Raw genomic sequence first — 113,998 nt, 5'->3', positions numbered from 1 at the left:
GGAAATCCGCAGGTCTCCGCTCCCCGTACGCCCGACACCGACGAACACGGAAACCCGGACACCTGGTCTCCGGAGAACGACGCAAACGAGAACCAGATCCGCTGGAGCGGCGCCACCCACACCTATGCCGGCGCGGGCAACGACCCCAACACCCCAGCCCGCATCGCTCACGACCTTCAGCAGGCCGGTCACGGCGCGGCAGCGATCGTCCAGGTCGACTGGCCCGACAACGGCGGCGGCCATGCCTTCAACGCCGTCAACTACCACGGCAAGGTCATCTGGATCGACACGCAGACCGGACAGGTCAGCCACGACCCGATCCACATCTCCCAGGCAGAGCACGTCTGGCACATCCCCCTAGACGCCAACCGCCAGCCGCTCCACGCCGATCATGTGGTGGCGAAGCCGGACAGCACTCCCTCCGAGCAGACCGACAACAAGCCGGACCACACCGCAGACCCGCAGCCCGAGAACAAGCCCGACCACACCCCAGACCCACAGCCCGACGAGACGGCTGACGAGACGGCTGACGGCTCTGCCGACGACCCCTCGGACACCCCGTCGGACACCCCGCCGGATGCCACCGACCACACGTCCGGTGTTCCGGCCAACCCGCCTGCCGACCAGGTGGCGACGCCTCCCGAGCACCCGCCCACCGATCAGCAGCAGGCTCCCCCCACTACGGGCGGACGCGAGAGCACACCCGACAACCGTGGTGCGGACGTCTCCCACCACCTCGCCGATGCGCTCCGCCACGACCAGAACCCATGGCTGTACGGCAAACCCCCGGTCGCATCACCCGACGGTCAGGCGCCCGAACAGGACTCCCACACTGAGGAGACGGACGGCCGGGAGCCGCACGACCGGGACTCGAACGACCGGGAGCCGAACCAACAGCACCCGACCACACCTCCCACGACCACACCTCACCAGACCACCCACAACCAATCCGCGCCCACCGACACCCCGCCCAGCGACACCCCGGCCTCGGACAGTACGAGTCACCCCCGCCCGGAGGACCCGTCCTCCCCCGCCGGCGACCACCGCGATGCCGCGCACGAGGCGACGGAACAGACGGAACCCAAGGCCCCCGCCGACCCGGCAGGGGAGCCGGAACCGTCGGTCGAGCACAACGACAGCGACAACGACGGCCACAGCAACGAGCACGAAGCGAGCGACGACCCCGCCGAGCGCTACAAGGCGCCGTCGGCAAGCGACGTCCCCGTCGACGACCCACCCCACATGCCGGATGCAATCGACCCCGGCGACACGCCTGACACCCATGACCTGGACTCCGGGGTGGACGACAAGAGTCGTGGTGGATTGGTCGAGCAGATCGATCTGGACGACACGGAGCGCGTGCAGGTCGACAGCGATGGCCTGATCACCAGCATCGACGGGAAATCCGTCAAGGATTACCTGCAGGAACTTTCCGAGGCGCGGGCAATTCGGCATGCCGAAATGCGGACGCCGCTTGAGGGGCCCTGTTCGGCCCTGGCGATCGACCGACGCACCGGAATGATCACTGAGGGTCTCAACGGTGCGCTGACGGACGTCATCGACCTCGAGAACCTGCATCCGCTACTGCGGGACAATTACCTGGGCATGGCCAACTGGATGCATCCGATCATGGCGTCGGAGAATGAAATCCGGATGGGCAACAGGCTCGCAGCGGACGGCACCGCAGAGCGGGACGAAAACGGTAAGGTGATCCCGAACTCGGAGATGATCTTTACCGGGCGGGCCTACTTCGACGATCCGCTGCGGCACGCCGAGGTAAAGGCCGTGAACGAGCTGTTGTGGGCCCGTCAGCGTCAGTTGGAGAAGGAATGGCGCGACGCCCACGGGGATGACTCGACCCCGCCCCCGCTGAGCCGTGAGACACTGAATGACATGCGATTCGACCCGCGATGGATCGAAGACAAGCGAGGGAAGGGGAAGAACAAGGGGAACATCATTCACCTGCCCGGCCAATCAGCGCCAGCCTGCCCGAACTGCAACGGAATGCTCAGGGACGTACCGAGCTACGGCGGTCGCCAGGTGTACTCGATCGGGGATTACCGGCGCCAGGACGAGTCAAACCAGATACCTCCCGTAACGGATTAAAAATGCGCATCGATTACGAAGACTCTTACCTGGACGACGATATGCGCGTCCACTACGAAGATGAACTCTTCACGGGCGAAGTCGTCCACCGGGACGGCGCGGGCCGAGTGATCGCAGAAATTTCCTACGTCGAGGGCGTCCCCTCTGGGCCACAGGCGGAGTGGTATTCCGACGGCACGAAGAAGAACGAAGGTCAGGCCACCTTCGGGCTGGCCGTCGGAGACTGGCGCAAGTGGCACCCCAATGGCCAGCTGGCCGAGCACTCGGTATTCAGCCCGCAGGGCAGGCGAACTCATCGCCGGCGATGGGACAAGGACGGCAACCTGACGGAGGACAAGGCGTTCGCGTCGTGAAGACCGTTCGCGTCGTGATCACCGTTCGCGTCGTGATGACCGTTCCCGGCATCCGGTGAGCGAGTTCCCGCGCGAGAATCTGCATGGATCAGGAGAGAACCGTTATGCCCCTGGACGACGTCCCCACGCCACCTCCGAGCACCCCTGAGCAAGCGCTCGCCATCGTCCGCAGCCGCTACGCCCAGCCCAAGCTGCCGGACGGCTCGCCCGCTCCCCTGCACGTCCACGAGTTCGACATCGGCTACCTGGTGTACGCCACCTTCCCTCGGACCACGGACACCGACGCGGCGGGAAATCCGCTGCCGGCACCGCCGGGTGGGGCGAAGATCGTGGTGTCCAAGGACACCGGGGAAACCGTCACCGTCCCCAACTTCCCCACCGAAGCGGCCATCGCGCTCTACCGGCAGCAGCGCCCGAGTTCCTGAACGCGGGACCCGGGACCCGCACTGCGCATGCCGAGCGCCCCGGACGAGGACGGGCTGAAGGCCCACCGACTGCCGGGGCCCGACGCGTCCTCCACGCCTGGAACGTACAGAAAATGTCGGCGAACTCTGTTTTCCACAGCGCGAGTTGCCCGTACGTGCGTTGCTAGTGTCGTGCGCCGACAGTGAGCACTGTGGGGGCATGATGGGGAAACCTAGACGGCGGCCGGGGCATCGGCGTCTGGCCTGGGGCGCCGGGGGATTGCTCGTCGCCTTCGTTCTTTACCTCTGCTCGGAGACGGCGGCGGGGCTGTTTCCGGATGTACTGAAGTCTGTGGTGGGGGAAAGTCCGCGGCGGGTGGCGGCAGCATGTGTGGGAGCCCTGATCGTGGCGGGGGCCGCCCTCTACATCCGCCACCTCCGAGCGCGGCTGGCGGAATCCTGGGACGGCGCGGAGGCGGATGCCGGGCAATTGCAGCGGGGCCGTAAGGCGCTCGTGCACCGGGTGCACCACACCTGGACGAATGACCTGGAATTCCGCTGGAACGACGCCGTCCGCCTCGAAGTCGGCCTGCAGGACTTTCCGTCCGCCGTCCATGACCCCTGGGGGTCGGGCGAACTCACCACCGCGGCCGGCACACCGCTGCCCGCCGGCACCGCCCTGCGGGCCATGTTCGAGCAGCACGGCCAGCAACTGCTGGTACTCGGAGCGCCGGGCGCCGGCAAGACGGTGCATCTGCTGGAACTGACGGCCGCTCTTATCGAAGAGGCCCGGGCCGATGCCGAGGCGCCCGTCCCGGTGTTCCTGCTCCTGACCAACTGGCGCGGCGGGCCCCTGGACGACTGGCTGATCTCCGAACTCCAGCACCGCTACCGGACATCCGCCGACGTCACCCGCGCTCTGCTGGCGCAGGGGAAAATCTGCTTCATTCTTGACGGCCTGGACGAAGTGGACCTGGAACGGCAAGAGGAATGCATCTCCCGGATCAACGCCTTCATTTCCGCCGACGGATATCCGCATTGCGCCCTCGCCATCTCGTGTCGCCTTATCGACTACCAGCTTCTGTCACAGCGGCTCACCGTGAACGGCGCCGTCACGGTGCAGCCGCTGCCGGCCGCCGCCGTGCAGGCCTTTCTGCATGCGGCGGGCAATCGGGTGCAGGGATTACGCGCGGCCGCTGCGGCCGACCCCGACCTCGCCGAGCTGCTCACCACTCCCCTCATGCTCGGGGTCGCCGTGCTCGCCTACTCCGGGGTGGACGAGAGCGCGGTCCGCAGCGCCGGCACCCTGGAGGAACGGCGCGGTCTGGTCTACGACGCCTTCCTGACCCGTATGGTCACCCGGGACCGCACGCTGCGCGGCGACCCCAAACCACCGCGTTTCAGCGTCGACCAGGTGGCGAGCCGCCTGCTTCTCATGGCCAGGGAAATGCGCAGGTACCAGGTCACGGTCATCTACCCGAGCGACCCGTTGCGGATCATGCTCCAGGCCTCGCCCGAGGTGCTGGAGCAATTGCACAGCGGCCGCCGGCTCCGACTGATGTCCGTGAAGTTCCAGATCGCGCAATTAAGGCTCATCTCCTCCACGTCACCGTCCCGCCTGCTCTACAGAGCCGCCATCCGTCTGGTCCGGTTCGCCGCCCTCTTCCCTTACCTGCGCAAGGACTTCGTGCACTTCGCCTGTGAACGCGCCCTGCTGCGACGCTCGGGAGACGGTGTGGCCTTCATCCACAAGACCTTCCAGGACCACCTCTCGCAGCGGGCCGACGGCATGACGCCGCGCGAGCGCGACGTGCTGTACCGGCAGGCCGTCAAACCCTGAGACGGACTGCGCCCCGCACCCCCGTTACAGCCGGCCGGACCGGCGGGAATTCATCCCGTCGCAGAACCAGCTACTGTCAGCAGGGGGGATACTTCTCGCAGGTCGTGACGCGTACGGATGCCGTTCGACCGCGGACGCCGTTCGGCACGGTCCGGACCTCGTCGCGGCAACCGCCAAGTGCTTCGCGTCGCAGCCGACTTCGTCGCTTCCGTGCCCGGCGGCCGTCCCGCGCCGGACCGGCGCAGGAACCGGCCGGGGCGAACGGCAGCGCGGACGACGCTCCCCCACCACCACCCTGCTGTGTGCAGCCACGAGACCGGAGACCGCATGAATCCGCCCCTGCCCCGCCCGGCCAAGCCCGACTACACGTCGGTGTTCATGGAACCCGCGTACCCCGGCGGCGAGCCGTACAAGAGGCCCGAAGACGAGGACGACGAGGACGTGCCTGCCGGCTCTCCCGGCCGGTCCGGATCCGACCCGGCCGACGAGCGAAAGACGGGCCCGGCCCGGCGCACGGGGCACCGACCGGCGTGAGCCGCGCTACGGCACCGTCGCCTCCGCCGGGTTCGTAGCGCCGGGACGGACGACGGCCCGCCGCCGGAAAGCCGGGGCCACTCGGGCCACTCGGCCACTCAGGCGCCTCCGACGCCGGATTCGTCCGGATGCAATGCGCCCGTCACGCCCGTGCGGCAGAGTGGACGGTCGCACCGTCGGTGATCGGTGATCGGTGATCGGTGATCGGTGATCGCCGGAAGGTTACGAGCGCAGGGGGCGACGTGCCATGACGGAGTTAGACAGACGGCGACTGCTGGCGGCCGGCGGTGGGGTCGCCCTGGCCGCGGCGGTGGCGACGGCCTGCGGGTCCAACACCGGGCGGGGCGGTGGTGGTTCGGGGCCGGGAATCAGCCAGTGGTACCACCAGTACGGGGAGCCGGGCACCCAGCAGGCCGTGCAGCGGTATGCCGCCGCGTACAAGAAGGCCGAGGTGCGGGTGCAGTGGCGGCCGGGCGACTACGACCGGCAGACCGCGGCCGCGCTGCTCACCAGCTCGGGGCCGGATGTGTTCGAGGTCAACGGGCCGCTGCTGGACCAGATCCAGAGCGGACAGGTGGTCGATCTGACCGCCGAGGTCGAGCCGGTGAAGGACGACCTCCACCAGGCCGTGCTCGCTCCGAAGATCTGGCAGGACAAGGTCTGGGGCATCCCGCAGGCCGTCGACATGCAGCTGCTCTACTACCGCAAGAGCCTGCTGAAGGAGGCCGGGGTCCGGCCGCCGCAGACGCTCGACGAGCTGGTGGACGGGGCGAAGAAGCTCAGCGGCAAGAAGACCAAGGGGCTGTTCCTGGGCAATGACGGCGGCGTCGGGGTGCTCAGCGGGACGCCGTTGTTCGCCGCGGGGCTGAGTCTGATCGATGCGGACGGCAGGGCCGGGTTCGACGATCCGGCGGCGGCCCGGGTGCTGGGGAAGATCCGGCAGCTGTATGCGGACAAGTCGTTGCTGCTGGGCGCGCCCACGGACTGGTCCGATCCGGCGGCGTTCCTCCAGGGGCTGACCGCGATGCAGTGGTCCGGGCTGTGGGCGCTGCCGCAGATCAAGAAGGCGCTGGGGGACGACTTCGGGGTGCTGCCGTTCCCGAAGGACGGCAGCGGCGGGGAACCGTCCGTTCCGGTGGGCGCCTACGCCTCCGCAGTGAGTGCGCACAGCACCCACATCAAGGAAGCCAAGGCCTTCGCGAAGTGGCTCTGGGTGGACCGTACCGACTTCCAGCAGGACTTTGCCCTGTCGTACGGCTTCCACATCCCGGCCCGGATCTCGCTGGCGAGGAAGGCCGCGCAGCTGCGGGAGGGACCGGCGGCGGACGCGGTGCGGTTTGCGACCGATCACGGCCATGCCGAGCCGCTGTTGTGGACGACGGCGGACCGTACGGCCTACCAGGACGCACTGAGCCGGATCATCAAGGGCGGTGCCAACCCGGAGAGCGAGCTGAAGAGCGTGGTGCGCAAGGTCAATGCCGAGCTTCAGCGGGTCAGGAAGAAGTGACGGAAGGGACCGAAGGGGTGGCGGCGGCGGTCGCCACCACGCAGCGCCCCGCGGCCGCCGTGACACCGGCCGTCCCGCGCCCCTCATTCGGCGCCCGGCTGCTCGGCCCCCAGCGGCGGAATCTGTGGTTCTGGGTCTTCGTCGGACCGTTCGCCCTCGGGCTGGGGCTGTTCACCTACGTGCCGTTGGTGTGGAGCGTCTACCTCAGCTTCTTCGACGCGCACAACACGGTCAGCCCGTCCGGCGCGGACTTCGTCGGGCTGGGCAACTACGCGGCGATGCTGCGCGACGACGCCTTTCTCGGCAGCCTGGGGACGTTCGCGCTGTTCACGGCGTTCATCGTGCCGGCCACCTACGCGCTGGCGCTCGCGCTGGCGCTGATGGTCAACCGGCTGCGCTTCGCCCAGGCGTTCTTCCGGTCGGTGTTCTTCCTGCCGACGGCCTGCTCGTATGTCGTCGCGGCGGTGATCTGGAAGCTGTCGCTCTTCAACGGGGTGCGGTTCGGGCTGGCCAACACCGTGCTGGGGTGGTTCGGCGCGGACCAGACCGCCTGGCTGTCGACCACCGATCCGCCCTGGTACTGGCTGGTCATCGTGACCGTACGGCTCTGGCTGCAGGCGGGGTTCTACATGATCCTGTTCCTGGCCGGGCTGCAGCGGATCGCACCGCAGCTATACGAGGCGGCGGCGGTGGACGGGGCGCGGCCCGGCTGGCAGACCTTCCGGCACATCACCTTCCCGCAGTTGCGCGCCACCTCCGTGGCGGTGGTGCTGCTGTTGGTGATCAATGCGTTCCAGGCGTTCGACGAGTTCTACAACCTGCTGAGCGATGCGCGCGGCTATCCGCCGTATGCGCGGCCGCCGTTGGTCTACCTCTACTACACGGCGCTCGGCCGCGATCAGAATCTCGGGCTGGGCAGCGCGGGTGCGGTGATTCTGGCTCTGATCATCGCGGTGGCGACGGTGGTGCAGGCCCGCTGGTTCGGCCTCGGCCGCAAGGAGGAGTGAGCATCCGTGGAGCACTCGTGGAGTACCCATGCATGACGCGCTGACCAGGGCCGGGCGTGCGCTGCGGGTGGTCGTCCTGATCGCCCTCGCGCTGCTGTTCCTCATCCCCTTCTACCTCCTGGTGCGCAACGGCCTGGCCACCGAGCGGGACATCACGGCGCCCGGCTGGACGTTCCTGCCGCACGCCCTGCAGTGGTCGAACCTCACCGAGGTCTTCCGGGATCCGAACCTCCCCTTCGGGCGGGCACTGCTCAACTCCACGCTGATCGCGGTGTCGACGACCGTCGGCACGGTGCTGCCGGCCTCGCTCGCGGGATACGGCCTGGCCCGGATCCCCTACCGGCACGCCAATGCCGTCTTCTACGCGATCCTGGGGACGCTGATGGTCCCGGCGGCCGTGACGTTCGTACCGAGCTTTGTGCTGGTGTCGACGCTCGGCTGGCTCTCGACGCTGCGCGGGCTGGTCATCCCGACGCTGTTCAGCGCCTTCGCCTGCTTCATCTTCCGGCAGTACTTCCTCGGCTTCCCCAAGGAGCTGGAGGATGCGGCGCGGGTCGACGGGCTCGGTCACTGGCGGACGTACTGGCGCATCGTGGTCCCCAACGCCCGCCCGGTGTTCGCCGCCGTCGGCACCATCGTCTTCATCGGCGCGTGGAACGCCTTCCTGTGGCCGCTGGTCATCGGGCAGGACCAGGAGGCCTGGACGGTGCAGGTCGCGCTGTCCACGTTCACCACCGCGCAGAACCTCAATCTGCATGAGCTGTTCGTGGCCGCGGCGGTCTCCATCGCCCCGTTGGTGGTGGTGTTCCTGCTGCTCCAGCGGTACATCGTCGCGGGGGTGGAGCGCAGCGGGATCGACGACTGAGGCGTCGGCGGCCGGCGTATGGGGTACGGTGCGTGGCATGAGCACGCAGTCGGACGTCCGTGAGGTGGAGCCGCAGTTCCGCGGCCCCCACGGCGAGTGCGCGCCCCGCGGTATGAGCTTCCTGCGCCGCCGCGGCCGGGTGGGGTCTCCCCCGGCCTGTTGTTTCCGTACGGCCTGAGCGTCTGACGGTCTGAGCCGCCGGCCGGCCTGAACGACCGGCGCCCGCCTCGCGGCCACACCCCGCCCCCAGGCCCACGGGCTCCCCCTCGCCTCCCCTCCCCTTCTCGCCTCCCAGGAGGACTCGTTGACGACCACACCCCTGCCCGTCCTGCGCCCCCACCGCATCCCCGCCGACGGCCTGTACGAAGGGCGGCGCATCCTGCGTCGTACGCCTGACGGCTGGGCGGAGCGGCCGTACGAACGGTTCGAGGTCGTACCGCAGGCAGCCACCATCGGGGCCGAAATCCGTGGACTGGACCTCTCGCGGCCGCTGTCCGGGGCGCTGCGCACGGAGCTGAACCGGGCGCTGCTGGAGTGGAAGGTGCTGTTCTTCCGGGGTCAGCATCTGAGCTCTGTGGAACAGCGTGAATTCGCACGTAATTGGGGGGAGTTGGAGAGCAATCCGTTGCTGGCGCAGGGCGATTCGAAGGATGTCGTCCGGTTCGACAAGGCGGCCGGCGGCGCCCCGACCTTCGAGAACGTATGGCACACGGATGTGACGTTCCGGGAACGTCCGGCCATGGGTGCGGTGTTGCAGCTGCGCGAGGTCCCGCCCTCGGGCGGCGACACCCTGTGGGCCGATATGGCGGCGGCATACGACAATTTGCCTGGGCAAATCAGGGAGCGCATCGACGGCGCACGGGCGGTGCACGACTATCTCCCGGGCTTCGCACGCTTCTACTCCGCGGCGCAACTCGCGCCATTCCAAGCCACGTTCCCGCCCGTGGAGCATCCGGTGGTGCGCCGGCACCCGGAGACCGGCCGGCGCATGCTGTTCGTCAATGCGTCGTTCACCACCCGGATCACCGGCCTGGAGCAGGCGGTGAGCGACCGGCTGTTGCGCCTGTTGTTCCAGCAGGCGCAGGTGCCGGAGTTCCAGGTGCGGTGGCGCTGGCAGGCCGGCGACGTCGCGTTCTGGGACAACCGCGCCACCCAGCACTATGCGGTCAACGACTACGGGACGCACCGCCGGGTCGCCGAACGGGTCGCCATCGCGGGCGACCGCCCCCAGTGAGCGGGCCCGGCACACCTGCCGCGCGCGACGCCCGCGTCACGGCCGCCCCGCCCGCCTCACCTCAACCGCTCGTACGCCGCCTCCTCCACCGAACGCGCGCCGCGCAACAGGGCCGCGCCCAGCGGGGTGAGGGTGTGCAGCACGGCGTTGCCCTGCCGCAGCGTGAGCAGCAGACCGGCGTCGCGCAGCACGGTCGCGTGCTGGCTGGCGGAGGCCAGCGAGACATCGGCCCGGCGGGCGAGTTCGCTGGTGGTGCAGCCGACGCCGATGCGCTGGAGGATCGCGGAACGGGTCTGGCCGACCAGCCGGCCCAGGGAGCGCTCGGGCGCCACCTGCGGGGTGAGCCGCGGCGCCGGGTGCTCCACGGGATAGACCAGGACCGGCGTCAGCTCGGGGTTGTGGAAGGTGACGGGGGTGCGCCGGCAGAAGTACGACGGCAGCAACAACAGCCCCCGGCCGTTGAGATGCAGGTCGCGGTCCACCGGATAGTCGCACTCCAGGACGGGCGAGCGCCAGCGCATCATCGCCGGCAGCGAGGCGAGCAGCCGGTCCGCGCCGCCGTCCAGCAGCGCCCGGCCGCGGGCGGCCCGGTCGGCCTCTATTCGGCCCTGGACGCGCGCCCAGTACGGGGCGACGGCCGCCTCGTAATAGCGCTGGAGAATCCCGGCGAGCCGGCCGAGGACCCGGGTGTCGCCCTCGGCCATCTCCCGTATCCACGAAGGGAACGGGCGGGAGGCCGCGGCGAGCCGGGTGAGCTCCTCGTGCAGCCGGGCGGCCGGCGTCTCGCGCAGTGCGGCGAGCGCGTCGGTCATGCCGAGCAGCCCTTCGGCGGGCGTCAGGAAATCCGGAAAATAGCCGCGCGTGGGCACCAGCGGTGCCAGCAGCCGCGCTTCGCCATTCAACTTTCCCCGTGTTTCCGATCGCCATTTGCCGAACGCCGAATCGTCCCGTCTGTCACGTAGCCGATGAAAGCTTAAGACGGTCTCCCACAGTGCGTCCGGGCGTGCCGCAATGCGCACACGGGCCAGATCGAGTCCACTGAAATGGACGCGTAACACCGAACCCCCACCTCTGGTTTCTCAGTCGGCCCCCGGCACGCCTGAGTATGCACGCCAACACGCGCGGTTACCATGCCCTTTTGGCCAGACTTGAAAGTGCTCGCGCCACCGGGCAGCGGCAGGAATGCTTGTACTCAATTCGACGGCGGCACGGACGGACCGGATTGCTCGATCCCGTGGGGGGTGATGGGCAAGGAACCGGCCGCTCGGCAGCCCCGTTGAAGGCCGCACCCCGCGCCGACCGGGGTGACGGCAGCTCCCGAGGGGGGAGTCCGGAGAAAAGCGAGGGCGGCACCTCCGCACAGGTGCCGCCCTCGTTGGGGTTCCGGAGCCGCCGGCCAGGCGGCTGAGGGTTGGGTGCCCCGCCCACGGCTCCGGTGGTCATTTCCGGCCACCGCGGGCGCACCGGCGCCCACGGTGACCGCTCGGATCAGCGGCTGTCGCTGCCCTTCGACTCGGCGGCCGCGCGGCCCGCCTCCAGTCGTGCGACCGGGATACGGAACGGCGAGCAGGAGACGTAGTCCAGGCCGGCCTCGTGGAAGAAGTGCACCGACTCCGGGTCACCGCCGTGCTCACCGCAGACACCGAGCTTGAGGTCCGGGCGGGTGGCCCGGCCGGCCGCGGCGGCGTTGCGGACCAGCGAGCCCACACCGTCCTTGTCGATGGTCTCGAACGGGCTGACGCCGAAGATGCCCTTCTCCAGGTACGCGGTGAAGAAGCTGGCCTCGACGTCGTCGCGGGAGAAGCCCCAGACCGTCTGCGTCAGGTCGTTCGTACCGAAGGAGAAGAAGTCGGCCGACTCGGCGATCTGACCGGCCGTGAGGGCGGCGCGGGGCAGCTCGATCATCGTGCCGAGGGTGAGCCTGAGGTCGACGCCGTGGGCCTTCTCGACCTCGGCGATGACCTGCTCGGCCTCCTCGCGGACGATCTCCAGCTCCTGGACGGTCCCGACCAGCGGAATCATGATCTCCGCACGCGGGTCGCCCTTGGCGTTCTTGCGCTCGGCGGCCGCCTCGGCGATCGCCCGCACCTGCATCGCGAACAGACCGGGGATGACCAGGCCCAGGCGTACGCCGCGCAGACCCAGCATCGGGTTCTGCTCGTGCAGCTTGTGCACGGCCTGGAGGAGGCGCAGGTCGTTCTCGTTGGCGTCCTTGCGGGCCTCGGCGAGCGCGACCCGGACCGACAGCTCGGTGATGTCGGGCAGGAACTCGTGCAGCGGCGGGTCCAGCAGCCGGACCGTCACCGGCAGTCCGTCCATCGACTCGAACAGCTCGATGAAGTCGGCCTTCTGGAGCGGCAGCAGCTCGCTGAGCGCGGCGTCCCGGTCGGTCTCGGTGTCGGCCAGGATGAGGCGCTCGACCATCTCGCGGCGCTCACCGAGGAACATGTGCTCGGTGCGGCACAGGCCGATGCCCTGGGCGCCGAACCGGCGGGCGCGGGCGGCGTCCTCGGCGTTGTCGGCGTTGGCCCGTACGCGCAGCCGGCGCACCCGGTCCGCGTACGCCATGATCCGGTGGACGGCCTTGACCAGCTCGTCGGCGTCGTCGGCGCCGGCGTGCATCCGACCCTCGAAGTACTCCACGACCGGGGACGGCACGACCGGCACCTCGCCGGCGTAGACCTTGCCGGTGGAGCCGTCGATGGAGACGACGTCGCCCTCCTCGATGACGGTCCCGTTGGTCGTCATCCGGCGGGCCTTGGTGTCGACCTCCAGCTCCTCGGCGCCGCAGACACAGGTCTTGCCCATGCCGCGGGCGACGACGGCAGCGTGCGAGGTCTTGCCGCCGCGGGAGGTGAGGATGCCCTCGGCGGCGATCATGCCGTTGAGGTCGTCGGGGTTGGTCTCCCGGCGGATCAGGATGACCTTCTCGCCGGAGCGCGACCACTTGACGGCGGTGTACGAGTCGAAGACGGCCTTGCCGACCGCCGCGCCCGGGGAGGCGGCGATGCCGCGGCCGATCATCTCGGACTTCGCGCCGAGGTCGAAGCGGGGGAACATCAGCTGCGCCAGCTGCGCGCCGTTGACCCGCTGGAGGGCCTCGGCCTCGTCGATCAGGCCCTGGTCGACGAGCTGGGTGGCGATCCGGAAGGCGGCACCGGCGGTGCGCTTGCCGACCCGGGTCTGCAGCATCCACAGCTTGCCGCGCTCGATGGTGAACTCGATGTCGCACAGGTCCTTGTAGTGCGTTTCGAGCGTCTCCATGATCTGCATCAGCTCGTCGTACGACGCCTTGTCGATCTGCTCCAGGTCCGCGAGCGGGACCGTGTTGCGGATACCGGCGACGACGTCCTCGCCCTGCGCGTTCTGCAGGTAGTCGCCGTAGACGCCCTGCTGGCCGCTGGCGGGGTCGCGGGTGAAGGCGACACCGGTGCCGGAGTCGGGGCCGAGGTTGCCGAAGACCATGGAGCAGACGTTGACGGCCGTGCCGAGGTCGCCGGGGATGCGCTCCTGGCGGCGGTAGAGCTTGGCACGGTCGGTGTTCCACGAGTCGAAGACCGCGCGCACCGCGAGGTCCATCTGTTCGCGGGGCTCCTGCGGGAAGTCGCGGCCGGTCTGCTTGGAGACGATGTCCTTGAAGTGCGCGACCAGGCTCTTGAGGTCGGCCGCGTCCAGCTCGATGTCGACGCGGACGCCCTTGGCCTGCTTGGCCTCCTCCAGCGCCTCCTCGAAGAGCTCACCGTCGACGCCCAGCACGGTCTTGCCGAACATCTGGATGAGGCGGCGGTAGGAGTCCCACGCGAAGCGCTCGTCACCGGCCTGCGCGGCGAGGCCGGAAACCGATGCATCGGAGAGGCCGATGTTGAGAACGGTGTCCATCATGCCGGGCATGGAGAACTTCGCCCCGGAACGGACCGATACCAGCAGCGGGTCATCGGACTGGCCGAGCTTCTTGCCCATCTTCTGCTCAAGGGCCGCAAGGTGCTCGGAGACCTCGGCACGGAGTGCCGCGGGCTCGCTGCCGCTGTCGAGGTAGACCTTGCAGGCTTCGGTGGTGATGGTGAAGCCGGGAGGGACGGGAAGTCCCAGGTTGGTCATCTCGGCAAGGTTCGCTCCCTTGCCACCCAAGAGGTCCTTGAGGTCCTTGTTGCCCTCGGTGAAGTCGTAGACGAACTTCGCGGAGGAAGGCTGGGATACGTGGGGATCTTGTGTTTCCGGCACGGCACTGACTCCTCGCCGACGGGCTGCCCTGACGGCGAGGAACATACCCAGATCGAAGGCGTCTGGGTACGTCCACTTGGTCGACATACCCGTGTAACCAGTCGTCCGCCAGCAGATCGAAAGTGATCATGCGTTTGGCGGCATCTTCATTACCTGAATGCATCACTCCAATCCGTAGCCATACCTCGGGCCCGTGCTACTCATTGCGACGATTGAGTTCATCACTCGAACGGACTAGCCGTGGCACCGGGTGCCACCATTGGAGAGATGGAACCCCTCGCGTGGCGCTCATCTGAGCGCACCCCCTATCAGGGGTGGCGAGAATCACGCGCTCATGTGTGACCAGGTTCCATCATTTGGACCTTCGCGGCTACGTGATCAAGGAATCCCGCATCCAGGCGTTCCTCCGCGCCACCGACCACGCAGCACCGAGCGTCAGCATCAGGCCATAGTTCTCGGCCGCCGGGAACCCCAGCTCGACAGCCGGGTTCGTATACCGCTCGGCCGGCACGACAAGCGATTCGTCGAGCTCAAAGCCCGTTCGGTCGGCCGCTCGCCGTCAAGACCCGCCCTACCTCTTGGCGCGCCGTCCGCTGCGCCGTGGCCGGGGCTGTGCGCCGTCCAGGAGTTCCAGGCGCCGCTCCGCGCCGCGGGTCTCGACCTGTACGACGACCCGGCGCAGCAGATCCGCCAGGTCCAGGGCCTCGTCATCGCTCAACGCCTCGGTGACGAAGACCTCTTCGGCGTTGAACTCCGGGAGGATCCGGGTCATCAGCCGCTCCCCCTCGGGCGTCGGCGCGAGCAGGGCGAGCCGCCCGTCGGCCGGGTGGACCTTGCGTTCCAGCAGGCCACGGCTCTGCAGGGTGCGGGCCACGCCGGTGAGCGTGCCCTTGGAGATGCCGGCCTCCTCGGCGACCCGGCGGGTCTCCTGCTCGCCCCCGGTCCAGACCACCCACAACACGACGAAGGCGGTCCAGGTCAGCTCGGCGTCGCGCAGGACGGAGTTCTCGAAGTGCTGCCGTACGGCGGCCGCGGCGCGGTAGAGGTTCGCGACCGCGGCCATCTGCTCGTGGTGGAGCGGGGTCTCGCCGAGTTTGGCCCGGACCGCCTTCTCCGTGTCCGCAGGGGAACGGTGCCCGCTCACCACAGCTTCTCCCTCGGTTCGTCCGCGCTCCGCACGCTGCCGTGCCGGGCGTCGGCCGCGGCCGTGGGTGGGGCCGGCCGCGGCGGTGTCCCGTACGGAGCCAAACGGTAGCGCGGCTCCACCGGTCCGCCCGCGTTCCGCACTGCGACACGCGCTGTACGACCCGAGGGCGCCGTGGAGATGAACCGAAGTCAGCCGGTCAGGCGGTCAGCCGCCGGTCATGCCGTCAACCGGTCAGCCGCCCGACGTGTCCAGCTCGGCGTCCGCGTCCACGCCCGCGCAGTCGTACGGGTCGTCCAGCCAGCCGTCCGGCAGGACGACGCGGTTGCGGCCCGACGTGCGGCCGCGCGGGCCGTCCGCGCCCAGCGGCCACGGCTGGTCGAGGTCCAGCTCCGACAGCAGCGCGTCCAGCTCGTCGAGGGAGGAGGTCACCGCGAGGCTGCGGCGCATCTCGGAGCCGATCGAGAAGCCCTTGGTGTACCAGGCGACGTGCTTCCGGAAGTCGATCACGCCGCGCGTCTCGTCGCCGATCCACTCGCCGAGCAGCGTGGCATGCCGCAGCATCACCGCCGCGACCTCCTTGAGGGTGGGCTGGGCATAGGTGCCCGTGCCCTCGAAGGCCGCCACCAGATCGCCGAACAGCCAGGGCCGTCCCAGGCAGCCGCGGCCCACGACCACCCCGTCGCAGCCGGTCTCGCGCATCATCCGCTGCGCGTCGTCGGCCGACCAGATGTCGCCGTTGCCGAGCACGGGGATCTCCGGGACGTGCTCCTTGAGCCGTGCGATGGCGTCCCAGTCGGCGGTGCCGCCGTAGTGCTGGGAGGCCGTCCGGCCGTGCAGGGCGATCGCCGTGATGCCCTCCTCGACCGCGATCCGCCCGGCGTCCAGATAGGTGAGGTGATCGTCGTCGATGCCCTTGCGCATCTTCATCGTCACCGGCAGCGCGCCCGCGTTCGCCACCGCCTCGCGCAGGATCGAGCGCAGCAGATTCCGCTTGTACGGCAGCGCGGAGCCGCCGCCCTTGCGGGTCACCTTCGGGACCGGGCAGCCGAAGTTCAGATCGATGTGGTCGGCGAGGTCCTCCTCCGCGATCATGCGGGCGGCCTTGCCGACGGTGTCCGGGTCGACGCCGTACAGCTGGATCGAGCGCGGCTTCTCCGTCTCGTCGAAGTGGATCAGCTGCATGGTCTTCTCGTTGCGCTCGACCAGCGCCCGCGTCGTGATCATCTCGCTGACGAACAGCCCCTTGCCGGCGCTGAACTCCCGGCACAGCGTCCGGAACGGGGCATTCGTGATCCCGGCCATCGGCGCGAGGACCACGGGCGGCTGCACCGCGTGCGGACCGATCTGCAGGAGAGTCATGGCGGCAATACCTTCGGCTTTCTTCGGCTTCCGTTGGCGGGGCGGGCGGGCCGCGGCCTTACGGGGACGACGGCCGCTGCGATCTCCCATTGTCCCGCACCTCGCGAGTGGCCCCGCCGGGCCCGGCCGACCGGGATGGTTGTAGCGTTCAAGAATGTCTGAGCTCGACCGTCGACGGCGACTTCTGGTGCTGGCGATCTGCTGTATGAGCCTGCTGATCGTCAGCCTCGACGCCACCATCCTGAATGTCGCCCTGCCGTCCATCCAGCATGATCTGCATGCCTCGGTCTCCGGTATGCAGTGGACGATCGACGCGTACACCCTGGTCATGGCGTCGCTGCTGATGCTGGCCGGCTCCACGGCCGACCGGCTGGGCCGGCGCCGGGTCTTCGTGGTCGGGCTGGTCGTCTTCGCGCTCGGCTCGCTGCTGTGCAGTCTGGCGCCCGGCCTGGGGTGGCTGGTGGTTTTCCGGATGGTGCAGGCGGTCGGCGGCTCGATGCTCAACCCCGTCGCGATGTCGATCATCACCAACACCTTCACCGAGCCGCGGGAGCGGGCCCGCGCCATCGGGGTGTGGGGCGGGGTCGTCGGCATCAGCATGGCGGCCGGGCCGGTGCTCGGGGGGCTGCTGGTGCAGAGCATCGGCTGGCGCTCGATCTTCTGGATCAACGTCCCGATCGGCGCGCTCGCGCTCTTCCTGACCCTGCGCTACGTCCCCGAGTCGCGCGCCCCCAGGCCGCGCCGGGTCGACCCGGTCGGCCAGTTCCTGGTGATCACGCTGCTCGGCTCGCTGACGTACGCGATCATCGAGGCCCCGGACGCCGGCTGGACGTCCCCGCAGATCCTGGTGTTCGTACTGGTGGCACTGGGATCCCTGGCCGGTCTGATCGCCTATGAGCGGCGCCGCGACGAACCCCTCATCGATCTGCGGTTCTTCCACAGCGCGCCGTTCAGCGGGGCCACCGTCGTGGCGGTCAGCGCCTTCGCCGCGCTCGCCGGCTTCCTCTTCATCAACACGCTGTATCTGCAGAACATCCGCGGACTGTCCGCCTTGGACGCCGGGCTCTACATGCTCCCCATGGCCGGGATGACGCTGATCTTCGCACCCGTGTCGGGCCGGCTGGTGGGCAGCCGCGGACCACGGCCACCGCTGCTGTGCGCAGGTACGGCGATGGGGGCCAGCGGGGTGCTCTTCGCGGCCTTCGACGCCCAGTCGGCCAACTCACTGATGTTCACCGGCTATGTCCTGTTCGGCATCGGATTCGGCCTGGTCAACGCGCCGATCACGAACACCGCGGTGTCCGGTATGCCGCGCGCCCAGGCCGGCGTGGCCGCCGCCGTCGCCTCCACCAGCAGGCAGGTCGGGCAGTCGCTCGGGGTCGCGGTGATCGGCGCCGTACTGGCGGGCGGGGCGCATGCCAACGCCACCACGGGCGCCTTCCTCGCGGCCGCCCGCCCGGCCTGGTGGATCATCGCCGGCTGTGGCGCGGCCGTTCTGCTGCTGGGTGTGGTGACGACGGGGCGGTGGGCGCAGGAGACGGCCCGCCGCACGGCGGCGCTGTTCGACGACGACGGGACGCGGGGGCCGGGGGCGACGGGCGCGCGGCAGTAGACGGGCCCGGCTCTCTCTTCTCCCCTACGGCGCCGCCGCCCTGCGCTCACCCACGGCGGGCGCCTCCCCGCGCTCACGCCACGGCGAGCGCCGCCAGCTCCGCCAACTGCTCCAGCCGCTCCCGGGACGTCTCGTCCACGGGGGTGTAGGAGAGCAGCTTGGGGCCGGGGTTGGGCCCCGTCCACAGGCTCGTGGCGGACAGCTGGAGCACGCCCACCCGGGGATGCCGGAAGACCTTGACCGCGCTGACCGGGCGGAGGACCTCGTGCTGCGCCCAGATCTCACGGAACTCCGCCGACGCCTCCGTCAGCCGCGCGACCAGCGCCTTCCATGCCGGCTCCGCGACATGCTCGGCCATCGACGCCCGGAACTTGGCGGCCATCACCCGCATCGTGGCGTCCAGATCGACCACGCTCGCCCGCCACTCGGGGTGGGTGAACGCCAGCCACATGCAGTTGCGGTCCTCTTCGGGCAGCGCATCGAGATCGCACATCAGGCGGCTGTACGTGCTGTTGTAGGCGAGGATGTCGTACCGGCTGTTCTGGAGGACCGCGGGGAACGGTTCGAGCTGGCGCAGGACCTGCCGCAGTGCGGGCGTCACGGTCGTGCACTCCCTGTCGGGCGTCGGGTCCACCGCCCCGGCCAGCACGAACAGATGGCTGCGCTCAGCGCGGTCGAGCAGCAGCGCACGGGCCACCGCATCCAGGACCTGCGGCGACACATGGATGTCCCGGGCCTGTTCGAGCCAGGTGTACCAGGTGACCCCGACCGCGCCCAGGTGGGCGACCTCTTCACGGCGCAGCCCGGGGGTACGGCGGCGGGCGCCCCGCGGCAGCCCGACCTGTTCGGGGGTGATCCGCTCCCGGCGGCTGCGCAGAAAGGCGGCCAGCTCGGCCCGGCGGGCGGTGCTGTCCCGCGGGGCGGTCACGGGACCGGGACCTGTGGCAGGCTGCGTCGCGGTCACGGGACCGGGACTGGTAGCACGCTGCGTCGCGGTCACATCCAGGGTCATGGGTCCAGGGTGCCGCAGGCCCGAGCCGGTTGCCAGGTAGAGCTGGTACCAGGATAAGGACACTCTGGTACCCGGCTGGGCGGTCGACGATCGTCGAGTCCGTGAGCACTACGCCAGCACAGACGACCACCACGGAAGCCCCGTCCGCCACCCCCGGTGCGCCGGCCGCAGCCCTCGCCGCCACCGCCCCCGAGGCCGCATCGCCACCGGCCGCGGCCGCTCCGGCGGCGCCGGCCACGCCCCGGCCCGCCCCGCAGCAGCACCGCACCCCGCCCGTCCTGACCCCGCTCGGCCTGCTGACCGTGCTGCTCGGGGCGGCCCTCCCGATGATCGACTTCTTCATCGTCAACGTCGCCCTGCCGACCATCGACCACGATCTGCAGGCCGGCCCGGCGATGCTGGAAATGGTGGTGGCCGGTTACGGCGTCGCCTACGCCATGCTGCTGGTCCTCGGCGGCCGACTCGGCGACATGGTCGGGCGCCGCCGGCTGTTCCTGTGGGGGCTGGCCGCCTTCGGCGTGACCTCACTGGCCTGCGGTCTCGCTCCGGACGCCTGGACGCTGGTGGCCGCCCGGGTCGCCCAGGGCGCCGCGTCCGCGCTGTTGCTGCCGCAGGTCCTGGCCACCATCCAGGCGACGACGACGGGCAAGCGGCGGGCCAGGGCCGTCAGCCTGTACGGCGGTACGGCGGGGGTCTCCAGCGCCGTCGGCCAGGTACTCGGCGGTCTGCTGGTCTCCGTGGATCTGGCGGGCACCGGCTGGCGCGCGGTGTTCCTGGTGAACGTCCCGATAGCCGCCGCGGCCTGGCTGCTGGCCGCCCGTACGGTTCCCGAGACCCGCTCCCCGCACCCGTCCCGGGTGGACGGCCCCGGCACCGCGCTGCTCGCCGTCACGCTGCTCACCCTGCTGCTGCCGCTGACCGAGGGCCGGGCGGCCGGCTGGCCGCCGTGGTCCTGGGTCCTGCTGGCCGTCTTCCCCGTCGCCGCCATCGCGTTCGTGCTCGTCGAGCGCCGGGCCGAGCGCCTCGGCCGGACGCCGCTGGTCCCGCCGTCGCTGCTGCGCATCCCCTCCGTGAGCAGCGGCCTGACCATGATCGTTCCGTTCACGCTGGGCTTCGGCGGCTTCATGTTCGTCATCGCCGTCGCGCTCCAGAACGGCCTGCACTACGGCCCGTTCGCGGCCGGGCTGTCCCTGGCGCCGCTGTGCCTCGCGTTCTTCCTCGCCTCGCTCGCCGGTCCGCGGCTGGTGCTGCGGTTCGGGCGGCGGGTGGTGCTCGCCGGTTCGCTGATCCAGGGCGCCGGGCTGATCACCCTGGCACTGACGCTGCGGGCGGGCTGGCCGGAGATCTCGGTGGCCGGACTCGCGCCGAGCATGACGATCCTGGGCTTCGGCCAGGGCCTGCTGCTGCCGGTGCTGCTGCGCATCGTGCTGAGCGAACTGCCGATGGCGCAGGCGGGCGTGGGCGGCGGGGTCATGGTCACGACCCAGCAGTCCGGCATGGCCCTGGGCGTGGCCACCCTCGGCACCCTCTTCCTTTCGCTGCTGCCGTCCGTCGGCATCCGCGACGCCCTGCTCATCGCCCTCCTCACGCAACTGGCGATCGTGGCGGGCACGACTCTGCTTGCGCTGCGGCTGCCGCGGACGGTGCGCTGACCTGCGCCGGAGCGCGCGGAGGAAGGACGCCGAGGAGCCCGACTCACACATGACGGCTGACAGATATTGAAATCTGTCAGCCGTCATGTCATGGTGAACACCCGACGGCACTCGGCGGGATGGCAGCAGAGCCGCCCATTCCGCCCCCACTCGCCTACTCGCCTCCTTGTCCCCACATCCCCTCGCCGTTCTCGTCCCCACATCCCCTCGCCGTTCTCGTCCCCACATCCCCTCGCCGTTCTCGTCCCCACATCCCCTCGTTCCCTTCAGGAGCACGCAGTGCAGACCCGCACCCTGGGCACCACCGGCCCGCAGACCTCCGCCCTCGGCCTCGGCTGCATGGGCATGTCCGCCCTCTACGGCGACAGTGACCGCGCCGAGTCCATCGCCACCATCCATGCCGCCCTCGAAGCGGGCATCACCCTGCTCGACACCGGTGACTTCTACGGCATGGGCCACAACGAACTGCTGATCAACGAGGCGCTGCGCACCGCCCCCGCCGCGGCCCGCGAACGGGCGCTGACCAGCGTCAAGTTCGGCGCCCTGCGCACCGTCGAAGGCGGCTTCAACGGCTACGACGGCCGGCCGAACGCGGTGAAGAACTTCGCCGCGTACTCCCTCCAGCGCCTGGGCACCGACCACATCGACATCTATCGGATCGCCCGGATCGACCCGGACGTCCCGGTCGAGGAGACCGTCGGCGCCATCGCCGAGCTGGTCGAGGCCGGGCACGTCCGGCACATCGGCCTGTCGGAGGTGGGCGCCGAGACCCTGCGCCGGGCCGCCGCCGTCGCCCCGATCTCCGACCTCCAGATCGAGTACTCCCTCGTCTCCCGCGGCATCGAGGAGGCGATCCTGCCCACCGCCCGTGAACTGGGCATCGGCATCACCGCGTACGGCGTCCTGTCCCGCGGCCTGATCAGCGGCCACTTCGGCCGCGACCGCAAGCTCGCCCCGAATGATTTCCGCGGCATGAGTCCGCGCTTCCAGGGCGAGAACCTCGACCGCAATCTCGATCTGGTGGACGCCCTGCGCAAGATCGCCGAGCAGAAGGGCGTCTCGGTCGCACAGACCGCCATCGCCTGGGTGCTCTCCCGCGGCGAGGACATCGTCCCGCTGGTCGGCGCCCGCCGCCGCGACCGCCTGACCGAGGCACTCGGCGCGCTGGACGTCACGCTGGATGCCGACGATCTGGCCGCGATCGAGCGCGCCATCCCGGCCGGCGCCGCCGCAGGCGACCGGTACCCCGCCGAGCAGATGGCCCACCTGGACAGCGAGCGCTGAGCACCGGGCCGGGGGCCGCCGGGACAGGGGCCCGGACCTCCAGGCCCAGCAACCGACAGTCAGCTCGGCAACGGCCGGACCCCGTGTGACACCGGAGCGGGTACGGGCAACGGCCAGGTACCGTCCGTACAGACCCGGCGTACGCACTGACGTCGAGGGCGAAAGGATGCTGCCGCCGCCTCCCGTCCGCCCGTCCCCTCTCCCCGAAAGGCCGCCCGCCCCATGCCCCCCGAAACGCTGACCCCCGAGCGCATCCTCGAAGCCACCGAGGAGGTGCTGCGCCGCTACGGACCGGCCAAGGCCACGGTCGTGGATGTGGCGCGCGCGCTGGGCGTCAGTCATGGCAGCGTGTACCGCCACTTCCGGACGAAGGCGGCGCTGCGGGAAGCCGTCACGGCGCGCTGGCTGGACCGTACGAGCCAGGAGCTGTCGGGCATCGTCACCGAGGAGGGCCCGGCTCCGGAACGTCTGGACCGCTGGCTGACCGCCCTCTTCGAAGCCAAGCGGCACAAGGCCGGTGACGATCCCGAACTCTTCGCCACCTATATGACGTTGATCGGCGAGGCCGGCGGCGTGGTCGACCGTCACATCACCGATCTCGAAGCCCAGCTCACCACCCTGATCGAAGCCGGCGTCAGCCAGGGCGCCTTCCACACCCCGTCCCCCGCCACCACGGCCCGCGCCGTGTTCGACGCCACCGGCCGCTTCCACGACCCGTGTTACGCCGCCGAGTGGTCCCGCCCCGAGATCGCCGACGACTTCGACGCCGTCCGCCACCTGGTCCTGCGGGGCCTGCGCAGCTGACGGAGTGGGCGAGGTGTTGCAGCGCCACCTCCAGGGCCGCGCGAGTGCCCGCCCTACCCGCCCACTCCCAGGAAGTGCAGCACCGCCAGCACCCGGCGGTGGTCGGCGTCCGCCTTCGGCAGGTCCAGCTTGGCCAGGATGTTGTTGATGTGCTTGGCCACCGCGCTCTCGCTCACCACCAGCTGGGCAGCGATGCCCGCGTTGGAGCGGCCCTCGGCCATCAGGGCGAGGACGTCCCGTTCGCGGGCGGTCAGCCGTTCCAGCGGATCGCTGGCCCGGCGGACCAGCAGCTGGGCGACGACCTGGGGGTCCAGCGCGGTGCCGCCGTCCGCCACCCTCCGCAGGGCCTCGATGAACTCCTCGACGTCCGCGACCCGTTGCTTGAGCAGATAGCCGACGCCGCTGGTGTTCGTCGCGAGCAGATCGGCCGCATACCGCTCCTCGACGTACTGGGAAAGGATCAGCACCGCGGTGTCGGGCCGCTGCCGGCGGATCGACAGGGCCGCGCGCACCCCCTCGTCGGTGAAGCCGGGCGGCATCCGGACGTCCACCACCGCGAGCTCGGGCCGGTGCTCCTCGACCGCCGCCAGCAGCTCCGGTGCGTCCCCCGCCTCGGCCACCACCTCGAATCCGGCCATCTCCACCACCTTGACCAGCCCGATCCGCAGCAGCACGGAGTCCTCGGCGATCACGGCACGCCGCGCATCGGGCACTGCCCGCCGCACCTCGGGCACAGCAGGCTTCACGTCAGGCACGGCAGCTCCACGCTCATCATGGTCGGGCCCCCCATGGGGCTGCTCATCCGGAAGGTTCCGTCCACGGACCGCACGCGCTGGCGAGCCCCTTCAGACCGCTCCCCTTGGACGGATCGGCGCCGCCCACCCCGTCGTCGGCGATCACCACCCGGAGTATCTCGCCGAACCGGGTGACCGTCACCTCGGCCCGGGTCGCTTCCCGCGCATGCTTGGCGATGTTCGTCAGCGCCTCGGAGACGACGAAGTAGGCCACCGCCTCCACCGCAGGCGCCGTCCGCTGCGGCAGGTCCGGCGGCAGATCCACCCGTAGCCGTACGGGCAGCGGCGCGCGGGCCGCGAGCCCCGACAGCGCGGCATCCAGTCCCAGTTCGTCCAGTACGGCCGGATGCAGCCCGCGCACCAGGCTGTTGAGCTCCTCGATGGCGTCCTTCGCCTCCCGGTGTGCGGCATCGATGACCTCTTGTGCCTCCGGCGGCAGATCCGTCAGCGTCGCCTTGGCCAGCCCCAGGTTCAACGCCAGGGAAACCAGCCGCTGTTGTGCGCCGTCATGCAGATCGCGCTCGATGCGCCGGCGCTCCGCGTCGGCGGCGTCCACCGCTCCGGCCCGGCTCGCGGTGAGGTCCTCGACCCGCCGCGCCAGCTCGTCGGACCGGCTCACGCCCAGCACCGCCCGCCCGACCAGGATCTCCAGCCGGACGAGCCCCGCGGCCAGACCCGGTACCGCGGCGAGCGCCACCAGGCCCGCCACGGTGAGATAGGCGGCCGTGGTGGTGTAGCCGCGATGCGCGACCCGCCACTCCCACGGCACGAGCCAGACCCACACCAGGACCAGCGCTGCCGCCAGCGCCGCCAACAGCAGGGCCAGCAGCAGGAATTCCAGCAGCCCGAGCAGCGGACCGATCAGCAAGTTGTAGCCGAACTGCCGCTTGGTCCCCTTGAACCGCAGCCGCGGCAGTTCCACGCCGCACAGCGTCCGGAACCGCCAGCGCTGCGGCTCGGTCAGCCCCACGCCCGCGACGATCAGCAGCGGAACCGAGAGCGCCAGCACCACCGGCGTATCGGGGTCCGGGTCGAAGATGGTGCCGAGCAGCAGGATCACCACCCAGACGTGCAGCAGCAGCGGGATGAGATGCAGCGTCGCCCCGGCGGCTATGAAGGCGATGTCACGTCGCAGGCGTACGAGAGCCCGGCGCAGCCGGGGTGGGACGGTCATGATCCAACCGTATGGGGCGCTTCCCGCGGCGGCCATGACAACAGTGTCCGTAGTGGGGGTGTAGCTGGTGCCACCCCAAGTCGGACAGCGGCGTTACTGACCGTGGCCTGCGAAAACCGGAGTGTTGAGGACGAGCCCGACGGCCGGGTTCACGACTCCGGAAGAGACCCGATCCATGACCCTCATTGCCTTCAACTCCCCCACCAACAAGGGCAGTTACCTGTCAGCCCGAACGGCCCGCGGCGCCGTACGGTGCGCCGCGCCGCGCCGCTGGCAGGGCAGGATCCTGACCGGCGCCGGACTCGCCCTCCTCCCCTGGCTCGGCTACCTCGCCGGCACCCTCCCGCCCGCCGAGGCCGCCGCCTGGGTCGCCCTCGACGCCCTGGAAGCCGCCGCCCTCCTCGCCGCCGGCACCCGGCTGCTGCGCGGCGGCCACCGCCACCGCGCGCCCGCGGCCGCCGCGGCCGTCCTCCTCCTCGCCGACGCCTGCATCGACCTCGCCACCGCCGCCCCAGGCCCGGAACTGGCCACCGCCATAGCCATGGCCGTCGCGGCCGAACTCCCCCTGGCGGCCCTGTGCGCATGGCTCGCGGCGGGGCGGTCGCGGGGGTAGTGGGGGCGGGGCTAGCGGGGGGGCGGGGCACTTAGGGGGTGGGCGAACACATCCCGTAGGGGGCGCGAGGCCCCCCTGCGGGGCCACAACGCGAAGGCGGGGAACGGTATTCCGGCACGGCAGCATTCCCGCCCGGCAGCCCACACAAAAGCGCCGGTCAGGCCCGGAAAATCCGGGCCCGACCGGCGCTCAGCGGTCAGGCGTCAAGGCTGCGTCGCCTCACCGCCAGGCAGTCAAGGCCACGTCCCCGCACCGCCAAGCAGTCAAGGCTGCGTCCCCGCACCGCCAGGGAGTCGAGGCCACGTCGCCGCCCCGCGAGGACTAGTCGCCGCCCCGCGAGGACTAGCAGCCGAGCAGCCGCGCGCCCAGGTAGGCCTGGATCTGGTCCAGGCTGACCCGCTCCTGCTTCATGGTGTCGCGCTCGCGCACGGTCACCGCGTTGTCGTCGAGGGTGTCGAAGTCGACCGTGACGCAGAACGGCGTACCGATCTCGTCCTGGCGGCGGTAGCGGCGGCCGATGGCGCCCGCGTCGTCGAACTCGATGTTCCAGTTCTTGCGCAGGTCCGTGGCCAGCCCCTTCGCCTTCGGCGACAGCTGCGGGTTACGCGACAGCGGCAGCACCGCGACCTTGACCGGCGCCAGGCGCGGGTCGAGCTGCATGACGGTGCGCTTCTCCATCTTGCCCTTGGCGTTGGGCGCCTCGTCCTCGATGTACGCGTCGAGCATGAAGGCGAGCATCGCGCGGTTCACACCGGCGGCCGGCTCGATGACGTACGGAGTCCAGCGCTCGCCGGCCTCCTGGTCGAAGTACGAAAGGTCCTGGCCGGAGGCCTTGGCGTGCGCCGAGAGGTCGAAGTCGGTGCGGTTGGCCACGCCCTCCAGCTCGGAGAACTCGGTGCCGCCGAAGTTGAAGCGGTACTCGATGTCGGCGGTGCGCTTGGAGTAGTGCGAGAGCTTCTCGGCCGGGTGCTCGTACCAGCGGATGTTCTCCTCGCGGATGCCGAGGTCGCGGTACCAGTTCCACCGCTCGGCCATCCAGTACTCCTGCCACTTCTCGTCCTCGCCCGGCTTGACGAAGAACTCCATCTCCATCTGCTCGAACTCGCGGGTCCGGAAGATGAAGTTGCCGGGCGTGATCTCGTTGCGGAAGGACTTGCCCATCTGCGCGATGCCGAACGGCGGCTTCTTGCGGGAAGTCTGCTGCACCTGCGCGAAGTTGGTGAAGATGCCCTGCGCGGTCTCGGGGCGCAGGTACGCGACCGAGGCGGTGTCCTGGGACGGGCCAAGGTGGGTGGAGAGCAGGCCGGAGAACTGCTTGGGCTCGGTGAAGCCGCCCTTGTTGCCGCAGTGCGGGCAGTTGACGTCGGCGAGGCCGTTCTCGGGGAGCCGGCCGTGCTTGGCCTCGTACGCCTCCTCCAGGTGGTCCGCGCGGAAGCGCTTGTGGCAGGAGGTGCACTCGGTCAGCGGGTCGGTGAACGTGGCGACGTGGCCGGACGCCTGCCAGACCTCGGGGGCCAGGATCACCGACGAGTCGAGACCGACGACGTCTTCGCGGGAGGTGACCATCGCGCGCCACCACTGACGCTTGATGTTCTCCTTGAGCTCGACGCCCAGCGGGCCGTAATCCCAGGCAGCGCGGGAGCCGCCGTAGATCTCACTGCAGGGGTAGACGAAGCCACGGCGCTTGCTCAGGCTGACGATGGTATCGATCTTGTCGGCGGCCACGGTGCTCTCTTCATTACGACGACGAACGATGGACGGGCGGCGCCCTGGCGTCTCGACGGAGGGTGGTGGTCGGGAGACGGGTGGGCGAATAGTTCAGGGTACCGGCGGCCGTACCCCCTGGATCAAATCGGTTCCGGGCCCATTGTCGGCCCGCTCACACCGCCCCGCTCCTTGTTGACAACCGTTTCCACTTTTGTTGAAAATGAGTGTCATGAACATACGCCGTCATATCATCACCTCGGCCCTCGCCGGAGCCTCGGTGCTCGGGCTGCTGGCCCTCTCCGCCTGCTCCCCCGAGAGCGGCGCGCGCACCGAGGACGGCAAGCTGCGCGTGACGGCGTCCTTCTATCCCATGGAATTCCTCGCCGAGCAGATCGGCGGGAAGCACGTCGAGGTGACCGACCTCACCAAGCCGGGCGTCGAGCCGCACGACCTGGAGCTCACCCCGAAGCAGACCGGCCAGCTCGGCGAGTCCGGCGCGATCGTCTACCTCAAGGGCCTGCAGCCCGCCGTGGACGCCGCGGTCGCCCAGTCCGGCGCCAAGCACGTCGCCGACGCCGCCGCCCTCACCTCGCTGGAGAAGCACGGCACCGAGGTCGACGGCCACCACCACACCACGGGCGACAACCACTCCCACTCCGAGTCCGAGGGCGGCAAGGACCCGCACATCTGGCTCGACCCCGTGAAGTACGCCGAGGTCGCCAAGGGCGTCAACAAGACCCTCGCCCAGGCCGACCCGGCCCACAAGGCCGACTTCCAGAAGAACACCGACGCCCTGGTCAAGAAGCTGGACGGCCTGAACAGGGAATTCCGGGACGGGCTGAAGAAGCGGTCCTCGGACACCTTCCTGACCACCCACGCAGCCTTCGGCTACCTCGCCGAGCGCTACGGCCTGACCGAGGAGGCCATCAGCGGCCTCGACCCGGAGGCCGAGCCCAGCGCCCACCGCATCAAGGACCTGCACACCCTCGCCACGGAGCACCACGTCTCCACCGTCTTCTTCGAGACGATCGCCAACCCGGCCACCGCCAAGGCCCTGGCCGGCGATCTCCATCTGAAGACCGATGTCCTCGACCCTCTTGAGGGGATCACCGGCAAGAGCCGCGGCAAGGACTACTTCGGTGTGCAGCGGGCCAACCTCGCCGCGCTCCAGAAGGCGCTCGGCAGCAAGTGACACACCCCGCACCGCCCGCGACGGAGGTCACCATGAACCATCCGCTCCCCGAACCGGTCATCGACCTGCGCAACGCCACCGCCTCGCTGGGCGCCCGGCCCGTACTGCGCGGCGTCGATCTCACCGTCCGCACCGGCGAGGTCGTCGCGCTGCTCGGCGCCAACGGCTCCGGCAAGTCCACCGCCGTCCGGTCCGTGATCGGCCAGGTCCCGCTCACCGGCGGCGAGCTGGCCCTCTTCGGCACCCAGTTCCGGCGCTTCAGGGACTGGGCCCGGGTCGGCTATGTCCCGCAGCGCACCACCGCGGCCGGCGGGGTGCCCGCCACCGTCCGCGAGGTCGTCACGGCCGGCCGGCTGGCCCGTACGAAGCTGGGCATCCTGCGCAAGGCCGACCGGGCCGCGGTGCACCGCGCCCTGGAGCTGGTGGGCATGGCGGACCGCGCCAAGGACTCCGTGAACGCGCTCTCCGGCGGCCAGCACCAGCGGGTGCTGATCGCCCGCGCGCTGGCCGGCGAACCGGAGTTGCTGATCATGGACGAGCCGATGGCCGGCGTCGACCTGGCCAGCCAGGAGGTGCTCGCCGCCGCCCTGCGCGAGCAGGTCGGCCGCGGCAGCACGGTCCTGCTGGTGCTGCACGAGCTGGGTCCGCTGGAGCCGCTGATCGACCGCGCGGTGGTGCTGCGCGACGGCTGCGTGGTCCACGACGGACCGCCGCCCGAGGCCGTGGGCCAGCATGCGCTGCCCGGCCATGACCATGTCCACCCGCACGCCGACGCGGCCGCGGAACCGATCCGGACGGGGCTGCTGAGCTGATGGAGATCCTCGACTACGCCTTCATGCAGCGGGCGTTGATCGCCGCCCTGATCGTCGGCATCACCGCTCCCGCCATCGGCATCTACCTCGTCCAGCGCCGCCAGGCCCTGATGGGCGACGGTATCGGCCATGTCGCGCTCACCGGCGTCGGCCTGGGCTTTCTGCTCAACACCAGCCCGGTGTGGGTCGCCACCGCCGTCGCCGTCGCCGGTTCCGTCGTCATGGAGCTGATCCGCTGGTACGGCAGGACCCGCGGCGACCTCGCGCTGGCCATGCTGTTCTACGGCGGTATGGCGGGCGGTGTGATGCTGATGAACCTCTCCGACGCGGGCTCCAACGCCAACCTCGGGACGTACCTCTTCGGCTCGATCACCACCGTCTCGCCGCAGGACATGACGACGATCTACGTCCTGGCCGCCCTGGTACTGGCGATCACGGTCGGGCTGCGCCGCCAGCTGTTCGCCGTCTGCCAGGACGAGGAGTTCGCCCGGGTGACCGGCCTGCCGGTACGGCTGCTCAATCTGCTGGTCGCGGTCACCGCCGCGGTCACCGTCACCGTCGCCATGCGCGTCGTCGGCCTGCTGCTGGTCAGCGCCCTGATGGTGATCCCGGTCGCGGCCGCCCAGCAGATCAGCCGCAGCTTCGCGGTCACCTTCGCCACGGCCGTCGCCATCGGGGTCGCCGTCACCGTCACGGGCACCACCACCTCGTACTACGTCGATGTACCGTCCGGCGCGACGATCGTGCTGTTCGCCATCGGGCTGTTCGTGGTCTTCACCGCGCTCGCCGCGCCACTCGCGAAAAAGCGCGCAAGGGCTGCCGCACAGGCCTCCCGCGGGTGCACCCTGGAGGTACCCGGCAGCCGCGGCGCCACGGACGATGTGAGCGTGGCCGGATGAGTTCGGCAGCGTGGCGTCGGCGGGCGCAGACAGATGTGCGTGTAAGCGTCCCCCCAGGGGGCCGGCCATCACCTGGCACAATGGCGGGACGCACGTGCAGGGGGAAGTCCTGACGTCCTAGGGAGGCAACGGTGGCGACGAGCGCGGGATCTCCGGTACGCGGCCGGTCGACGCGGCAGCGGACCGCGGTGTCGGCCGCACTCGACGAGGTCGATGAGTTCCGCAGCGCGCAGGAGCTGCACGACATGCTCAAGCACCGTGGCGACTCGGTGGGGCTCACCACCGTCTACCGCACGCTGCAGTCGCTCGCCGATGCCGGTGAGGTCGATGTGCTGCGCACCAGCGACGGTGAGGCGGTCTACCGCCGGTGCAGCACCGACGATCACCACCACCATCTGGTGTGCCGGAGCTGCGGCAAGGCCGTCGAGGTCGAGGGCCCCGCGGTGGAGAAGTGGGCCGACCAGATCGCCGCGGAGCACGGCTTCCGGGACGTCGCGCACACCATCGAGATCTTCGGGACCTGCGGGGAGTGCGCGGAGGGATCCGCGGAGGCGTCCGGCGGTAAGCAGTAGCGCCGGAACCGCAGAGACCCAGGGGCCGGGCCACTGGCCCCTGGAGCCGATGACCAGCCGATCGGGCCGTTTCCTTAGGGAGGCGGCCCGTTCGGTGTCTTGGTACGGGGGCGGCCCCTCCGGCTTCTCCGTACGCATGCGGCCCTTCGGGCGTCCGGCGGGCGTCCGGCGGGCGGCCGTTCCCGGTTCCGTGAGCTGCCCCGCCGGCGCCCCCGCCTCCTCATGACACCCTTCCCGACCTGCCCGTTAACGCCTCCCCGGCCTGCCCGGTGAGGCCGCCCCGACCGCCCCGTCCGGCTTCCGTTTCCCCTCGCGCGGGAAAGCTGTCAGGTACACGCTGGTGGTATCCTCGACGGGCCATCAGCGCGGCTGTACGCGCACACCACGGGGGGTAGGAATGGGCGTTCTCGGCGAGCTCTGGGACGACGGCACGAAGCTGGTCGGCGATGTGGTCGAGGTCGGCAAGGACGTCCTGATGGCGCCGGCCGAAATCGCGCATTGGGCGCTGACCCAGATGTTCGGCGGCGGCGAGGCGGATCTGCAAAAGATTTCGGCCGAGCTGAAGGCGCTGAGCAAGGAGCTGGACGGCCTGACCAAGGACATCAACTCCACCCTCGGAAAGCTCTCCTGGCACGGCCCGGCCTCCGACGCCTTCGTCGCCGTCGCACACAGCCGCGTCAAGGAGATGAACCAGATCTCCGACGATCTGGGCACGCTGGGCGATTCGGTCGACCGGCTCTCCAAGGTCTACTGACAGACCCTCACTCTCTTCTCGGGCCCGGCCCTTCCGGAGCCCGCATCCACGGAACCGGCGCCCCCGGAACACCCGGGCCCGGCATGCCGGATTCTTCGCGGTTCACCACGACATCACGGGGGTTGTTCGGATGGCAGGCGACACATTCGGTGTCGAGATGGCGGAGCTCGCCAAGATCGAGAAGGACTGGCACGCGGTCAGCCGGCGCATGGCGGAGCTCAACCAGCACCTGGGGGAGATCAAGGAGACGCTGATCACCGCGGCCTCGATCGACCTCGCTGCGGCACCGCTCGCGTCCCTCCCCGGCTTCGGCATCGCCTACCAGGTGCTCGCGGACGTGAAGGAGATCGCCGAGGTCAGCAAGCGCCTTGAGGAGAGCAAGAAGAAGCTGCTCGGGGAGCTGGCGGGGGACGCCGAGAAGATCAAGAAGGTCAAGGCCGAGTACGAGGCCAACGAGAAGAAGATCGAAGACGCGCTGAAGAAGATCAAGCACCGCACGCGGCACGACTCCCCCGCCTCACCCGGCCACACCGGCGGCGGAGGCGGAGGCGGCAACGGCGGTGGCGGCGCAGGCGGTGGCGCAGGCGGTGGCGGTGGCGGTGGCGGCGGCAGCACCGGCGGTGGCGCCGGCGGCCCGGCCCCCACCCAGGGCCACGGCGACGGCAAGTGGGACACCAAGGGCGACTGGGACGCCTGGTCGCCGGGCAAGCACCACACCACCACCGGAGCGGGCGTCGAGACCGCCCCCGACACCTCCGGGCTGCCCGGTGAGCGCAAGGACATCATCGACCGCGCCCTGGAGCGGGTGAACCACCGCATCGGCTACAGCCAGTCGGCCACCACCAACGGCTACCGCGACGACTGCTCGGGCTTCGTCTCCGCCGCCTGGGGCCTGGAGCCGCCGGGTCTGAACACGTACGGCCTGATGGGCAACAACACCGCCCACGCGATCACCAAGGACGATCTGCAGCCGGGCGACGCGCTGATCGCCGGCGACCACACCGTCCTCTTCGGCGGCTGGGCCGACAAGGAGCACACCAAGTACATCGCCCTGGAGGACAACGGCTCCCAGGGCACCGTCTCCCACGTCATCCCGTACCCGTACTACTCGGGCGACGCCGCCCACGAGAGGTCGATCGGCCAGCCGTACGTCCCCTACCGCCGCAACGGCCTCTGACCCGCACGGATTCCACTCCACGGGACGGCGGCTGACCCGCACGGCCGCCGTCCCGCACGGCCCCGCCCCACACGGCCTCCGCTCCGCACACGAGAGAGAACGCCTGTATGTTCACCCGCCGACTGCTCACCGCAGCCGTCCTTGCCGCGTCGCTGGCCACGCTCACGTCCTGCAAGGGCGAGGACCCGGCCGCCTCCCCGGAGGCCAGCGCCTCACCGGCGTCGAAGCCGACCGGCGCCCCGTCCCCCTCGGCCTCCGCCTCCTCCGGCCAGAAGGACCTGCCGATCGACCCGGAGCCGTCGTCCGACTGCACCCCGGCCAAGCTGGCCAAGGGGCACCGGATGGTGCAGGTCACCCGGGCGCCGGCCGGGGGCCAACTGTCCGTCAAGGAGGCGCAGTTCGCCTGTGACCCCAACGGCGGCGGATACGCGGGGACGGGCAAGGCCGGTCAGTACCGGCTGGCCGCGGGAGCCACGGCCGAGCTGACCACCAGCGCGACCGGCCACCGTGCGGTGCCCCTCGCCACACTCTCCGAGCACCTCACCGCCTGCCTGAAGCACGACCAGGTCAAGGCGCCGCTCGCCTGCTCGGGAGACATCTACGAGCTCACCCTGAACGGCTCCGGCGCCGTCTCGCACCTCCGCGAGATCTGGCACTCCTGACGGGTAGCGGATACGCGAAAGGGGCCGGTGGCGTTCGCCACCAGCCCCTTTTTGTCCACCGGCCTTACGTCGCGGACTCGCCCTCCGCCACCGGCGCCGCACCGAACCGGCGGTCCCGCTTCGCGTACTCCAGGCACGCCTCCCACAGGTTCCGCCGGTCGAAGTCCGGCCACAGGATGTCCTGGAAGACCATCTCGGCGTACGCGCTCTGCCAGATCAGGTAGTTCGACGTCCGCTGCTCGCCCGACGGCCGCACGAAGAGGTCCACATCCGGCATGTCCGGGTAGTACATGTACTTCGCGATGGTCTTCTCATTGACCTTCGACGGGTCCAGCTTTCCGGCCCGGACATCCGCCGCGATGGCGGCCGCCGCATCCGCGATCTCCGCCCGACCGCCGTAATTCACGCAGAAATACAGCGTCATCGCGTCATTGTTCTTGGTCTGCTCCTGGGCGACCTGGAGCTCCTGCACCACGGACTTCCACAGCTTCGGCATCCGCCCGACCCAGCGGATACGAATACCCAGCGCGTCCATCTCGTCACGGCGCCGGCGGATCACATCGCGGTTGAAGTTCATCAGGAAGCGGACCTCGTCGGGCGACCGCTTCCAGTTCTCCGTCGAGAAGGCGTACAGCGAAAGATTCTTCACGCCCATTTCGATGCAGCCCTTGAGGACGTCCAGGACGACGCCCTCGCCGACCTTGTGACCCTCGGTGCGCGGCAGCCCGCGCTCCTTGGCCCACCGGCCGTTGCCGTCCATGACGACCGCGACATGGTTCGGGACGAGCTCACTGGGGATCTTCGGCGGCCGCGCACCGGAAGGATGCGGCTCCGGCGTCAGGTACTCACGTCGATTGCGGCCCAGAATCCCGCGTCGTGCCATGCGGCCCACGTCTCCTATGTGTCGCTTGCGTCATTTCTCTACGTACCGGAGGGAACGCAGGCCCCGCTCCAGATGCCAGTGCAAATACGCCGTGACGAGTCCGCTGCCCTCACGGGCGTGGCGGGCCTCGCAGGCGTCCGCGGCCTCCCAGTCGCCGGTCAGCAGCGCGCTCAGGAGTGCAATGGCCTCAGAGGAGGGTACGACGCTCCCCGCCACCCGGCAGTCACCGCAGGTCACACCGCCCGACGCAACCGAGAAGAACCGGTTCGGACCGGGCATTCCGCACCGCGCACAGCTGTCGAAACTCGGCGCATAACCGTTCACCGCGAGGGAGCGCAGCAGGAAGGCGTCCAGCACCAGATGCGGCTCGTGCTCCCCGCGGGCCAGCGTCCGCAGCCCGCCGACCAGCAGCAAATACTGCTGTACGGCGGGCTCGCCCTCATGGTCGGTGAACCGCTCCGCGGTCTCCAGCATCGCGGTACCGGCCGTGTAGCGGGCGTAGTCGGTGACGATCCCGCCGCCGTACGCCGCGATCGTCTCGCTCTGCGTGCACAGCGGCAGCCCGCGCCCGATCAGCTCGCTGCCGCGCGCATAAAACTGCACGTCGACGTGCGAAAACGGCTCCAGCCGCGCCCCGAACTTCGACTTCGTCCGCCGCACCCCCCGGGCCACGGCACGGACGCGTCCGTGACCCCGGGTGAGCAGCGTGATGATCCGGTCCGCCTCGCCCAGCTTCTGGGTGCGCAGCACGATGCCGTCGTCGCGGAACAGACTCATGGCGTCATTCTCGCGCATCGGCGGGGCCGGGTGTCCCTCAGGCCCGGTCGCCCCGGGCGGGCTCGGTCAGCGCGGCGGTGAGTTTCCGGGCGACGTCCATCGAGCATCGCCCCAGCTCAACGAGTGGCGGCAGGTACCGGTGGGCGATCGAGACGGGGTCGGGACGCAGCGACGGAAGGACGACCCCCGCACGGGCCAGCGCCTCCCGCAGTTCCGTCGTCACGTCTTCCACTTCCTTGAACTGCTGCTGCATGAGCATCCGCACTTTCCGTGAGGGGTTTCACTGTTCGCAATCAGAGAGTGACGCTACGGAACTACGCTGGGCAAGGGGGCCGACGCTGCAACGGGCGCGCAGAGAGAGGACGTACGTCATGGCCAACGCTTCACGCCAGGCCGCATGGGAATTCTGGGGCGCGGAACTCAAGCGGCGGAGGAAGGATGCGGGCTTAACCCAGGAGGCGCTCGGGGGGATGGTGTTCGTATCCGGCTGCTACATCGGCCAGTTCGAGCAGGCGATCCGGAAGCCGCAGTTGGATGTGGCGATCCGGATCGACGAGGTCCTGCAAACCGATGGTTTTTTCGAGCGGATGTGGCGACGACTGATCGGCGCTTCGCCGTTCGAATCCTACTTCGCGGCGGTAGCGGAGCTGGAAGCCCTCGCAACCAGGATCTGTGAGTTCGAGGCGGTACTTGTACCGGGCTTGCTGCAAACACCGGCGTACACCCATGAGGTGATGCTGTCGGCCACACCGTTCGCCTCCGGCGAAGAGCTGGACGAAAAGGTATCGGCCCGAATGGACCGGGCACAGATCTTCAAGGGCCCTGCAAAGCCAGAGTATTGGGCGATCGTGCACGAGACAGCACTGCGGATCCCGGTCGGTGGCGCGGCTTGCATGGCCGAGCAGTTGGATCACATTGCGGCTCTCGTGCGCAGCCGTCAGGTGGTGGTCCAGGTGATCCCCTACTCGCAAGGCGCACACGCGGTCATGTGTCACTCCATGAAGCTCATGGAGTTCGCGGACACGCCACCCACCCTCTATACAGAGGGCCTGTTTTGGGGCCAACTGCTCGATGATCCAACGCTCGTGAAGCGAGCGACAGCGGCTTACGATCTCCTCAGGGCCGCCGCGCTGTCGCCGGAGGCGTCCCTGTCTCTGATCGAATCGGCGGCGGAGAGCTACAGGAACACATGAGCCGATACGACCTGAGCACTGCTCAGTGGCGCAAGAGCAGCTACAGCAGCGGCGCCTCCGACAACTGCCTGGAAGTCTCCGACAACCACCCCGGCCTCGTCCCCGTCCGCGACAGCAAGACCCCCCACGGCCCCGCCCTGGTCTTCCCGGCCGACGGCTGGACGGCCTTCGTCGACGCCGTCAAAGGCGGACAACTCCCGACCGCCTGACCGGCCTTCACCAGGCATGCACATCAGACACACAAAGGCCCCGCCATCACACTGGATGGCGGGGCCACATCACGTTATGGTCCGGGGCATCACGGGTGGAAGGTGACCTTCCGCGCTTCTCAGTCCCCCCGGGGAAGTGCCCCTCACGGCACGTCAACTCCCCGGTAGCATCCCGTGATGATCGGCAACACGACGCCCGTGCAGGCCGGCCGACCCAGTCAGTACCCCACTTGAGGATCTCGATGACATCCATACCGGAGGCGCTGTTGTGGTGCCTCAGCGCAGGTACGGCCGCCGCCGTGGTCCTGGCGGCGCTCTCGATCCGGGCGCGCGGCCAGCGCGCGGACCTGAGATCACGTCTCACCACCGCTGAGGAACAGAACAGCGCCACGCTCCACAGCAATACGGAGCTGTCGGCCCGGCTGCGCGCCACCGAGGCCGAGATCCGGCACCTGGCCGAAACCCGGCTCCCCGATCTGACCATGGCGCTGGCGCACCCGCATGTGCCCGTACCGGGGCTGCTGGACGCCCGGTTCGCCGGGACGGACGCCGACCGGGCGCTGAGCGCCGTACTGGAGCAGGTCAGCGACGCCATCACCAAGGAGCGGGCGCGGGTCGACGCCGCGGCGCAGTCCACGCTGCGCGGGGCGACCACCACCATCCAGGCGCTGCTCTACCGGCTCCAGACGGCGCTCCAGGAGATGCAGCACCGCTACGACGACCCGGACGTCGCCCAGGACCTGCTGAACGCCGACTTCCTCAACGAGCAGGCGCTGCGCCGCGTCCAGGCCACCGGCGTCGTGTGCGGCGCCTGGCCGGGGCTGACCCGCGAGGACTCCTACCTCGCCGAGCTGGTCGTCGGCGCCACCTCCCGGCTGCGCGGCTACGACCGCGTACAGATCAGCAACCAGCTGCGCGACCCGATCGCCGTCGTCGCGCGGGCCGTCGAGCCGGTCGCGATCGTCGTCACCGAGCTGCTGGCGAACGCGCTGCACCACTCACACCGTGAACTTCCGGTCACCATCACCCTGCAGCAGGGCAACCGCGGTGCGTCGGTCCTCGTCGACGACTACGGCGTCGGCATGCACGACGACGAGATCAAGGCCGCGATGGAGCTGCTGGCGGGCGAGAACGACGTGCTGCTGACCCAGCTCGGTGACCCGCCGCGGTCCGGCTTCGCCGCCGCCGGCCAGCTGGTGCGCCAGTACGGCTTCGGCGTGCACGTGGAGCCGTCGCCGTACGGGGGCGTGCGCGCGGTCGTGTACATCCCGGGCGACCCGCTCCTCACCGTCCTCGACGAGAGTGCCCAGCCCATGTCGGTGATGGCTCCGCAGCCGCACCGTTCGGGGGTGCCGGACCGGTCCGCGTCCGTGCTGCCGACCGGCACCGCGTCCCCTGCCGCCGCCGCGCCCGCCCCGTCCGCGCCGGCCGCCCATGCCGCACCGGCCCCGCAACGGGACGACCGGTTCGAGGCCGCGCCGCCCGTCCAGCAGGAGGGCGAACTCCCGCGCCGGCGCCGCCGTAAGCCCGTATCCGAGAGCGAGGAGAGTGCCGAGCGCACCGCCCCGCCGCCCCCGCGCTCCCCGGAGGAGACCGGGTCCCGCTGGGCCGCGCTCCAGCGCGGCACCGAATCCGGACGGGCAGCCGTCCAGTCAGAACCCCCTCGCAGTCCCGAAGGGAACGCACAGTCATGAACAGCCCCACCCGCCGCCGTGTCGCGGAGGACAAGTCCTGGGTGCTCACGCCCCTCCTGGAGTTGCCGCATGTGATCCATGCCGCCGTGATTTCCGGCGATGGTTTCATCGAGGGCTCCTCGCCGGGGCTGAAGCGGGACTCCGCCGAGGGGGTCGCCGCCATGATGTCCGCGCTCCAGGGCGCGGGCCGTGCCGTCACCGCGGCGTTCGCCGAGAAGGACGACACCCGGCTGCGGCAGACGGTCATCGAGTCCGATGAAGGTTTCGTCTTCGCGATACCGGCCGGCGAGAACACCTGCCTGGCCGTCTTCGCCGGCCCGGAGGTGAACATGGGAGTCGTCGCACACCACATGCAGATCCAGGTCACGACGCTGGGCAACAAGGTCATGAACAGCCCGGCCCGGGACCTCGGTACCTCGGCATGACACCGCGCCAGAGCAGCGGCAGGCGCCTCGTACCGGCCTATCTGGCGACCGGCGGACGCGCCCGGCCCAGCCGCAACACCCTCGACCGGCTGACCCTGCTGCACGGCGTGGGGATGCCGATCACCAGTGAGGTACGCCCGGAGGAGCAGCGCATCCTTGAGCTGCTCCAGCCCGGGGCGCTGTCTCTGGCCGAGGTCGCCGCCCACCTTCACCTCCCCGTGAGCGTGGTGAAGGTGCTGGTGGCCGATCTCGTCGACGCCGGGCGGCTGCACGCCCGGCCCCCCATTCCCGAAGCCGAGCAATTCGACCGACAGATCCTGGAGAGGGTTCTCGATGGACTCCGCTCTCTCAAGTGCTAGCGCCGACACGGCCGCGGGCACCGGCAACATGTACCTCTCCGGCGAGCACCAGACCCTGGTCAAACTGCTGATCGCGGGACCGTTCGGGGTCGGCAAGACCACGCTCATCCGGGCGTTGTCCGAAACCCCGCCGCTGCACACCGAGGAGGCCATGACCCAGACCGGCGCCGGTGTCGACGATCTCGCCGGTGTCCGGGAGAAGACCACCACCACCGTCGCCATCGACTTCGGACGGCTGACGCTGCCCGGGGACCTGGTGCTGTATCTGTTCGGCACGCCCGGGCAGAAACGTTTCCGGCCCCTGTGGCAGGACATCGCCCGCGGTGCGCTGGGCGCGCTGGTCCTCGCCGACACCCGCCGGCTGGCGGACTCCTTCGAGGTGATGGACATCGTCGAGGAGGCCGGGCTGCGCTACGCGGTCGCCGTCAACACCTTCCCCGACGCGCCCCACTACGACGCAGACAAGCTCCGCGAGGCGCTCGATCTGCACCCCGAAACCCCCCTGGTGATGTGCGATGCCCGCGACCGGGAGCAGTCCGTCGATGCGCTGATCGCGCTCGTCGGGCACGTCCTGGCCCACACCCCCGAGGAGAACCCGAACCCGTGACTTCCCCGCACCAGCCGGGAGCCGCGCCGCCACCGGGCTGCCCGGCGCACGCCGCCCCTCCGCAGCAGTACCCGACGGCGCAGCCCGACGCCCAGACGCCGGTGAAGCTGTACGGACCGGACTTCGCCGCCGATCCGCGCCGTATCTATGCGCAGTTGCGCCAGTACGGCGCGCTGGCACCGGTCGAGATCGCACCGGAGGTGACCGCGATGCTGGTCACCGACTACCGGGCGGCGCTCGATCTGCTGCACGACGACGCCACCTGGTCCAAGGACTCCCGGGAGTGGATGACGACCGTCCCGCCGGACTCCCCCGTCATGCCGATGCTGATGTGGCGCCCCAACGTCTTCTACGCCGACGGTCCTGCGCACGTCCGCTACCGGGACGTCATCGTCGACAGCTTCAAGCTCGTCGAGCCGCATGAGCTGCGGGCCCGCGTCCACCACGCCGCAGACATGCTGATCCAGCGGTTCGGTGCGCACGGCGAGGTCGATCTGATCGCCGACTACGCGCGGCTGATCCCGCTGTTGATGTTCAACAACCTCTTCGGGCTGCCGGATTCGTACAGCGAGCGGCTGATCGCGGCCATCGCCGGCATGCTGGACGGCAACTCCCCCGAGGAGGCCGCCGCCGCCAATGACGCGTTCACCACCTACATCATGGAGCTGGTGGGCGCGAAGAAGGCGCAGCGCGGTGCGGACCTGACCTCCTGGTTCATGGACCACGCCAACGGTCTGAACGACGAGGAACTGATCCACAACATCATCCTCACGATGGGCGCGGGCAACGAGCCGCTCGCCAACCTCATCGGCAACGCGCTGGCGCGGATGCTGTCCGACGACCGTTACTACAACACCCTGACCGGCGGCGCGCTCACCGCGCACGACGCGATCAACGAGGTGCTGTGGAACGACCCGCCGCTGACCAACTACTCCGCCCACTTCCCGGTCCGTGACGTCTTCTTCCACGGCACCTGGGTGCGCAAGGGGCAGCTGGTGATGGTGTCGTACGCGGCCGCCAACAGCCAGTTCGACACCACCGGGCAGACGGGCCCCGGCTCGGGCGGCGGCTCGCACCTGTCCTGGGCGGCCGGTCCGCACGCGTGCCCCGTGAAGCGGCATGCGCTGCTGATCGCCACCACGGCGATCGAGCGGCTCACCGCCTGGCTCTCCGACATCGAACTGGCCGTCGACACCTCCACGCTGCAGTGGCGCAACGGCGCGTTCCACCGGGCCCTGGTGGCGCTGCCGGCCCGCTTCACGCCCATCACCCCCGACCAGGCAGGAGCAACTCCATGGCACAACAGGGACAGCGGCCCTACGTCATCGACCCGGTCGGAAGCGACATCCACGGAGAGGCAGCCCGCCTCCGCGCGCTAGGCCCGGTTGCCCGGATCGAACTGCCGGGCGGCATCGAGGCCTGGACGGTGACCAGCCACACCCTCCTCAAGCAGCTGCTGACCGACGACCGGGTCTCCAAGAACCCCCGGGACCACTGGCCGGAATGGCAGCGCGAGGAGGTCCGCACCAGCTGGCTGCAGTCCTGGATCGGCGTCACCAACATGTTCACCGCGTACGGCGCCGACCACCGGCGGCTGCGCAAGCTGATCGCCCCGGCGTTCACCGCCCGCCGCACCGAGGCCATCCTCCCGCGGGTGGAGAGCATCACGCAGGCCTTACTGGCCGACCTCGCCGCCCACCCGGCGGGCGAGCCCCTGGACCTGCGGGAGCGCTTCAACCACCCGCTGCCCATGCAGGTCATCTGCGAGCTGTTCGGCTTCCCGGACGGCGCGCCGCGCGCCGAACTCGCCCGTCTCGTCTCGGCCATCATGGACACCACGGCCACCCCGGAACAGACCGCTGCCACGGCCGCGGGCGTGTTCGCCCTGCTCAGCGAACTGGTCGCGGACAAGCGGGCGAACCCGGGCGAGGACCTGACGAGCCTGCTGGTCTCCGCCCGGGACGACGAGGGCCAGCGGATGACCGAGCAGGAGCTGCTCGACACCCTGCTGCTGGTCATCGGCGCCGGCCACGAGACCACCGTCGACCTGCTGGGCAATGCCGTCCATGCCCTGCTCACCCACCCCGACCAGCTGGAGCTGGTGCGCTCGGGCCAGGTCTCCTGGAAGGACGTCATCGAGGAGACCCTCCGCTGGGCCCCCAGCATCGCCAGCCTGCCGCTGCGCTTCGCCGTCGAGGACATCGACATCCCGGGCGGCCCCACCATCCGTAAGGGCGAGGCGATCCTGCCGGGTTACGCCGCGGCCGGCCGCGACCCCGCCTTCCACGGGGACACGGCCGCCGACTTCGACATCCGGCGCACCGACCCGGAACACCTCGCCTTCGGCCACGGCGTCCACCACTGCCTGGGCGCCCCCCTGGCCCGGATGGAGGCCCGGATCGCCCTCCCGGCCCTGTTCGCCCGCTTCCCGGAAATCCAACTGGCCGTTCCGGCTGAGGAGTTGGCGGCAACGGACGGCTTCATCTCGGGCGGCCTGCGCAGTTTGCCGGTACGGCTGACCTCGGGCTGAACCGGCCGGTACCCGACCCCGTCACCCGCTTCCGGGTGGCGGGGTCGCTGCCTTTTTCGTCCGCTACCGGTTTCAGCGCAGTCTCAGGACGGCGTACGCGCCGCCGCCAGCAAGCGGTGGGTATCGGCGGGGCGGAGCATCAGCGCGCTGCCGACGGTGCTGAGGACCTCGCGCTCCGCGGGCGTGTAGGCGCCGTCGGCGAGGGCGATACGGGCGCCCTGGAGGAGCAGCGCCTCCCGGCCCGCCGGGGCGAGGTGCGGGGCCAGCGGCTCCAGCGTCTCGTGGAGCTCTATGGCCAGCGCGGTGCCGCACGGGTCCATGCCCTGGTGGGCACAGTGGCCGGCGGTCGCCCCGTCGTAACTCCCGGTCACCCGGCCGGTTTCAGCGGCGAGCGCGGCGAGCAGGGTCAGCAGCTGGTCCTCGGAGCAGTCGGCGAAGCCGGCCGCGCGGACGGTGGCGACGGCGGTGTCGCGGACCGCGCGCGAGGAGGTGCCGCCGGCCGCCAGCAGCGCCAGGGTGAGGGTGTGGACGGCGTCCCTGAGCATCGCGGAGAAGCGGACGGTGGTGGGGTGGTCGAGGGCGTCCGGGCCGAAGTGGCCGCGGCAGGCGGAGCACTCCAGGACGGGCCCGGCGGCGCCGCGGGAGAGCAGCGGGACGCCGAGGAGGGTGAGACGGCGGCGGCCGGTCCGGCGGAGGTAGTTGCGGTCCCCGCCGCAGTCCGGACAGAAGAACTCGCCGTCGGCGACGGTACGCCAGGACGTGCGCACGCCCATCACACACATCTTGTGCATCACGTCAGCCCTCCGTAACTGCCCCGTAGCCCTCACAGCACGGGAGGCACCCCATGGCCCCGTCGCCGTATGGGACGTGATGTTAGCCACATGTGTGATGTGGCGTCAGCACCTCGTATCGGACAACTGGCCGGATGGCGAAGGGCCCCGCCCGCTCCACAGGGGGTGGGGCGTGGCCCGTCGGCGCCCCGGCGAGACCCGGCCGCCGCCCGTCGGCCGAGGTCGGCGGGCGTACGGGGTCAGCAGCGGTCCGGCGGCGTCAGCCTTGCGGGGCCGTCAACAGCCCGGGGTGCGTGCCCCCTCCGCGCTGGAGGACCTTGGCCACTTCCCGGGCCTGGTTGTCCAGTCCGCGGGCGTTGGGGTGGACCAGGGTGCAGGCCTCGCCGGTGCCGGGGATGTCGTTGCACAGCTCCGTCGGCGGGTCGGTCTGGTCGCCGTCACCGGTGAGATTGTCCCTGATCCCGTACATCCACTTCGCGTCCCCGCTCTCGCAGACGCCGTGGCCCACGCTGGACTCGTAGGTGTCGGCATAGGTCGCGTTCTGGTGGCCGGCGTGCCGGTGCAGCAGGTCGTTCAGGCGCCGTTCGAGCCCGTCCAGCCAGGGCATGTCGCCCTTCTTGACGCTGCCGAGCTGGTTCCAGTGCAGGAAGCTGCAGCCGGAGTTGTCCGGAACGATGGCCGGATAGCCGACGACGACCCTGGCATGCGGCGATGCCGCATGGATCGCCGTCATCATGCGGCCGAAGTCGGCGTCGACCTGCGCGAAGCGGTCCTGCAGCCAGTCCGCCCCCGCCCCGCTGCCGGTGTAGTAGTCGGTACAGGGCTTGGTCTTCAGGGGCTGGGTGAGCCCGAGTTCGAGGCACTTGGCCAGGACGGCCCCGAAACCGAGGGAGTTGCCGCCGACGCCGACGGTGACGACGTCGGTGTCCTCGGACAGCGCCTCCAGCTGCGGAGGCAGCTCGGGCCAGCCCCCCTCGGGCGGGATCGTCGGCGGGCCGAGGATCTTGTCGGACGGCTGCGGCTCCAGAATCCCGTCGACGATCTCGGCCGCTCCGCAGGTCACGTCCTTGAGCCGGTAGCCGAACCGCTCCGCCACCTGGTGGGGGTAGTTGCGGTACGAGCGGCCGCAGCCGTCGCCGGCGTCCCAGGGGCGGACGAACACACCGGCGCTGTAGGAGTCGCCGAGCGCGACGTACTCCGGACGGTCGGCCGCCGAGGCAGGTGCTCCGGTCGCCGCCGGCGCGAGGGCCGATGCCACCACGGCGAGAGCGGCGGCTCCCGCCAGAGCCAGCCGGGAGAGTGCGGGCATGCGAAATCTGGTCATCTGCACGTCCTTGGTGTGCGCGCCGCGGCCTGTCCGACCGGCGCTCATCACCAAAAGTACCAACTCAATTACGCAGAGTTACTCCCGCGGATTCCAAACCCCACCTTCAGGTGGCGGTGCCGCACAACGGCGCCCCCGCGGCTCGGTGAGAGCCGCGGGGGCACCGGAGGAGGCGGCTGCTGCCGGGGGTCAGCGGCCCGCGCGGTTGACGGCGGAGACCACGGCCTTCAGCGAGGCACGCGTGGTGTTCGCGTCGATGCCGATGCCCCACAGCACCTTGTCGCCGATGGCGCACTCGATGTACGACGCGGCCAGCGCGGAGGCGCCCTCGCTCATGGTGTGCTCCTGGTAGTCCAGCAGCCGCGCGTCGACGCCGATGCCCTGGAGCGCGTGGAAGAACGCGGAGATCGGACCGTTGCCGGTGCCGACCAGGACCGTCTCCGCACCGTCCACCTCGGCCTCGACGGTGAGGGTGTCGATGCCGTCCTTGTCGGTGGTGGTCTGGCCGTTCTTGACCTGGATGCGGCCCCACGGGTTCTCGGGGTTGGGCAGGTACTCGTCCTGGAAGGTGGACCAGATGGCCGCGGGCGTGACCTCGCCGCCCTCGCTGTCGGTCTTCTCCTGGATGATCCGGGAGAACTCGATCTGCATCCGGCGCGGCAGGTCCAGCTTGTGGTCGTTCTTCAGGACGTAGGCGATACCGCCCTTGCCGGACTGCGAGTTGACGCGGATGACGGCCTCGTAGGAGCGGCCGACGTCCTTCGGGTCGATGGGCAGGTACGGAACCGCCCACTCGATGTCGTCCACGGTCTTGCCGGCGGCGGTGGCCGCGGCCTCCATGGCGTCGAAGCCCTTCTTGATGGCGTCCTGGTGGGAGCCGGAGAAGGCGGTGTAGACCAGGTCGCCCGCGTAGGGGTGGCGCGGGTGGATCTCCATCTGGTTGCAGTACTCGCTGGTGCGACGGATCTCGTCGATCTGCGAGAAGTCGATCTGCGGGTCGACGCCCTGGGAGAACAGGTTCATGCCCAGCGTCACCAGGTCGACGTTGCCGGTGCGCTCGCCCTGCCCGAACAGGCAGCCCTCGATCCGGTCCGCGCCCGCCATGATCGCCAGCTCGGCGGCGGCGACCGCGGTGCCCCGGTCGTTGTGCGGGTGTACCGACAGGCATACGTGCTCGCGCCGGGACAGGTTGCGCGACATCCACTCGAAGCGGTCGGCGTGCGTGGACGGCGTCGAACGCTCCACGGTGGCGGGCAGGTTCAGGATGATCTCGCGGCCCTCCTCGGGCTGCCAGACGTCCATCACCGCCTCGCAGACCTCCAGCGCGAAGTCCAGCTCGGTGTCGGTGAAGATCTCCGGGCTGTACTGGTAGCCGAAGATCGTCTCGTCACCGAGGATCTTGTCGGCGTACTCCATGACCAGCCGGGTGCCGTCCACGGCGATCTGCTTGACCTGGTCCTTCGAGCCTCGGAAGACGACCCGGCGGAAGACCGGGGCAGTGGCGTTGTACAGGTGCACCGTGGCGCGGTGGGCGCCGCGCAGCGACTCGACGGTCCGCTCGATCAGCTCCTCGCGGGCCTGCGTCAGGACGGAGATCGTCACGTCCTCGGGGATCGCGCCCTCTTCGATGATGGAGCGGACGAAGGCGAAGTCGGTCTCACCGGAGGACGGGAAGCCGACCTCGATCTCCTTGTAGCCCATGCGCACCAGCAGATCGAACATCTCGCGCTTGCGGGCCGGCGACATCGGGTCGATCAGCGCCTGGTTGCCGTCCCGCAGGTCGGTCGACAGCCAGCGGGGCGCGACGGTGATGCGGTTGTCCGGCCAGGTGCGGTCCGGGATGTCCACCGCTTCGTAGCGGCTGTACTTGTGGACCGGCATGCCGGAGTCCCGCTGCAGCTGCGTCGCGTTCGTCACCGGGGTGCGGCGGCCGACGGCATGATCTGCGGGGTTCGACGGATTCGACATGGTGCGTGGGGCTCCTCGTATTCCGCTGGGGTCCCTCTGCTCGCGGGAGTCAGAAGGGGGCCGACGGGGCGACAAGATCGCAACACCGAACTCCGCGGGGAGGGGGTCGGCCTACGACTACAGGCCCTCGCCGCGGCAGCTAAGGAGAAGCAGCCCGAAACGCATGATGCACAGCACCCTAGCTGAGGTCCGCCCTGCATGGCGGTGGCGTATCAGTATGCGGGACGGGACGACTCTTAGGGCATAAATGCGACTAACCACACTTTTCCGGGAATTTCAGCCGCAGGCAGTGACAGTCGCATTACACAGTGCCACCGTTTGTTCATGGACCTCAACAACGCGACGCCAGAACCGGCCGGCTGCGGCTCGCCCGTCTTCTGCACGATCATCCCGCCGCACATCCTCGACAACCTGGCCCAGTCCGACGACCCGGCCCGGCACGAGCCCGCCCGCCGCACCCTGGAGCACGACCACGTACAGCGCATCCAGCGCCGCGAGATCGCCGCCCGCGACCTCACCCCCGGGGACCCCGAAGCCGCCGCCGACAAGCCGAAGCGCACCATCTACGACGCCCGCCACCAGACGAACCTGCCCGGCCACAAGGTGCACTCGGAGGCGGACGGCCCCGTCAAGGACGCCTCCGTCAACCGCGCACACGCCGGCCTCGGCGCCACCTTCGCGTTCTACCTCAAGGCCTACGGCCGCAAGTCCATCGACGGCGCCGGCCTGCCGCTCAACGCCACCGTCCACTACGGCCAGCGCTACGACAACGCCTTCTGGGACGGCGAGCGGATGGTCTTCGGTGACGGTGACAACGACCTGTTCAAGGACTTCACCATCCCCGTCGACGTGATCGGCCACGAGCTGACCCACGGCGTCACGCAGTACACCGCCAACCTCGACTACGCCGGCCAGCCCGGTGCCCTCAACGAGTCCGTCTCCGATGTCTTCGGCGTACTGATCAAGCAGTACGCCCTCGGCCAGACCGCCGACCAGGCCGACTGGCTGGTCGGCGCCGAACTGCTCGGCCCGAACGTCACCGGCAAGGCCCTCCGCTCGATGAAGGCCCCCGGCACCGCGTACGACGACGACGTCCTCGGCAAGGACCCGCAGCCCGCCACGATGAAGGGCTATGTCCACACGCCCGGCGACAACGGCGGTGTGCACATCAACTCCGGCATCCCCAACCACGCCTTCTATCTGGTGGCCACCGCACTCGGCGGCAAGGCCTGGGAGCGGGCCGGCCAGGTCTGGTACGACGTCCTGACCGGCGGCAAACTCGCCAAGAACGCCCAGTTCGCCGACTTCGCCGGCCTCACCATCAAGGCCGCCCAGGCCCGCTTCGGCGCCGCCACCGAGCACGACGCCGTGGTCAAGGCCTGGACCCAGGTCGGCGTGACCCCCAAGTAGCACGGCGCGGGTACGAGGTCCGCGGGGCGGGGACCAGCAGCGGGGTCCCCGCCCCGCGCACGTACGGAGGCACGCACGCAGCGCCGCCCTGCGGCCCGCCCCGCGCACGCATACCGTGTCCCCGCGGGGTAGAAGTCCGTGTAAGACGTCTGACGTCCAAGGAGCCCGTTATGCGCATCCACGTCCATCGCACCGGCGGTTTCAGCGGCGTCGACCGCCGCGCCGAGATCGACACCTCGGACCGCGACGACGCCGCGGACTGGCGGACCCTGGCCGACAAGGCCGTCGCCACCGCCCGCACCGAACCCCCCGTCGGGGTCCCGGACGGCTTCAGCTACCAGATCACGGTCGACGGCCGGACGGTGTACTGCTCCGATCCACGGCTCACCCAGGAACAGCGGACGCTGATCACCAAGGTGCTGAAGGAAGGCTCGTAGGGGGCACGGAGGCGCCCCGGCCGCGACGCCGGCCGGAGCAGGGCCGCCGCAGACCGAGCACACGAGTAGTCCGGGGGGACCGTGTATCGCCCCAGTGCCCGCTTCAAGCGCACCGCCGAGGAGCGGCGAGACCAACTGCTCTCCTGGGAGCGGGAGGACGTGGCGTTCTTCGCTGCCGGGGCGTGTCACATCCTCGCGTACGCGTTCATGGAGACGTACCCCGAAGCGGGGTTCCACGCCGTCGGCCTCTGGTCACGTGGGGCACGGGACCCCGGCCATGTCTACGTCACGGACGGGACCTGGGCATTCGATCACGACGGATGGACCCCCGAGCCGGAGCTGCTGTCCGTCACCCGCGCCACGACGCCCGACGCCGACTTCCGGACGGGTCCCGTCCACGGAGATCTCGACGCGTTCTGCACCCGCCACCACCACCGGCCCCGAGGGCTCTTCGCCTTCGATCCATGGGAACGGGCCCTGCGCTACCTCAGGCGATTCCCGCCCCCGGGCGCGTGACCGGCGAGTCAGTGAGCACCCCTCGCCGACCGGAGTCCACCGGCAATCCGCCGCCAACTCGCCTTCCTTGCCGCCCCCTTGACACCGTTACCGGCGGTTACAAGGATCTCGCCCATGACGATGGTGCCGGACCCCTCGCTGCCCCTGCCCCGCTTCCCCCGTGACTTCGTGTGGGGGGTGTCGACGTCCGCCGCGCAGATCGAAGGGGCGGTGGGCGAGGACGGGCGGGGGCGGTCCGCGTGGGATGTGTTCGCGGCCGAGGCCGGGAGGATCAAGGACGGGTCCGATCCGCGGGTGGCGACCGATCACTACCACCGATACCGCGAGGACGTGGCGCTGCTCAAGGAGCTCGGCGTCGGGGCCTACCGGTTCTCGGTGGCCTGGCCGCGGGTGGTGCCGGACGGGAGCGGGGCGGTCAACCGGGCCGGGCTGGACTTCTACGACCGGCTGGTGGACGAGCTGCTGGCGGCGGGGGTCGCCCCCGTACCGACGCTGTTCCACTGGGACACCCCGCAGGCGCTGGAGGAGGGCGGCGGCTGGCTCGTCCGGGAGACGGCCGAGCGCTTCGCCGCGTATGCGGAGGTGGTGGCGGGGCGGCTCGGGGACCGGGTGGAGCGGTGGATCACGCTCAACGAGCCGGCCGAACTGACCCTGCTGGGTTACGGGTTGGGGCAGCATGCGCCGGGGCGGCAGCTGCTGTTCGAGGCGCTGCCGGCGGCGCATCACCAGCTGCTGGGGCACGGGCTGGCGGTCCAGGCGCTGCGAGCCCAGGGGGCGCGGGACATCGGGATCGCCAACTCCCACGGGCCGACCTGGCCGGCGAGTGCGGCGGAGGCGGACACCGCGGCGGCCGGCCTCTACGACCTGCTGCTCAACCGGCTGTTCGCGGAGCCCGTACTGCTCGGGACGTATCCGGACGAGGAGCTGGCGGGGCTGCTGCCGGGGCCGGTCGCCGAGGATCTGCAGATCATCTCGCAGCCGCTGGACTGGTACGGGATCAACTACTACCAACCGACGCTGGTGGGTGCCCCGGCCGCCGAGGGGTCCGGGCCGACCGCCTTCGGCGGGATCCGGCTGCCGCCCGAGCTGCCCTTCGCGCCCCGCGAGATCCCGGGGTATCCGCGGACCGACTTCGGGTGGCCGGTGGTGCCGGAGGCGCTGACCGAGCTGCTGGTGTCGTTCCGGGAGCGGTACGGGGACCGGCTGCCGCCCGTCGTGATCACCGAGAACGGGTGCGCGTACGAGGGCATCGAGGACGGGGAGCGGATCGCGTTCCTGGACGGGCATCTGCGGGCGCTGCACGCGGCCATGGACGCCGGGGTGGATGTCCGCGGGTACTTCGTCTGGTCGCTGCTGGACAACTTCGAGTGGGCGGAGGGCTACGCGCGGCGGTTCGGGCTGGTGCACGTGGACTACGCGACGCTGCAGCGGACGCCCAAGGCCTCGTACCGCTGGCTGCGGGACGCCCTGCGGGACCAGGCCCGGGGGTGAGCGCACCGGCGGCCCCCACAGCGCCGTCGGAGCCGTCGGAGCCGGTCGGGCGGGGCTGGACCGCCGCGCTGTCGCTGGCCAACGGGGCGATCTGGGCCGGGTGGTACGGGCCGCTGCAGATCCTGCTCGCCCTGCAGGCCGCCGAGCTGGCGCCGTCCGGGATGCCGAAGGAGTCGGTGCTGGCGTGGGTGACGGGGCTGGGGGCCGCCGTCTCGATGGTGTGCAACCCGCTGGCCGGGGCGCTGTCGGACCGTACGGCCTCGCGGTTCGGGCGGCGCAGGCCGTGGATCCTGGCGGGCGTGCTGGGCGGGGCCGGTGCGCTGGTGCTGCTGGCCGGGGCGGGCACGGTGGCGGGGATGGCGCTGGGGTGGTGTCTGGTGCAGCTCACCCTCAATGCGGCGTTCGCGGCGATCACGGCGGCGGTGCCCGACCGGGTGCCGCACCGGCAGCGGGGCGCGGTGGGCGGCTGGCTGGGGGCCGCGCAGATCCTCGGGGTGGTGGCGGGTACGGGGCTGGCGACGGCCGCGGGCGGGGTGCGCGCGGGCTATGCCGCCTGTGCCGGCTTCACGCTGCTGGGCGCCCTCCCGTATGTGCTGCTGCACCGGGACCCGGCGCTGCCGGCCGCGTGGAGGCCCGCGCTGACCCCGCAGACGCTGCTCTCCTCGTTCTGGATCAGCCCGCGCCGCCATCCCGATCTGGGGTGGGCCTGGCTGACGAGGTTCCTGATCAACCTCGGCAACTCGCTGGCGCTGCTGTATCTCCTGTACTACCTGCGGGATGTGCTGCGGCGGCCGGACCCGGGCAGTGGGGTGCTGGTGCTGACCGCGATCAATGGGGTGACTCTGCTGGGCACGGTCGTGGCCGGGGGGTTCTGGTCGGACCGGGCCGGGCGCCGGCAGCCGTTCGTGCTGTGGGCCGGCGTGCTCATGACGGTGGCGACCGCGATGCTGGCCGTGTGGCAGACGTGGGCGGGGGCGCTGTGCGCGGCGGCGCTGCTCGGCGTCGGGTTCGGCGTCTTCACATCCGTCGACTTCGCGCTGATGACGGATGTGCTGCCGGCGGCCGCCCACCGCGGCAAGGACATGGGCGTCCTCAACATCGCCAACTCGCTGCCGCAGGTGGCCGCCCCGGCGCTGGCCGGGCCGCTCGTGCACGACCTCGGCGGCTACCGGACGCTGTACCTCACCGCCGCGGCGGTCGGGCTGCTGGGGGCGCTGCTGGTGCGCAGGATCCGGGGCGTGCCGTAGGGCCTTGGAGTCCCCCGGCGGGGCTCAGAAGCCCAGCTTGCGCAGTTGCTTGGGGTCGCGTTGCCAGTCCTTGGCGACCTTGACGTGCAGATCGAGGAAGACCGGCGTGCCCAGCAGTGCCTCGATGTGCTTGCGGGACTTGGTGCCGACCTCCTTCAGGCGCTTGCCCTTGGGGCCGATGATGATGCCCTTCTGGCTGGGGCGCTCGATGTAGACGTTGGCATGGATGTCGAGGAGCGGCTTGTCGGCGGGGCGGTCCTCGCGCGGCAGCATCTCCTCGACGACCACCGCGATCGAGTGCGGCAGCTCGTCGCGTACGCCCTCCAGCGCGGCCTCGCGGATCAGCTCGGCGACCATGACCTGCTCGGGCTCGTCGGTGAGGTCGCCCTCGGGGTAGAGCGGCGGGCTCTCGGGGAGCATCGGGACGAGCAGGTCCGCGAGGAGCGACACCTGGGTGGCACCCACCGCCGAGACCGGGATGATCTCGGCCCAGTCGATGCCCAGCTCCTTGCCGAGCTGGTCGATGGCGATCAGCTGGGCGGCCAGCGCCTTGGAGTCGACCAGGTCGGTCTTGGTGACGATGGCGACCTTGGGGGTCTTCTTGATGTCGGCCAGCTCGGCCGCGATGTAGCGGTCGCCGGGGCCGATCTTCTGGTCGGCGGGCAGGCAGAAGCCGATGACGTCGACCTCGGACCAGGTGGTGCGGACCACGTCGTTCAGCCGCTCGCCGAGCAGGGTGCGCGGCTTGTGCAGCCCCGGGGTGTCGACGAGGACCAGCTGGGCCTCGGGGCGGTGGACGATGCCGCGCACCGTGTGCCGGGTGGTCTGCGGGCGGTTGGAGGTGATCGCCACCTTCGTGCCGACGAGAGCGTTCGTGAGGGTGGACTTGCCCGCGTTGGGGCGACCGACGAAGCAGGCGAAGCCGGCGCGGTGCGCGGCGGAGGACTCTGTACGAACGCTCATGGCGCCCATTCTCCCCGATCCCGGGCGCGGCTCCGACCACCGGGCGCGGAGTGCCCGGCGGCCGGCCGGCACCGGAGTGCCCGGCGGGGGCGGCCCTCCGGTGCCGGCGGGCCGCCCGTACTGCCGTCCCTTACTGCCCGGCGGCTCAGGCCTGCGGCTCGCCCGCCGGGACGGTGCTGCGCAGGGCGCCGTCCGGACCGGCGACGAGGACGGGCGTCGCGGGGCCGCCGAGGTCCCGTACGGCCGCGCGGTCCGCGTCGCTGGCAGCCTCGGCGTCGGTGACCACCGCCGCGGCCTCCAGCGAGGTGGCCCCGCTGGCGACGGCCATCGCGACGGCCGTCTGCAGCGCGCTGAGCCGGAGCGAATCCAGGGCGACGGTGCCGGCGACGTAGGTGCGGCCGGTCTCGTCGCGGACGGCCGCGCCCTCGGGCACGCCGTTGCGGGCCCGCGCCGAGCGCGCGAGCGTGATGATCTTGCGGTCTTCGGGGTCCAGGGGTGCGGCATCGCTCATACCGGCGAGCATATGCGGGCGGTGGCCGGCGGGCGGCGCGGGCCCTTCGCCCCGGGCCGCCCCGGGGTGCGTCAGCCCGCGACCGAGGACATCCCCCCGCGCCGGCCCTCCGGTGAGGTGAGCCACTCCAGCTTCGCCGCGGTGTCCGACTCCGGGCGCGGGTTGTGCAGCACGATGCTCAGGTCGGGGCGGACCGGGATCTGCAGCAGGGTGGTCTCGAAGAGCAGGGCGCCGACGAGCGGATGGGCCATCTCCTTGTGGAGCGTGCCGCCGTCCTGGACGTCGGCGCGCGCCCACAGCTCGGCGAACTCCGTGCTGAGAGCCGAGGTCTCCTGGACGACCGCGTCGAAGCCCTCATCGCCCGGCCGGACCGAGCACGCGGCCCGGAACTGCGCCACGACCAGGGGGGCGTTGGTCTCCCAACTGGCGGCCCGCGCGCGGTAGACGGGGTCGGTGAAGAACGCGATCAGGCAGTTGCGCGAGACGCCGGGGCGGCCGTGGCCCAGCACCAGCTGCGCCGCTTCGTTGTAGGCGATGGTGTTCCAGTACGGGTCCATGATGTGCGCCGGGAACGGCATCCAGGCGTCGATCAGCCGCTGCAGGCCCGCGCACACGTCGGTGAGGCCCAGCTCCTCGGCGTCCTGGCGCGGGGGCGGGTTCAGCCCGGCAAGGACGTACAGATGCCGCCGTTCGGCGCCGTTGAGCCGCAGCACCCGGGCGACCGCGTCCAGCACCTGCGGCGAGACGGTGATGTCGCGGCCCTGCTCCAGCCACTGGTACCAGGACGCGCCGACCCCGGCGAGGACGGCGACCTCCTCACGGCGCAGTCCCGGAGTGCGGCGGCGACCGCCGTCGGGCAGGCCCGCCTCGGCCGGGGTGACCCGGGCGCGGCGGGTCATCAGGAAGTCGCGGAGTTCCTGGCGGCGGCGCGCGGCGTCCTGAGTGGCGTTCGAGACCACGTATTTCCCCCTGTGTGCGTGGCTGGTGGTGCGTACACCACGATAAGTTGCCGCTCCCCACGGCGTATTCCGAGGCCGCAGGCTCGGAGCATGCCAGTAACCGAGACCTCAGCTCCTGCGTCGCGCCGCCCCGGTGGCGCGGCGGACGTATCCGCCGCCCCGGCCGCCGCCTCGTCCGACGGCGCACGGATGACCCCGCGCGCCAAGCTCATCCTGCTGCTGCTGTGCGCGGCGCAGTTCATCATCGCGCTGGACTTCTCCATCCTGAATGTGGCGCTGCCGGTGCTCGGCCGGGACCTGGGCATGGGCCAGGCCGATCTGCAGTGGGCGGTCACCGCGTTCGCGCTGCCGTCGGGCGGCTTTCTGCTGCTGTCCGGCCGGATCGCCGATCTCTTCGGGCGGCGCAGGCTGTTCCTCATCGGGCTCGCGCTGTTCACCGCGGCCTCCGTGCTGGCCGCGCTGGCCTGGTCGCCGGCCGTCTTCCTGGCCGCTCGGGCGCTCCAGGGGCTGGGCGCGGCGATCATCGTGCCGACCGGGATGTCGCTGCTGACCACCACCTTCGCCGAGGGCCCGCAGCGCGAGCGCGCCCTGGGCATCAGCGGCACCCTGCTCTCGCTGGGCTTCACGATCGGCATGGTGCTGGGCGGGGTGATGACCGATGCGCTGGGCTGGCGCTCGACCATGGGCCTGCTGTCCGTGGCCGGGGTGGCCGTCCTGGCCACCGCGCCGGTGGTGTTGACCGAGTCCAGGCACCCGCAGCGGCCGCGGCTCGATCTGCCCGGCGCGGTCACCGTCACCGGCGGGCTGCTGGCGCTGATCTACGCCCTGTCGACCGCCGCCCAGCAGGGCTTCGGCCGCCCGGACGTGCTGGTCACGCTGGTCGTCGGCGCCGTGCTGCTGGCCGCGTTCGTCCGGGTGGAGTCGCGGGCCGAACAGCCGCTGGTGTCGCTGCCGATGCTGCGCCGCCGCAGCGTCGCCTGGGGCAATCTGGCGGGCCTGACGACGTTCGCGATGATGAGCACCGTCGTCTTCCTGCTGACGCTCTACCTCCAGGAAGTGCTGGGGCTGTCCGCCTTCCTCACTGGTCTGGTCTTCGGGGTGCAGGGCGCGGTCTCCGCGCTCGCCGGTCTGGTCGCCCCGAAGGTCATCGGCCGGTTCGGCGCCCGCCGCACCCTGGTGACCGGGCTGCTGCTGCAGGCCGGCTGCACGGCCGCGCTGCTGGGCCTGGGCACCGAGACGGGCGGCTGGCTGGCCCTGGTCGCGGTGTCCTGCGGCAGCCTCGGTCACCTGTGGGCGATCATCGCGTACGGGGTGACCGCCACCTCCGGCCTCCCGGACGACCAGCAGGGCCTGGCCACCGGTCTGGTCACCAGCTCCCAGCAGATGGGCCTCACCCTCGGCATTCCGCTGCTGAGCGCGGTCGCCTCGGCGCACATCGCCGCGCTGCGGGCGGACGGCAGCGGCTTCGCCCAGGCCACCCTCGGTGGCATCAAGCTGGGCCTGGGGCTGGACGCGGCGGTGGTCGCGGTGGTCGCCCTGCTGGTGGCCGTCGGGCTGCGGACGGTCCGTGCGTCGCGCCGCGGCTGAGGGAACAGGTGGTTGCCCCGGACCCCCGTGGCCGGGGCAGCCTGCATTGCAAGATTTCTCTTCCGCAATACCCGTGGCGGCCGCATGGGGCGCAACCGCCTGAAGATCTTTCCATGGCGCAGCACACGGAATCCAGCGCCTCAGGAAATGGCTTGCAGAACATGTGCGGTGCACCGGAGATAAGTAACCGGCGGCCCGGTGGCGGCGGAAATGTTCTCGCCGTCACCGGGAATTACGTGGCGCGTTCCGCGTCCGTTCAGCCGGCGGACCGGCCGCCCGTCGACGGCTCCCGGGAGGCGCTCGCCCCGTCCGGGCGCACCGGCTCGCACAACACCGTGATGATCTTGTTGCGGCGTCCGGCCGGTGCCTCGGCGGTCAGTCGGAGCGCCTTCAGGCCGGGGTCGGAGGCGTCGTAGGAGAGGTCGACCTCGGCGGTGGCGCCGGCGATCGGGACCCGGCCGAGCAGCTTGGCGAGCAGCCCGCCGACGGTTTCGACATCCTCGTCGTCCAGCTCGGCCAGGCCGTACAGCTCGCCGAGGTCGCCGATGTCCAGCCGGGAGGTGACGCGATAGCGGCCGTCACCGAGATCCTCGACGGGCGGCAGTTCACGGTCGTATTCGTCGGTGATCTCACCGACGATCTCCTCGAGAATGTCCTCGATGGTGACGATGCCGGCCGTGCCGCCGTATTCATCGATGACCACCGCGACATGATTGCGGTCCTGCTGCATTTCCCGCAGCAGATCACCGGCGTTCTTGGTGTCGGGGACGAAAACGGCGGGACGCATGGCCGTGGAGACCAGCTCGTTCTCGGCGTCGCGGCTGATGTGGACCTTGCGGGCGAGGTCCTTGAGATAGACGACGCCGACGATGTCGTCCTCGTTCTCGCCGGTCACCGGGATCCGGGAGAAGCCGGAGCGCAGCGCGAGGGTCAGCGCCTGGCGGATGGTCTTGAAGCGCTCGACGGCGATCAGATCCGTCCGCGGCACCATCACCTCACGGACGAGGGTGTCGCCGAGCTGGAAGACCGAGTGCACCATCCGGCGCTCCTCGTCCTCGATCAGCGACTCCTTCCCGGCGAGGTCGACCAGCGAGCGCAGCTCGGCCTCGGAGGCGAACGGGCCCTTGCGGAAGCCCCTGCCGGGGGTGAGGGCGTTGCCGAGGAGGATCAGCAGCTGCGGGACGGGGCCCATGATGCGGGCCAGCGGCAGCAGGACGTAGGCGGCGGCGGTCGCGGTGTTCAGCGGGTGCTGGCGGCCGATGGTCCGCGGGGAGACCCCGACGGCGACATAGGAGACCAGCACCATCACCCCGATGGCGACGGCCAGCGCCTGCCAGGTCTCCTCGAAGGAGCGCAGGCAGGCGTAGGTGACCAGGACACCGGCGGCCATCTCGCAGCCGACCCGCACCAGCAGCGCGACGTTGAGATAGCGGGTGGGGTCGGCGGCGACGGCGGCGAGCTTGGCGCTGCCACGGCGGCCGGAGCGGACGGCCTCCTCGGCGCGGAAGCTGGTCGTCCGGGCCAGGCCGGCCTCCGCACATGCGGCGAGCCAGGCGATCACGACGAGCAGGACCGCGACCGCGATCAGCTGGGTGGTCATCGGGTGTCCCGTCAGGTCACGGTGGGGGCCGGCGAGGGGCCGGTCAGGCCCTGCTCGGCACGCCAGCCGTCGATGATCGCCGCCTGCAGGCCGAACATCTCGGCCTTCTCGTCCGGCTCTTCATGGTCGTAGCCGAGGAGGTGGAGCACGCCGTGGACGGTGAGCAGCTGGAGCTCCTCGTTCATGCTGTGCCCGGTGGGGGCCTCCTCGCCCTGCTTCTTGGCGACCTCCGGGCACAGCACGATGTCACCGAGGAGCCCCTGCGGAGGCTCCTCGTCGTCCTTGGCCGGCGGACGCAGCTCGTCCATCGGGAAGGACATCACATCGGTCGGGCCGGGCAGGTCCATCCACTGGAGATGGAGCTGCTCCATGGCCTCGGCGTCCACGACGATGACGGACAGCTCGGAGAGCGGGTGGATGCGCATCCTGGCGACGGCGTAGCGGGCGACGTCCAGGATGGCCTGCTCGTCGATGTCCGTGCCGGACTCGTTGTTGACGTCGATGGACATGAGGGTGGCGCTTCTCGCTTCTCGGTACGTGCCCGATGGTGGGTCGGTGGGGCTCCGGCGCCGGCCGGGTCTACCGGCCGGCGGGCTCACTGGCCGTTGCGGCTGTCGTACTTCTCATAGGCGTCGACGATACGGCCGACCAGCTTGTGCCGGACCACGTCCTGGCTGGTGAGCAGGGAGAAGTGCACATCGTCGACGCCGTCCAGGATCTCCCGGACCTGGCGCAGACCGCTCTTCGTGCCGCCCGGCAGGTCGACCTGGGTGACATCGCCGGTGATGACGATCTTCGACTCGAAGCCGAGGCGGGTGAGGAACATCTTCATCTGCTCGGGGTTCGTGTTCTGCGCCTCGTCGAGGATGATGAACGCGTCATTCAAGGTCCGGCCACGCATGTACGCCAGCGGGGCGACCTCGATCGTGCCCGCGGCCATCAGGCGCGGGATGGAGTCGGGGTCGAGCATGTCGTGCAGCGCGTCGTAGAGCGGGCGCAGATACGGGTCGATCTTCTCGTAGAGGGTGCCCGGCAGGAAGCCGAGCCGCTCGCCGGCCTCGACCGCGGGCCGGGTCAGGATGATCCGGTTGACCTGCTTGGCCTGCAGCGCCTGCACGGCCTTGGCCATGGCGAGGTAGGTCTTGCCGGTGCCGGCCGGGCCGATGCCGAAGACGACGGTGTGCTCGTCGATGGCGTCGACATAGCGCTTCTGGTTGAGGGTCTTGGGGCGGATCGTGCGGCCCCGGTTGGAGAGGATGTTCTGGGTGAGCACCTCGGCGGGCGTCTCACTGACCGCGCCTTCGCCGTCCTCCGCCGCCCGCAGCATGGCGATGGAGCGTTCCACTGCGTCCTCCGTCATCGGTTGTCCGGTGCGGAGCACCAGCATCATCTCGTCGAAAAGGCGCTGGACGAGGCCGACCTCCCGGGCGTCGCCGACCGCGCTGACTTCGTTGCCCCGGACGTGGATGTCGGTCGCCGGGAAGGCTTTTTCGATCACGCGCAGAAGAGAGTCTCCGGATCCCAGGACCGTGACCATGGGGTGCTTGGCCGGGACGGTGAACTGGGCGCGTGCCTGCGGTTGCGTGGGTGTCTGAGTCATAGGGCGGCTCGGTGGCCTGCTCAACCCCATCCTTTGCTCGTAAGAGGTGCCTGCCTGCACTCGACTCCTTGGGATACAAGAGTACGACGGGGCACCGACAGCCCCGAGGGCTTTTCCCGCCGGACGGAGCAGTCGGGCCCGCCGCCAGGCGGCGCGGGGACGCCCGGAAACCGGCTCCGGTGCAGCTCAGGCCGGGCGGCGGAAGCCGAGGGTCGGCAGCGCGCGGGCCAGCGGGGCGGGCCGGTAGGCCGCCGGCAGCACCTCGTCCAGGAAGGCGTACTGGCGGCGCAGCGCACCCGCCGTGCCCGTCGCGCTCGCCTCGTACCCCCGCAGCTGCTGCCACCAGGCGGCGATCTCGGCCCAGCCCGGCGCGGACAGCGAGCCGCCGAATTCCTGCACGGACAGCGCGGCGCTCAGCCCCGCGAAGGCGAGCCGGTCGGTGAGCGGCCAGTCGGCGAGCGTGCCGGTGACGAAGCCGGCGACGAAGACGTCCCCGGCGCCGGTGGGATCCAGCTCCTCCACGGCGATGGCAGGCACCTCGGCGCTCTCGCCGGTCCGCCCGTCCACCGCGCAGGCGCCCTCCGCACCGAGCGTGACCACCGCGAGCGGCACCCGGTCGGCGAGCTGGCGGGCGGCGGCGCGCGGGCAGTCCGTGCGGGTGTAGCGCATCGCCTCCTCGGCGTTGGGCAGGAACGCCTCGCAGTGTTCGAGGTCGGCGAGGTCGGCAGGGTCCCAGCGCCCGCTGTCGTCCCAGCCCACGTCCGCGAAGATGCGGCTGCCGCGGCTCGCCGCGCAGCCCAGCCAGCCCTCCCGGCGGCCCGGCACCAGCGAGGCGACGCAGGCGCGGGACGGCGGCGGGCAGCCCGGGGCGTGCTTGCCGTCGAAGGCGAAGTCGGGCGGCGGCGCCTCGTGGCCGTGCGAGACCATCGTGCGCTCGCCCTCGTACGCCATGGAGACGGTGACCGGGGAGTGCCAGCCGGGGACCGTGCGGGACAGCGCCAGGTCGATGCCCTCGCCCTGTTCGAGCGCCTCCCAGCAGTATTCGCCGTAGTGGTCGTCGCCGAAGGCCGCGGCCAGGGAGGTGCGCAGGCCGAGCCGGGCCAGCGCGGTGGCCATGTTGGCGACGCCCCCGGGGCTGGAGCCCATGCCGCGGGCCCAGGACTCGGTGCCGCGGACGGGGGCGGAATCCAGGCCGGTGAAGATGATGTCCAGGAAGACCGTGCCGGTGAGGTAGACGTCGGTGCGCGGATCGCCGTCGGCGCGCACCGCGGCCAGCGGATCGAGGCTCGGTGGCACGGCGGCCGGGCCCGCGGGCGGAAGGTCATCGCGTCGGCTGCTCACCGTGCTCTCCCCTCTCGTATCTGCACGTGCCGCCAGTGTGCCTGATGCTGCGGTACGTTCCGCCCCATGAGGCTGACGATTCTCGGCGGGGGCGGCTTCCGGGTGCCGCTGGTCTACCGCGCGCTGCTGGACGACCCGGCACCCGCCGTCTCCGAGGTGGTGCTGCACGACACCGATCCGCAACGGGTGGCGGTGATCGCCGAGGTGCTGGCGCGGCTGGCACAGGGGCATCCGGCGCCGGTGCCCGTACGCGTCGCGGCGGGTCTGGACGAGGCGCTGGCCGGCGCCGGCTTCGTCTTCTCGGCGATCCGGGTGGGCGGTACGGCCGGGCGCATCCGGGACGAGCGGATCCCGTTGTCCGAGGGGGTGCTCGGCCAGGAGACGGTGGGCGCGGGCGGTGTCCTCTACGGCCTGCGGACGGTCCCGGTGGCGCTGCACATCGCCGAGCGGGTGGCCGCGCTCGCCCCGGGGGCCTGGGTCATCAACTTCACCAACCCCGCGGGCACGGTCACCGAGGCGATGTCCCAGGTACTCGGCGACCGCGTCATCGGGATCTGCGATTCGCCGGTGGGGCTGGTGCGCCGGGCGGCGCGGGCGGCCGGCGCGGACCCGGCGGCCCTCGCGGACCCGGCCCGGGCGGGCTACGACTACGTGGGCCTCAACCACCTCGGCTGGCTGCGGTCGTTGACGGTGGACGGCACCGAGCTGCTGCCGCGGCTGCTGGCCGACGACGCCGCGCTGGAGTCCTTCGAGGAGGGCCGGCTGTTCGGCGGCGACTGGCTGCGGGCCCTGGGAGCGCTGCCGAACGAGTACCTCCACTACTACTACTTCCGCCGCGAGACCCTCGACTCCGTACGGCACACCCGGGAGACCCGCGGCGAATTCCTCGACCAGCAGCAGGGCGGCTTCTTCGCGCGGGCCGCGGCGGCCGGCGGCCCGGACGAGGCCTACCGGCTGTGGGAACGGACCCGGCTGGAGCGCGAGGAGACGTACATGGCGCACAGCCGGGAGGCGACCGGCGGCTGGCAGCGCGACAGTCACGACCTGGAGGGCGGCGGCTACGACCGGGTGGCGCTGGCGCTGATGCACGCCATCACCGGCGACAGCGGCACCCGGCTGATCCTCAACGTCCGCAACGGAACGACGGTGCCGCAGCTGGCACCGGACGCGATCGTGGAGACGGTGTGCGAGGTGACCGCCAAGGGCGCCCGGCCGCTGCCCACCGCGCCACTGCGGGCGGACCAACTGGGCCTGATGCTCCAGCTCAAGGCGGTGGAACGGGCGACCGTGGAGGCGGCCACCTTCAAGGACCGGGGCGCCGCGCTGCGGGCGTTGGCGCTGCATCCGCTGGTGGACTCCGCCGCGGTGGCCGCCCGGATCTTGGAACGGGCGGCCACGGAGGCGTGACCACGGGGGCGGTGGCGCCGGCGGGCCTGACCAGCGGGGCGGTGGCGCCACCGGGGCCCTACGTTCGGGGCGGTGTCGCCCTCCAGGGCCCGACCATCGGGGCGGTGTCGCCACCGGGGGGGTGTCCCACCGGGGGCCCACCGGGGCGGCGTCGCCGTGCCCCCACCGGAACCGGGAACCGGGAACCGGGAATACCGCCCCGGCCCCACCGCGTTGAGGCCCCGAAGGGGGCGCTCGCCTCCCCTACGGGATCTGTTCGCCCCTCCCCTACTGGCCCCGCTTACCGTGCTGGCCCCGCGTGCCGTAGTGGCCCCGCCTACTCAAGTAACCCCGCTTCCCCTAATGCCCCCGCTTGACCCATTCCTCCAGGTGCGGCGCTTCCTCCCCGATCGTCGTCGGGTCCCCGTGCCCGGTGCGCACCTGCGTCTGCGGAGGCAGGGTCAGCAGCCGGTCCCGGATCGAGGCGACGATCGTCGGGAAGTCCGAGAAGGACCGGCCGGTGGCACCGGGGCCGCCCTGGAAGAGGGTGTCGCCGGTGAAGACGGTGCCCAGCTCGGGCGCATAAAGGCAGACCGCTCCGGGCGCATGGCCCGGCGTGTGCAGCACCCTCAGATCCGTACCGGCGATGGTCAGCACCTGGCCGTCCGCCAGCTCCGCGTCCGGCGAGCTGTCCGGGTGGGTCATCTTCCACAGCGGCAGATCGGCGGGGTGCAGATGGATCCTGGCGCCGGTGCGGGAGGCCAGCGCCGGGGCGGCGTCGATGTGGTCGTTGTGCCCATGGGTGCAGATGATCGCGCGCAGCGTCCGGCCGCCGAGGGCCCGGAGGATGGCCTCGGCGTCGTGCGCCGCGTCGATGACGATCGCCTCGTCGTCGTCGCCGACGATCCAGACGTTGTTGTCGACGTCCCAGGTGCCGCCGTCGAGCGAGAAGGTTCCGGAGGTGACCAGGTGGTCGATGCGGGCCGCCATCAGAGCGTCACCACCGAACGCAGGACGTCGCCCGCCTGCATCCGTGCGAAGGCCTGCTCGACGTCCTCGATGCCGATGGTCTCGGTGACGAAGGCGCCGAGGTCGATCCGGCCCTGTTGGTGGAGCCCGATCAGCATCGGGAAGTCGCGGGAGGGCAGGCAGTCGCCGTACCAGGAGGATTTCAGGGCGCCGCCGCGGCCGAAGACGTCCAGCAGGGGGAGCTCCAGCGTCATGTCCGGGGTGGGGACGCCCACCAGGACGACGGTTCCTGCCAGGTCGCGGGCGTAGAAGGCCTGCTGGTAGGTCTCGGGGCGGCCCACCGCCTCGATGACGACGTCCGCGCCGAAGCCGCCGGTGAGCCCGCGGACCGCCTCGACGGGGTCGGTGGTCCGGGAGTTGACGGTGTCGGTGGCGCCCATGGAGCGCGCCGTCTCCAGCTTGCGGTCGTCGATGTCCACCGCGATGATCCGGGCGGCGCCGGCCAGCCGCGCGCCCACTACGGCCGCGTCGCCGACGCCGCCGCAGCCGATGACCGCGACCGAGTCGCCGCGCCCGACGTTGCCGGTGTTGATTGCCGCGCCGATGCCCGCCATCACGCCGCAGCCCAGCAGCCCCGCCACCGCGGGCGAGACCTCGGGGTCGACCTTGGTGCACTGTCCGGCGGCGACCAGGGTCTTGTCGGCGAAGGCGCCGATGCCCAGCGCGGGGCTCAGCTCCGTGCCGTCCTTGAGCGTCATCTTCTGCCGGGCGTTGTGGGTGTCGAAGCAGTACTGGGGGCGGCCCCGCCGGCAGGCCCGGCACTGGCCGCACACCGCCCGCCAGTTGAGGATGACGAAGTCGCCCGGCGCCACTTCGGTGACCCCGTCGCCGACCGACTCCACCACTCCGGACGCCTCGTGCCCGAGCAGGAACGGGAAGTCGTCGTTGATGCCGCCCTGCTTGTAGTGCAGATCGGTGTGGCACACCCCGCACGCCTGGATCTGCACCACGGCCTCGCCGGGCCCCGGATCCGGCACCAGGATCGTCTCCAGCCGGACCGGTTCGTTCTTCCCCGGCGCAATCACACCGCGCACTTCCTGTGCCATCGGGACAGCCCCTTTCAAAGATCACGTACGGGACCACTGTGGCGCACCGCCACTGAGCCGAGCCTCACCGTACGCGCGGCGGGCCCTCGCGCACAGGACCTCGGCCGGGTCCGTGATCAGCCGCCGTGGGCCGGGCGGCCGCCCGCTTCACCAGCGGGGAACGGCCGGAGCGGGCGTACGGGGCACGCGACGGGCCGGGCTCAGCCGGCCGTCGACGGCTCCTGCGTGGTCTGCGTGGTCCGCACGCTCTGCTGCGGCCCGTCCGGGTCGTCCCCCGGTCGTCAACTCCCGCCAGGCGCCCAGTCTTTACCAACCGTTGAATCTTCGCGCGTAGATACCGATGTGAGGCTCTGTTAGATCTACTGGAGCCGACCTGTGGGTCCGCTCATGACAACTTAAGGAGCCGCGCATGCCCCGCCTCACCCGTTTCCGCACCGCCCTCTCCCGCAGGGCCCGCCTCGGTGCCGCGACGGTCGCCGCCCTGGTCACCGGCACCGCCGTGTTCGGCATCGGCCAGGCCACCGCCGAACACTCCGTGCCGCGCACCGACAAGGAGATCCCCAACCTCACGCAGGTGCAGGACAAGATCAAGGCGTACTACGGCGACACGGTGACGGCGGACGGTCAGCACTACGCCTCCCCGCACAGCAACTACGCACGTCAGGTCCGCGGCATCGAGACCAGGGCCCGCGCCTATCTGACCAAGGCCCTCGACCGGCACGGGCGGGCCCGCGGCACGGCGAAGCCGGCCATCGTGCTCGATATCGACGACACGACCCTGCTCACCTACAACTACGAGCTCCAGGTCGGCTTCCACTTCACCCCACAGAGCCAGGACAAGTACCTCGAAAGCACCGACATGGACCCGGTCTTCGGGATGAACCGGCTGGTCAACTGGGCGCACGACAAGGGCGCCGAGGTCTTCTTCCTCACCGGCCGCAAGGAGGCGCAGCGCACCTGGAGCGTGCGCAACCTCAAGAACGTCGGCTACGGGGTGTCGCTGGACAGCCGGCACGTCTACCTGAAGAACACCGAGCACCCGCCGCCCTACCTGCCGTGCGGCGCCACCTGCACGACCGTCGAGTACAAGTCCGGCACCCGTAAGCACATCGAGTCCCTCGGCTACCACATCGTCGCCAATTTCGGGGACCAGTACAGCGACCTGAGCGGCGGCGCCGGGGACCGCACCTTCAAGCTGCCGAACCCGATGTACTTCCTGCCCTGATCCCGCCTCCGGCCCGCCCGGGCGGGGCGGGCCGGAGAGCGCTGCCCTGAACGGAACGCGGCCGCGGCGACCGGCGCCCCGTTCGCAGACCGGCGCCGCTCGCGATCAGCGCCGTTCCGCCGTCACCGCCGCTTGGGCAGCGGTACCCGCAAAAGGTCCTGGGCAATGGTCAGTTCGCCCGTGAAGCCCGCCGCCCGGGCCTGCCGCTCGAACTCCGTGGGGTCGGCGTAGCGCTGCGAGAAGTGCGTCAGCACCAGATGCCGCACCCCGGCCCGTGCGGCCACCCCTGCGGCCTGCCCGGCGGTGAGGTGACCGTGTTCCACGGCGAGTTCGGTGTCCTCGTCGAGGAAGGTCGACTCGATGACCAGCATGTCGGCCCCCTCGGCGAGCGCATGGACGCCCTCGCACAGCCGGGTGTCCATGACGAAGGCGAACCGCTGGCCGCGGCGCTGCTCGCTCACCTCGTCGAGGGTGACGCCGTTCAGCTCGCCGAGCCGCAGCAGCCGTCCGACGTCCGGCCCGCTGATCCCGTGGGCCGCCAGCCGCTCCGGCAGCATCCGGCGGGCGTCCGGCTCCACGAGGCGGTAGCCGTACGACTCGACGGGGTGCGAGAGGCGGTGCGCCTCCAGGACGTACGACGCCGAGCGGTCCAGCTCGCCGTCGGCGGTCACCGGCCGCTGGATCAGCCGGACCGTCTCCCGGTAGGCGGTGGCATACCGCAGCCGTTCGAAGAAGTGCTCCCCACTGGCCGGATAGTGGGCGGTGACCGGATGCGGCACCCGGTCGAGGTTGATCCGCTGGATCACCCCGGCCAGGCCCAGCGAGTGGTCGCCGTGGAAGTGCGTGACACAGATCCGGTTCAGGTCATGGGCGGCGACCCCGGCGCGCAGCATCTGCCGCTGGGTGCCCTCTCCGGGGTCGAAGAGCAGCCCGTGACCGTCCCACCGCAGCAGATAGCCGTTGTGGTTGCGGTGCCGGGTGGGGACCTGGCTGGCGGTCCCGAGGACGACCAGTTCGCGTACGGACAAGTCGGCCCCGTCAGACCAGACGCTGCAGGTCGCGGCCGCCCAGCAGATGCGCATGGGCGTGGAAGACGGTCTGGCCGGCGCCGGGGCCGGTGTTGAACACGATGCGGTAGCCGGTCTCGTCGACCTTCTCCTCGGCGGCCACCAGGCCCGCCTGGTGCAGCACGTCGGCGGCGATGACCGGGTCCGCGGCGGAGAGCTCCAGGGCGTTCGCGTAGTGCACCTTGGGGATCACCAGGATGTGGGTCGGGGCCTGGGGGTTGATGTCGCGGAACGCGACGGTGGTCTCGGTCTCCCGGACGATGGTCGCCGGCACCTCCCCCGCCACGATCTTGCAGAACAGGCAATCGGCCTGCGGTTCTCCCGCCACCGGTGGCTCCTCCCAGCTCGTCCCCGTACGCACGGTGCGTACGGCCCTCGGATGCTACCGGGCGGCACCCCACGGGGCGCGGCAAGGCCCGGGGCGCAGGCCGCGCGGGGCGGCGGACGGTCCGTACGGGCACCGGACGGGCACCGGACGGGCGGGGCACGGCGGACCGTCCGCGGCGCCCGGTCCGCGGCTCACTAAGCTGTGCCCGGAACGCTTTCGTCCACAACCGGGAGTTTTGCACCATGGCAACCACGCGCACCGCCACGACCCATTGGGAAGGCAACCTCCTGGAGGGCAAGGGCACCGTCGCCCTGGAGTCCTCCAAGGTCGGTACGTACGACGTGAACTGGCCCGCCCGCGCGGAGCAGCCGGGCGGCGTCACCAGCCCCGAGGAGCTCATCGCGGCGGCCCACTCCTCCTGCTACTCCATGGCCTTCTCGCACGGCCTGGCGGGCAAGGGCTACACCGTCGCCGCCCTCGACACCAAGGCCGACGTCACCTTCCAGCCCGGTGAGGGCATCACCGGCATCGCCCTGACCGTCAAGGCCAGCGTCCCCGGTCTGTCGGAGGAGGAGTTCCAGGCGGCGGCGCAGGACGCCAAGGCCAACTGCCCGGTGAGCCAGGCGCTGGCGGGCGTCAAGAACATCACGCTCTCGGCCGAGCTGGTCTGACCGGGCGGCCGGTCACCTTCGCATGAACGGCGGTGCGCCGGCGGGCTCCTGAGGGCCCGGCCGGCGCACCGCTGCGTTGTCAGTGGGCCGTGGCACGATCCTTGCGTGGAGAACAGTCCAGCGCCCGGGGCCTTAGTTCCAGCGCCCCGTGCGTCCCAGCAGCAGTGCCGTCGCCGCGGTGCCCGCGGTGGACGTGCGCAGCACGGTCGTGCCCAGGCGGTAGGGCCGGGCGCCGGCCTCGGCGAAGGTGGCGAGCTCCTCCGGGGAGACGCCGCCCTCCGGGCCGACGACCAGCACGATCGAGCCCTGGGCGGGGAGTTCGGCGGTGGCCAGCGGGGAGCTGCCCTCCTCGTGGAGCACGGCCGCGAAGTCCGCGTCGGCGAGCAGGGCGGCCACCTGCTTGGTCGTCAGCGGGTCGGCGACCTGGGGAAAGGTCAGCCGGCGCGACTGCTTGCCCGCCTCGCGGGCCGTGGCGCGCCATTTGCCCAGCGCTTTGGCGGCCCGCTCGCCCTTCCACTGGGTGACGCAACGCGCCGCCGGCCAGGGCACGATGGCGTCCACACCGGTCTCGGTCATCGTCTCGACGGCCAGCTCGCCGCGGTCGCCCTTGGGGAGCGCCTGGACCACGGTGATCGTGGGCTGCGGCGGCTCCTCGGTGCGCAGCGCGGTGACCGCGACGGTGAGCCGGTCCTTGCCCTCGACGGCGGCGACCGTGCCGTGCGCCCCGGTGCCCCGGCCGTCCGTCAGCACGACCTCCTCGCCGGTCCGCAGCCGGCGCACCGACACCGCATGCCGGCCCTCGGGCCCGTCCAGGGTCAGCGTGCCCCCGGCCCGTACGTCCGCGAGCGAATCGATGAGGAAGACGGGCGCGGTCATGACGCGCTGCCGCCGCTGCCGGGCAGGGTCAATGCGGCGCGCGCCGCGTCCAGTTCGGCCGCCAGCACCTCCACGAGCCGCCCGGCGGGCAGCTCCCGGGCCAGCCGGTGCCCCTGCCCCGCCCACAAATTCATACCCTGGGCATCGCCCGCCTTGGCCGCGGCCTTGCGGACGGTGGAGGTCAGGTAGTGGACGGCCGGGTAGGCGGCCGGTGCGTACGGGCCGTGCTCCCGCATGAAGCGGTTCACCAGCCCGCGGGCCGGCCGCCCGGAGAACGCCCGGGTCAACTCCGTATGGGTGAACAGGGGGTTGGTCAGCGCCTGCTTGTGCAGCGGGTTGGCGCCCGACTCGGGGGTGGCGAGGAAGGCGGTGCCCAGCTGCGCCATGCACGCCCCGGCGGCCAGCACCGCAGCGATCTGCGAGCCGCGCATCAGCCCGCCCGCGGCGATCACCGGGATCTGTACGGCCTCGCGGACCTGGCCGAGCAGCGCCAGCAGCCCCAGCCCCGCGCCGGTCCCGTCGGCATGCGGATCGTCCCGGTGGGTGCCCTGGTGACCGCCGGCCTCCACGCCCTGCACACACACCGCGTCCGCGCCCGACCACTGCGCGGCCTGCGCCTCGGCGGCGGTGGTGACCGTGACGACCGTGTACGTACCGACCTGCGCGAAGGAGTCGAGGACGGCGCGCGAGGGGCAGCCGAAGGTGAAGGACACCACCGGCACCGGGTCCTCCCGCAGGATCGCGAGCTTGGCCTCGTAGCCGTCGTCGACGGGGCCGTCGGTGTCGCCGAGCTCGGTCTCGTACCAGGTGGCCTCGCCCGCGAGTTGCTCGCGGTAGACGTCGACGACGGAGCCGTCGGCCAGGGAGGGCTGCGGCATGAAGAGGTTGACGCCGAAGGGCCGGTCGGTCAGCGACCGCAGCTGTTTGATCTCCTGGTACATCCCGTCGGCGGTTTTGTAGCCGGCGGCGAGGAAGCCGAGACCGCCGGCGCCGCAGACGGCGGCGGCCAGCTCGGGCCCGGATCCGCCGCCCGCCATGGGGGCCTGCACGATCGGGTAGCGGCAGAGATCGGTGAGCGCGGTGGGCATGACCACATCGTGTCACGCCCACCGCCTCGCCCCGCATCGGGGCCACGCTGTGGCGGCGTGCCCGGGGTCCGCTGTCGGACCCCGGCCCACCTGGGCCTATCGCCCGTTGAAGGCGTCCTTCAGACGCGAGAACAACCCCTGCTGCCCGGGCTGGAACTGCCCCGTGGGCCGCTCCTCACCACGGAGCTTGGCCAGCCGCCGCAGCACCTCTTCCTGCTCGGCGTCGAGCTTGGACGGCGTCTGCACCTCGACATGGACGATGAGGTCACCGCGGCCGCCGCCGCGCAGATGCGTCACCCCGCGCTGGTGCAGCGGAATGGACTGGCCGGACTGGGTGCCGGGCCGGACGTCGATCTCCTCGACCCCGTCCAGCGTCTCCAGCGGGCACTTGGTGCCCAGCGCCGCCGCCGTCATCGGGATGGTGACCGTGCAGTGCAGATCGTCGCCGCGCCGCTGGAAGACCGCGTGCGGCAGCTCGTGGATCTCCACATAGAGGTCGCCGGCGGGGCCGCCGCCGGGGCCGACCTCGCCCTCGCCCGCGAGCTGGATGCGGGTGCCGTTGTCGACACCGGCCGGGATCTTGACGGTCAGGGTGCGGCGCGAGCGGATCCGGCCGTCGCCGGCGCACTCCGGGCACGGCGTCGGTACGACCGTGCCGAAGCCCTGGCACTGCGGGCACGGCCGGGAGGTCATGACCTGGCCGAGGAAGGACCGGGTGACCTGCGAGACCTCACCGCGGCCGCGGCACATGTCACAGGTCTGCGCCGAGGTGCCGGGCGCCGCCCCCTCGCCGGTGCACGTCGTGCAGACGATGGCGGTGTCGACCTGGATGTCCTTGGTCGTGCCGAAGGCCGCTTCGTTCAGCTCGACATCGAGGCGGATCATGGCGTCCTGGCCCCGGCGGGTGCGCGAGCGCGGGCCGCGCTGCGACGCGGTGCCGAAGAAGGCGTCCATGATGTCGGAGAAGTTGCCGAAGCCCGCGCCGAATCCGCCCGCGCCCTGGCCGCCGCCGGCCTGCGAGAGCGGGTCGCCGCCGAGGTCGTAGACCTGCTTCTTCTGCGGATCCGACAGGACCTCGTAAGCGGCGTTGATCTCCTTGAACCGCTCTTGGGTCTTGGGGTCCGGATTCACGTCCGGGTGCAGCTCGCGCGCCAGCCGACGGAAGGCCTTCTTGATCTGGTCCTGCGAGGCGTCGCGGCCGACGCCGAGGACCGAGTAGTAATCCGTGGCCACTTACGACTCCGCGAGGATTTGTCCGACGTAACGTGCCACTGCGCGTACCGCTCCCATCGTTCCGGGGTAGTCCATGCGGGTCGGTCCGACCACGCCGAGTTTGGCGACTGCCTCGTCGCCCGAACCGTAGCCGACCGCGACGACCGATGTGGACGTCAGGCCTTCATGGGCATTCTCATGCCCGATACGTACGGTCATGCCCGAGTCCTTGGCCTCCCCGAGCAGCTTGAGCAGCACCACGTGCTCCTCAAGAGCCTCCAGCACCGGCCGGATGGTCAGTGGAAAGTCGTGCCCGAAGCGCGTGAGATTGGCGGTACCGCCGATCACCAGTCGCTCTTCGGTCTCCTCCACCAAAGTCTCCAGCAACACCGACAGCACTGTCGAGACCGTGCCGCGGTCGTCCTGCTCGAAGGACTCCGGGAGATCCTGCACCAACTGCGGCACATCCGCGAACCTGCGGCCCACGACCCGGCTGTTGAGCCGTGCCCGCAGATCCGCCAGGGACGTTTCACCGAACGGCGCCTGGCAGTCGATCAGTCGCTGCTCGACCCGCCCGGTGTCCGTGATCAGTACGAGCATCAGGCGGGCCGGGGCCAGCGCCAGCAGCTCGACGTGCCGGACCGTGGAGCGGGTCAGGGAGGGGTATTGGACGACCGCGACCTGCCGGGTCAGCTGCGCCAGCAGCCGGACCGTGCGGCCGACCACGTCATCGAGGTCGACGGCGCCGTCCAGGAAATTCTGGATCGCCCGCCGCTCCGGGCTGGACAGCGGCTTGACGCCGGCCAGCTTGTCGACGAACAGCCGGTAGCCCTTGTCGGTCGGGATCCGCCCGGCACTGGTGTGCGGCTGGGCGATGAATCCCTCGTCCTCCAGGGCTGCCATGTCGTTGCGGATCGTCGCCGGGGAGACCCCGAGCTGGTGGCGCTCGGTGAGTGCCTTGGAGCCGACCGGCTCCTCCGTCCCGACATAGTCCTGGACGATGGCGCGCAGCACTTCGAGCCTGCGTTCACTGAGCATTCCGCGCACCTCCAGTCCGGCCGTCCCGGCGTCTCGTTCTCCTGGCACTCACACGGGCAGAGTGCCAGGCCCTGAGCCAGTGTACGGCCGGGTAGCACGGCCACGGCAAGGGCGGCCATGCGGAGCACCCGCCCGATGACCGTGTTCGGGCGATCTGCCGGGCAACGCTATCGCGAGGGCGCTAGCGTCTCGGTATGCACACTGCTTGGGAAGAGGCCGGCTGGGAACGGCTTGGTGACGGTGTCGCCAGGCGCCGGATGCCGGGGTGGGACGAGACGATCGGGGTGATCGCGGGGACCACCGGCGTCATGATCGTCGACACCGGTGCGACCCTTCGCGACGGCGCGGAGCTGCGCCGGACGATCCGCGGCGTGCTGGGCCGGGACGTGACGCATGTCGCGCTGACCCACCCCCATTTCGATCATGTGCTGGGCACCGCCGCCTTCGCGGGCGTCGAGGTGTTCGGCGCGGCCGGCCTCGGCGACCTCCTGCGGCGCGGCAAGGACGAGCTGCGGCACAGCGCGGTGCGGCACGGCGTCGACCGGAACGCCGCCGCGGAGGCCGCCGATCTGGTGGTCGCCCCGCACCACCACGTCCACGGCCAGCTGACCGTCGAACTGGGCGAGCGTCAGGTGCTGCTCGCCAACGTCGGCCCCGGGCACACCGCCCACGATCTCGCGGTCCTGGTCCCGGGCCGGCAGGGCGCCCCCGAGATCGTCTTCTGCGGCGATCTGGTCGAGGAGTCCGGTGAGCCCCAGGCGGGCCCGGACGCGCTGCCGCAGCAGTGGCCCGGCGCGCTGGACCGGCTGCTGGCCCTCGGCGGCGAGGACGCGGTCTACGTCCCCGGCCACGGCGCCGTGGTGGACGCCGCCTTCGTCCACGCCCAACGGGACGCGCTGGCGGCCCGCTTCGGCGTCGCCCCCGCTCCCTGACCACTGCCCTTCTGCCCTTCTGCCCGACCCTCTCCTGCGAACAGAACAGGCCCCATGCAGAGCAAGCGCTACAGCCCCGACCTGACCCCGTCCTGGAAGAAGCAGCGGCCGGCCCCCGAGGTACCGGCCGACCCCGATCTGGTCGTCGAGGAGGTGGCCACGGGCTTCTGCGGCGCGGTGATCCGCTGCGAGAGGACGGCCGAGGGCCCGACGGTCACCCTGGAGGACCGCTTCGGCAAGCACCGCGTCTTTCCGATGACCCCGCGCGGCTTCCTCCTGGAGGGCAAGGTCGTCACCCTCGTACGCCCCCAGGGCCGCCCGGCGCCGAGCGCTCCGGTGCGCACGGCATCCGGTTCACTCGCCGTCCCCGGCGCACGGGCCCGGGTCGCGCGCGCCGGGCGCATTTATGTGGAGGGCCGGCACGACGCCGAACTGGTCGAGCGGGTGTGGGGCGACGATCTGCGCATCGAGGGCGTCGTCGTGGAGTACCTGGAGGGCATCGACGACCTCCCGGCGATCGTCCGTGGCTTCTCCCCCGGCCCCGATGCGCGGCTGGGTGTGCTCGTGGACCACCTCGTTCCCGGCTCCAAGGAGTCGCGGATCGCGGCCGAGGTGACCGGTGATCATGCGCTGGTCGTCGGCCACCCGTACATCGACGTGTGGGAGGCGGTGAAGCCGTCGTCCGTCGGGATCCCGGCCTGGCCGTCCGTCCCGCGCGGGCAGGACTGGAAGACGGGGGTGTGCCGGGCGCTGGGCTGGCCGGAAAACACCGGTGCCGCCTGGCAGCGGATCCTGTCGTGCGTGCGCTCCTACAAGGACCTGGAGCCGGCGCTGCTGGGGAGGGTGGAGGAGCTGATCGACTTCGTTACGGCCGGCGGTGGGGCTTGACGCCCTTGAGAGTGCCGAATTCGCTGGTGTCCAGCTCAAGACCGAGCAATTCCAGGGGCACGGGGTCGCCGAACTTGGTGATGCGCTGCACGCTGTAATCGGCTTCTTCGCCCTTTCCGACAGGCTCGGTGAGCAGGACGCACTGGGCCATGATGGGATCGATGATCAGGTAGGCGGGAGCCTTGCCCGCGGCGTAAATCGCGCGCTTGATGCCGTAGTCCCGGTCGACGCTGGTCTTGGAGACGACCTCGATGAGCATCGTGACCACTCCGGTCGGCATGAGCCGCCCGGACTCCGGTACGACACCGCGTTCCAGGACCACAAGATCGGGCTGCGGCTCGCTGTTCTCGCTCAGCATGTCGATGTCCTGCGTCTGAAGCCGGTGCCACTTCTGACGCGGAATCTGGTCGAAGACCGCCTCGACGATCAGGTTGTGGACCAGATCCGGCCCCGCCATCATCACAATTTCCCCCCGGAGGAGCTCCATCTTGATGCCCTCGGGAACCTCAAGGTTCTCGAAGAGCTCCGTCATCCGGCGTTCATCCACAGCGGTCATCTCCATGGCCTCCGTTTCCTGTCGCCGTGTCTACGGCACAGGCTAGGAACAGCCTAGGCGGGGCCGCAGGCCCCTCATATCGGTTCACTCGTTCGAGTCTCAGTCCACCAGATCCCGCACCACCGCGTCAGCCAGCAGCCGCCCCCGGAGTGTCAGCACGGCCCGGCCGGCCTCGTACGGCGCCCGCTCCAGCAGCCCGTCCTCCAGGGCACGGGCCGCTGCCCGCGCCCCCGCCGGGGCGAGCAGGTCCAGCGGGCAGCCGGCCGCGAGCCGCAGCTCCAGGAGGATGCGTTCGACGCGGCGGTCCTCACTGGCGAGCACCTCACGGCCGGCGCCCGGGGAGCGGCCTTCGGCGAGGGCCTGGGCGTAGGCGCCCGGGTGCTTCACGTTCCACCAGCGGACGCCGCCGACGTGGCTGTGGGCGCCCGGGCCGGCGCCCCACCAGTCGGCGCCGGTCCAGTACAGCTCGTTGTGGCGGCAGCGGGCGGCGTCGGTGGTGGCCCAGTTGGAGACCTCGTACCAGCGGAAGCCGGCGGCGGTCAGGGCCTCTTCCGCGAGGAGATAGCGGTCGGCGTGGACGTCGTCGTCGGTCATCGGGACCTCGCCGCGGCGGATCCGGCGGGCCAGCTGGGTGCCCTCCTCGACGATCAGGGCGTAGGCGGAGATGTGGTCGGGGCCGGCGCCGAGGGCGGCGTCGAGGGACGCGCGCCAGTCGTCGTCGGTCTCGCCCGGGGTGCCGTAGATCAGGTCGAGGTTGACGTGCTCGAACCCGGCGGCGCGGGCCTCGGCGACGCAGGCTTCGGGACGCCCCGGGGTGTGCGTACGGTCGAGGATCTTCAGGACGTGCTGCCGGGCGCTCTGCATGCCGAAGGAGACGCGGTTGAAGCCGCCCGCACGCAGTTCGGCGAGGTAGCGGGGGTCGACGGACTCCGGGTTGGCCTCGGTGGTGATCTCGGCGCCGGGCGCCAGGCCGAATTCCTCGCGGATCGCGGCCAGCATCCGGGCGAGGTCGGCGGCGGGCAGCAGGGTCGGGGTGCCGCCGCCGACGAAGACCGTCTCGACCGGGCGCGGGTCGTCGCCCAGCACCTTGCGGGCCAGCCGGATCTCGTCCACGACGGTGTCGGCGTAGTTGTCCCGGGAGGCCAGGGCCCCGCCGGAGCCGCGCAGCTCGCTCGCGGTGTAGGTGTTGAAGTCGCAGTAGCCGCAGCGGGTCGCGCAGTACGGCACATGCAGGTAGAAGCCGAGGGGCCGCCCGGCCGCCCCCGCCCGCGCATGACCGGGCAGCGCCCCGTCCTCGGGCATGGGCTCACCATCAGGCAGTGCGGAAGGCATGACATCCATTGTCCGTCATGCCGCGGCCGGCCTCGTTCCCCCCGGTTACGGGGCCCCGCTCCCCGCCGCCTGGAGCACCAGCAGGGCCAGGTCGTCGTCGGGCGGGGTCGGGCCGAAGGCGTGGACGGTGGTGCGGAGGTGCTCAGCGAGGGCGGTGGCGTCCAGGCCCACGCCGGCCGCGAGGGCGGTGGCCAGGCCGTCCTCGTCGTCGAAGAGCCGCCGGCCGGAGCGCCGCTCGGTCACCCCGTCGGTGACGCACAGCAGGGTCTCGCCGGGGCGGAGGTCGAACGATTCGCTGACGTACGACGCGTCCTCGACCACGCCCAGCAGCATCTGCGGCGCCGCGACACAGCGGACCACGCCGTCCGTGCCCAGCACCAGCGGCAGCGGATGGCCGGCGCTGGCGAGGGTGCAGCGGGCGCCGCGGGAGCCGCGGGAGTCGCCGGGGTAGGGGACGATCTCGCCGTAGAGCAGGGACAGGAAGCGGGCCTGTTCGCCCTCCACGCGGATCTCGACGGGCGCCTCGGCCCCGGCCCCGGCCGCCGCCACCGCGGCCGCGACCGCCGCGACCGAGTCCGCGGCCTCCCGCGCCATGGTCTTGTTGAGCCGGTCGAGCACCGCCGCGACGCCGAAGCCGTCGCGGGCCAGCAGCCGCAGCACCGGCCGGGCCAGCCCGGTCACCGCGGCCGCCTCGGGCCCGCTGCCGCAGACATCGCCGAGGGCGAAGCACCAACGGCCGTCCCCGGCGTCGAAGAGGTCCCAGAAGTCGCCGCCCGCCCAGGCGCCCTCCCGCGGCTCGTAGACCACCGCCGACTCCACACCGGGCACCTGCGCCCGCCCGCAGGGCAGCAGCCGGCGCTGCAGGACCTGGCTGATGCGCTCCTGCCGGCTGTAGGCGCGGGCGGTGGCGACGGCGCGGGCGACCCGGCGGCCCAGGTCCTCGATCAGCGCGACCACCGCGTCGGGGAAGGCGGGCAGTCCGCCCCGGCCGAGCAGCAGGGTGCCCAGCCGTCGGCCGCCGGCGACCAGGGGGCAGGCCAGCACGGCGCCGGGTCCGTCGTCCTCCCCCGCTCCGTGCGCCCAGGGCCAGCGGACCGGGACGGGTGCGCTGCCGGACAGGCCACTGCCCGCAAGATCCGGCGGCTGCTTCTCCAGCGCCGCACGCAGCGGGTCGATACTGCCCTCGGAGGTGTGCCAGACACCGGCGAGCCGCTGCTCCTCGCCGGCCGGTGCGAGGCCCCGGCCGGGCGCCCCGCCGTCGCCGTCGCAGAGCCACACGGCACACCATTCGGCGAGCCGCGGCACGATCAACTGGGCCGCGAGGGCGGCGACCTGGTCCGCGTCGAGCTGGCCGGAGAGCAGGTCGGAGGCCTCGGCGAGGAAGGAGAGGGCGCCGTTGTCGACCCGGCCGGAATCGTGATCCGGCCGGACGGCCCGGCGCGGCGCGGGGGCGAGGAGCTCCGCCGCCCGCAGCTCGCGCTGCAACAGCCGGTCGTCGAAGGCGAGCTCCGGCTCCAGCCGCCCGGCGTCGTCCGCGGCCCCCAGGGGCAGCCGGAACCAGACGGTCTTCATGGCCCGGCGGTAGGTGATGCCCCAGGATTCGGCGACCGCGCTGATCAACTGGAGGCCGTGGCCGCCGGTTTCGGAGGCGGCGCTGTCGTGGCGGGCGCGGATCGGCTGGGTGGGGTGGTGGTCGGAGACCTCGATGAGGATGCCGGGGCCGGGAGCGCCGTCGAGGCCCGCTCCGGCGGCGGCTTCCGTGTACGGCACCCCCGGAGCGGACCGCTCGCCGTTGCGGCCCCCGTACGGCTCCGGGCCCGGCCACTGCGCGCCCTGCGGGTCCAGCCGGCAGCGCAGCTCGACGGTGGTGCCCGCGTGCACCACCGCGTTGGTCACGAGTTCGCTGACCAGCAGCTCCGCCTCGTCCGCGAGCCGGCTGGTCAGCCACTGGGCACCGGGAAGTTCCTGAGCGGCCCAGTCGGCGAAGGCGGACCGGACCAGCCGCCGGGCGGCGGCAGCGGCCCGCGGATCACCGGGCAGGCTGGCCCGCAGGAAACGGGGTGCCGGACCGCCGCCGGGCTGGCCGGTCATCGTCGTGCGCGCCGCTGTGACGTCGTCGTCCCGTGGAGACGAAGTTGTCGTCCTCATTGAGCAACTCCCGAGCAGCTCCGCTACAGCGCCGGATGCGCCAACAACAGAGTGACAGAACGAGCGCAGTCATAAGCACTGAGTCACACAAGTGGGTGGTCATGCCGTCCAATTCGGCTGACGCACCGAGGGAGTTGGCCGACGCGTGCAGCGGCGCCCGGAAACCCATCTGGACGAGGGCAGCGGGGACCACGGTTCCCACCACGGCCGACTTCACCCATACGGGTGCGGCGGCACGGGGCGGGCGGGGTGCGGCGGTACGGGACAGGCCGGGTCGCCGCCCCCCGCCCGGACCGGCCCGGCCCGCCGCACCGCGGCCCCCTGGCCCGCCGCACCGCGGCTACGATTCGCGCGAGCCGGCGTACATCTCGTCGAGCAGGCCCTTGAACGCCCGCTCCACCACCGGCCGCTTGATCTTGAGGCTGGGGGTCACCTCACCGTGCTCGATGTCCAGGTCACGCGGCAGCAGCCGGAACTTGCGGATCTGCTGCCAGCGCTGGAGCCCTTCGTTGACCCGCTCGACATAGCCGTCGACCAGCTCGCGGGCCTGGTCGGTGGCGACGACCTCGGCATAGCTCTTGCCGGCCAGGCCGTGTTCCGCGGCCCAGGTCATGATCGTCGGCTCGTCGAGGGCGATCAGCGCGGTGCAGAAATTCCGGTTGGCGCCGTGCACCAGGACATTGGAGACGAACGGGCAGACCGCCTTGAACTGGCCCTCCACCTCGGCCGGCGCGATGTACTTCCCGCCCGAGGTCTTGATCAGGTCCTTCTTGCGGTCGGTGATCCGCAGATAGCCGTCCGGGGAGAGCTCGCCGATGTCGCCGGTGTGGAACCAGCCGTCCTCCTCCAGGACCTCGGCGGTCTTGTCCGGCAGGCCGTGGTAGCCCTGCATGATGCCGGGGCCGCGCAGCAAGATCTCGCCGTCCTCGGCGATCCGCACCTCGGTGCCGGGCAGCGGCTTGCCGACCGTGCCGGTGCGGTAGGCCTCGCCGGGGTTGACGAAGCTGGCGGCGCTGGACTCCGTCAGGCCGTAGCCCTCCAGGATGTGGATACCGGCGCCGGAGAAGAAGTAGCCGATCTCCGGGGAGAGCGCGGCCGAGCCGGAGACCGCGGCGCGCAGCCGGCCGCCGAACGCCTCCCGCAGCTTGGCGTAGACGAGCGCATCGGCGATCTTGTGCTTGGCGCCGAGGGCGAAGGGCACCGAGGCGTTGCCGGTGCGGCGGAAGTTGTCCTGCGAGACCTTGGCGTGCTCGCGGGCCACCTCGGCCGCCCACTGGAAGATCTTGTACTTGGCGCCGCCACCCGCCCGGGCCTTGGCCGCCACACCGTTGTAGACCTTCTCGAAGATCCGCGGGACGGCCGCCATGTACGTGGGCCGGACCACCGGCAGATTCTCGATGATCTTGTCGACCCGGCCGTCGACGGCGATCACCTGGCCGGTGGCGATCTGCCCGGCGGTCAGCACCTTGCCGAAGACGTGCGCCAACGGCAGCCAGAGGTACTGCACATCGTCCTCGGCGACCAGTCCGGTCGCCTGGATGGCGCGGGCCATGTACGACCAGCAGTCGTGCGGCAGCCGTACGCCCTTGGGGCGGCCGGTGGTACCGGAGGTGTAGATCAGCGTCGCCAGCTGGTCGGCGCGCAGCGCGGCGACCCGCTCCTTGACGCACTCCGGGTCGCTCTCCAGATGGGCGGTGCCGCGCTTCTCCAGCTCGGACAGCGTGAGGACCCAGTCCTCGGGGTCCTCGGCGGAGGGCTGGACGCCGGTGTCGTCCATGACGACCACATGCGCCAGCTCGGGCAGCTCCGCACGCCGCTCGCGGGCCTTGGCCAGCTGTCCGGCGTCCTCCGCGATCAGCACCCGGCTGCCGGAGTCGGACAGGATGTAGGCGGTCTCCTCGGCGTTGGTGCTGGGGTAGACCGTGGTGGTGGCGGCGCCGGAGCACAGCACGCCGAGGTCGGCGAGGATCCATTCGACGCGGGTGTTGGCGGCGAGCGCCACCCGCTCCTCGGGGCGCACCCCCAGGGCGATGAGCCCGGCGGCGACGGCGTAGACGCGGTCCGCTGCCTGGGCCCAGCTGATCACCTTCCAGTCGTCCGGCCCCTGTCCCGAGGCCGGCGGGACGGGATAGCGATAGGCCTCGATATCGGGCGTGGCCGCGACCCGCTCCAGGAAGAGGTGTGCCACCGAGGGCGGCCGGTTTTCGATCAGCGTGTGGGTGTCCGTCACGGCGTCCTCCGGGGCCCGCTTCGTTGCTGGTGACTCGCGAGTAACCTTGAGCAGAGATCAGAGTAAGGCGCGAGGCGCCGCCGCGTAAGGGGCTGTGGACGACTCGTTCACGATGTGACCTGCACGATAGGTGTACGTAGCACCCGCAATGCCCGATAGTGCGCCGCCCCGGCCCCCGCACCGCGCCCACCTGGCAGAACGGATCACACCGCCCCGGCAGCGGGCTCCACACCCCTTCCACATTCTCTCCAGGATTCCTCCCTGGATCCCTTCCGCCATGCATCCGGAAAGACGGCAGGGCGCCGGCCCCCGAGGAGACCGACGCCCTGCCGCGCGCGGCCGCTTCCGGCCGGGCGCCACGCCTTACTGCTGCGTACTTCTTCTTACTTCTTCGCCTTCGCGTCGCCATCGGAGTCCGAGGACAGCACCGCGATGAAGGCCTCCTGCGGGACCTCCACGCTGCCGACCATCTTCATCCGCTTCTTGCCTTCCTTCTGCTTCTCCAGCAGCTTCCGCTTACGGGAGATGTCACCGCCGTAGCACTTGGCGAGGACGTCCTTGCGGATGGCGCGGACCGTCTCACGGGCGATGACCCGGCTGCCGATGGCGGCCTGGATCGGCACCTCGAAGCTCTGCCGCGGGATCAGCTCCCGCAGCTTGGCGACCAGCCGCACGCCGTACGCGTACGCCTTGTCCTTGTGGCAGATCGCGGAGAACGCGTCGACCTTGTCGCCGTGCAGCAGGATGTCGACCTTCACCAGGTCGGCGACCTGCTCGCCGGTGGGCTCGTAGTCCAGCGAGGCATAGCCACGGGTCTTGGACTTGAGCTGGTCGAAGAAGTCGAAGACCACCTCGGCGAGCGGGAGGGTGTAGCGGATCTCGACCCGGTCCTCGGAGAGGTAGTCCATGCCGAGGAGGTTGCCGCGGCGGGTCTGACACAGCTCCATGATCGCGCCGATGAACTCGCTGGGCGCCAGGATCGTGGCCCGGACGACCGGCTCGTGCACCTTGTCGATCTTGCCCGTCGGGAACTCGCTCGGGTTGGTGACCTCGTGCTCGGCGCCGTCCTCCATGTCCACGCGGTAGACCACGTTGGGGGCGGTGGCGATCAGATCGAGGCCGAACTCGCGCTCCAGGCGCTCGCGGATGACCTCCAGATGCAGCAGGCCCAGGAAGCCGACGCGGAAGCCGAAGCCGAGGGCCGCGGAGGTCTCCGGTTCGTAGACCAGCGCGGCGTCGTTGAGCAGCAGCTTGTCCAGCGCGTCGCGCAGCTCGGGGTAGTCCGAGCCGTCCAGCGGATACAGCCCCGAGAACACCATCGGCTTGGGGTCCTTGTAGCCGCCCAGCGCCTCCTCGGCCCCCTTGGAGAGCTGGGTGATCGTGTCACCCACCTTGGACTGCCGGACGTCCTTCACACCAGTGATCAGATAGCCGACCTCACCGACGGACAGCCCGTCGGCGGCCTTCATCTCCGGCGAGTTCGTGCCGATCTCCAGCAGCTCATGAGCGGCGCCGGTCGACATCATCTTGATGCGCTCGCGCTTGCCGAGCGTGCCGTCGACGACCTTCACGTACGTCACGACGCCGCGGTAGGCGTCGTAGACCGAGTCGAAGATCATCGCGCGAGCGGGGGCGTCCTTGACGCCGACCGGGGCCGGCACCTCACGGACGACCTTGTCCAGCAGCTCGGCCACGCCGACGCCGGTCTTGGCGGAGACCCTCAGCACGTCCTCGGGGTCACAGCCGACCAGATTGGCCAGCTCGGCGGCGAACTTCTCGGGCTGCGCGGCCGGCAGGTCGATCTTGTTGAGGACGGGGATGATCGTGAGGTCGTGCTCCATCGCCAGGTAGAGGTTGGCGAGCGTCTGGGCCTCGATGCCCTGAGCGGCGTCGACGAGGAGGATGCAGCCCTCACACGCGGCGAGCGAGCGGGAGACCTCATAGGTGAAGTCGACGTGGCCCGGGGTGTCGATCATGTTGAGGATGTGGGTCGTGCCACTGCCCTCTTCCCCCTCGGAGGGGGCCCAGGGCAGCCGGACCGCTTGGGACTTGATCGTGATGCCGCGCTCGCGCTCGATGTCCATGCGGTCGAGGTACTGCGCGCGCATCTGCCGCTGGTCGACGACACCGGTGAGCTGGAGCATCCGGTCGGCGAGCGTCGACTTGCCGTGGTCGATGTGCGCGATGATGCAGAAGTTACGGAGGAGGGCCGGATCGGTACGGCTCGGCTCCGGCACGTTCGTAGGGGTCGCGGGCACGCAGGGTCCATTCAGTGAACGCGGGTAGGCGGGACTCGGGTATATGACGTCTCCCCCCATGGTCCCATGCGCGACGGCCTCGGTCCGGTTTGGGCGGGGCGGGGAGGGGGGCGAGGGCTTCCGGGGCGTGCGGGAGGGCGGGTCGGGGGGCTTCTGAGGGCTGGGGCTGCTGGAAGGCTGGGGCTGCTGGAGGGCTCGGGCTGCTTCAGCGCCCGGAGGGGGCGCCCTGGCGAGGGGGCGGGCAGCCCGGGCAGGCCGGACGGACGGCAGGTCCGGCCCGGTTTGGGAGGCCGTAGACCCTGCTGGTAGCCTGGTCCACTGCGCTTCGTGCCCTCTCTCGTACGAGGCGCAACTCGAAACTCCAACGAACCTGAAAAGGCTCTTTCGTGGCGAACATCAAGTCCCAGATGAAGCGGATCAAGACCAACGAGAAGGCTCGTCAGCGCAACAAGGCTGTCAAGTCCACTCTGAAGACCGCGATCCGTCGCACCCGCGAGGCCGTGGAGGCCGGTGACCTGCAGAAGGCAGCCACCGCCCAGGCCGAGGCGGCCAAGAAGCTCGACAAGGCCGTCAGCAAGGGTGTCATCCACAAGAACGCCGCCGCCAACAAGAAGTCGGCGCTGGCCAAGAAGGTCGCGACCCTCAAGGGCTGACCTTCCCCCGGACGAAGGTCCTCGGCCTGTCCAGGCCTGAATCTTCATCCACCCGCAGCATCTGCAGTACCTCTGCCGACAGGGACCCAGCGGCCCCTCTCTCCGCTCCCTGACCGGTGCACCACCGCGCCGCACACGGCCTGCGTTCGCCACGCGGGTGCGGCGCACCCGGCTCACCCGGCGTACACCGCCGACGAAGCCACTCTCGCTTGAGACGAAGGCCCCGCCTCCCCCTTCCCCAGGGATGAGGCGGGGCTTTTGTCGTGGGTGGGGGTTGTGGGCTTGGGGTTGTGGGATCCGGGTGGTGGGGTTTGGGTTGCGGGATTTGCGTTACGGGGTTTGCGTTACGGCCGTCGTTCGGGGTTTGCGCTGGGAGTGGGATTGCGAGCCTCCGTTGGGTGCGGCTTTCGCCGGGCGGGGCATTCTGTGCGGGATTTGTCGCGGCGGATTCGATACGGGGGTTTCCTGCGTGGGCATTTGTGCGGGGGATTCGCGTGAGGGCCATGAGGTAAGGGATCTGCCGTGGGATTCCCGTTATTGCGGCGCTCTTGTATGCGGGGCGCGGCCGGTACTCGTCGGCTCGGCGGCCGTCGGAAAAATCTGCTTCGCAGAGCCGGTTCTGTTTTCGGTGATGTCCGCTAATCTTCGGCCATGTCCATATCGGGGGAACAAAACAATCCATACTCCCAGCCACCGCCCCATCCCTACGGTCAGGTGCCCGCGCCACAGAATCCGGTGCCCCCGCCGCAGAATCCGTACGCACAGCAGCCCCCGCCACAAGGGCCGGGCGGCGGATACGGCTATCCGGCAGCCGGCATACCCTCGCCTCCTCCGGGGCCACCCGGCACACCCGTAGGGGTGCCCGGCACTCCTGAAGGTGCGGGCCGCACCAAGGCCGGCTGGCTCTGGGCGATCGGCGGCGCCGTCGCCGCCTCCGCGATCTGGGCCTCCGTGCTGTTCGCCACCGGCAGCTTCTCCGACGAGCCCAGCCCCGACCTGGCGGGATACGGCTACAGCGGCGATCTGTGTGCGGACACCTCGCTGACCCCGTTCGAGAACGCCCACTTCAAGACCAAGGCGAGCACGTCCTCCAAGGACGCCAACCCGCAGCACAGCGGCGCCCAGCTGAACACCATGGACACCATGTCGTGCAACGTCTCGCTGGAACCGGCGAACGCCAGCAGCGCCGACTACTCCTCGACCTGGATGTACAACACCGTCACGCTGCACAAGAAGACCGACCCGGCACCGGAGTTCGCCGACAGCTACCGCTCGTACGAGAAGCAGGAGACCTCGACCCGCTACACGGTCGAGAACGTACCGGGCATCGGTGACGAGGCCTACCTCGTGACCCGGAGGGACGACGGCAGCTCAAGCAACAGCTCGTATGTGATCCTCGCCGTCCGGGACGGCTGGGTGACGTACCAGTCGACGTGGTCGAGCTATGCGTCGAGCAGCAGCACGGCCAGGCAGCCGACCTCCAACGAGGTGGCGACGATGCTGAAGACCAGCGCGACGGAGACGCTCAAGCGGCTGCAGAGCACGCGGTCGCGATAAGCAGTCGCGAGAAGGATCGCCAGAAGGGTCGCGGTGAGCGGTCGCGCGAAGGGGGCCCGGCAGGACGCGGCGGGCCGGCGGCGGCCCCGCGGCTCGTCGGGTGCCGCCCGTGCCGCGTCCCCTGCCGTCCATGGCGCCCGAGCCGCCCGAGCCGCCCCCGGCCCTCGGTGCGTGGCCGTACCGCCGACCGCAACGCGCCGCGCGCCACCGCTCCTTCAGCGCGAACGGGCCGCCCGGGCGATCGCCACGACGGCCTTCTCCAGGGCGTACGCCGGATCGTCCCCGCCGCCCTTGACGCCCGCATCGGCCGCCGCCACCGCGCGCAGCGCCGTGGCCACGCCGTCCGCCGACCAGCCGCGCATCTGCTGGCGCACCCGGTCGATCTTCCAGGGCGGCATGCCCAGTTCGCGGGCGAGGTCGCCGGGGCGGGCGCCGCGCGGGGCGGAGGCGAGCTTGCCGATGGCGCGGACGCCCTGGGCGAGCGCGCTGGTGATCATGACGGGGGCGACGCCGGTGGAGATCGCCCAGCGCAATGCCTCCAGCGCCTCGGCGGCCCGGCCCTCGACGGCGCGGTCCGCGACGGTGAAGCTCGACGCCTCGGCCCGGCCCGTGTAGTAGCGCGCGACGACGGCCTCGTCGATCATGTCCTCGACATCGGCAACCAGCTGCGAACAGGCCGACGCCAGCTCCCGGAGATCGCTGCCGATCGCGTCGACCAGCGACTGGCAGGCCTCGGGCGTCGCCGAACGTCCGAGCGCGCGGAACTCGCCCCGGACGAAGGCCAGCCGGTCGGCCGGCTTGGTCATCTTGGGGCAGGCGATCTCCCGCGCGCCGGCCTTACGGGCGGCGTCCAGCAGGCCCTTTCCCTTGGCGGCGCCGGCATGCAGCAGCACCAGGGTGATCTCCTCGGCGGGCGAGCCGAGATACGCCTTGACGTCCTTGATCGTGTCCGCGGACAGATCCTGGGCGGCCCGCACCACCACGACCTTGCGCTCGGCGAACAGGGAGGGGCTGGTCAGTTCGGCGAGGGTGCCGGGCTGCAGCTGATCGGGGGTGAGGTCACGCACATCGGTGTCCGCGTCGGCCGCCCGGGCAGCCGCCACCACCTGCTGCACCGCGCGGTCGAGCAGCAGGTCTTCCTGGCCCACCGCGATCGTGACGGGGGCGAGCGGGTCGTCGTGAGCTGTCTTCCTGGCCATCGCGGTCCAGCATCCCACGCCCCACTGACAACCGGCCTCGGACCGCCGCACCCTGCCGGTTCGGACCGCCCTCCGCTGTCGGACAATGGCCAGGTGAACGATGCTTCCCCACACCCACGACACGTACGGCATGTGCTGGTACTGCCCGATCGCGACGCAGCGGAGGAGGTGGCCGAAGCGCTGACGGAGCGCTTCGGTCTCGCCGAGGAACCTCAGCTCGTACGGGACGCCCTGGCCGGTGAGGACGACGCCGAGGACGCGCAGTGGCTGGTGGTGGTCGAAGACCCGGACGCCGTCCACGACCCGGAGCAGCTGCACGACCTCGCGGCGGAGCACGAGGGCTGGCGCGAGGCGGAGTGACATCCCGCGGGGCGGAGTGACATCCGGAGCCGGGTGTGAGGGTGGCGCGCGGCGGGCGGGTGCCCGGTAGCGCGTGAGTCCTGGGGCCTGACGACGGGCGTCAGGCCTCGGTGCCAGGCCCGGAAGTCCGCACCCCACCGACCACGGGCTCGCGCTCCAGCACCACCCCGAAGTGCTCGCGGTAGGCGGCGAGGACCTCGCCCTCGTCCACCTGGCGCTCCTCGCGTACGCCGTCCGCCCCGGTGATCACGAGCGTACGGCCGGAGAGCGTGACGCGCCCGGTCTCCGCCAGCCGGGAGCACACCAGGGACTGGGTGAAGTGCGACCGGGGCGAGGTCCGGTTCCACCAGGAGCCCACCTCGAAGTCCTCCAACGCACGCGGGCGTTGCTCGATGCGGTACTGCGGGGAGCCGTCCCTGAGCACATCGAGGTCCCCCTCCGCCGTCTCCTCGATCCGGAACACCCCGCCCGGGTCACTCTGCTCGGCACGGCTGTCCCAGCGGAGCGGGAAGTGGCTGTGCCTGCCGAAGCCGATGTCGGCGAGCCACGGCCCGTCCGGCGTCGAGACGCGCAGGACGAGGTGGTCATACGGGATCCCGGGCCCATCGGGGCCGAACACGCGGGCGGACAGCATCTCGACCTCGTAGCCGAGTGCGCGCAGCAGCATGGCGAAGGCGCCGTTGAGCTCGTAACAGAAGCCACCGCGCCGGGCTCCGACGATCTTGTCCAGCAGCGGCTGTTCCGCGAGCACGATCTCCTCGCCGAGGTGGAGGGAGAGGTTCTCGAAGGGGACGGTGCGCAGGTGGCGGAGGTGCAGCGCACGCAGCGCGTTGGCATCGGGGGACGCGGGGCGGGCGGCCCCTATCCGGTCGAGGTAGGCATCGGCGGCAGCGGTGTCCATCAGGTGTCTGTCCTCTCCGGAGCACACCAGCGGCGGGCCCGTCCTGTTGCGGCGGACTTCCCTGACTGTCCGAGCCTACGCGGCCTGGCCCGGCGCCCACCGGCCGGACCGGCACGGCGTCTCCGGGCACAGGCTGGGCTCACGCGGGGTCTCCGGGCATGAGCCGGGTCCACACCAGTTCTCCGGGCGCCAGCCGGGCTCGCACGGGGTCTCCGGGCATGAGCCGGGCCCGCGCGGCTTATTCGGTCCCCGGCCGGCCCCGCGCCGCTTCTCCGGCCAATGGCCTGCGACACCAGGGACCGGTGGCCGCTCACTGCCGCGGACAGCCTGGCCGTGGTACCCAGGATCGCGAGGGCTCCATCCGTGTCCGTACGCAGCACCCGTACGCCCTGGGCGCGCAACGCCGCGAGGGTGCCGGCGGCCGGATGGCCGTACGGGTTGCCGGCGCCGCAGGAGATCAGTGCCAGACGGGGTGCCAACCGGCGTATCAACAGCGGGTCCTGATGGGCGGAGCCGTGGTGCGCCACCTTCAGGACATCGACCGCGCCCAGCTCCGGATGGGCCGCCCACAGCGCTCGTTGTGCGGGTGGTTCGAGGTCGCCGAGGAGCAGGATGGTCAGCCCTCGGGTATGGACGAGCAGGGTGACGCTGGCGTCGTTCGGGCCGTCGAGGGCTGCGGAACCGCTGCGGCCATCGAGGCCGGCCGCCTGGCTGTCGGGGCCACCGGGACTGCTGGGGCCGGGGAGGTCAGGGGGAACGGGTGGCCACAGGACCTCCCAGCTGAGCGGCCCCAGGTGGCGCCGCTCCCCCGCTGCGGCACGGACGATCGGGACCCCGGCCGCGGCAGCCGTAGTACGCACGAACTGCGCCTGGCCGGGCGGATCTTCCAGAGTCGTGGTCTCGATCGCGCCGACCGAGCGGCCGCGGAGCGCCCCCGGGAGCCCGTCCACATGGTCTGCGTGAAAGTGCGTCAGGACGAGCAAGGGGATGCGGCGGATGCCCAGGTCCGTGAGACAGCGGTCGATGGCATGGGGCTCCGGTCCGGTGTCCACCACCAGCGCCGTTCCGTCCCCGGCCGCCAGCACGAGACCGTCGCCCTGCCCCACGTCGCAGACCACCGCCCGCCAGCCGGGCGGCGGCCAGCCGGTGATGACGCGGGTGAACGGAGCCGGGCGACAGACCGCCAGGAGCACCGCCAGCGCACACACCGCGCACAGCCAGGGACGGCGCAGCAACCGGCGGCCCACCGGTACCAGGACCACCAGCACGACCGCCAGCATCAGCCCACCGGCCCAGCCACCCGGCCACTCGAACTCCGCTCCCGGCAACGCCGCGCCCGTACGGGCCACCCCGGCGATCCACCCGGCGGGCCAGCCCGCGCACCACGCCAGCGCCCGGGCGACCGGCAACGCGACGGGGGCGGCGGCGAGCGCGGCGAAACCCAGCACCGTCGCAGGGCCCACGGCGAGTTCGGCCAGCAGATTGCAGGGCACGGCCACCAGCCCCACCCGCGCCGCCAGCACGGCGACCACGGGTGCGCAGACCGCCTGGGCGGCGGCCGCGGCGGCGATCACCTCGGCGATCCGGGGCGGCACCCGGCGCCGTTGCAGTGCGGCGCTCCAGCGCGGTGCGAGCAGCAGCAGCGCGCCGGTCGCCAGAACGGACAGCAGAAAGCCGTAGCTGCGGGCGAGCCAGGGGTCGTAGAGCACCAGCAGCAGGACCGCGGCGGCGAGCGCGGGCAGGAGTGAGCGGCGGCGGCCGGTGCCGATCGCGAGCAGTGTGATCAGCCCGCAGGCGGCGGCCCGCAGCACGCTCGGATCCGGCCGGCACACCACGACGAAGGCCAGGGCCAGCGCGCCTCCGACAACTGCCGTGCCGCGCAACGACAGCCCCAGGCGCGGCGCCAGCCCGCGGCGCTCGGCGCGCGTCGCGAGGTGGGTCGGCCCGATCAGCAGGGCGAGCACAATCGTCAGATTGCTGCCCGAAACGGCGAGCAGATGCGTCAGATCGGTGGCGCGGAAGGCGTCGTCGAGATCCGGCGGCACGCGCGAGGTGTCCCCCACGACGAGCCCGGGCAACAGCGCACGGGCCTCAGGACGCAGCCCGTCGGAGGCCTCGCGCAAGCCCGCCCGCAGGCTTCCCGCCAGCCGCCCCAGGACAGTCGGCGCACCGACCTTGACCGGCGGAGCATCAGCGGTGACCCGCAGCACGGCCGCAGCCTGATCGGCCGGGGACAGCGACGGCGCGGCGCGTGCCACCACCCGGATACGGGTCGAGGGCAGCAGCCCACGCCATGCCGACCAGAGGCCCTCGCGGGCCGCGTCGCGGCGTGCCGTGCCCGGCTCGTGTACGGCGCGGGCCGCTGCCGGCCCTGAGGTGGCGTCCGAGCCCCCTCCGCGCTGCTGTACGACCACCAGGGCCGGCGTGCGGACCGCGGTGACCTTGCCGTTCGGCGCCGTGACGCGCACGGCCTCGGCCGTGAACACCAGTACCGGGGGCGTCCGTTGGGAGCCCCGCACCTTGGGGCGGGTCAGTCGAGGATCGCCGGTCACCTCCAGCTCGACCGTGACCTGCGCAAACTGCTTCGCCAGGGCCGGCAGCGGCCCGCGCCGTACATCCGATGCGTGCAACGCCGCGGACGCGGCCCCCGCCCCGGCGCACAACAGCACCGCGGCCAGGGCGACCAGCGTCCCCGCCGGCCGAACGCCGCAAGAGCGGGCACGGGGCGCCGTCGTTCCTCGCCCGCCCGTGTCGGCCCGCGGCATGCCGTCCCCGTCCTCGGCCCCTGTGCCACGCCCCGCCCCGTACCGCACCACGGCCACCCACCACACGCCCACCGCGAGCAGCACGGCCACGCCGACGGCCACCGCCACTCCCCCGCCGGGAACGCCCAGGCTGATCGCCGCAGCCGCCCAGACCGCCAGCGCGGGCGCGACAAGCCGCAGATCGACCGGGCCTTCTTGATGCGGGTCCGAGGAACCGTGCCGCGATACCGCCCGGGCATGCACGGTGGCGCGCGCACCGGTCACGGCTCCACCAAGGGGCGCAGATCGGCGAACCGGCGATCACCGATGCCGGTCACCTGACGGAGCTGTTCCACCGAGGTGAATCCGCCGTGCTGGGTGCGGAATTCGATGATGTGGCGAGCCAGTACGGGTCCCACTCCGGGGAGGGAGTCGAGCTGCTGCTCGGTCGCCGAGCCCAGACTGACCGGACCGCCTGGACCACCTCCGCCTGCGCCGCCTCCGGCACTCGGTAACCCACTGCCCGAGCCCCCGGCCCCCGCGTCGGCGGGACCGGACCCGCCACCGGCGCCGGCCCCGCCACCAGGCGCACCCACCACGATCTGCTCGCCATCGGTCAGCCGACGGGCCCGGTTGAGCCCACGGATGCTCGCCCCGCGCAGCACTCCGCCCGCGGCCTGCAGCGCGTCCATCACCCGCGACCCCGGCGGCATCCGGCGAATTCCGGGATGCCTGACCTTGCCCGTCACATCGACGACCAGCTGCCGCCCCGCCTCCCCCGGCGGCCCATTCGCCACCGCAGCGGCGGACGAGGACGAGGACGAGGACGGCAGCGACGACGAGCGCGAGGCGGGGCCGGGTGCGCTCGCGGACCGGTCGGCCGCCGGGGCCCGGACCTGCTCGGGGCGTCCGGTCCAGAAGTGCTGCACGGCGAATCCCACGGCCACCACCAGCACCAGGACCAGGGCGGCGAGCGCCTTCGGGTCGGTGCCGCACCGTAACTGCACCCAGAGCGGGAGCCGTTCGCGCACGGCAAGCCACACCCGCTCACGGCGGCGAGCGTCCGGCGGACCGTGCTCCGGGGGCGGCGGCCCGGCCCCGGAGCCCACCCCCGCGTCACCGAAGATCGCCGCAGCCCGAGCCCGCACCCGCTCGCGTTCCCCCGCACGCCGGTCCGCCGTACCTGATGCCCGCGAAGCACCGGAGCCCTCCGGAAGAACCGCCGCAGGGAACGAAGTCGAAGAGACCGAAGAGGCCAACGACGCCGACGAAGCAGACAAGGACGACGAGAACGAACGTGCCGACGAATCCGCAGGCCACATGGAATGAGACGAGTTCATACCGACCGACGCTAAGCACCCCGCGCGAATCTCGCCGAGGTGCCGCACATCCGGTGGACAGCGCCCCAGTTGTGGATAACTTCGTCACCCACGGGGCATTCCGCCGCCCCTCTCAGCGCGGCGACACCACAGCCCCCAGCAGCCCCGGTCCCGTATGCGCGCCGATCACCGCGCCGACCTCGCTCACATGCAGCTCATGGAGCCCGGGCACCCGCTCCCGCAGCCGCTGGGCCAGCGCGTCCGCGCGCTCCGCCGCGGCGAGATGGTGCACCGCGATATCCACCTGGCCCTCGCCCGCGCGCTCCGCGGCGATCTCCTCCAGCCGGGCGATGGCCTTGGAAGCCGTACGGACCTTCTCCAGCAGTTCGATCCGCCCGTCGGCCAGTTGGAGGAGCGGTTTGACGGCAAGTGCGGAGCCGAGCAGCGCCTGGGTCGCGCCGATCCGGCCGCCGCGGCGCAGATAGTCGAGGGTATCGACGTAGAAGTAGGCGGAGGTGCCGGCGGCGCGCTTCTGCGCGGCGGCCACCGCGTCGTCCGCGTCCCCGCCGGCCTCCGCCGTCTCCGCGGCGGCGAGGGCGCAGAAGCCGAGGGCCATCGCGACCATCCCGGTGTCCACGACATGGACCGGTACCGGCGCCTCCTTGGCCGCGAGCACCGCCGCGTCATAGGTGCCGGAGAATTCGGAGGAGAGGTGGAGCGAGACGATGGCGTCCGCGCCGGCAGCCGCGACCGTGCGGTAGGTCTCCGCGAACATCGTGGGGCTGGGCCGCGAGGTCGTCACGGGCCGGCGCTTCTGGAGTGCCTCCGCGACGGATCTCGCGGAGATCTCGGTGCCCTCTTCCAGGGCCTGGTCCCCCAGGACGACGGTCAGCGGCACGGCCGTGATGTGGTGGCGTTCGAGAGCCGTCCGCGGCAAGTAGGCCGTGGAATCGGTGACGATCGCGACATGGCGGGACATGAATGGGAGGTTATCCGGGGATCCGGACGGCGCACAGTGCGGGCCCCTCCCCAAGATCTTCCAGGTTTCCCCAAAGCTCTGCCAAGAGCCCCCCGCCCCGCCCCCTCCCTCCCCCTCCACCGCTTGTCACATGCCTGTCGTCTGACGCCTCATGTCGGTGTGCCCTCCGTCCGGGGGGCCTTCTGCCACGGGTAGGTCGGCTGGGTGCGGGGGTCCCGGGTGGTGAGGGCCGGCGGGTCCTCGGGGGTCGGGCGCCGGGAGCCGCCGCTGCCGGCCGCACCCGCCCGTGCGGGTCCGTCCGCCGACGGCCCGCGCCCGGCTCCCTGCGGCCGTCCTGCCGGCCCGGGGCGTCCGCGTACGGGCTCCCCCAGCGGGTCCGCGGCGCCGGTCTCCTCGGCCCGGGTCCAGTGCCGCAGCGCTCCCGATTCGACATCGATCTGGTCGCTGAGCGACGCCAGGTCGTCGTCGGCGAATTTGCGTGCGCGGTCCCGCGCGGCCCAGCGCAGCGATTCCGCGGAGTGCGTGATCCGCTCCGTGCGCTCGCGGAGCTCCGGAAGGCGGGCGGCAATGGTGGCCCGGTCGGGCTCACGTTCGAGCCGCTTGAGTTCGTCGTCGAGCTCATGGCCATGGGCGCTCAGCCGCTCGAAGAGGCCGATCGCCTCGCCGAGGGAGGCATCGTCCGCCGAGCCGGAGTGCAGCACGTCCTGGGTGGCGCGCATGGAGGTGCGCAGCGAGAGCCGCAGCTGGGCGAGCTCCCCGACCACGCCGGGCTGGGCGAGCTGCCGGGCGCGGAGGCCGGTGTCCTCGACGGTTCTGCGGGCCTGGGCGACCGTACGGTCCACGCCGCGCTTGGCCGCCTGCACGGCCTTGACCGCTACGAACACCCCGGCCACGACGAACAGCACAAAGAGCAGCCCCAGGATGGCGACGACAGCTTCCATGGGCTCTCCCCAGACGTATCGGCGACGCCGGCCGTGCCCGCGTCCTCTACCTCCACGGTAAACGGCTCGGGCAGGTCACGGGTTCCTGACGAACCCCCAACCTGCCCGTAGGGGAAACCCCTATGGTCGCCGCTGTCGGGTGCCCGGAGCGGCCCCGGGCACCCGCCGGCGACTACGCCGGGACGATGTTCACCAGCTTCGGTGCCCGGACGATGACCTTCCGGATGCCCGCGCCGTTCAGCGCCGCGACGACGGCCGGCTCCGCCAGGGCCGTCGCCTCCAGGTCCGCGTCGGAGATCGACGGGGCGACCTCCAAGCGGGCCTTGACCTTGCCCTTGATCTGGACGACGCAGGTCACGGTCTCGTCGACGACGTACGCCGGGTCGGCCACCGGGAAGTCCGCGTGCACCACGGTGCCGGTGTGGCCCAGCTTGCGCCACAGCTCCTCGGCGATGTGCGGCGCCAGCGGGGCGATCAGCAGCACCAGCTGCTCCGCGACCGTGCGCGGGATCGGTCCGCCCGTCTTGGTCAGGTGGTTGTTCAGCTCAGTCACCTTGGCGATGGCGGTGTTGAAGCGCAGGTTCGCCATGTCCTGGGTGACGCCGTCGATCGCCTTGTGCAGGGCACGCAGCGTGGCCTCGTCCGGCTCGGCGTCGACGACGGTGACCTCACCGGTCGCCTCGTCGACGACATTGCGCCACAGGCGCTGCAGCAGGCGGTACTGGCCGACGACGGCCCGGGTGTCCCACGGCCGCGAGACGTCCAGCGGGCCCATCGCCATCTCGTACAGGCGCAGGGTGTCCGCGCCGTACTCGGCGCAGATCTCGTCGGGAGTGACGGCGTTCTTCAGGGACTTGCCCATCTTGCCCAGGACGCGGCTGACCTTCTCGCCCTGGTAGTAGTAGCCGCCGTCGCGCTCCTCGACCTCGGCGGCCGGGACGGCGATACCGCGGCTGTCCCGGTAGACGAAGGCCTGGATCATGCCCTGGTTGTACAGCTTGTGGAAGGGCTCCGAGGACGCGACATGGCCCAGGTCGTGCAGCACCTTGGACCAGAAGCGGGCGTACAGCAGGTGCAGCACGGCGTGCTCCGCGCCGCCCACGTACAGGTCGACGCCGCCGGCCGGCTGGCCCTCGCGCGGTCCCATCCAGTACTGCTCGATGTCCGGGGCGACCAGCGCTTCGGTGTTGCGGGGGTCCAGGTAGCGCATCTCGTACCAGCACGAACCCGCCCAGTTGGGCATGGTGTTGGTCTCGCGGCGGTAGCGCTTGATGCCGTTGCCGTCGCCCAGGTCCAGGTCGACATGGACCCAGTCCTCGTTGCGGGACAGCGGGGTCTCCGGCTGGGTGTCGGCGTCGTCCGGGTCGAAGGTGCGCGGGGAGTAGTCCTCGACCTCGGGCAGCTCCAGCGGCAGCATCGAGGCGGGCAGGGCGTGTGCGACGCCGTCCTCGTCGTAGACGATCGGGAAGGGCTCGCCCCAGTACCGCTGGCGGCTGAACAGCCAGTCGCGCAGCCGGAAGTTGACCGTGCCCTCGCCGATGCCCTGGGCGGCCAGCCACTCGGTGATCTTCGCCTTGGCCTCGGTCACGCCCAGGCCGTCCAGCGAGATGTCCGCGCCGGCCGAGTTGATGATCTTCGCCGCGTACGAGTCGAAGGCGTCGTCCCAGGTCGAGGGGTCGGTGCCACGGTCGTCCGACGGCTCGACGACGCAGCGCATCGGCAGCTCGAAGGCGCGGGCGAAAGCGAAATCACGGCTGTCGTGCGCGGGCACGGCCATGATCGCGCCGGTGCCGTAGCCCATCAGGACGTAGTCGGCGATGAAGACCGGGACCTGCTCGCCGCTGACCGGGTTGGTCGCGAAGACACCGGTGAAGACGCCGGTCTTGTCCTTGGCCTCGGCCTGCCGCTCGACGTCCGACTTGGCGGCGGCCTGCTTGCGGTAGGCGGCGACGGCGTCGGCCGGGGTGGCGTGGCCGCCGGTCCAGACGTCGTGGGTGCCCTCGGGCCAGGCGTCGGGGACGATCGAGCCCGCGCCGTTGCCGTTCCCGGCGCCGGCGATCAGCGGGTGCTCGGGCGCCAGCACCATGTACGTCGCGCCGAACAGGGTGTCCTGGCGGGTGGTGAAGACGGTGATCGTCTCCTCACCCACGGGGAAGTCGACCCGGGCGCCCTCGGAGCGGCCGATCCAGTTGCGCTGCTGCAGCTTGATGGCATCCGGCCAGTCCAGCGCGTCCAGGTCGTTCAGCAGCCGGTCCGCATAAGCGGTGATGCGCATGTTCCACTGGCGCAGCTTGGCCTTGAAGACGGGGTAGTTGCCGCGCTCGGAGCGGCCCTCGGCGGTGACCTCCTCATTGGCCAGCACCGTGCCCAGGCCGGGACACCAGTTGACCGGCGCGTCCGAGGCGTACGCCAGGCGGTACTCGCCCAGGATGTTGGCGCGCTCCAGGGCGCTCAGCGCGCTCCAGGCCCGGCCGTCGGGAGTGCGGCGCGTGCCGGCCTCGAACTGGGCGACCAGGGTGTCGATCGGGCGGGCGGCGTCCGCCTCCGGGTCGTACCAGGAGTTGAAGATCTGCAGGAAGATCCACTGGGTCCACTTGTAGTACCCCGGGTCGATCGTCTCGACCGAACGGCGCTGGTCGTGACCCAGGCCCAGGCGGCGCAGCTGACGCCGCATGTTCACGATGTTGGCCTCGGTGGAGACCCGCGGGTGGGTGCCGGTCTGCACCGCGTACTGCTCGGCGGGCAGCCCGAAGGCGTCGAAGCCCAGGGTGTGCAGGACGTTGTGGCCCGTCATGCGCTGGTGGCGGGCGTAGACGTCGGTGGCGATGAACCCCAGGGGGTGGCCGACGTGCAGGCCGGCACCCGACGGGTAGGGGAACATGTCCATGATGAATCGCTTGGGGCGGCCCACCACCTCGGCGTCGCCGGCCAGCTCGCCGCTGGGGTTCGGGGCCTCGTAGGTCCCGTGCTCCTCCCAGTAGGCCTGCCAGCGTGCCTCGATGTCGGCGGCCAGCGCGGCCGTATAGCGGTGCGGCGCTGCCACCTCGGCAGCGGTGGTCGTCTCGCTCATCGTCCTCAAAGCTCCATCGATCGTCTCTGCCTGCGGAAACGCGCCAGATCTCCGGCACGCCGGAAACAAAAAGGCCCCTCGCACAGGAGGGGACGCCGCGCCGATTCCGACGGGATCTGCGATCCGTCGGTACTGATCAGCGCGGCCCGCTAAGCAGAAGGCGTACGGCACGCATGGCGTCAGGGTACCGCAGGGCGTACGGGGCCCGCGCTGAGGTTGTCCCCAGCGCGGGCCCCGCCCCCGGTACCCCGTACTCCTACCGCCGTGGCACCGGGCACGCGCGGTGCGGGGAGGCGGTGCCGCGCCCCGGCGTCAGGGGCGGTAGGAGCTCACATAGCCGGCGCCCGGCGAGCCCACGCCGGTGACGTCGTCGTAGCCGACGCCCGCGTGCAGGGAGCTGTCCTTGCCCAGGCTGCGCAGCGAGGTCGTGGTGCCCTTGCTGCTGTCGACGCCGTTGACGTAGTCGACGCGGACGACGGCCAGGTCACGGCCGGCACCCAGCGGGTGGTCGGTGACGTCGTGGTACGCGGGGGTGCCGTAGCGCTGGTAGATGGCGGGGTTGGCGAAGCCGATGGCGACGCCGTGCCGGGCCTGCTGGGCCAGCGCCTGGACACCGGCGATCACCGGCGCGGCCAGCGAGGTGCCGCCGATGCGGTACTCGTCGTAGCCGAGCTTCCCGTCGGGCAGCGTCTGGGTCTGGCCGACCAGGAAGCCGGTGTTGGGGTCGGCGACCGCGGCGATGTCCGGGATGGTACGCATCGCGCCGCCGCCGTTCGCCTTCGCGAGCCCGTCCGGGACGACTCCGCGCTGGTAGAAGGGCTGCGCCACGCTCTTGCTGGTGCCGCCGCCGGCGCCGCCGTTGAAGGTGCCGGGGAAGCCGGTCCAGTCGTTGCCGTCCTTGGACAGCAGCGCCTTCTGGGTGCCCCAGCCGGTCTCCCACTGGTACGCGTCGTGCTTGCCGACGGCCAGGGAGGTACCGCCGACCGCGGTCACCCAGGGGGAGTTCGCCGGGCTGTCGACCTGCTTGACGCCGGTCTTGGCGACCTCGTCACCGTCGTCGCCGGAGGAGAAGTAGAAGCCGATGCCCTGCACCGCGCCCTGCTGGAAGAGCTGGTCGTAGGCGGCCGCCGCATCCGGGGTCTCGTTCGCCTCCAGGTCGCCCCAGGAGTTGGAGACCATGTCGGCGAGGTGACCGTCGACGACCTTGCCGAGCGAGTCGATCAGGTCGTCGTCCATGCAGGAGGCCCCGCCGACGTAGACGATGTCGGCGTCGGGGGCGACCGCGTGGACGGCCTCGACGTCGAGGGTCTCCTCGCCGTACCAGCCGGCCGCGCCGCACTCCTCGATGTGCGAGTAGTCCTTGGGCAGCACCTGGGAGAGCTGGCCGCGGCGGTAACGGGGGTCGCCGTTGCGGGCGGCGTACTTGTCCGCGTCCTGGGCGATGGTCGGCGCGGCGTAGGCGTCGGTGATCGCGACGGTGACGCCCTTGCCGGTCCACTTCTTCGCGCCGTAGGCGGCGCGCAGCTGGGTACCGGTGTAGCCCTTGATCGCGTACGGTGCCTTGCTCCCGTAGGCGGACGGCAGCTTCTTGTCCGTCTTGGAGCCGTAGTACGAGGAGAACGGGCCGGAGTTGCGGAAGACGCCTTCCGGCGGCGGCAGTTCGCTGGAGTGGTGCTTGGCGAGCCGCGGCGCGTTGTCCAGACCGGTGACCGTCAGGACCGCGTCGGCGAGCGAGGCGGGCGCGGAGGCGGTGGTGGACGGCGCGTGGTAAGTGTGGCCGCTCTTGCGGTAATTGTGCAGGTCGGTGGCGAAGGCGCGCTCGGCCGCGGCGGCGTCGCCCTTGACCGTCAGATAGCGCTGCGTGGTGCCGGTGACCGCCAGGCCGGACTTTTTCAGCCAGTCGGTCACCTTGGCTATCTGGTCGTGCGTGGCGCCGTAACGGGAGCGGACCTGGGCGGGGCTCAGGTACTTCCCGTACGCGGCGGAGCGCGGGTCGGACACGGCCCGGGCGTAGGCGGCGAGCCCCTTCGCGTCGCGGCCGGCCAGGTAGACGCGGGCGGTGACGGCCGCGGACGACGCGGTGGCACCCTGGTCGGCCTGCGCGGTGGCCCACAGCGGCTTGGTGCCCTGCAGTGCGTGCCGACCGCCGTCGTGGCCCGCGGCATCGGCGGCCGGCGCGCCGAGCGCGAGCGCGCCGGCGACCAGCGGCAGCGTCGCTGCCCAGGCCAGACCGGCGCGGGCGCGCAGTGATCTGGTGCGGCTTGATCTCATGTAACCCCCTGCTGTGGCGATGCGGTGCGCTGCGGGGTGCCGCGCTGCGCCGGGGCGCCAGAGGCGCGGCACCGCATGCGCGATGAATGCGTCGGATGTGACGCTCACGCGATTCGCCACTCTTTCGGTGAACCGTTCATGTCAGGGGCATGCGAACACCAAGAAGAGACCAAGGAATGGCAAGGTCTGGTCAGAAATGAGCACAGAGCGAACGATCAACTCGTCATAACGGACGCGGGGTTGACCGGATGTCAGCGCAACCCCGGGGGAACGGCGCCCGGGTGCGGGCCTCCAGGCCACCCGGAACGGACCCGCACAACGAAGCAGGCCATCCGCATCGGATGACCTGCTTCGCTCTCTGTGGAGCTAAGGAGAATTGAACTCCTGACCTCCTGCATGCCATGCAGGCGCTCTACCAACTGAGCTATAGCCCCGTATTCTGTTCCCGCCCGGTTCCCCGCTGCGGCATCGCCTACATTACACGGACCTCCCCGCCTTCTGCCAAATCGTTCCGACCGGGGCCTCGGGAGCGGCGCGCGGTACTCTCAGCAGGCAGTGTCCGATTCGTCCTGGGGGGCCGTACGCCGTGACCGCGCTGGAGCTGCAACAGCCCACCGACCCCGGCGGCACACACCCCGGCACGGGCCTCCTCCGCCGGCACCCGACCCTGGTGGCGGCCCTCGCCTGCCTGGCCTCGTTCACGGCCTTCTGGACCGCGCAGCGCCTCGCGCACGTGACGATGATCGACCTCATGGTCTACCGCGCCGAGGGCTTCACTGTCCGCAACGGCGGGTCCCTCTACGACATGGCGGCGACCTCGGCGCATCTGCCCAACACCTACCCGCCCTTCGCGGCGCTGCTGTTCACCCCGCTCACCGTCCTGGACGTCCCGGCGATGCGCACCCTCGCCACCGCCGGCAACCTCCTGCTGCTCGTCGCCGTCGTCCACCTCTCGCTGCGGCTCACCGGCTGGCCGCGGCAGCTGCCCCGGCCCGCCGCGGCGCTCGCGGTCTCCGCCCTGCTGGTGTGGTGCGAGCCGGTGTGGACGACGCTGCGCTACGGCCAGATCAACCTCCTGCTCACCGCGCTGGTGCTGTGGGACCTGACCCGCAAGGACACCCACCGTCTCGCGGGCGTCGGCATCGGCCTCGCGGCCGGGCTCAAGCTGACCCCGGCGCTGTTCGCGGTGCTCCTCGCGCTGGCCGGTGCCGTCCGTGCCGGGCAGCTGCTCCGCTCCGGGGCGGGGCCGCGCGCCGCCTGGAACCCCTGGCTGCGGCAGGCCGCCGTCGCCACCGCCACCTTCCTGGCCACGGTGCTGCTCTCCGCGCTCGTGCTGCCACGCGACGCGCACCGCTTCTGGACCGAGATCGTCTTCGCCACCGACCGGGTCGGCGAGGTGGAGATCACCGCGAACCAGTCGCTGCGCGGCGCGCTCGCCCGGCTGCTGCACACCCACGACCCCGGCACCGCCTGGGTGGTGGCCGCCGGCCTGGCCGCGGCCGGCGGCCTGGCGCTGGCGGCCGGGGCGCTGCTGCGCGGGGAGCGCGCCTGGGCGGCCGTGGCCTGCGCCGCGACCGCCCTCCTGATCAGCCCGATCTCCTGGTCCCATCACTGGGTGTGGTGCGTGCCGATGCTGGTGCTGCTCGGCTCCGAGGCGCTGCACCGGACCGGCACCGCGGCCCGCCGCCGGTGGGCAGCGACCGCCGCACTGGGCCTGATGTTCTGCTCGTTCGCGCTGTGGTGGGTGCCGCACCGCTGGCACCACCACCAGGAACTGCACCAGAACGGCGCCCAGATGCTGCTCTCCGGCGTCTATCCGGTCGCCGGCCTGGCCGTGCTGACGCTGGCCGGGCTCCGGCTGTGGCGGACGACGCGGCGCGGTCCCGCGCTGCGCGACTGAACGGTCACCGGCTCCCCGCCGTTCACGGCAAGGGCGGCCGGATGCGACTCGCCTGATGGGCCGTCAGCCAAGGGGCGCGGCGCCGGCTCCGCTCAGGCCGTCGCGAAGGAGTAGAAGCGCTTCAGGGTGCAGTGCTCTTCGAGCAGCCGCCCGTAGATCGGTTCCCCGTCGAGCTCCCGGTAGGTCTCGATGGGGTCGCCCTTTATGACGAGGGCGCGGGCGCATTCCTCGCACCAGTACTGGTAGTCGGTGTTGACGGGTTCCATGTCGCGGACGATGGGCGTACCGCTGCCGCACCAGTCACATTTCCTGCTGTGGGCGCCCATCCATCAGCTCCAACTGTGGCCGCAGGCCGTACAAACGAAGGAAATGCCGCCGTTGTCGCCCAGCACCTGCGCGACATGGGAGGAACCGCACGAGGGGCACTGCAGAGCGGTACCGTCGCGGCCGCGGCACGGGGAGACCGTCCCGTCAACGGGGCAGGTGAAACGGAGCACATATTCCGGAAGCCAGTCGTACCCCTGCGCCTCGGCGATGTCGAGCAGGTCATTGACCTCCTCGAGGATGCTCGTGGGCATCGCGATCTCTCCTCCCCTGCCGGCGCCGTCCGATTCTGCCACGGACCGCCGACCGGGTCAGGCCCATCTTTTGCGCCACCCGGCGAGTCCCACCGGCCGCCACCACAAGGGACGGCAGGGCCCCGCGCCACGTCGGACGGTCGGCGCACAGCCCGGATAACGCAGAGATCCCGCCTCCGGTCGGAGGCGGGATCATCCGGGCTGTGGAGCTAAGGAGAATTGAACTCCTGACCTCCTGCATGCCATGCAGGCGCTCTACCAACTGAGCTATAGCCCCGGGTCTTGTTCCGCTCCCCCGGTTTTCCCCGGCGGCGGCGCGAACAAGAAGAACTTTAGCCTGCGACCTGCCCAGATGTGAAATCCGGGTCGGCCGGGGCCGCGGCAGGCTCAGTCGTCGTCGCCGAGCACCGGCTCCGGCAGGGTGCCGGCGTTGTGCTCCAACAGGCGCCAGCCGCGCGCGCCCTCGCCCAGCACGGACCAGCAGCAGTTCGACAGACCGCCCAGGCCCTCCCAGTGGTGGGGATCCAGGCCGAGCAGCCGCCCGATGGTGGTGCGGATGGTGCCGCCGTGGCTGACGACGACCAGGGTGCCGTTCTCGGGCAGCTTGTCGGCGTGGTTGAGCACGACGGGCGCGGCGCGGTCGGCGACCTCGGTCTCCAGCTCGCCGCCGCCTCGCCGCACCGGCTCACCGCGCTTCCAGGCGGTGTACTGCTCGCCGTAGCGCGCGAGGATCTCCTCGTGCGTCAGCCCCTGCCAGGAGCCCGCGTAGGTCTCCCGCAGGGCCGCGTCATGGGTCACGTCGAGCCGGGCCAGCGCGGCCAGCTCGCTCGCCGTCGTCGAGGCCCGCTGGAGGTCGGAGGCGATGATCGCGTCCGGCCCCAGGGCGGCGAGCAGCCGGGCGGCGCGGCGCGCCTGGGACCGGCCCTCCTCCGTCAGTTCGATGTCCGTCGACCCCTGGAAGCGGCGCTCCAGGTTCCAGGCCGTCTGGCCGTGGCGCCACAGGACGATGCGGCGGCCGCGGCCGGTCTTCATGCCGTTCAGAGCAGCTCTCCGTCCTGGTCACCCGCCGTGGCATCGGCGTGCGCCGCGGCCTTGCCCCGGGTGGCCTTGGCCTCCTCGGGGAGGTCGATCTCGGGGCAGTCCTTCCACAGGCGCTCGAGCGCGTAGAAGACACGCTCCTCGCTGTGCTGGACGTGCACCACGATGTCGACGTAGTCGAGCAGCACCCAGCGGGCCTCGCGGTCGCCCTCGCGGCGGACCGGCTTGGCGCCGAGGTCCTTGCTGAGCCGTTCCTCGATCTCGTCGACGATCGACTTGACCTGGCGGTCGCTGGGCGCCGAGGCCAGCAGGAAGGCGTCGGTGATCGAGAGGACGTCACTGACGTCGTACGCGATGATGTCGTGCGCAAGCTTGTCGGCCGCGGCCTGGGCTGCGGCGTTGATGAGCTCGATGGAGCGGTCCGTGGCGGTCACAAGCGGCTTTCCGGGTTGAGGGCGGCGTCTCCGGCCGGGCCGGGCGGCGGGGCCGGCTGCTGAGCGCGGCGCGCGCCCGGTCCCATGGGCGGCCGGATCGGCGGTCAAGTACCCCACAAGGGTCTCACGGACCACCGACACTCCCGGCCGGGAATCCGGTCCCGCGGGCCGCTTGCGGTGTCCGTGCTGGTCAGCGCCGTGTGCGGGCGCCGGCCGCCGCTGCCGGGTCGGCAGCGGCGGGTCCGGGCGCGCCCCGTCCGTCAGCCCTTGAAGTCCCGCCCCAGGACCACGGTGATGTCGGCGTTCGAGGCGCCCTTGCCCTGCCGGACCGCGCCGGCCGGCAGGCCCAGCGTCTTGGCGACCTCCGCGGCCTTGGCCTTCTGGGCGGCGTCCGCGTAGGTGACCTGGGACGTGGCCCGGGCCGCGGTGTCGGTGCCGCCGTCGACGAAGCTGTAGCCGCCGTTGACCAGGGCGACCTGCGCCTTTCCGGTGGCGGCCCGGGTGCCGGTGGCGTTCTTGACCGCGACCCGGGCGGAGTCGGGCGCGGCCTTCTTGACCGTGCCGCCGAGCACGTCCTTGACCACGCTCGCCGCCGTGGTCGGGCTGAGCGTGCCATTGGCCAGTACGGGCAGCACCGTCGTGCGGTAGGCACCGGTCTTCACCAGCTCCGCCCGCTGCGCCAGCGAGCTGCCCAGCTGGGCCTCGGTGAGCGGCGGATCGAGCACCTGGAGCAGCGCCTTCACGGTGGCGGTGGCGCCGTCGGAGTCGCTGGAGACCTTCTTCAGGGTCGCCTGCATGACCTGGCCGAAGCGCTGGAGTTGCTTGGCCTGGGGCTCGCCCGGCGCCTGGTAGGTGGCGTAGGCGACGGCGGCCTGGCCGTTGAGGTCCTGGGCGCTGCCCTGTTTGACGACCGGGGAGGCGCCCTTCTTGGCGCCGGGCACGGTGGCGTCGGTGTCGAGGGTGATGCCGCCGACCGTCTCGACGAGGTTCTCCAGATACGGAGTGTCCAGCCGCCAGCTGGCCTTGAGATCGGCGCCCAGGAGGCCGTTGAGGGAGTCCCGGGTCGGCTCGGTGCCCTCGTCCTTGACGGACTTGCCGAGCGTGGTGGTGGTGCCGTCGTCCTTGGTGACGACGAGGTTGTTGGGCAGGAGGACGGTGGTGCCCTTGTGGGTGGTCTCGTTGTCCACCAGCAGCGCCGTCGAGCTGTTCCCGCTCTTGGTGTCCCGCAGATGGACGACGAGGACGTCGCGCTTCTGCCCGGCGGCCGCAGCCGCCTTGCCGGCACCCGGACCGTCCAGCCCCGGCAGCTTCCCCGCCCACCACAGATAGCCCACGCCGCCGGCCACCAGCAGGGCCAGGACGACGGACAGCGCGACGATCCGGCTGCGGCCGCGCCGCTTGGCCTCCTCGCGCCGCTCGGTGCGGCTCTCGGTGAACTTCAGCCAGTCGATGACGTCTTCGGAGTCCTCGTCCGGCTCCTCGATGAAGGAGAACTGCTCGGTCTGGTACCCCGGGCCGTCGGCAGAGCCCTGCGGGCCGGCCGGCTCCGCGGCGTCGTCCGGGGCGCGGCGCGGGGCCGGCGGCCGGTGCGGCCCGTCCTGGCGCGGCGCGGCGGGCTCGGCGGGCCCGCTGTAGGGCGACTGCTCCGGGTAGGAAAGCTCGTCGTACGGGGACTGCTGGGCCTGCTGCGGGATCCACTCCTGCTGGTGCGCCGGCTGCTGGGGAGCGGCGTAGGGGTCGTACTGCTGCGGAGCGCCGGGCGGGGCCTGGACCTGCCGGCCGCCGTAGGAGTCATAGCCGTACCCGGTCTGCCCCTGGTACGCCTGGTGTCCCTGCTGCCCGTGCGGGGCCTGGCCGCCGGTCTGCCCGCCGCCGTAGGGGTCGTAGCCCTCATAGGCGGACGGGGCGGCCGGCTGTCCGTACGCGTCGTAGTGCTGCTCGTACGGGGCCGCCGCGGCATCGGGGTACACCGGCCGCCCGTAAGCGTCGTAGGTGTAGCCCTGCTGCCCTTGCTGCCCCTGGGCATACGGGTCGTGGGCGTACGGGTCCTGCGGCCCGTAAGGATCCTGTCGGTCGCTCACCGGTGCCCCTTTCCGTCAGCCCCGTCAGCGGTCGTTGCGGTACAGCTGTTTTTTGTCGATGTAGCGCACCACACCGTCCGGCACCAGGTACCAGACCGGATCCCCCTGGGCGACGCGCGCCCGGCAGTCGGTCGAGGAGATGGCCAGCGCCGGCACCTCGACCAGGGACACCGCCCCCTCGGGCAGCCCGGGGTCCGCGAGGACGTGGCCGGGCCTGGTCACCCCGATGAAGTGGGCAAGTGACACCAGCTCCGCCGCATCGTGCCAGGTCAGAATCTGGCTGAGGGCGTCGGCGCCGGTGATGAAGAACAGATCCGCATCGCGGTGTTCCGCCCGCAGATCACGCAGCGTGTCTATCGTGTACGTCTTGCCGCCGCGGTCGATGTCGATCCGGCTGACGGAGAACTGCGGGTTGGACGCGGTCGCGATGACCGTCATCAGATACCGGTCCTCGGCCGGGGACACCGTCTTGTGGCTCTTCTGCCACGGCTGCCCCGTCGGCACGAAGATGACCTCGTCGAGGTGGAACTGGCTGGCCACCTCGCTGGCGGCGACCAGGTGTCCGTGATGGATCGGGTCGAACGTGCCGCCCATCACTCCGAGTCGCCGCTTCACGGGCCCTGTGTGCTCTCCCATGCGTGCAGACCCTACTGGGCGATGCGCGATGCCGGGGGACGGGTGCCGCGGCTCAGCGGTCGCGGTTGAAGCGGGTGGTGATCCAGAGCAGGAGGAGCAGGACAAACAGGGCGCCGCCGCCGGTCACGAAAGGGCTGAGGCTGGCGTGACCGCCCTCGTGGCCAGGTTCAGCGGCGAGGGTGGCCAGGGAATGTGCGGTGGTGTGCAGGCTCATCGTCGGCAGGACCAATCCGGGCTGGGGTCGGGCAGAGACTTCCACCACATCGTATGCGGCCGCTCACCGTGGGCCCACGGCGACTCCACCCGGAGGCGCCCGGGGGGGCCGGCCGGGAGTCAGTCCTGGCGGTAGCCGCGCAGCAGGAGCCAGGCGAGCAGCACCGCGCCCACGACGCCGACGATGATCACGGTGCGCAGGATCCAGCCGGGTCCGACGTCCTTGGCGGTCTCCTGGGCTGCGGCGAGCAGCACGCTCGGATGCGGCATGACGGTGCGCTCCCTCGGATACCGGCCCGCGCGGTCTTCTGTACGGGCCTGTGCGGTCATTGGTGCGATCGCCAGCGTACGCCCGAGCATCCAATCCGCTGTCGGTGGCGTCCTCTAGGCTGAACACACGCAGTCGAACAGGGGGAGGCCCCAATGACGGAGAGCCCAGACGGCAGCGCCAACGTACCGAGCCGGGACCGGCGCCGGTTCCCCGGCATCTCGTCGCGGTCGTACGAACATCCGGCGGACCGCTCGGCGCTGGTGGCGCTGCGCAAGCTCAGCGGGTTCGACACCGTCTTCAAGACGCTCAGCGGCCTGCTGCCGGAGCGCAGTTTGCGACTGCTGTTCCTGTCGGACTCGGTCCGGGTGAGCGACCAGCAGTTCACGCACCTCAACGACATGCTGCGGGACGCCTGCTACATCCTGGACCTGGAGAAGGTCCCGCCGATGTACGTCAACCAGGACCCGCAGCCCAACGCCATGTGCATCGGCCTGGACGAGCCGATCATCGTGGTCACGACCGGCCTGGTCGAGCTGCTGGACGAGGAGGAGATGCGGGCGGTCGTCGGCCATGAGGTCGGGCACGCGCTGTCCGGGCACGCCGTCTACCGCACGATCCTGCTGTTCCTGACCAACCTGGCCATGAAGGTCGCCTGGATCCCGCTGGGCAATGTCGCGATCATGGCGATCGTGACGGCGCTGCGCGAATGGTTCCGCAAGTCGGAGCTGTCGGCGGACCGCGCCGGCCTGCTGGTCGGGCAGGATCTGCAGGCCTCGATGCGCGGTCTGATGAAGCTGGCCGGCGGCAATCATCTGCACGAGATGAACGTCGACGCCTTCCTCAAGCAGGCGGACGAGTACGAGTCCGGCGGCGATCTGCGCGACTCCGTGCTGAAGATCCTCAACCTGCTGCCGCGCAGCCACCCGTTCACCACCGTGCGGGCGGCCGAGCTGAAGAAGTGGGCGGCCAGCCGCGACTACCAGCGGATCATGGACGGTCACTACCCGCGCCGGGACGAGGACGGCGACACCTCGGTCTCCGACTCCTTCCGGGACTCCGCGGCGCACTACGCCGATTCGGTGCGCAACAGCAAGGACCCGCTGATGGGCCTGGTGCGCGACATCGCGGGCGGCGCGGGCGACTTGGGCGGCAAGCTGCGCGACACGGTCTTCCGCGGCGGCTCACGTCCCGGAGGGCCCAACGGCAGCGGCGGGGCCAATGGCAGCGGCGGAACGGACCGGGACCGGCCGGACGACGCCTAACGGGCCGGATGGCTCGGCCTCGGCTCGGCGGCGGGCGACAGCTCACCGCAGAGCGAGGGGTTGACCCGGTCCCTGGCAAAGGGATCGGTGCCCGTGGGCCGGTCGTTGCCGGCGTGCTGGCCCGCGAACAGCGGGTGCAGCGCGTCGGCCGGCTGCGAGGAGCAGGCCAGCGGCCCTGCCTGCAGGCTGCTCTGCAGCACCTCCAGGCGGTGGTCGTTGAGGTTCTCGCGGCTCAGCCGGAAGTGCACCTCGCGCCGCACGGTCACCAGCGAGGCCGCGCCCGGGGTGGGCTTGCCGACGCCCTGCCCCGGTGCGGAATGCTGCCCGCCGGAGACCGGACGTACGGCGTAGACGAAGGTGTAGTCGGCGGTGACATCGAGCGCGTCCGGGCTCAGTTCGGAGGCGCTCAGGGTGCCGTCGACGCGGACGTCGTGGTCGGCGAGCCGGGTCTGCTTCGGGTCGAAGCGGACCAGCCAACCGGTCGCCGCGTCCCGGCCGTTGTCGTCGGGGTGCGCCAGGCTGCGGTCGAACTGGTCGAGTTGCCCGGTGTCGAGCAGCAGCCGCACCGGCCGCACGGAACCGCCGGTGAGGGTCGCCGGGTCCAGCGAGGAGCGGACGAGGTAGTCCTTGGCCACGGTCAGGGCGGAGACGACCTGGCCGCCGGAGAAGTGCTCGGTGCGGGTGACCGCGGGCAGATTCACGCCCGCGGCGCCGATCCGGTAATTCGCCGCCGGGCTGTGCGCGAAGAGATCCTGCGGTGTCGCGCCCGGGACGACCCCCCGCGGCGCCAGCGGCACGACCGTGGAGCGCAGCGGCTGCGCCCGGAGCGTGTCCGGGTTCTTGTAGGGGTGCCGGATGCCCATGTACACGGCGGTGCCGAAGGCGAGCACGATCAGCAGCACCAGCAGGACCGCCTGCCGGGAGCCGCCCAGTCGCCGCCAGGCATGCCGGGTTTTCACAGCCGGCGAATGGTGTTCGCCCAGCCGCTCGTCCGCGGAGAATTCCTGCAGTCGCGCAGCACGAACGAACGATTCGTCGAAGACGACGGATCGGTATTCGTCCTCACCACCACCCGGGGCGCCGTTGGGCGTCCCTTCGGGAGGGTCACCAGGCCCGGTCATACAACAAGAGTAGGTCTGCCGGGGCGAACGTAAACGCGGGGAGACCGGGCAACTTCACCGGAGGGTTCCCGTTTCAGGTGTCCGTTTTGCGGGCACTGCCGTGCGGCGTTCAGTGCGGCCTGGGAGCCGCCGAGAACGACGGATGCAGGGAGTCGGCCGACGGCAGCAACGGCAGGCCCGGACGGGCCGTACGGACGCTGTCCGTGCCCGTGGCGGGGGCGTCCACGCCGCTGGAGGTCGGCGCCGGTGCCGGGCGCTGGGTCCGCCCGGAGGAGCCGCGGTAGACGGCGCTGAAGGCCAGCGCGACCAGCCCGATGCCCATCACCACGGCCAGCACCCAGGCGACCGGCCGGTGCCAGCGCGTGCCGCGGTAGGGGCGCAGCGCACCGCCGTAGGGGCCGTACGGACCGTACGGCGGTTCCTCGCCGTACTCACCGTCGTCCTCATACTCTCCGTAGTCGCCGAATCCCTCGTAGTCATCGGCCCGGCGGCTGCGGAAGGCGGGGTCGTCCGGATCGTCGCCCTCGGAGCCGAAGCCGGGCCCGGAGCGGGCCGCCTCGGCCTCGGCGCGCGCCTCGGCGGCGGCCAGCATCCGCTCGACCGCCGAGGGCTCATGAATCTGTGCGGACCGGACGAATTCCTCGTCGAAGACCACGGAGGCGAATTCTTCGTCCGCTTTTCCGTGGCTCCCGTGGTGGTGCTCGTCGGGCTCTTCACCGTCCGGGAACGGCTTGCCCCCCACGTCGTCCGGCACCCGTCCAGGTTAGCCCCGGCGGCCTCTTTTGGGCAGAGAGAACGGGGAATCCGGGGGACCCGTCAGCGGGTGTGGCCGTCGCCCGTGACGATGTACTTCGTCGAGGTCAGTTCCGGCAGTCCCATGGGCCCGCGGGCGTGCAGCTTCTGGGTGGAAATGCCGATCTCCGCGCCGAAGCCGAATTGGCCGCCGTCGGTGAAACGGGTCGAGGCATTGACCGCGACGGTGGTGGAATCCACCAACTGGGTGAACCGGCGGGCAGCCGCCTGCGAGGTCGTGACGATGGCCTCGGTGTGGCCGGAGGTCCAGCGCCGGATGTGCGCCACCGCCGCGTCCAGGTCGGGCACCACGGCGGCCGCGATGTCGTACGAGAGGTACTCCGTCGCCCAGTCCTCGTCGGTGGCGGGGGCGACCAGCCCGGGGCCCGCCTGCTGCCAGGCCGCGTCGCCGTGCACGAGCACGCCGGCCTGGGTCAGCGCCTCCAGGGCGCGCGGCAGGAACTTCTCGGCGATCCCGGCATGCACCAGCACCGTCTCGGCGGCGTTGCAGACGCTGGGGCGCTGGGCCTTGGAGTTGACGAGGATGTCGACGGCCATGTCGAGGTCGGCGGCCTCGTCCACGTAGACGTGGCAGTTGCCGGTGCCGGTCTCGATCACCGGCACGATCGACTCCTCGACGACCGTCCGGATCAGGGACGCGCCGCCGCGCGGGATCAGCACGTCCACCAGGCCGCGGGCGCGCATCAGCTCACGGACCGACTCCCGGCTCTGGCCGGGCACCAGCTGCACCGCGTCGGCGGGCAGCCCGGCGCGCTGGACGGCGTCCCGCAGCACGTCCACCAGGGCGCTGTTGGAGGCGTACGCCGAGGACGAGCCGCGCAGCAGCACGGCGTTGCCGGACTTCAGGCACAGCGCCGCGGCGTCCACCGTCACATTGGGCCGGGCCTCGTAGATGATCCCGATCACACCGAGCGGCACCCGGATCTGCCGCAGGTCGAGGCCGTTGGGCAGGGTCGAGCCGCGCACCACCTCGCCGACCGGGTCGGGCAGCGCCACGACCTGGCGGACGTCCGCGGCGATGGCCGCGATCCGCTCGGGGGTGAGGGTGAGCCGGTCGACGACCGACTCGGCGGTGCCGGCCTCCCGCGCCTTGGCGATGTCCTCGGCGTTGGCGGCGACGATCGTGTCGGTCCGCTCCACCAGGGCGTCGGCGATGGCGAGCAGCGCGGCGTCCCGGGCCGTCCGCGGCAGTGGCGCCAGGACGGCGGCCGCCTCCCGCGCCCGGCGGGCGGTGTCGAGGACGGGTGAGGACTGCGATGCGCTGCTGGTCATGGCCGCAGCCTATCGGGCGGGCAGGCTGCGGCCAGCGGGTATCTCACAGCGCGGGACGCCCGCGCCCGCCCGTCAGAAGGGGTGGACACCGACCGGTGCGGCCGGTGGCGGACCGTAGCCCTCGGCGAGGCGCTGGTGGTAGGTCTCGCGGTCGATGACCTCCAGGCCGACGATCTCCCACGGCGGCAGCTTGGCCGTGGCGCGGTGCTCGCCCCACAGCCGCAGCGCGACCGCCGCGGCATCGTGCAGGTCGCGCGCCTCCTCCCAGTACCGGATCTCGGCGTGGTCGTTGGCGTAGCGGCTGGTCAGCAGGAAGGGGTGGTCGTGGGCGAGCTGTTCCAGCGCCCGCCGGACCTCCTTCAGCGGGGACTCGGCGCCCGAGACGCTGAGGGTGATGTGCCACAGCCGGGACGCCTCGCGGCGCTCGCCCCCGGCCGGGTAGGGCGCCGGCCCGCCGCGCTCGGCGTACCGGTCGTCCGGCCGGCCGGCGTCCTCGCCGGTGCCGACGCTGGTCAGTGTGCGCTCCGCCGTTCCTCGGGGCAGCGCCCCTGGGCGCCCTCGTCTCACCGGCGGCCTCCTGTGATGCGAATCGCTCCGCCCTCGGGGGTGCGGAACCGTCGTACGTCGGCGTGTGCTCGTGTGCGCTGCGGGCGCCGCTCCCCAAGGCGCCCGTGCAACAAAGTTGACCAGCCCGCGGCCCGTCGCGGGGGCATTTTTGCGAAGGTCTCGGTGGAAAGGCTGGTCTGCACCCCTGCACCGGTGACGGTGTTCGAGGGCCGCGGCGGCCGGCGGTCGGCGGACGGACTCAGTGGTGCATCAGCACCAGATCGTCGCGGTGCACGACCTCCCGCTCATAGGCCGGGCCCAGCTCGCGGGCCAGATCGCGGGTCGAACGCCCCATCAATCGGGGGATTTCCCGGGCATCGAAATTGACGACGCCGCGGGCGACCGCGCGGCCCTCGCCGTCCCGCAGCTCGACCGGGTCCCCGGCGGTGAACTCGCCCTCCACGGAGGCGATTCCGGCCGGGAGCAGCGAGGAGCCCCGTTCGACGACGGCTCGCACGGCCCCGTCGTCGAGCACCAGGGCGCCGCGCGGCGTGGAGGCGTGCGCCAGCCACAGCAGCCGGTCGGCGGAGCGGCGGCCGGTGCGCAGGAAGTGCGTGCCGGTCAGCCCGCCGGCCAGGGCGTCCGCGGCGTGCACGGCGGAGGTCAGCACGACCGGGATGCCGGCCGCGGCCGCGATCCGGGCCGCCTCGACCTTGGTGACCATGCCGCCGGTGCCGACGCCGGCCCGGCCCGCGCTGCCGATGGAGATGCCCTCCAGATCGTGCGGCCCGCGCACCACGCCTATCCGGGAGGTACCGGGGGTGGCCGGATCGCCGTCGTAGAGGCCGTCGACGTCGGAGAGCAGGATCAGCAGGTCGGCGCGGACGAGATGGGCGACCAGGGCCGCCAGCCGGTCGTTGTCGCCGAACCGGATCTCGTCGGTGGCGACGGTGTCGTTCTCGTTCACGATCGGTACGGCGCCCATGGCCAGCAGCTGGTCGAGGGTCCGGTAGGCGTTGCGGTAGTGCGCCCGGCGGCTGGTGTCGTCGGAGGTCAGCAGGACCTGGCCGACCCGGCGGCCGTAGCGGGCGAAGGAAGCGGTGTAGCGGGCGACCAGCAGGCCCTGGCCGACGCTGGCGGCGGCCTGCTGCCGGGCCAGGTCACGGGGCCGGCTGGCGAGCCCCAGCGGCGCCAGACCGGCCGCGATGGCACCGGAGGAGACCAGCACGATCTCCTTGTCCTGGTGCTTGGCCAGCACATCGACCAGCGCGTCCACACGATCGGCGTCCAGCCCCCCGGCTGCCGTCGTCAGCGAGGAGGAGCCGACTTTCACCACGATCCGGCGGGCGTCCTTCACGTCCTGCCTTGCGCCTGCCACCTGCATACCCCTGTGCTCGCCGTTCCCGCCGCCGTACGGAGAATTCTGTCCGCTCCGCACCACGGCCCTACGGGCGCAATCTACGGCAGTGCGGCCCGCGCGCGCTGCGCGATATCTCCTGGCGGACGGCCTGCGGCGGCGGAACGGCGGGACCGGCGGGCGGCACGGCGCGGCCGGGCGGGCAGAATGGGGGCCGGACATCCGGCCCGCGCCCCCCGGGGGCAGGGTGCCCCGCCCGTTGGCCCATGCGGTTTTCTATAGACGGAAGCCGAGGCCAAGGGGTTGCGTTCGATTGGTCCGCTTTCGCGGTGATGAGAGCCACAGCAGATTGTCACCAGGGCCAACGAGGTCATACGGTCGGGTGTCCATCGGTCCCGTTTCGCCGCTCCGGCGGTGTCGCAGCGCGGGACCCGGCCGCCCCGCTCGGCCTCCCCCCTGACCTTCGTGCTGCCAGGAGCCCTCCCCCGTGCCTTCCGCCGGAATCGTCCCCCGCCGAGCCGTCCAGCTCGCGGCACTCTTCGCGATGATGGTCGCGTTCACCGCCCAGCTCGTCGGTGCGCTGTTGCCCGTCATCCCGTTGTTCATCGCCGCATCCGTGGTCAACCTGGGACTCGACCTGGTCCTCCAGCACAAGCAGCCCGGCCTGCTCGCGGTGCTCGGCCGGATCCGGTTCGACGTCACCGTGCGCCAACTGCTGCGCGACATGCTGATACTGGTCGGCCTGCTGCACATCGACGGCATCAACCCGCTCGAGGAGCAGGCGCCGCTCACCATCACGCTGCTCCTCTTCTACGGCACCCACTTCGTGTGCCAGGCGGTGGCGGTGCTGGTCCGCCGGACCCGCAGCCTGCCCTTCGTCACCCGCAACATCGACGCGAGCGCGCTGCGGCTCTGCGACGCCCCGCCGCGCATCCTCTCCCGCCAGACGGGCCGGCGGCTGCTGCGCTTCTCCGTGCCCACCACGGCCGGCATGATGCTCACCGCGATCACCACGGACGCGTACTGGGGCGGCATCGGCCTCGCCGTCTCCCTGGCGCTGTCCGCCGGCGGCACGCTCTACCTGAGCACCTGGCTGCTGCCCAAGAAGCGGGTGGCGAACGAGAAGCAGGCCCTGGAGTGGCTGGACAACTGGCTGGCGGAGTACCAGCCGACGGTCGGCATGTACTTCTCCGGCGGTGCCTCCTCCGCCTACCAGGCCAACATGTGGCTGAGCACCCTGGCCGCCCTGGACGGCAACCCGATCATCGTGCTCCGCGAGCGCTTCATGGTGCAGAAGATCGAGGCCACGGACGTGCCGATCGTCTGCATCCCCAAGGTCGCCAACCTGATGCGGCTGGAGCACTCCACGCTCAAGGTGCTGCTGCACCCGGCGAACTCCGGCAAGACCTCGCAGATCCTGCGCATCCCGTCCATCAAGCACGCCTTCACCAACCACGGCGAGAGCGACAAGCTGTCCTCCTGCAACCCGTACGCGAAGGCGTACGACGAGGTGTGGGTCGCGGGCCCGGCGGCCCGTGACCGCTACCAGCTCGCGGACATCGGCGTCGAGGACAAGGACGTCATCGAGGTCGGCCGCCCCCAACTGGCCCCGATCCAGCCGTACGCGGGCCCCCCGGCCGGCCGCCCGGCCACCGTCCTGTACGCCCCGACCTGGGAGGGCTGGGACGGCAACCCGGGCAACACCTCGGTGATCCTGGCCGGCGAGAACATCGTCCGCGAGCTGCTCGCCGACGAGAACGTCCGGCTGCTGTACAAGCCGCACCCGATGACCGGTTCCGTGGACCCGCGCGCGGGCGCCGCCAACTCCCGCATCCAGGCGATGATCGCGGAGGCCAACGCCGGCCGCAGCGGGGCGCGCCCCGGCCCGGAGGCCGCCGCCGAACTCGCCCGTCGCGCCGAGGAACTGGACGCGCTGACCACCTCCGCGTTCCGCAAGAGCGCGGACGAGCTGGAGCGGATGCGGCTGCAGGGCACCCCGCAGGAGGGCCGTGCCGCCGCCGTGGACGCGGCCGTCACCGCCTGGGAGGCGGCGTACTGGAACTCCTTCCCCCAGTGGGAGCACCGCATCATCACTACCGCCCGCCCCGGCATCTTCAGCTGCTTCAACGAGGCGGACGTGCTGATCAGCGATGTCTCCAGCGTGGTGTCCGACTACCTGACGAGCGAGAAGCCGTACGCGGTCGCCAACACCTCGGGGATGAGCGAGGACGACTTCCGCGCGAACTTCCCGACCGTACGGGCGGCGACCATCCTCACGCCCGACGCGAGCGGCGTGGCCGGTCTCCTCGACGCGGTGCGCAACCCGGAGCAGGACACCCTGGCCGCGGAGCGGGCCGAGCTCAAGGAGCACCTGCTGGGCCCGTCGGACCCGCCGTCGTCGGTCCGCTTCAACCAGGCCGCGCTGGCGCTGGGCACCAAGGCCGACGAGCGCCGCATCCGGATGGAGAGCCGGCTGTCCGGTATCCCCGGCCAGCGCTCCCAGGACGACGTGAACGACGCCGGGACGGCCGGGCACGAGACCAGCGGCGCCTCGGACACCACGGCCGCCGTCTGAGCCCACAGCGGCCGCCCACGCCCGCGGCCGCGGACCCGAGCACGGGGAAGGCCCCCGGGAGGATCTCCTCCCGGGGGCCTTCCCCGTTGCTGCCTGCCGCGAGCGGCCGCTCCCGCGCCCGTCAGAAGGGCCGGAAGCGCTCGTACTCCTCGGTGGCCTCGTCCCGCTCCGCGTCGCGGTCCCGGCGGCGCTGCGCGGCCGGCCGGGGCGCCTCCAGGCGGTGGTCCTCGCCACGACGGCCCAGCATCTCCGCGCCGGCCGCCATGGTCGGCTCCCAGTCGAAGACGACGGCGTTGTCCTCGGGGCCGATCGCGACCCCGTCCATGGCCCGCGCACCGGCCTTGAGCAGGGCGTCCTCGACGCCGAGACGGCTGAGCCGGTCGGCGAGGTAGCCCACGGCCTCGTCGTTGTTGAAGTCGGTCTGGCGCACCCAGCGTTCGGGCTTCTCGCCGCGGACGCGGTAGAAGTGCTCGGCCTCCTCCGTGACCGTGAAGCCCGCGTCGTCCACGGCCTGGGGGCGGATCACGATCCGGGTGGCCTCCTGGACGGGCTTGGCGGCACGGGCCTTCGCCACGATGTCGGCGAGGGCGTAGGACAGCTCCTTCAGGCCCAGGTGGGCGACGGCCGAGACCTCGAAGACGCGGTAGCCGCGCTCCTCCAGATCGGGGCGGATCATGTCGGCGAGGTCCTTGCCGTCGGGGACGTCGACCTTGTTGAGGACGACGACGCGGGGCCGGTTCTCCAGACCGCCGTACTGGGCCAGTTCCTCCTCGATGCGGTCGAGGTCGGAGACCGGGTCACGGTCCGACTCCAGGGCCGCGGTGTCCAGGATGTGCACCAGCACCTCGCAGCGCTCGACATGGCGCAGGAATTCCAGG

The 113,998-nt window shown here is 71.2% G+C and carries 102 protein-coding genes, 2 tRNA genes and 1 pseudogene (2 of these 105 only partly in view); 47 read left to right on the top strand and 58 right to left on the bottom strand.

What is annotated here, in order from left to right:
* The 10 genes from CPH93_RS23825 to CPH93_RS23785 form a co-directional block, all read left to right on the top strand.
* Positions 1-2,106, top strand: the 3' portion of a protein-coding gene (locus CPH93_RS23825) for a toxin glutamine deamidase domain-containing protein (RefSeq protein WP_096214022.1). It extends 5,130 nt beyond the left edge of the window; the window shows 2,106 of its 7,236 coding nt (coding positions 5,131-7,236); its start codon lies beyond the left edge, outside the window; its stop codon occupies positions 2,104-2,106.
* Positions 2,107-2,108: 2 nt separating this feature from the next.
* Positions 2,109-2,459 carry a toxin-antitoxin system YwqK family antitoxin gene (locus CPH93_RS23820; RefSeq protein ID WP_093483120.1) on the top strand — a complete coding sequence of 117 codons (351 nt, stop codon included), beginning with the start codon at positions 2,109-2,111 and terminating at the stop codon, positions 2,457-2,459.
* Positions 2,460-2,563: 104 nt separating this feature from the next.
* Positions 2,564-2,884: a hypothetical protein gene (locus tag CPH93_RS23815; RefSeq protein WP_093483121.1), complete on the top strand. Its 321-nt coding sequence runs from the start codon at positions 2,564-2,566 to the stop codon at positions 2,882-2,884.
* 370 nt (positions 2,885-3,254) lie between these two features.
* Positions 3,255-4,703 carry an NACHT domain-containing protein gene (locus tag CPH93_RS23810; protein WP_096214021.1) on the top strand — a complete coding sequence of 483 codons (1,449 nt, stop codon included), beginning with the start codon at positions 3,255-3,257 and terminating at the stop codon, positions 4,701-4,703.
* Between the two features lie 327 nt (positions 4,704-5,030).
* Positions 5,031-5,237 carry a hypothetical protein gene (locus tag CPH93_RS23805; protein WP_093483123.1) on the top strand — a complete coding sequence of 69 codons (207 nt, stop codon included), beginning with the start codon at positions 5,031-5,033 and terminating at the stop codon, positions 5,235-5,237.
* 247 nt (positions 5,238-5,484) lie between these two features.
* Positions 5,485-6,744 carry an ABC transporter substrate-binding protein gene (locus CPH93_RS23800; RefSeq protein ID WP_096214020.1) on the top strand — a complete coding sequence of 420 codons (1,260 nt, stop codon included), beginning with the start codon at positions 5,485-5,487 and terminating at the stop codon, positions 6,742-6,744.
* A gap of 59 nt (positions 6,745-6,803) precedes the next feature.
* On the top strand, positions 6,804-7,751 hold the full coding sequence (locus CPH93_RS23795; RefSeq protein ID WP_173910007.1) for a carbohydrate ABC transporter permease: 948 nt from the start codon (positions 6,804-6,806) through the stop codon (positions 7,749-7,751).
* Positions 7,752-7,779: 28 nt separating this feature from the next.
* Positions 7,780-8,616 carry a carbohydrate ABC transporter permease gene (locus tag CPH93_RS23790; protein WP_096214019.1) on the top strand — a complete coding sequence of 279 codons (837 nt, stop codon included), beginning with the start codon at positions 7,780-7,782 and terminating at the stop codon, positions 8,614-8,616.
* 37 nt (positions 8,617-8,653) lie between these two features.
* Positions 8,654-8,794, top strand: coding sequence for a hypothetical protein (locus CPH93_RS35875; protein WP_159395046.1), 141 nt, complete (start codon positions 8,654-8,656; stop codon positions 8,792-8,794).
* A 126-nt stretch (positions 8,795-8,920) separates the two neighbouring features.
* On the top strand, positions 8,921-9,850 hold the full coding sequence (locus tag CPH93_RS23785; protein WP_096214018.1) for a TauD/TfdA dioxygenase family protein: 930 nt from the start codon (positions 8,921-8,923) through the stop codon (positions 9,848-9,850).
* 56 nt (positions 9,851-9,906) lie between these two features.
* Here the strand turns inward: CPH93_RS23785 and CPH93_RS23780 are convergent, their stop codons facing one another.
* The 4 genes from CPH93_RS23780 to dusB all read right to left on the bottom strand — a co-directional run bounded on the left by CPH93_RS23780 (position 9,907) and on the right by dusB (position 16,577).
* Entirely contained in the window at positions 9,907-10,752 is an 846-nt protein-coding gene (locus tag CPH93_RS23780) for an ArsR/SmtB family transcription factor (protein ID WP_093483127.1), read from the bottom strand.
* Between the two features lie 586 nt (positions 10,753-11,338).
* On the bottom strand, positions 11,339-14,116 hold the full coding sequence (ppdK, locus tag CPH93_RS23775) for a pyruvate, phosphate dikinase (protein ID WP_371126806.1): 2,778 nt from the start codon (positions 14,114-14,116) through the stop codon (positions 11,339-11,341).
* 526 nt (positions 14,117-14,642) lie between these two features.
* Positions 14,643-15,215 (bottom strand): MarR family winged helix-turn-helix transcriptional regulator, encoded by a 573-nt coding sequence (locus CPH93_RS23770; protein ID WP_371126769.1) that lies wholly within the window; start codon positions 15,213-15,215, stop codon positions 14,643-14,645.
* Positions 15,216-15,449: 234 nt separating this feature from the next.
* The gene (dusB, locus tag CPH93_RS23765) at positions 15,450-16,577 is read right to left on the bottom strand and encodes a tRNA dihydrouridine synthase DusB (RefSeq protein ID WP_093483130.1); all 1,128 of its coding nucleotides are present in this window, start codon (positions 16,575-16,577) and stop codon (positions 15,450-15,452) included.
* Positions 16,578-16,731: 154 nt separating this feature from the next.
* Here dusB and CPH93_RS23760 point away from each other — a divergent pair, with 154 nt between their 5' ends.
* Entirely contained in the window at positions 16,732-18,189 is a 1,458-nt protein-coding gene (locus CPH93_RS23760) for an MFS transporter (protein WP_093483131.1), read from the top strand.
* A gap of 73 nt (positions 18,190-18,262) precedes the next feature.
* Here CPH93_RS23760 and CPH93_RS23755 read toward each other — a convergent pair whose 3' ends face one another.
* Positions 18,263-19,117 (bottom strand): helix-turn-helix transcriptional regulator, encoded by an 855-nt coding sequence (locus CPH93_RS23755; RefSeq protein WP_093483132.1) that lies wholly within the window; start codon positions 19,115-19,117, stop codon positions 18,263-18,265.
* Between the two features lie 185 nt (positions 19,118-19,302).
* Between CPH93_RS23755 and CPH93_RS23750 the strand changes: the two genes are divergently transcribed.
* From CPH93_RS23750 to CPH93_RS23740, 3 genes are all read left to right on the top strand, one after another.
* Entirely contained in the window at positions 19,303-20,853 is a 1,551-nt protein-coding gene (locus CPH93_RS23750; RefSeq protein ID WP_096214017.1) for an MFS transporter, read from the top strand.
* 279 nt (positions 20,854-21,132) lie between these two features.
* Positions 21,133-22,137: an aldo/keto reductase gene (locus CPH93_RS23745; RefSeq protein WP_093483134.1), complete on the top strand. Its 1,005-nt coding sequence runs from the start codon at positions 21,133-21,135 to the stop codon at positions 22,135-22,137.
* 222 nt (positions 22,138-22,359) lie between these two features.
* A complete protein-coding gene (locus CPH93_RS23740) occupies positions 22,360-22,941 on the top strand; it encodes a TetR family transcriptional regulator (RefSeq protein WP_096214016.1) in 582 nt (193 codons plus the stop codon).
* Between the two features lie 53 nt (positions 22,942-22,994).
* On the opposite strand, the gene CPH93_RS23735 is transcribed toward CPH93_RS23740, so the two are convergent.
* Positions 22,995-23,633 carry a response regulator gene (locus tag CPH93_RS23735; protein WP_096215564.1) on the bottom strand — a complete coding sequence of 213 codons (639 nt, stop codon included), beginning with the start codon at positions 23,631-23,633 and terminating at the stop codon, positions 22,995-22,997.
* A gap of 50 nt (positions 23,634-23,683) precedes the next feature.
* Positions 23,684-24,909 (bottom strand): annotated as a pseudogene (locus CPH93_RS23730) (sensor histidine kinase).
* Positions 24,910-25,084: 175 nt separating this feature from the next.
* Here CPH93_RS23730 and CPH93_RS23725 point away from each other — a divergent pair.
* Positions 25,085-25,522 carry a hypothetical protein gene (locus tag CPH93_RS23725; RefSeq protein WP_096214015.1) on the top strand — a complete coding sequence of 146 codons (438 nt, stop codon included), beginning with the start codon at positions 25,085-25,087 and terminating at the stop codon, positions 25,520-25,522.
* 342 nt (positions 25,523-25,864) lie between these two features.
* Here CPH93_RS23725 and CPH93_RS23720 read toward each other — a convergent pair whose 3' ends face one another.
* A complete protein-coding gene (locus CPH93_RS23720) occupies positions 25,865-27,247 on the bottom strand; it encodes a glycine--tRNA ligase (RefSeq protein ID WP_093483138.1) in 1,383 nt (460 codons plus the stop codon).
* Positions 27,248-27,458: 211 nt separating this feature from the next.
* Here CPH93_RS23720 and CPH93_RS23715 point away from each other — a divergent pair, with 211 nt between their 5' ends.
* The 7 genes from CPH93_RS23715 (at position 27,459) to CPH93_RS23685 (ending at position 33,297) form a co-directional block, all read left to right on the top strand.
* Complete coding sequence (locus CPH93_RS23715; RefSeq protein ID WP_096214014.1) at positions 27,459-28,421, top strand: metal ABC transporter substrate-binding protein; 963 nt, start codon at positions 27,459-27,461, stop codon at positions 28,419-28,421.
* A 32-nt stretch (positions 28,422-28,453) separates the two neighbouring features.
* A complete protein-coding gene (locus tag CPH93_RS23710; RefSeq protein WP_096214013.1) occupies positions 28,454-29,233 on the top strand; it encodes a metal ABC transporter ATP-binding protein in 780 nt (259 codons plus the stop codon).
* On the top strand, positions 29,233-30,132 hold the full coding sequence (locus CPH93_RS23705; protein WP_093483141.1) for a metal ABC transporter permease: 900 nt from the start codon (positions 29,233-29,235) through the stop codon (positions 30,130-30,132). The genes CPH93_RS23710 and CPH93_RS23705 overlap by 1 nt, the downstream gene beginning before the upstream one ends.
* Before the next feature lie 131 nt (positions 30,133-30,263).
* The gene (locus CPH93_RS23700) at positions 30,264-30,704 is read left to right on the top strand and encodes a Fur family transcriptional regulator (protein ID WP_093483142.1); all 441 of its coding nucleotides are present in this window, start codon (positions 30,264-30,266) and stop codon (positions 30,702-30,704) included.
* 397 nt (positions 30,705-31,101) lie between these two features.
* Positions 31,102-31,458, top strand: a complete 357-nt coding sequence (locus CPH93_RS23695) for a WXG100 family type VII secretion target (protein ID WP_093483143.1) — start codon at positions 31,102-31,104, stop codon at positions 31,456-31,458.
* A 130-nt stretch (positions 31,459-31,588) separates the two neighbouring features.
* On the top strand, positions 31,589-32,635 hold the full coding sequence (locus tag CPH93_RS23690; RefSeq protein WP_096214012.1) for an OmpH family outer membrane protein: 1,047 nt from the start codon (positions 31,589-31,591) through the stop codon (positions 32,633-32,635).
* Between the two features lie 107 nt (positions 32,636-32,742).
* The gene (locus tag CPH93_RS23685; RefSeq protein ID WP_096214011.1) at positions 32,743-33,297 is read left to right on the top strand and encodes a hypothetical protein; all 555 of its coding nucleotides are present in this window, start codon (positions 32,743-32,745) and stop codon (positions 33,295-33,297) included.
* Between the two features lie 64 nt (positions 33,298-33,361).
* Here the strand turns inward: CPH93_RS23685 and CPH93_RS23680 are convergent, their stop codons facing one another.
* Genes CPH93_RS23680 through CPH93_RS23670 form a run of 3 tightly spaced genes read right to left on the bottom strand, consistent with a single transcriptional unit; the run spans position 33,362 to position 35,216 of the window.
* Complete coding sequence (locus tag CPH93_RS23680) at positions 33,362-34,180, bottom strand: isoprenyl transferase (RefSeq protein WP_006605721.1); 819 nt, start codon at positions 34,178-34,180, stop codon at positions 33,362-33,364.
* 30 nt (positions 34,181-34,210) lie between these two features.
* Entirely contained in the window at positions 34,211-34,957 is a 747-nt protein-coding gene (recO, locus tag CPH93_RS23675; RefSeq protein WP_096215563.1) for a DNA repair protein RecO, read from the bottom strand.
* 37 nt (positions 34,958-34,994) lie between these two features.
* Positions 34,995-35,216, bottom strand: coding sequence for a hypothetical protein (locus CPH93_RS23670; protein WP_093483147.1), 222 nt, complete (start codon positions 35,214-35,216; stop codon positions 34,995-34,997).
* 112 nt (positions 35,217-35,328) lie between these two features.
* Here CPH93_RS23670 and CPH93_RS23665 point away from each other — a divergent pair, with 112 nt between their 5' ends.
* From CPH93_RS23665 to CPH93_RS23630, 8 genes are all read left to right on the top strand, one after another.
* Complete coding sequence (locus CPH93_RS23665; protein ID WP_096214010.1) at positions 35,329-36,150, top strand: helix-turn-helix domain-containing protein; 822 nt, start codon at positions 35,329-35,331, stop codon at positions 36,148-36,150.
* A complete protein-coding gene (locus CPH93_RS23660; RefSeq protein ID WP_096214009.1) occupies positions 36,147-36,359 on the top strand; it encodes a DUF397 domain-containing protein in 213 nt (70 codons plus the stop codon). Before CPH93_RS23665 ends, CPH93_RS23660 begins: the two co-directional genes overlap by 4 nt.
* A 242-nt stretch (positions 36,360-36,601) precedes the next feature.
* On the top strand, positions 36,602-38,053 hold the full coding sequence (locus tag CPH93_RS23655; RefSeq protein ID WP_093483150.1) for an ATP-binding protein: 1,452 nt from the start codon (positions 36,602-36,604) through the stop codon (positions 38,051-38,053).
* Positions 38,050-38,478 carry a roadblock/LC7 domain-containing protein gene (locus CPH93_RS23650; RefSeq protein ID WP_093483151.1) on the top strand — a complete coding sequence of 143 codons (429 nt, stop codon included), beginning with the start codon at positions 38,050-38,052 and terminating at the stop codon, positions 38,476-38,478. Before CPH93_RS23655 ends, CPH93_RS23650 begins: the two co-directional genes overlap by 4 nt.
* Positions 38,475-38,837 (top strand): DUF742 domain-containing protein, encoded by a 363-nt coding sequence (locus CPH93_RS23645; RefSeq protein ID WP_006605714.1) that lies wholly within the window; start codon positions 38,475-38,477, stop codon positions 38,835-38,837. Before CPH93_RS23650 ends, CPH93_RS23645 begins: the two co-directional genes overlap by 4 nt.
* 28 nt (positions 38,838-38,865) lie before the next feature.
* Positions 38,866-39,444, top strand: coding sequence for a GTP-binding protein (locus CPH93_RS23640; RefSeq protein ID WP_096214008.1), 579 nt, complete (start codon positions 38,866-38,868; stop codon positions 39,442-39,444).
* Positions 39,441-40,823, top strand: a complete 1,383-nt coding sequence (locus tag CPH93_RS23635; protein WP_096214007.1) for a cytochrome P450 — start codon at positions 39,441-39,443, stop codon at positions 40,821-40,823. Before CPH93_RS23640 ends, CPH93_RS23635 begins: the two co-directional genes overlap by 4 nt.
* Complete coding sequence (locus tag CPH93_RS23630) at positions 40,739-41,974, top strand: cytochrome P450 family protein (protein WP_096214006.1); 1,236 nt, start codon at positions 40,739-40,741, stop codon at positions 41,972-41,974. The genes CPH93_RS23635 and CPH93_RS23630 overlap by 85 nt, the downstream gene beginning before the upstream one ends.
* Before the next feature lie 83 nt (positions 41,975-42,057).
* Here the strand turns inward: CPH93_RS23630 and CPH93_RS23625 are convergent, their stop codons facing one another.
* From CPH93_RS23625 to leuA, 3 genes are all read right to left on the bottom strand, one after another.
* Entirely contained in the window at positions 42,058-42,765 is a 708-nt protein-coding gene (locus tag CPH93_RS23625) for a TerB family tellurite resistance protein (RefSeq protein ID WP_093483155.1), read from the bottom strand.
* A 259-nt stretch (positions 42,766-43,024) separates the two neighbouring features.
* Positions 43,025-44,089 (bottom strand): SGNH/GDSL hydrolase family protein, encoded by a 1,065-nt coding sequence (locus CPH93_RS23620; protein ID WP_231976935.1) that lies wholly within the window; start codon positions 44,087-44,089, stop codon positions 43,025-43,027.
* 189 nt (positions 44,090-44,278) lie between these two features.
* Entirely contained in the window at positions 44,279-46,057 is a 1,779-nt protein-coding gene (gene leuA / locus CPH93_RS23615; RefSeq protein WP_096214004.1) for a 2-isopropylmalate synthase, read from the bottom strand.
* A gap of 324 nt (positions 46,058-46,381) precedes the next feature.
* Between leuA and CPH93_RS23610 the strand changes: the two genes are divergently transcribed.
* The 5 genes from CPH93_RS23610 (at position 46,382) to CPH93_RS23590 (ending at position 51,158) form a co-directional block, all read left to right on the top strand.
* Positions 46,382-47,467, top strand: a complete 1,086-nt coding sequence (locus CPH93_RS23610) for a M4 family metallopeptidase (protein WP_096214003.1) — start codon at positions 46,382-46,384, stop codon at positions 47,465-47,467.
* Between the two features lie 170 nt (positions 47,468-47,637).
* Complete coding sequence (locus CPH93_RS23605) at positions 47,638-47,904, top strand: protealysin inhibitor emfourin (protein WP_093483159.1); 267 nt, start codon at positions 47,638-47,640, stop codon at positions 47,902-47,904.
* Positions 47,905-47,985: 81 nt separating this feature from the next.
* The gene (locus CPH93_RS23600; protein WP_096214002.1) at positions 47,986-48,420 is read left to right on the top strand and encodes a hypothetical protein; all 435 of its coding nucleotides are present in this window, start codon (positions 47,986-47,988) and stop codon (positions 48,418-48,420) included.
* Positions 48,421-48,534: 114 nt separating this feature from the next.
* Positions 48,535-49,911 (top strand): GH1 family beta-glucosidase, encoded by a 1,377-nt coding sequence (locus tag CPH93_RS23595; RefSeq protein ID WP_443031401.1) that lies wholly within the window; start codon positions 48,535-48,537, stop codon positions 49,909-49,911.
* Entirely contained in the window at positions 49,908-51,158 is a 1,251-nt protein-coding gene (locus tag CPH93_RS23590) for an MFS transporter (RefSeq protein ID WP_096214001.1), read from the top strand. The genes CPH93_RS23595 and CPH93_RS23590 overlap by 4 nt, the downstream gene beginning before the upstream one ends.
* A gap of 24 nt (positions 51,159-51,182) precedes the next feature.
* On the opposite strand, the gene era is transcribed toward CPH93_RS23590, so the two are convergent.
* From era to CPH93_RS23575, 3 genes are all read right to left on the bottom strand, one after another.
* Positions 51,183-52,130, bottom strand: coding sequence for a GTPase Era (gene era / locus CPH93_RS23585; RefSeq protein WP_040899290.1), 948 nt, complete (start codon positions 52,128-52,130; stop codon positions 51,183-51,185).
* Positions 52,131-52,266: 136 nt separating this feature from the next.
* Positions 52,267-52,644 (bottom strand): cytidine deaminase, encoded by a 378-nt coding sequence (locus tag CPH93_RS23580; RefSeq protein WP_443031400.1) that lies wholly within the window; start codon positions 52,642-52,644, stop codon positions 52,267-52,269.
* Between the two features lie 59 nt (positions 52,645-52,703).
* On the bottom strand, positions 52,704-53,591 hold the full coding sequence (locus CPH93_RS23575) for a helix-turn-helix transcriptional regulator (protein ID WP_096214000.1): 888 nt from the start codon (positions 53,589-53,591) through the stop codon (positions 52,704-52,706).
* Positions 53,592-53,780: 189 nt separating this feature from the next.
* Here CPH93_RS23575 and CPH93_RS23570 point away from each other — a divergent pair, with 189 nt between their 5' ends.
* Entirely contained in the window at positions 53,781-55,178 is a 1,398-nt protein-coding gene (locus CPH93_RS23570) for an MFS transporter (RefSeq protein ID WP_096213999.1), read from the top strand.
* 256 nt (positions 55,179-55,434) lie between these two features.
* Here CPH93_RS23570 and CPH93_RS23565 read toward each other — a convergent pair whose 3' ends face one another.
* The 4 genes from CPH93_RS23565 to CPH93_RS23550 form a co-directional block, all read right to left on the bottom strand.
* Complete coding sequence (locus CPH93_RS23565) at positions 55,435-56,778, bottom strand: hemolysin family protein (RefSeq protein ID WP_096213998.1); 1,344 nt, start codon at positions 56,776-56,778, stop codon at positions 55,435-55,437.
* 11 nt (positions 56,779-56,789) lie between these two features.
* Positions 56,790-57,287, bottom strand: a complete 498-nt coding sequence (ybeY, locus tag CPH93_RS23560; RefSeq protein WP_006605698.1) for an rRNA maturation RNase YbeY — start codon at positions 57,285-57,287, stop codon at positions 56,790-56,792.
* An 86-nt stretch (positions 57,288-57,373) separates the two neighbouring features.
* Positions 57,374-58,378, bottom strand: a complete 1,005-nt coding sequence (locus CPH93_RS23555) for a PhoH family protein (RefSeq protein ID WP_093483165.1) — start codon at positions 58,376-58,378, stop codon at positions 57,374-57,376.
* Between the two features lie 186 nt (positions 58,379-58,564).
* Positions 58,565-59,719: a carbohydrate kinase family protein gene (locus CPH93_RS23550; protein ID WP_093483166.1), complete on the bottom strand. Its 1,155-nt coding sequence runs from the start codon at positions 59,717-59,719 to the stop codon at positions 58,565-58,567.
* A gap of 66 nt (positions 59,720-59,785) precedes the next feature.
* On the opposite strand from CPH93_RS23550, the gene CPH93_RS23545 reads away from it, so the two are divergent.
* On the top strand, positions 59,786-61,126 hold the full coding sequence (locus CPH93_RS23545; protein WP_096213997.1) for a family 4 glycosyl hydrolase: 1,341 nt from the start codon (positions 59,786-59,788) through the stop codon (positions 61,124-61,126).
* A 339-nt stretch (positions 61,127-61,465) separates the two neighbouring features.
* On the opposite strand, the gene CPH93_RS23540 is transcribed toward CPH93_RS23545, so the two are convergent.
* Positions 61,466-62,095 (bottom strand): MBL fold metallo-hydrolase, encoded by a 630-nt coding sequence (locus tag CPH93_RS23540; RefSeq protein ID WP_096213996.1) that lies wholly within the window; start codon positions 62,093-62,095, stop codon positions 61,466-61,468.
* Positions 62,095-63,180 (bottom strand): S-(hydroxymethyl)mycothiol dehydrogenase, encoded by a 1,086-nt coding sequence (locus CPH93_RS23535; protein WP_096213995.1) that lies wholly within the window; start codon positions 63,178-63,180, stop codon positions 62,095-62,097. Before CPH93_RS23535 ends, CPH93_RS23540 begins: the two co-directional genes overlap by 1 nt.
* 409 nt (positions 63,181-63,589) lie before the next feature.
* Here CPH93_RS23535 and CPH93_RS23530 point away from each other — a divergent pair, with 409 nt between their 5' ends.
* Complete coding sequence (locus tag CPH93_RS23530; RefSeq protein ID WP_093483170.1) at positions 63,590-64,405, top strand: HAD family acid phosphatase; 816 nt, start codon at positions 63,590-63,592, stop codon at positions 64,403-64,405.
* A gap of 122 nt (positions 64,406-64,527) precedes the next feature.
* Here the strand turns inward: CPH93_RS23530 and CPH93_RS23525 are convergent, their stop codons facing one another.
* Positions 64,528-65,433, bottom strand: coding sequence for a ribonuclease Z (locus CPH93_RS23525; protein WP_096213994.1), 906 nt, complete (start codon positions 65,431-65,433; stop codon positions 64,528-64,530).
* Positions 65,434-65,443: 10 nt separating this feature from the next.
* Positions 65,444-65,800 carry a histidine triad nucleotide-binding protein gene (locus tag CPH93_RS23520; RefSeq protein WP_093483172.1) on the bottom strand — a complete coding sequence of 119 codons (357 nt, stop codon included), beginning with the start codon at positions 65,798-65,800 and terminating at the stop codon, positions 65,444-65,446.
* Positions 65,801-66,042: 242 nt separating this feature from the next.
* Here CPH93_RS23520 and CPH93_RS23515 point away from each other — a divergent pair, with 242 nt between their 5' ends.
* Positions 66,043-66,471: an OsmC family protein gene (locus CPH93_RS23515; protein WP_006605689.1), complete on the top strand. Its 429-nt coding sequence runs from the start codon at positions 66,043-66,045 to the stop codon at positions 66,469-66,471.
* 132 nt (positions 66,472-66,603) lie between these two features.
* On the opposite strand, the gene CPH93_RS23510 is transcribed toward CPH93_RS23515, so the two are convergent.
* The 4 genes from CPH93_RS23510 to hrcA form a co-directional block, all read right to left on the bottom strand.
* Positions 66,604-67,347, bottom strand: a complete 744-nt coding sequence (locus CPH93_RS23510; RefSeq protein WP_093483173.1) for a 16S rRNA (uracil(1498)-N(3))-methyltransferase — start codon at positions 67,345-67,347, stop codon at positions 66,604-66,606.
* Positions 67,344-68,435 (bottom strand): nitronate monooxygenase, encoded by a 1,092-nt coding sequence (locus CPH93_RS23505; RefSeq protein ID WP_093483174.1) that lies wholly within the window; start codon positions 68,433-68,435, stop codon positions 67,344-67,346. The genes CPH93_RS23510 and CPH93_RS23505 overlap by 4 nt, the downstream gene beginning before the upstream one ends.
* A 96-nt stretch (positions 68,436-68,531) precedes the next feature.
* Entirely contained in the window at positions 68,532-69,668 is a 1,137-nt protein-coding gene (gene dnaJ, locus CPH93_RS23500) for a molecular chaperone DnaJ (RefSeq protein ID WP_093483175.1), read from the bottom strand.
* Positions 69,669-70,685, bottom strand: coding sequence for a heat-inducible transcriptional repressor HrcA (hrcA, locus tag CPH93_RS23495; protein WP_093483176.1), 1,017 nt, complete (start codon positions 70,683-70,685; stop codon positions 69,669-69,671).
* A 194-nt stretch (positions 70,686-70,879) separates the two neighbouring features.
* Between hrcA and CPH93_RS23490 the strand changes: the two genes are divergently transcribed.
* Positions 70,880-71,617: an MBL fold metallo-hydrolase gene (locus tag CPH93_RS23490; protein WP_040899284.1), complete on the top strand. Its 738-nt coding sequence runs from the start codon at positions 70,880-70,882 to the stop codon at positions 71,615-71,617.
* A 54-nt stretch (positions 71,618-71,671) separates the two neighbouring features.
* Positions 71,672-72,505 (top strand): DUF3097 domain-containing protein, encoded by an 834-nt coding sequence (locus tag CPH93_RS23485; RefSeq protein WP_096213993.1) that lies wholly within the window; start codon positions 71,672-71,674, stop codon positions 72,503-72,505.
* Here the strand turns inward: CPH93_RS23485 and CPH93_RS23480 are convergent.
* The 5 genes from CPH93_RS23480 to lepA form a co-directional block, all read right to left on the bottom strand.
* The gene (locus tag CPH93_RS23480; RefSeq protein ID WP_096215560.1) at positions 72,483-73,061 is read right to left on the bottom strand and encodes a Uma2 family endonuclease; all 579 of its coding nucleotides are present in this window, start codon (positions 73,059-73,061) and stop codon (positions 72,483-72,485) included. The two genes, CPH93_RS23485 and CPH93_RS23480, sit on opposite strands and share 23 nt — an antisense overlap.
* A 99-nt stretch (positions 73,062-73,160) precedes the next feature.
* A complete protein-coding gene (gene hemW, locus CPH93_RS23475) occupies positions 73,161-74,393 on the bottom strand; it encodes a radical SAM family heme chaperone HemW (RefSeq protein WP_096215559.1) in 1,233 nt (410 codons plus the stop codon).
* Positions 74,394-74,438: 45 nt separating this feature from the next.
* Positions 74,439-76,541 (bottom strand): SpoIIE family protein phosphatase, encoded by a 2,103-nt coding sequence (locus CPH93_RS23470; protein WP_443031399.1) that lies wholly within the window; start codon positions 76,539-76,541, stop codon positions 74,439-74,441.
* A 340-nt stretch (positions 76,542-76,881) separates the two neighbouring features.
* Positions 76,882-78,771 carry an AMP-dependent synthetase/ligase gene (locus CPH93_RS23465; protein ID WP_096213991.1) on the bottom strand — a complete coding sequence of 630 codons (1,890 nt, stop codon included), beginning with the start codon at positions 78,769-78,771 and terminating at the stop codon, positions 76,882-76,884.
* A gap of 383 nt (positions 78,772-79,154) precedes the next feature.
* Positions 79,155-81,029, bottom strand: a complete 1,875-nt coding sequence (gene lepA, locus CPH93_RS23460) for a translation elongation factor 4 (protein ID WP_093483181.1) — start codon at positions 81,027-81,029, stop codon at positions 79,155-79,157.
* 386 nt (positions 81,030-81,415) lie between these two features.
* Here lepA and rpsT point away from each other — a divergent pair, with 386 nt between their 5' ends.
* Complete coding sequence (rpsT, locus tag CPH93_RS23455; protein ID WP_006605677.1) at positions 81,416-81,682, top strand: 30S ribosomal protein S20; 267 nt, start codon at positions 81,416-81,418, stop codon at positions 81,680-81,682.
* A gap of 858 nt (positions 81,683-82,540) precedes the next feature.
* The gene (locus CPH93_RS23450; protein WP_231976934.1) at positions 82,541-83,239 is read left to right on the top strand and encodes a hypothetical protein; all 699 of its coding nucleotides are present in this window, start codon (positions 82,541-82,543) and stop codon (positions 83,237-83,239) included.
* Positions 83,240-83,454: 215 nt separating this feature from the next.
* Here the strand turns inward: CPH93_RS23450 and holA are convergent, their stop codons facing one another.
* A complete protein-coding gene (holA, locus tag CPH93_RS23445) occupies positions 83,455-84,438 on the bottom strand; it encodes a DNA polymerase III subunit delta (protein WP_096213990.1) in 984 nt (327 codons plus the stop codon).
* A gap of 93 nt (positions 84,439-84,531) precedes the next feature.
* Here holA and CPH93_RS23440 point away from each other — a divergent pair, with 93 nt between their 5' ends.
* Complete coding sequence (locus CPH93_RS23440) at positions 84,532-84,798, top strand: hypothetical protein (RefSeq protein ID WP_093483183.1); 267 nt, start codon at positions 84,532-84,534, stop codon at positions 84,796-84,798.
* 100 nt (positions 84,799-84,898) lie between these two features.
* On the opposite strand, the gene CPH93_RS23435 is transcribed toward CPH93_RS23440, so the two are convergent.
* The 8 genes from CPH93_RS23435 to CPH93_RS23400 all read right to left on the bottom strand — a co-directional run bounded on the left by CPH93_RS23435 (position 84,899) and on the right by CPH93_RS23400 (position 97,457).
* On the bottom strand, positions 84,899-85,699 hold the full coding sequence (locus CPH93_RS23435; RefSeq protein WP_096213989.1) for an arylamine N-acetyltransferase family protein: 801 nt from the start codon (positions 85,697-85,699) through the stop codon (positions 84,899-84,901).
* Complete coding sequence (locus CPH93_RS23430; RefSeq protein WP_443031472.1) at positions 85,699-88,464, bottom strand: ComEC/Rec2 family competence protein; 2,766 nt, start codon at positions 88,462-88,464, stop codon at positions 85,699-85,701. Before CPH93_RS23430 ends, CPH93_RS23435 begins: the two co-directional genes overlap by 1 nt.
* A gap of 260 nt (positions 88,465-88,724) precedes the next feature.
* Positions 88,725-89,474, bottom strand: a complete 750-nt coding sequence (locus CPH93_RS23425; protein WP_331716951.1) for a helix-hairpin-helix domain-containing protein — start codon at positions 89,472-89,474, stop codon at positions 88,725-88,727.
* A 421-nt stretch (positions 89,475-89,895) separates the two neighbouring features.
* Entirely contained in the window at positions 89,896-90,741 is an 846-nt protein-coding gene (locus CPH93_RS23420) for a DegV family protein (protein WP_096213988.1), read from the bottom strand.
* A 149-nt stretch (positions 90,742-90,890) separates the two neighbouring features.
* Positions 90,891-91,682 carry a hypothetical protein gene (locus CPH93_RS23415; RefSeq protein ID WP_096213987.1) on the bottom strand — a complete coding sequence of 264 codons (792 nt, stop codon included), beginning with the start codon at positions 91,680-91,682 and terminating at the stop codon, positions 90,891-90,893.
* A 172-nt stretch (positions 91,683-91,854) separates the two neighbouring features.
* Entirely contained in the window at positions 91,855-94,752 is a 2,898-nt protein-coding gene (locus tag CPH93_RS23410) for a leucine--tRNA ligase (RefSeq protein WP_096213986.1), read from the bottom strand.
* A gap of 312 nt (positions 94,753-95,064) precedes the next feature.
* Positions 95,065-97,023 carry a S53 family peptidase gene (locus CPH93_RS23405; RefSeq protein WP_096213985.1) on the bottom strand — a complete coding sequence of 653 codons (1,959 nt, stop codon included), beginning with the start codon at positions 97,021-97,023 and terminating at the stop codon, positions 95,065-95,067.
* A 361-nt stretch (positions 97,024-97,384) separates the two neighbouring features.
* Positions 97,385-97,457: transfer RNA gene (locus tag CPH93_RS23400), tRNA-Ala, on the bottom strand.
* Between the two features lie 152 nt (positions 97,458-97,609).
* Here CPH93_RS23400 and CPH93_RS23395 point away from each other — a divergent pair.
* The gene (locus CPH93_RS23395) at positions 97,610-98,923 is read left to right on the top strand and encodes a glycosyltransferase 87 family protein (protein WP_096213984.1); all 1,314 of its coding nucleotides are present in this window, start codon (positions 97,610-97,612) and stop codon (positions 98,921-98,923) included.
* A gap of 92 nt (positions 98,924-99,015) precedes the next feature.
* On the opposite strand, the gene CPH93_RS23390 is transcribed toward CPH93_RS23395, so the two are convergent.
* The 9 genes from CPH93_RS23390 to CPH93_RS36260 form a co-directional block, all read right to left on the bottom strand.
* Positions 99,016-99,249 (bottom strand): hypothetical protein, encoded by a 234-nt coding sequence (locus tag CPH93_RS23390; protein WP_006605665.1) that lies wholly within the window; start codon positions 99,247-99,249, stop codon positions 99,016-99,018.
* A 3-nt stretch (positions 99,250-99,252) separates the two neighbouring features.
* Positions 99,253-99,501 (bottom strand): hypothetical protein, encoded by a 249-nt coding sequence (locus tag CPH93_RS23385; RefSeq protein ID WP_006605664.1) that lies wholly within the window; start codon positions 99,499-99,501, stop codon positions 99,253-99,255.
* Positions 99,502-99,705: 204 nt separating this feature from the next.
* Positions 99,706-99,778: transfer RNA gene (locus tag CPH93_RS23380), tRNA-Ala, on the bottom strand.
* Between the two features lie 110 nt (positions 99,779-99,888).
* Positions 99,889-100,533: a histidine phosphatase family protein gene (locus tag CPH93_RS23375; RefSeq protein WP_093483190.1), complete on the bottom strand. Its 645-nt coding sequence runs from the start codon at positions 100,531-100,533 to the stop codon at positions 99,889-99,891.
* 5 nt (positions 100,534-100,538) lie between these two features.
* Positions 100,539-100,973 (bottom strand): ribosome silencing factor, encoded by a 435-nt coding sequence (gene rsfS, locus CPH93_RS23370; protein ID WP_093483191.1) that lies wholly within the window; start codon positions 100,971-100,973, stop codon positions 100,539-100,541.
* A 260-nt stretch (positions 100,974-101,233) separates the two neighbouring features.
* The gene (locus CPH93_RS23365) at positions 101,234-103,054 is read right to left on the bottom strand and encodes an LCP family protein (RefSeq protein ID WP_096213983.1); all 1,821 of its coding nucleotides are present in this window, start codon (positions 103,052-103,054) and stop codon (positions 101,234-101,236) included.
* Between the two features lie 24 nt (positions 103,055-103,078).
* Positions 103,079-103,690: a nicotinate-nucleotide adenylyltransferase gene (nadD, locus tag CPH93_RS23360; protein ID WP_051006918.1), complete on the bottom strand. Its 612-nt coding sequence runs from the start codon at positions 103,688-103,690 to the stop codon at positions 103,079-103,081.
* A gap of 52 nt (positions 103,691-103,742) precedes the next feature.
* Positions 103,743-103,904: a hypothetical protein gene (locus CPH93_RS36265; protein ID WP_006605659.1), complete on the bottom strand. Its 162-nt coding sequence runs from the start codon at positions 103,902-103,904 to the stop codon at positions 103,743-103,745.
* Positions 103,905-104,023: 119 nt separating this feature from the next.
* Positions 104,024-104,173: a hypothetical protein gene (locus CPH93_RS36260; protein WP_006605658.1), complete on the bottom strand. Its 150-nt coding sequence runs from the start codon at positions 104,171-104,173 to the stop codon at positions 104,024-104,026.
* 153 nt (positions 104,174-104,326) lie between these two features.
* On the opposite strand from CPH93_RS36260, the gene CPH93_RS23350 reads away from it, so the two are divergent.
* The gene (locus CPH93_RS23350; protein ID WP_096213982.1) at positions 104,327-105,436 is read left to right on the top strand and encodes a M48 family metallopeptidase; all 1,110 of its coding nucleotides are present in this window, start codon (positions 104,327-104,329) and stop codon (positions 105,434-105,436) included.
* On the opposite strand, the gene CPH93_RS23345 is transcribed toward CPH93_RS23350, so the two are convergent.
* The 5 genes from CPH93_RS23345 to proB all read right to left on the bottom strand — a co-directional run bounded on the left by CPH93_RS23345 (position 105,433) and on the right by proB (position 110,572).
* A complete protein-coding gene (locus CPH93_RS23345) occupies positions 105,433-106,557 on the bottom strand; it encodes an SCO2583 family membrane protein (RefSeq protein ID WP_093483194.1) in 1,125 nt (374 codons plus the stop codon). The two genes, CPH93_RS23350 and CPH93_RS23345, sit on opposite strands and share 4 nt — an antisense overlap.
* A gap of 109 nt (positions 106,558-106,666) precedes the next feature.
* Positions 106,667-107,311 carry an SCO2584 family spore wall biosynthesis protein gene (locus CPH93_RS23340; RefSeq protein ID WP_096213981.1) on the bottom strand — a complete coding sequence of 215 codons (645 nt, stop codon included), beginning with the start codon at positions 107,309-107,311 and terminating at the stop codon, positions 106,667-106,669.
* 62 nt (positions 107,312-107,373) lie between these two features.
* Positions 107,374-108,642 carry a glutamate-5-semialdehyde dehydrogenase gene (locus tag CPH93_RS23335; RefSeq protein WP_096213980.1) on the bottom strand — a complete coding sequence of 423 codons (1,269 nt, stop codon included), beginning with the start codon at positions 108,640-108,642 and terminating at the stop codon, positions 107,374-107,376.
* Between the two features lie 72 nt (positions 108,643-108,714).
* Complete coding sequence (locus tag CPH93_RS23330; RefSeq protein WP_006605653.1) at positions 108,715-109,209, bottom strand: hypothetical protein; 495 nt, start codon at positions 109,207-109,209, stop codon at positions 108,715-108,717.
* A gap of 238 nt (positions 109,210-109,447) precedes the next feature.
* Entirely contained in the window at positions 109,448-110,572 is a 1,125-nt protein-coding gene (gene proB / locus CPH93_RS23325) for a glutamate 5-kinase (RefSeq protein ID WP_162501013.1), read from the bottom strand.
* Between the two features lie 460 nt (positions 110,573-111,032).
* Between proB and CPH93_RS23320 the strand changes: the two genes are divergently transcribed.
* Positions 111,033-113,120, top strand: a complete 2,088-nt coding sequence (locus CPH93_RS23320; RefSeq protein WP_093483198.1) for a hypothetical protein — start codon at positions 111,033-111,035, stop codon at positions 113,118-113,120.
* 121 nt (positions 113,121-113,241) lie between these two features.
* On the opposite strand, the gene obgE is transcribed toward CPH93_RS23320, so the two are convergent.
* Positions 113,242-113,998 carry the 3' portion of a GTPase ObgE gene (gene obgE / locus CPH93_RS23315; RefSeq protein ID WP_093483199.1) on the bottom strand. It continues 680 nt past the right edge of the window, so the window shows 757 of its 1,437 coding nt (coding positions 681-1,437); the start codon falls outside the window, past its right edge; the stop codon is at positions 113,242-113,244.

Source organism: Streptomyces sp. 2323.1, assembly GCF_900221035.1.
Classification (GTDB): domain Bacteria; phylum Actinomycetota; class Actinomycetes; order Streptomycetales; family Streptomycetaceae; genus Streptomyces; species Streptomyces sioyaensis.
This window is presented reverse-complemented; position numbering and strand designations above follow the sequence as displayed.

What these genes read in the sequence shown, in the direction of transcription:
- CPH93_RS23820 (WP_093483120.1), top strand. Translation starts at nt 2,109, where the DNA reads ATGCGCATCGATTACGAAGACTCTTACCTGGACGACGATATGCGCGTC.
- CPH93_RS23815 (WP_093483121.1), top strand. Translation starts at nt 2,564, where the DNA reads ATGCCCCTGGACGACGTCCCCACGCCACCTCCGAGCACCCCTGAGCAA.
- CPH93_RS23805 (WP_093483123.1), top strand. Translation starts at nt 5,031, where the DNA reads ATGAATCCGCCCCTGCCCCGCCCGGCCAAGCCCGACTACACGTCGGTG.
- CPH93_RS23800 (WP_096214020.1), top strand. Translation starts at nt 5,485, where the DNA reads ATGACGGAGTTAGACAGACGGCGACTGCTGGCGGCCGGCGGTGGGGTC.
- CPH93_RS23790 (WP_096214019.1), top strand. Translation starts at nt 7,780, where the DNA reads ATGCATGACGCGCTGACCAGGGCCGGGCGTGCGCTGCGGGTGGTCGTC.
- CPH93_RS35875 (WP_159395046.1), top strand. Translation starts at nt 8,654, where the DNA reads ATGAGCACGCAGTCGGACGTCCGTGAGGTGGAGCCGCAGTTCCGCGGC.
- ppdK (WP_371126806.1), bottom strand. Translation starts at nt 14,116, where the DNA reads ATGTTCCTCGCCGTCAGGGCAGCCCGTCGGCGAGGAGTCAGTGCCGTG.
- dusB (WP_093483130.1), bottom strand. Translation starts at nt 16,577, where the DNA reads ATGACTCTCCTGCAGATCGGTCCGCACGCGGTGCAGCCGCCCGTGGTC.
- CPH93_RS23760 (WP_093483131.1), top strand. Translation starts at nt 16,732, where the DNA reads ATGTCTGAGCTCGACCGTCGACGGCGACTTCTGGTGCTGGCGATCTGC.
- CPH93_RS23740 (WP_096214016.1), top strand. Translation starts at nt 22,360, where the DNA reads ATGCCCCCCGAAACGCTGACCCCCGAGCGCATCCTCGAAGCCACCGAG.
- CPH93_RS23725 (WP_096214015.1), top strand. Translation starts at nt 25,085, where the DNA reads ATGACCCTCATTGCCTTCAACTCCCCCACCAACAAGGGCAGTTACCTG.
- CPH93_RS23715 (WP_096214014.1), top strand. Translation starts at nt 27,459, where the DNA reads ATGAACATACGCCGTCATATCATCACCTCGGCCCTCGCCGGAGCCTCG.
- CPH93_RS23710 (WP_096214013.1), top strand. Translation starts at nt 28,454, where the DNA reads ATGAACCATCCGCTCCCCGAACCGGTCATCGACCTGCGCAACGCCACC.
- CPH93_RS23705 (WP_093483141.1), top strand. Translation starts at nt 29,233, where the DNA reads ATGGAGATCCTCGACTACGCCTTCATGCAGCGGGCGTTGATCGCCGCC.
- CPH93_RS23695 (WP_093483143.1), top strand. Translation starts at nt 31,102, where the DNA reads ATGGGCGTTCTCGGCGAGCTCTGGGACGACGGCACGAAGCTGGTCGGC.
- CPH93_RS23690 (WP_096214012.1), top strand. Translation starts at nt 31,589, where the DNA reads ATGGCAGGCGACACATTCGGTGTCGAGATGGCGGAGCTCGCCAAGATC.
- CPH93_RS23685 (WP_096214011.1), top strand. Translation starts at nt 32,743, where the DNA reads ATGTTCACCCGCCGACTGCTCACCGCAGCCGTCCTTGCCGCGTCGCTG.
- CPH93_RS23680 (WP_006605721.1), bottom strand. Translation starts at nt 34,180, where the DNA reads ATGGCACGACGCGGGATTCTGGGCCGCAATCGACGTGAGTACCTGACG.
- recO (WP_096215563.1), bottom strand. Translation starts at nt 34,957, where the DNA reads ATGAGTCTGTTCCGCGACGACGGCATCGTGCTGCGCACCCAGAAGCTG.
- CPH93_RS23670 (WP_093483147.1), bottom strand. Translation starts at nt 35,216, where the DNA reads ATGCTCATGCAGCAGCAGTTCAAGGAAGTGGAAGACGTGACGACGGAA.
- CPH93_RS23665 (WP_096214010.1), top strand. Translation starts at nt 35,329, where the DNA reads ATGGCCAACGCTTCACGCCAGGCCGCATGGGAATTCTGGGGCGCGGAA.
- CPH93_RS23660 (WP_096214009.1), top strand. Translation starts at nt 36,147, where the DNA reads ATGAGCCGATACGACCTGAGCACTGCTCAGTGGCGCAAGAGCAGCTAC.
- CPH93_RS23655 (WP_093483150.1), top strand. Translation starts at nt 36,602, where the DNA reads ATGACATCCATACCGGAGGCGCTGTTGTGGTGCCTCAGCGCAGGTACG.
- CPH93_RS23650 (WP_093483151.1), top strand. Translation starts at nt 38,050, where the DNA reads ATGAACAGCCCCACCCGCCGCCGTGTCGCGGAGGACAAGTCCTGGGTG.
- CPH93_RS23645 (WP_006605714.1), top strand. Translation starts at nt 38,475, where the DNA reads ATGACACCGCGCCAGAGCAGCGGCAGGCGCCTCGTACCGGCCTATCTG.
- CPH93_RS23640 (WP_096214008.1), top strand. Translation starts at nt 38,866, where the DNA reads ATGTACCTCTCCGGCGAGCACCAGACCCTGGTCAAACTGCTGATCGCG.
- CPH93_RS23630 (WP_096214006.1), top strand. Translation starts at nt 40,739, where the DNA reads ATGGCACAACAGGGACAGCGGCCCTACGTCATCGACCCGGTCGGAAGC.
- CPH93_RS23625 (WP_093483155.1), bottom strand. Translation starts at nt 42,765, where the DNA reads ATGCACAAGATGTGTGTGATGGGCGTGCGCACGTCCTGGCGTACCGTC.
- CPH93_RS23620 (WP_231976935.1), bottom strand. Translation starts at nt 44,089, where the DNA reads ATGACCAGATTTCGCATGCCCGCACTCTCCCGGCTGGCTCTGGCGGGA.
- leuA (WP_096214004.1), bottom strand. Translation starts at nt 46,057, where the DNA reads ATGTCGAATCCGTCGAACCCCGCAGATCATGCCGTCGGCCGCCGCACC.
- CPH93_RS23610 (WP_096214003.1), top strand. Translation starts at nt 46,382, where the DNA reads ATGGACCTCAACAACGCGACGCCAGAACCGGCCGGCTGCGGCTCGCCC.
- CPH93_RS23605 (WP_093483159.1), top strand. Translation starts at nt 47,638, where the DNA reads ATGCGCATCCACGTCCATCGCACCGGCGGTTTCAGCGGCGTCGACCGC.
- CPH93_RS23595 (WP_443031401.1), top strand. Translation starts at nt 48,535, where the DNA reads ATGACGATGGTGCCGGACCCCTCGCTGCCCCTGCCCCGCTTCCCCCGT.
- era (WP_040899290.1), bottom strand. Translation starts at nt 52,130, where the DNA reads ATGGGCGCCATGAGCGTTCGTACAGAGTCCTCCGCCGCGCACCGCGCC.
- CPH93_RS23580 (WP_443031400.1), bottom strand. Translation starts at nt 52,644, where the DNA reads ATGCTCGCCGGTATGAGCGATGCCGCACCCCTGGACCCCGAAGACCGC.
- CPH93_RS23570 (WP_096213999.1), top strand. Translation starts at nt 53,781, where the DNA reads ATGACCCCGCGCGCCAAGCTCATCCTGCTGCTGCTGTGCGCGGCGCAG.
- CPH93_RS23565 (WP_096213998.1), bottom strand. Translation starts at nt 56,778, where the DNA reads ATGACCACCCAGCTGATCGCGGTCGCGGTCCTGCTCGTCGTGATCGCC.
- ybeY (WP_006605698.1), bottom strand. Translation starts at nt 57,287, where the DNA reads ATGTCCATCGACGTCAACAACGAGTCCGGCACGGACATCGACGAGCAG.
- CPH93_RS23555 (WP_093483165.1), bottom strand. Translation starts at nt 58,378, where the DNA reads ATGACTCAGACACCCACGCAACCGCAGGCACGCGCCCAGTTCACCGTC.
- CPH93_RS23545 (WP_096213997.1), top strand. Translation starts at nt 59,786, where the DNA reads ATGAGGCTGACGATTCTCGGCGGGGGCGGCTTCCGGGTGCCGCTGGTC.
- CPH93_RS23540 (WP_096213996.1), bottom strand. Translation starts at nt 62,095, where the DNA reads ATGGCGGCCCGCATCGACCACCTGGTCACCTCCGGAACCTTCTCGCTC.
- CPH93_RS23535 (WP_096213995.1), bottom strand. Translation starts at nt 63,180, where the DNA reads ATGGCACAGGAAGTGCGCGGTGTGATTGCGCCGGGGAAGAACGAACCG.
- CPH93_RS23530 (WP_093483170.1), top strand. Translation starts at nt 63,590, where the DNA reads ATGCCCCGCCTCACCCGTTTCCGCACCGCCCTCTCCCGCAGGGCCCGC.
- CPH93_RS23515 (WP_006605689.1), top strand. Translation starts at nt 66,043, where the DNA reads ATGGCAACCACGCGCACCGCCACGACCCATTGGGAAGGCAACCTCCTG.
- CPH93_RS23510 (WP_093483173.1), bottom strand. Translation starts at nt 67,347, where the DNA reads ATGACCGCGCCCGTCTTCCTCATCGATTCGCTCGCGGACGTACGGGCC.
- CPH93_RS23505 (WP_093483174.1), bottom strand. Translation starts at nt 68,435, where the DNA reads ATGCCCACCGCGCTCACCGATCTCTGCCGCTACCCGATCGTGCAGGCC.
- hrcA (WP_093483176.1), bottom strand. Translation starts at nt 70,685, where the DNA reads ATGCTCAGTGAACGCAGGCTCGAAGTGCTGCGCGCCATCGTCCAGGAC.
- CPH93_RS23490 (WP_040899284.1), top strand. Translation starts at nt 70,880, where the DNA reads ATGCACACTGCTTGGGAAGAGGCCGGCTGGGAACGGCTTGGTGACGGT.
- CPH93_RS23485 (WP_096213993.1), top strand. Translation starts at nt 71,672, where the DNA reads ATGCAGAGCAAGCGCTACAGCCCCGACCTGACCCCGTCCTGGAAGAAG.
- CPH93_RS23480 (WP_096215560.1), bottom strand. Translation starts at nt 73,061, where the DNA reads ATGACCGCTGTGGATGAACGCCGGATGACGGAGCTCTTCGAGAACCTT.
- hemW (WP_096215559.1), bottom strand. Translation starts at nt 74,393, where the DNA reads ATGCCTTCCGCACTGCCTGATGGTGAGCCCATGCCCGAGGACGGGGCG.
- CPH93_RS23470 (WP_443031399.1), bottom strand. Translation starts at nt 76,541, where the DNA reads ATGAGGACGACAACTTCGTCTCCACGGGACGACGACGTCACAGCGGCG.
- holA (WP_096213990.1), bottom strand. Translation starts at nt 84,438, where the DNA reads ATGGCCAGGAAGACAGCTCACGACGACCCGCTCGCCCCCGTCACGATC.
- CPH93_RS23435 (WP_096213989.1), bottom strand. Translation starts at nt 85,699, where the DNA reads ATGGACACCGCTGCCGCCGATGCCTACCTCGACCGGATAGGGGCCGCC.
- CPH93_RS23430 (WP_443031472.1), bottom strand. Translation starts at nt 88,464, where the DNA reads ATGCCGCGGGCCGACACGGGCGGGCGAGGAACGACGGCGCCCCGTGCC.
- CPH93_RS23420 (WP_096213988.1), bottom strand. Translation starts at nt 90,741, where the DNA reads ATGTCCCGCCATGTCGCGATCGTCACCGATTCCACGGCCTACTTGCCG.
- CPH93_RS23415 (WP_096213987.1), bottom strand. Translation starts at nt 91,682, where the DNA reads ATGGAAGCTGTCGTCGCCATCCTGGGGCTGCTCTTTGTGCTGTTCGTC.
- CPH93_RS23410 (WP_096213986.1), bottom strand. Translation starts at nt 94,752, where the DNA reads ATGAGCGAGACGACCACCGCTGCCGAGGTGGCAGCGCCGCACCGCTAT.
- CPH93_RS23405 (WP_096213985.1), bottom strand. Translation starts at nt 97,023, where the DNA reads ATGAGATCAAGCCGCACCAGATCACTGCGCGCCCGCGCCGGTCTGGCC.
- CPH93_RS23390 (WP_006605665.1), bottom strand. Translation starts at nt 99,249, where the DNA reads ATGGGCGCCCACAGCAGGAAATGTGACTGGTGCGGCAGCGGTACGCCC.
- CPH93_RS23385 (WP_006605664.1), bottom strand. Translation starts at nt 99,501, where the DNA reads ATGCCCACGAGCATCCTCGAGGAGGTCAATGACCTGCTCGACATCGCC.
- CPH93_RS23375 (WP_093483190.1), bottom strand. Translation starts at nt 100,533, where the DNA reads ATGAAGACCGGCCGCGGCCGCCGCATCGTCCTGTGGCGCCACGGCCAG.
- nadD (WP_051006918.1), bottom strand. Translation starts at nt 103,690, where the DNA reads ATGGGAGAGCACACAGGGCCCGTGAAGCGGCGACTCGGAGTGATGGGC.
- CPH93_RS36265 (WP_006605659.1), bottom strand. Translation starts at nt 103,904, where the DNA reads ATGAGCCTGCACACCACCGCACATTCCCTGGCCACCCTCGCCGCTGAA.
- CPH93_RS36260 (WP_006605658.1), bottom strand. Translation starts at nt 104,173, where the DNA reads ATGCCGCATCCGAGCGTGCTGCTCGCCGCAGCCCAGGAGACCGCCAAG.
- CPH93_RS23350 (WP_096213982.1), top strand. Translation starts at nt 104,327, where the DNA reads ATGACGGAGAGCCCAGACGGCAGCGCCAACGTACCGAGCCGGGACCGG.
- CPH93_RS23345 (WP_093483194.1), bottom strand. Translation starts at nt 106,557, where the DNA reads ATGACCGGGCCTGGTGACCCTCCCGAAGGGACGCCCAACGGCGCCCCG.
- CPH93_RS23335 (WP_096213980.1), bottom strand. Translation starts at nt 108,642, where the DNA reads ATGACCAGCAGCGCATCGCAGTCCTCACCCGTCCTCGACACCGCCCGC.
- proB (WP_162501013.1), bottom strand. Translation starts at nt 110,572, where the DNA reads ATGCAGGTGGCAGGCGCAAGGCAGGACGTGAAGGACGCCCGCCGGATC.